At 60.5% G+C, this 115,343-nt stretch carries 94 protein-coding genes, 1 tRNA gene, 1 other RNA gene and 1 pseudogene (1 of these 97 running past the window's edge); 47 read left to right on the top strand and 50 right to left on the bottom strand.

The window, feature by feature from the left end; translation table 11 throughout:
* Positions 1-54 precede the first annotated feature (54 nt).
* From ABIE16_RS13465 to ABIE16_RS13455, 3 genes are all read right to left on the bottom strand, one after another.
* The gene (locus ABIE16_RS13465) at positions 55-1,026 is read right to left on the bottom strand and encodes a magnesium and cobalt transport protein CorA (protein WP_057715730.1); all 972 of its coding nucleotides are present in this window, start codon (positions 1,024-1,026) and stop codon (positions 55-57) included.
* 159 nt (positions 1,027-1,185) lie between these two features.
* Positions 1,186-1,908, bottom strand: a complete 723-nt coding sequence (locus tag ABIE16_RS13460) for a lysophospholipid acyltransferase family protein (RefSeq protein ID WP_057715729.1) — start codon at positions 1,906-1,908, stop codon at positions 1,186-1,188.
* Positions 1,909-2,122: 214 nt separating this feature from the next.
* Positions 2,123-2,812 carry a crotonase/enoyl-CoA hydratase family protein gene (locus ABIE16_RS13455; RefSeq protein WP_429521362.1) on the bottom strand — a complete coding sequence of 230 codons (690 nt, stop codon included), beginning with the start codon at positions 2,810-2,812 and terminating at the stop codon, positions 2,123-2,125.
* Between the two features lie 308 nt (positions 2,813-3,120).
* Between ABIE16_RS13455 and ABIE16_RS13450 the strand changes: the two genes are divergently transcribed.
* From ABIE16_RS13450 to ABIE16_RS13410, 9 genes and pseudogenes are all read left to right on the top strand, one after another.
* Positions 3,121-3,210, top strand: a tRNA-Ser gene (locus ABIE16_RS13450).
* A 289-nt stretch (positions 3,211-3,499) separates the two neighbouring features.
* Positions 3,500-4,153: a hypothetical protein gene (locus tag ABIE16_RS13445; protein WP_429521361.1), complete on the top strand. Its 654-nt coding sequence runs from the start codon at positions 3,500-3,502 to the stop codon at positions 4,151-4,153.
* Positions 4,154-4,169: 16 nt separating this feature from the next.
* Positions 4,170-4,346 (top strand): annotated as a pseudogene (locus ABIE16_RS13440) (6-aminohexanoate hydrolase); the annotation flags it as partial.
* Entirely contained in the window at positions 4,343-4,663 is a 321-nt protein-coding gene (locus tag ABIE16_RS13435; protein ID WP_429521360.1) for a YbjQ family protein, read from the top strand. The pseudogene ABIE16_RS13440 and the gene ABIE16_RS13435, both read left to right, overlap by 4 nt.
* Before the next feature lie 146 nt (positions 4,664-4,809).
* Positions 4,810-4,998 (top strand): hypothetical protein, encoded by a 189-nt coding sequence (locus tag ABIE16_RS13430; RefSeq protein WP_032829518.1) that lies wholly within the window; start codon positions 4,810-4,812, stop codon positions 4,996-4,998.
* A 311-nt stretch (positions 4,999-5,309) separates the two neighbouring features.
* Entirely contained in the window at positions 5,310-5,678 is a 369-nt protein-coding gene (locus ABIE16_RS13425; protein ID WP_007988063.1) for a hypothetical protein, read from the top strand.
* 168 nt (positions 5,679-5,846) lie between these two features.
* Positions 5,847-6,272 (top strand): YMGG-like glycine zipper-containing protein, encoded by a 426-nt coding sequence (locus ABIE16_RS13420; protein ID WP_407515365.1) that lies wholly within the window; start codon positions 5,847-5,849, stop codon positions 6,270-6,272.
* Positions 6,273-6,288: 16 nt separating this feature from the next.
* Entirely contained in the window at positions 6,289-6,471 is a 183-nt protein-coding gene (locus ABIE16_RS13415) for a hypothetical protein (RefSeq protein WP_057715722.1), read from the top strand.
* A 107-nt stretch (positions 6,472-6,578) separates the two neighbouring features.
* Positions 6,579-6,788 (top strand): hypothetical protein, encoded by a 210-nt coding sequence (locus ABIE16_RS13410; RefSeq protein WP_429521359.1) that lies wholly within the window; start codon positions 6,579-6,581, stop codon positions 6,786-6,788.
* Between the two features lie 55 nt (positions 6,789-6,843).
* On the opposite strand, the gene ABIE16_RS13405 is transcribed toward ABIE16_RS13410, so the two are convergent.
* The gene (locus ABIE16_RS13405) at positions 6,844-10,176 is read right to left on the bottom strand and encodes an RHS repeat-associated core domain-containing protein (protein WP_429521358.1); all 3,333 of its coding nucleotides are present in this window, start codon (positions 10,174-10,176) and stop codon (positions 6,844-6,846) included.
* 248 nt (positions 10,177-10,424) lie between these two features.
* Here ABIE16_RS13405 and ABIE16_RS13400 point away from each other — a divergent pair, with 248 nt between their 5' ends.
* Entirely contained in the window at positions 10,425-11,120 is a 696-nt protein-coding gene (locus tag ABIE16_RS13400) for an HAD-IA family hydrolase (protein ID WP_429521357.1), read from the top strand.
* 137 nt (positions 11,121-11,257) lie between these two features.
* Here the strand turns inward: ABIE16_RS13400 and ABIE16_RS13395 are convergent, their stop codons facing one another.
* Positions 11,258-12,004, bottom strand: coding sequence for a 3-oxoacyl-ACP reductase family protein (locus ABIE16_RS13395; RefSeq protein WP_429521356.1), 747 nt, complete (start codon positions 12,002-12,004; stop codon positions 11,258-11,260).
* A 124-nt stretch (positions 12,005-12,128) separates the two neighbouring features.
* On the opposite strand from ABIE16_RS13395, the gene ABIE16_RS13390 reads away from it, so the two are divergent.
* Positions 12,129-13,052: a LysR family transcriptional regulator gene (locus tag ABIE16_RS13390; RefSeq protein ID WP_429521355.1), complete on the top strand. Its 924-nt coding sequence runs from the start codon at positions 12,129-12,131 to the stop codon at positions 13,050-13,052.
* Between the two features lie 130 nt (positions 13,053-13,182).
* Here the strand turns inward: ABIE16_RS13390 and ABIE16_RS13385 are convergent, their stop codons facing one another.
* The 3 genes from ABIE16_RS13385 to ABIE16_RS13375 form a co-directional block, all read right to left on the bottom strand.
* On the bottom strand, positions 13,183-13,911 hold the full coding sequence (locus ABIE16_RS13385) for an aspartate/glutamate racemase family protein (RefSeq protein WP_007988885.1): 729 nt from the start codon (positions 13,909-13,911) through the stop codon (positions 13,183-13,185).
* A gap of 56 nt (positions 13,912-13,967) precedes the next feature.
* A complete protein-coding gene (locus ABIE16_RS13380; protein ID WP_057715716.1) occupies positions 13,968-15,509 on the bottom strand; it encodes an NCS1 family nucleobase:cation symporter-1 in 1,542 nt (513 codons plus the stop codon).
* 548 nt (positions 15,510-16,057) lie between these two features.
* Positions 16,058-16,798, bottom strand: a complete 741-nt coding sequence (locus ABIE16_RS13375) for a phosphoadenylyl-sulfate reductase (RefSeq protein WP_223504004.1) — start codon at positions 16,796-16,798, stop codon at positions 16,058-16,060.
* Between the two features lie 173 nt (positions 16,799-16,971).
* On the opposite strand from ABIE16_RS13375, the gene thrH reads away from it, so the two are divergent.
* Positions 16,972-17,589 carry a bifunctional phosphoserine phosphatase/homoserine phosphotransferase ThrH gene (thrH, locus tag ABIE16_RS13370; protein WP_057715714.1) on the top strand — a complete coding sequence of 206 codons (618 nt, stop codon included), beginning with the start codon at positions 16,972-16,974 and terminating at the stop codon, positions 17,587-17,589.
* Positions 17,590-17,742: 153 nt separating this feature from the next.
* Here the strand turns inward: thrH and pabB are convergent, their stop codons facing one another.
* The 4 genes from pabB to ABIE16_RS13350 form a co-directional block, all read right to left on the bottom strand.
* Positions 17,743-19,086 (bottom strand): aminodeoxychorismate synthase component I, encoded by a 1,344-nt coding sequence (gene pabB, locus ABIE16_RS13365; RefSeq protein ID WP_429521354.1) that lies wholly within the window; start codon positions 19,084-19,086, stop codon positions 17,743-17,745.
* A gap of 218 nt (positions 19,087-19,304) precedes the next feature.
* Positions 19,305-20,291: an alpha-L-glutamate ligase-like protein gene (locus ABIE16_RS13360; RefSeq protein ID WP_057715712.1), complete on the bottom strand. Its 987-nt coding sequence runs from the start codon at positions 20,289-20,291 to the stop codon at positions 19,305-19,307.
* A complete protein-coding gene (locus ABIE16_RS13355; RefSeq protein ID WP_057715711.1) occupies positions 20,291-21,826 on the bottom strand; it encodes an inactive transglutaminase family protein in 1,536 nt (511 codons plus the stop codon). Before ABIE16_RS13355 ends, ABIE16_RS13360 begins: the two co-directional genes overlap by 1 nt.
* Positions 21,827-21,831: 5 nt before the next feature.
* Positions 21,832-22,368, bottom strand: a complete 537-nt coding sequence (locus tag ABIE16_RS13350; protein WP_218496792.1) for an ATP-dependent zinc protease family protein — start codon at positions 22,366-22,368, stop codon at positions 21,832-21,834.
* Between the two features lie 297 nt (positions 22,369-22,665).
* On the opposite strand from ABIE16_RS13350, the gene ABIE16_RS13345 reads away from it, so the two are divergent.
* From ABIE16_RS13345 to prpD, 6 genes are all read left to right on the top strand, one after another.
* Complete coding sequence (locus ABIE16_RS13345; RefSeq protein ID WP_008048579.1) at positions 22,666-23,385, top strand: GntR family transcriptional regulator; 720 nt, start codon at positions 22,666-22,668, stop codon at positions 23,383-23,385.
* Positions 23,382-24,272: a methylisocitrate lyase gene (gene prpB / locus ABIE16_RS13340; protein WP_008017616.1), complete on the top strand. Its 891-nt coding sequence runs from the start codon at positions 23,382-23,384 to the stop codon at positions 24,270-24,272. Before ABIE16_RS13345 ends, prpB begins: the two co-directional genes overlap by 4 nt.
* 154 nt (positions 24,273-24,426) lie before the next feature.
* Positions 24,427-25,554, top strand: a complete 1,128-nt coding sequence (gene prpC / locus ABIE16_RS13335) for a bifunctional 2-methylcitrate synthase/citrate synthase (protein WP_154860690.1) — start codon at positions 24,427-24,429, stop codon at positions 25,552-25,554.
* 196 nt (positions 25,555-25,750) lie between these two features.
* Positions 25,751-28,345 (top strand): Fe/S-dependent 2-methylisocitrate dehydratase AcnD, encoded by a 2,595-nt coding sequence (acnD, locus tag ABIE16_RS13330; protein WP_429521353.1) that lies wholly within the window; start codon positions 25,751-25,753, stop codon positions 28,343-28,345.
* Positions 28,346-28,411: 66 nt separating this feature from the next.
* Positions 28,412-29,602 carry a 2-methylaconitate cis-trans isomerase PrpF gene (gene prpF, locus ABIE16_RS13325; protein ID WP_429521352.1) on the top strand — a complete coding sequence of 397 codons (1,191 nt, stop codon included), beginning with the start codon at positions 28,412-28,414 and terminating at the stop codon, positions 29,600-29,602.
* A 196-nt stretch (positions 29,603-29,798) separates the two neighbouring features.
* Entirely contained in the window at positions 29,799-31,283 is a 1,485-nt protein-coding gene (prpD, locus tag ABIE16_RS13320; protein WP_429521351.1) for a 2-methylcitrate dehydratase, read from the top strand.
* A 117-nt stretch (positions 31,284-31,400) separates the two neighbouring features.
* Here prpD and ppsR read toward each other — a convergent pair whose 3' ends face one another.
* Positions 31,401-32,219: a posphoenolpyruvate synthetase regulatory kinase/phosphorylase PpsR gene (gene ppsR, locus ABIE16_RS13315; protein ID WP_008048584.1), complete on the bottom strand. Its 819-nt coding sequence runs from the start codon at positions 32,217-32,219 to the stop codon at positions 31,401-31,403.
* A 174-nt stretch (positions 32,220-32,393) separates the two neighbouring features.
* On the opposite strand from ppsR, the gene ppsA reads away from it, so the two are divergent.
* The 8 genes from ppsA (at position 32,394) to ABIE16_RS13275 (ending at position 40,548) form a co-directional block, all read left to right on the top strand.
* Entirely contained in the window at positions 32,394-34,769 is a 2,376-nt protein-coding gene (gene ppsA, locus ABIE16_RS13310; RefSeq protein WP_007988920.1) for a phosphoenolpyruvate synthase, read from the top strand.
* A 197-nt stretch (positions 34,770-34,966) separates the two neighbouring features.
* Complete coding sequence (locus tag ABIE16_RS13305) at positions 34,967-35,956, top strand: alpha/beta fold hydrolase (protein ID WP_429521350.1); 990 nt, start codon at positions 34,967-34,969, stop codon at positions 35,954-35,956.
* A 120-nt stretch (positions 35,957-36,076) separates the two neighbouring features.
* A complete protein-coding gene (rraA, locus tag ABIE16_RS13300; RefSeq protein WP_008027412.1) occupies positions 36,077-36,568 on the top strand; it encodes a ribonuclease E activity regulator RraA in 492 nt (163 codons plus the stop codon).
* A 26-nt stretch (positions 36,569-36,594) separates the two neighbouring features.
* On the top strand, positions 36,595-37,590 hold the full coding sequence (locus ABIE16_RS13295) for a zinc transporter ZntB (protein ID WP_150812371.1): 996 nt from the start codon (positions 36,595-36,597) through the stop codon (positions 37,588-37,590).
* A gap of 62 nt (positions 37,591-37,652) precedes the next feature.
* Positions 37,653-37,901, top strand: coding sequence for a hypothetical protein (locus tag ABIE16_RS13290; protein ID WP_008017601.1), 249 nt, complete (start codon positions 37,653-37,655; stop codon positions 37,899-37,901).
* A 2-nt stretch (positions 37,902-37,903) separates the two neighbouring features.
* Positions 37,904-38,728, top strand: coding sequence for a mechanosensitive ion channel family protein (locus ABIE16_RS13285; RefSeq protein ID WP_008048604.1), 825 nt, complete (start codon positions 37,904-37,906; stop codon positions 38,726-38,728).
* A 90-nt stretch (positions 38,729-38,818) separates the two neighbouring features.
* Entirely contained in the window at positions 38,819-39,409 is a 591-nt protein-coding gene (sigX, locus tag ABIE16_RS13280; RefSeq protein WP_015096065.1) for an RNA polymerase sigma factor SigX, read from the top strand.
* Between the two features lie 107 nt (positions 39,410-39,516).
* Positions 39,517-40,548, top strand: a complete 1,032-nt coding sequence (locus tag ABIE16_RS13275; protein ID WP_057715703.1) for an OmpA family protein — start codon at positions 39,517-39,519, stop codon at positions 40,546-40,548.
* Between the two features lie 73 nt (positions 40,549-40,621).
* Here ABIE16_RS13275 and cobA read toward each other — a convergent pair whose 3' ends face one another.
* The 8 genes from cobA to ABIE16_RS13235 all read right to left on the bottom strand — a co-directional run bounded on the left by cobA (position 40,622) and on the right by ABIE16_RS13235 (position 52,199).
* On the bottom strand, positions 40,622-41,386 hold the full coding sequence (gene cobA / locus ABIE16_RS13270) for a uroporphyrinogen-III C-methyltransferase (protein ID WP_154946558.1): 765 nt from the start codon (positions 41,384-41,386) through the stop codon (positions 40,622-40,624).
* Positions 41,387-41,396: 10 nt separating this feature from the next.
* On the bottom strand, positions 41,397-44,114 hold the full coding sequence (locus tag ABIE16_RS13265; protein ID WP_429521349.1) for a molybdopterin-dependent oxidoreductase: 2,718 nt from the start codon (positions 44,112-44,114) through the stop codon (positions 41,397-41,399).
* Positions 44,114-44,431 (bottom strand): nitrite reductase small subunit NirD, encoded by a 318-nt coding sequence (gene nirD / locus ABIE16_RS13260; protein WP_046042889.1) that lies wholly within the window; start codon positions 44,429-44,431, stop codon positions 44,114-44,116. The genes ABIE16_RS13265 and nirD overlap by 1 nt, the downstream gene beginning before the upstream one ends.
* Positions 44,428-46,881: a nitrite reductase large subunit NirB gene (gene nirB, locus ABIE16_RS13255; protein ID WP_429521348.1), complete on the bottom strand. Its 2,454-nt coding sequence runs from the start codon at positions 46,879-46,881 to the stop codon at positions 44,428-44,430. Before nirB ends, nirD begins: the two co-directional genes overlap by 4 nt.
* A gap of 289 nt (positions 46,882-47,170) precedes the next feature.
* Entirely contained in the window at positions 47,171-48,838 is a 1,668-nt protein-coding gene (locus ABIE16_RS13250; RefSeq protein ID WP_218542882.1) for a bifunctional protein-serine/threonine kinase/phosphatase, read from the bottom strand.
* Positions 48,839-48,845: 7 nt separating this feature from the next.
* Positions 48,846-50,057 (bottom strand): nitrate/nitrite transporter, encoded by a 1,212-nt coding sequence (locus ABIE16_RS13245; protein ID WP_429521347.1) that lies wholly within the window; start codon positions 50,055-50,057, stop codon positions 48,846-48,848.
* A gap of 339 nt (positions 50,058-50,396) precedes the next feature.
* Positions 50,397-50,972, bottom strand: coding sequence for an ANTAR domain-containing response regulator (locus ABIE16_RS13240; RefSeq protein WP_090454048.1), 576 nt, complete (start codon positions 50,970-50,972; stop codon positions 50,397-50,399).
* 15 nt (positions 50,973-50,987) lie between these two features.
* On the bottom strand, positions 50,988-52,199 hold the full coding sequence (locus ABIE16_RS13235) for a CmpA/NrtA family ABC transporter substrate-binding protein (RefSeq protein ID WP_154946553.1): 1,212 nt from the start codon (positions 52,197-52,199) through the stop codon (positions 50,988-50,990).
* Positions 52,200-52,426: 227 nt separating this feature from the next.
* Between ABIE16_RS13235 and ABIE16_RS13230 the strand changes: the two genes are divergently transcribed.
* The gene (locus ABIE16_RS13230) at positions 52,427-53,446 is read left to right on the top strand and encodes a quinone-dependent dihydroorotate dehydrogenase (RefSeq protein WP_090454050.1); all 1,020 of its coding nucleotides are present in this window, start codon (positions 52,427-52,429) and stop codon (positions 53,444-53,446) included.
* A 285-nt stretch (positions 53,447-53,731) separates the two neighbouring features.
* Here ABIE16_RS13230 and rmf read toward each other — a convergent pair whose 3' ends face one another.
* Positions 53,732-53,947 carry a ribosome modulation factor gene (gene rmf, locus ABIE16_RS13225; RefSeq protein ID WP_003223300.1) on the bottom strand — a complete coding sequence of 72 codons (216 nt, stop codon included), beginning with the start codon at positions 53,945-53,947 and terminating at the stop codon, positions 53,732-53,734.
* 530 nt (positions 53,948-54,477) lie between these two features.
* Here rmf and rlmKL point away from each other — a divergent pair.
* The gene (gene rlmKL / locus ABIE16_RS13220) at positions 54,478-56,748 is read left to right on the top strand and encodes a bifunctional 23S rRNA (guanine(2069)-N(7))-methyltransferase RlmK/23S rRNA (guanine(2445)-N(2))-methyltransferase RlmL (RefSeq protein ID WP_057715695.1); all 2,271 of its coding nucleotides are present in this window, start codon (positions 54,478-54,480) and stop codon (positions 56,746-56,748) included.
* 211 nt (positions 56,749-56,959) lie between these two features.
* Positions 56,960-59,359 carry a sensor domain-containing diguanylate cyclase gene (locus ABIE16_RS13215; RefSeq protein ID WP_429521346.1) on the top strand — a complete coding sequence of 800 codons (2,400 nt, stop codon included), beginning with the start codon at positions 56,960-56,962 and terminating at the stop codon, positions 59,357-59,359.
* A gap of 138 nt (positions 59,360-59,497) precedes the next feature.
* On the opposite strand, the gene dacB is transcribed toward ABIE16_RS13215, so the two are convergent.
* On the bottom strand, positions 59,498-60,958 hold the full coding sequence (dacB, locus tag ABIE16_RS13210; RefSeq protein WP_159389565.1) for a D-alanyl-D-alanine carboxypeptidase/D-alanyl-D-alanine endopeptidase: 1,461 nt from the start codon (positions 60,956-60,958) through the stop codon (positions 59,498-59,500).
* A 235-nt stretch (positions 60,959-61,193) separates the two neighbouring features.
* On the opposite strand from dacB, the gene ABIE16_RS13205 reads away from it, so the two are divergent.
* On the top strand, positions 61,194-61,538 hold the full coding sequence (locus tag ABIE16_RS13205) for a YggL family protein (RefSeq protein ID WP_007971486.1): 345 nt from the start codon (positions 61,194-61,196) through the stop codon (positions 61,536-61,538).
* 111 nt (positions 61,539-61,649) lie between these two features.
* Here ABIE16_RS13205 and ABIE16_RS13200 read toward each other — a convergent pair whose 3' ends face one another.
* On the bottom strand, positions 61,650-62,864 hold the full coding sequence (locus ABIE16_RS13200) for a benzoate/H(+) symporter BenE family transporter (RefSeq protein ID WP_218496750.1): 1,215 nt from the start codon (positions 62,862-62,864) through the stop codon (positions 61,650-61,652).
* Positions 62,865-63,219: 355 nt separating this feature from the next.
* Between ABIE16_RS13200 and ABIE16_RS13195 the strand changes: the two genes are divergently transcribed.
* Positions 63,220-63,984 carry a GntR family transcriptional regulator gene (locus ABIE16_RS13195; protein ID WP_007971481.1) on the top strand — a complete coding sequence of 255 codons (765 nt, stop codon included), beginning with the start codon at positions 63,220-63,222 and terminating at the stop codon, positions 63,982-63,984.
* 162 nt (positions 63,985-64,146) lie between these two features.
* Here the strand turns inward: ABIE16_RS13195 and guaD are convergent, their stop codons facing one another.
* The 4 genes from guaD to xdhA form a co-directional block, all read right to left on the bottom strand.
* A complete protein-coding gene (gene guaD / locus ABIE16_RS13190; RefSeq protein ID WP_218496748.1) occupies positions 64,147-65,451 on the bottom strand; it encodes a guanine deaminase in 1,305 nt (434 codons plus the stop codon).
* Positions 65,452-65,459: 8 nt separating this feature from the next.
* Complete coding sequence (gene xdhC, locus ABIE16_RS13185) at positions 65,460-66,302, bottom strand: xanthine dehydrogenase accessory protein XdhC (RefSeq protein ID WP_218496738.1); 843 nt, start codon at positions 66,300-66,302, stop codon at positions 65,460-65,462.
* A gap of 135 nt (positions 66,303-66,437) precedes the next feature.
* Positions 66,438-68,837, bottom strand: coding sequence for a xanthine dehydrogenase molybdopterin binding subunit (xdhB, locus tag ABIE16_RS13180; RefSeq protein ID WP_150758869.1), 2,400 nt, complete (start codon positions 68,835-68,837; stop codon positions 66,438-66,440).
* A complete protein-coding gene (xdhA, locus tag ABIE16_RS13175) occupies positions 68,830-70,284 on the bottom strand; it encodes a xanthine dehydrogenase small subunit (RefSeq protein ID WP_057715687.1) in 1,455 nt (484 codons plus the stop codon). Before xdhA ends, xdhB begins: the two co-directional genes overlap by 8 nt.
* A gap of 277 nt (positions 70,285-70,561) precedes the next feature.
* Between xdhA and ABIE16_RS13170 the strand changes: the two genes are divergently transcribed.
* The 6 genes from ABIE16_RS13170 to ffs all read left to right on the top strand — a co-directional run bounded on the left by ABIE16_RS13170 (position 70,562) and on the right by ffs (position 79,859).
* The gene (locus ABIE16_RS13170; protein WP_057715686.1) at positions 70,562-71,221 is read left to right on the top strand and encodes a GntR family transcriptional regulator; all 660 of its coding nucleotides are present in this window, start codon (positions 70,562-70,564) and stop codon (positions 71,219-71,221) included.
* Between the two features lie 2 nt (positions 71,222-71,223).
* Positions 71,224-74,712: a chromosome segregation protein SMC gene (gene smc / locus ABIE16_RS13165; RefSeq protein WP_218496735.1), complete on the top strand. Its 3,489-nt coding sequence runs from the start codon at positions 71,224-71,226 to the stop codon at positions 74,710-74,712.
* Between the two features lie 257 nt (positions 74,713-74,969).
* On the top strand, positions 74,970-75,824 hold the full coding sequence (zipA, locus tag ABIE16_RS13160) for a cell division protein ZipA (RefSeq protein ID WP_008050196.1): 855 nt from the start codon (positions 74,970-74,972) through the stop codon (positions 75,822-75,824).
* 91 nt (positions 75,825-75,915) lie between these two features.
* Positions 75,916-78,273, top strand: coding sequence for an NAD-dependent DNA ligase LigA (ligA, locus tag ABIE16_RS13155; protein WP_218496733.1), 2,358 nt, complete (start codon positions 75,916-75,918; stop codon positions 78,271-78,273).
* Positions 78,274-78,484: 211 nt separating this feature from the next.
* Positions 78,485-79,651, top strand: coding sequence for a zinc-binding metallopeptidase family protein (locus tag ABIE16_RS13150; RefSeq protein ID WP_218496730.1), 1,167 nt, complete (start codon positions 78,485-78,487; stop codon positions 79,649-79,651).
* A gap of 111 nt (positions 79,652-79,762) precedes the next feature.
* An RNA gene (gene ffs, locus ABIE16_RS13145) (signal recognition particle sRNA small type) lies at positions 79,763-79,859 on the top strand.
* Between the two features lie 60 nt (positions 79,860-79,919).
* On the opposite strand, the gene ABIE16_RS13140 is transcribed toward ffs, so the two are convergent.
* Positions 79,920-80,717, bottom strand: coding sequence for a substrate-binding periplasmic protein (locus ABIE16_RS13140; protein ID WP_057715682.1), 798 nt, complete (start codon positions 80,715-80,717; stop codon positions 79,920-79,922).
* Between the two features lie 123 nt (positions 80,718-80,840).
* Between ABIE16_RS13140 and dnaX the strand changes: the two genes are divergently transcribed.
* The 5 genes from dnaX to ABIE16_RS13115 all read left to right on the top strand — a co-directional run bounded on the left by dnaX (position 80,841) and on the right by ABIE16_RS13115 (position 86,676).
* Positions 80,841-82,922 carry a DNA polymerase III subunit gamma/tau gene (gene dnaX / locus ABIE16_RS13135; protein WP_057715681.1) on the top strand — a complete coding sequence of 694 codons (2,082 nt, stop codon included), beginning with the start codon at positions 80,841-80,843 and terminating at the stop codon, positions 82,920-82,922.
* A gap of 67 nt (positions 82,923-82,989) precedes the next feature.
* Positions 82,990-83,328: a YbaB/EbfC family nucleoid-associated protein gene (locus ABIE16_RS13130; RefSeq protein WP_007971455.1), complete on the top strand. Its 339-nt coding sequence runs from the start codon at positions 82,990-82,992 to the stop codon at positions 83,326-83,328.
* 277 nt (positions 83,329-83,605) lie between these two features.
* Positions 83,606-84,637: an NADP-dependent oxidoreductase gene (locus ABIE16_RS13125; protein WP_057715680.1), complete on the top strand. Its 1,032-nt coding sequence runs from the start codon at positions 83,606-83,608 to the stop codon at positions 84,635-84,637.
* A gap of 79 nt (positions 84,638-84,716) precedes the next feature.
* On the top strand, positions 84,717-85,319 hold the full coding sequence (gene recR / locus ABIE16_RS13120) for a recombination mediator RecR (protein WP_057715679.1): 603 nt from the start codon (positions 84,717-84,719) through the stop codon (positions 85,317-85,319).
* 208 nt (positions 85,320-85,527) lie between these two features.
* Complete coding sequence (locus ABIE16_RS13115) at positions 85,528-86,676, top strand: acyl-CoA dehydrogenase family protein (RefSeq protein WP_057715678.1); 1,149 nt, start codon at positions 85,528-85,530, stop codon at positions 86,674-86,676.
* Positions 86,677-86,815: 139 nt separating this feature from the next.
* On the opposite strand, the gene ABIE16_RS13110 is transcribed toward ABIE16_RS13115, so the two are convergent.
* From ABIE16_RS13110 to ccoN (ABIE16_RS13035), 16 genes are all read right to left on the bottom strand, one after another.
* The gene (locus ABIE16_RS13110) at positions 86,816-87,364 is read right to left on the bottom strand and encodes an adenine phosphoribosyltransferase (RefSeq protein ID WP_008057870.1); all 549 of its coding nucleotides are present in this window, start codon (positions 87,362-87,364) and stop codon (positions 86,816-86,818) included.
* Positions 87,365-87,444: 80 nt separating this feature from the next.
* Complete coding sequence (gene fnr, locus ABIE16_RS13105) at positions 87,445-88,179, bottom strand: fumarate/nitrate reduction transcriptional regulator Fnr (RefSeq protein WP_046041331.1); 735 nt, start codon at positions 88,177-88,179, stop codon at positions 87,445-87,447.
* A gap of 90 nt (positions 88,180-88,269) precedes the next feature.
* Positions 88,270-89,652, bottom strand: a complete 1,383-nt coding sequence (gene hemN / locus ABIE16_RS13100) for an oxygen-independent coproporphyrinogen III oxidase (protein ID WP_218496893.1) — start codon at positions 89,650-89,652, stop codon at positions 88,270-88,272.
* Positions 89,653-89,853: 201 nt separating this feature from the next.
* The gene (locus ABIE16_RS13095; protein WP_218496725.1) at positions 89,854-90,537 is read right to left on the bottom strand and encodes a sulfite exporter TauE/SafE family protein; all 684 of its coding nucleotides are present in this window, start codon (positions 90,535-90,537) and stop codon (positions 89,854-89,856) included.
* Positions 90,530-90,748: a cbb3-type cytochrome oxidase assembly protein CcoS gene (gene ccoS, locus ABIE16_RS13090; protein ID WP_056721958.1), complete on the bottom strand. Its 219-nt coding sequence runs from the start codon at positions 90,746-90,748 to the stop codon at positions 90,530-90,532. The genes ABIE16_RS13095 and ccoS overlap by 8 nt, the downstream gene beginning before the upstream one ends.
* A 22-nt stretch (positions 90,749-90,770) precedes the next feature.
* The gene (locus ABIE16_RS13085) at positions 90,771-93,224 is read right to left on the bottom strand and encodes a heavy metal translocating P-type ATPase (RefSeq protein ID WP_218496714.1); all 2,454 of its coding nucleotides are present in this window, start codon (positions 93,222-93,224) and stop codon (positions 90,771-90,773) included.
* Positions 93,225-93,343: 119 nt separating this feature from the next.
* Positions 93,344-93,883 carry a FixH family protein gene (locus ABIE16_RS13080; RefSeq protein ID WP_218496713.1) on the bottom strand — a complete coding sequence of 180 codons (540 nt, stop codon included), beginning with the start codon at positions 93,881-93,883 and terminating at the stop codon, positions 93,344-93,346.
* An 11-nt stretch (positions 93,884-93,894) separates the two neighbouring features.
* On the bottom strand, positions 93,895-95,310 hold the full coding sequence (gene ccoG, locus ABIE16_RS13075; protein ID WP_090454077.1) for a cytochrome c oxidase accessory protein CcoG: 1,416 nt from the start codon (positions 95,308-95,310) through the stop codon (positions 93,895-93,897).
* Positions 95,311-95,645: 335 nt separating this feature from the next.
* On the bottom strand, positions 95,646-96,623 hold the full coding sequence (gene ccoP, locus ABIE16_RS13070) for a cytochrome-c oxidase, cbb3-type subunit III (RefSeq protein WP_057715672.1): 978 nt from the start codon (positions 96,621-96,623) through the stop codon (positions 95,646-95,648).
* Positions 96,620-96,805 carry a CcoQ/FixQ family Cbb3-type cytochrome c oxidase assembly chaperone gene (locus ABIE16_RS13065; protein ID WP_003175465.1) on the bottom strand — a complete coding sequence of 62 codons (186 nt, stop codon included), beginning with the start codon at positions 96,803-96,805 and terminating at the stop codon, positions 96,620-96,622. Before ABIE16_RS13065 ends, ccoP (ABIE16_RS13070) begins: the two co-directional genes overlap by 4 nt.
* Before the next feature lie 5 nt (positions 96,806-96,810).
* A complete protein-coding gene (gene ccoO / locus ABIE16_RS13060; protein WP_009042961.1) occupies positions 96,811-97,419 on the bottom strand; it encodes a cytochrome-c oxidase, cbb3-type subunit II in 609 nt (202 codons plus the stop codon).
* Positions 97,419-98,861: a cytochrome-c oxidase, cbb3-type subunit I gene (gene ccoN, locus ABIE16_RS13055; protein WP_008050393.1), complete on the bottom strand. Its 1,443-nt coding sequence runs from the start codon at positions 98,859-98,861 to the stop codon at positions 97,419-97,421. The genes ccoO (ABIE16_RS13060) and ccoN (ABIE16_RS13055) overlap by 1 nt, the downstream gene beginning before the upstream one ends.
* A 482-nt stretch (positions 98,862-99,343) precedes the next feature.
* On the bottom strand, positions 99,344-100,297 hold the full coding sequence (gene ccoP, locus ABIE16_RS13050) for a cytochrome-c oxidase, cbb3-type subunit III (RefSeq protein WP_429521345.1): 954 nt from the start codon (positions 100,295-100,297) through the stop codon (positions 99,344-99,346).
* Positions 100,294-100,491, bottom strand: a complete 198-nt coding sequence (locus ABIE16_RS13045) for a cbb3-type cytochrome oxidase subunit 3 (protein WP_159390382.1) — start codon at positions 100,489-100,491, stop codon at positions 100,294-100,296. Before ABIE16_RS13045 ends, ccoP (ABIE16_RS13050) begins: the two co-directional genes overlap by 4 nt.
* 18 nt (positions 100,492-100,509) lie before the next feature.
* Positions 100,510-101,118 (bottom strand): cytochrome-c oxidase, cbb3-type subunit II, encoded by a 609-nt coding sequence (gene ccoO, locus ABIE16_RS13040; protein WP_057715669.1) that lies wholly within the window; start codon positions 101,116-101,118, stop codon positions 100,510-100,512.
* 10 nt (positions 101,119-101,128) lie between these two features.
* A complete protein-coding gene (gene ccoN / locus ABIE16_RS13035; protein WP_102668942.1) occupies positions 101,129-102,553 on the bottom strand; it encodes a cytochrome-c oxidase, cbb3-type subunit I in 1,425 nt (474 codons plus the stop codon).
* A 94-nt stretch (positions 102,554-102,647) separates the two neighbouring features.
* Between ccoN (ABIE16_RS13035) and ABIE16_RS13030 the strand changes: the two genes are divergently transcribed.
* On the top strand, positions 102,648-103,325 hold the full coding sequence (locus ABIE16_RS13030) for an alpha/beta family hydrolase (RefSeq protein WP_429521344.1): 678 nt from the start codon (positions 102,648-102,650) through the stop codon (positions 103,323-103,325).
* A gap of 188 nt (positions 103,326-103,513) precedes the next feature.
* Here ABIE16_RS13030 and ABIE16_RS13025 read toward each other — a convergent pair whose 3' ends face one another.
* The 3 genes from ABIE16_RS13025 to acnA form a co-directional block, all read right to left on the bottom strand.
* Complete coding sequence (locus ABIE16_RS13025; protein ID WP_218496707.1) at positions 103,514-105,079, bottom strand: methyl-accepting chemotaxis protein; 1,566 nt, start codon at positions 105,077-105,079, stop codon at positions 103,514-103,516.
* A gap of 105 nt (positions 105,080-105,184) precedes the next feature.
* Positions 105,185-105,976 (bottom strand): CPBP family intramembrane glutamic endopeptidase, encoded by a 792-nt coding sequence (locus ABIE16_RS13020; RefSeq protein WP_429521343.1) that lies wholly within the window; start codon positions 105,974-105,976, stop codon positions 105,185-105,187.
* A gap of 193 nt (positions 105,977-106,169) precedes the next feature.
* Positions 106,170-108,911, bottom strand: a complete 2,742-nt coding sequence (acnA, locus tag ABIE16_RS13015; protein ID WP_429521342.1) for an aconitate hydratase AcnA — start codon at positions 108,909-108,911, stop codon at positions 106,170-106,172.
* Between the two features lie 297 nt (positions 108,912-109,208).
* On the opposite strand from acnA, the gene rlmM reads away from it, so the two are divergent.
* Together rlmM and tusA are read left to right on the top strand one after the other, a co-directional pair.
* Entirely contained in the window at positions 109,209-110,282 is a 1,074-nt protein-coding gene (gene rlmM / locus ABIE16_RS13010) for a 23S rRNA (cytidine(2498)-2'-O)-methyltransferase RlmM (protein WP_057715663.1), read from the top strand.
* A gap of 191 nt (positions 110,283-110,473) precedes the next feature.
* Positions 110,474-110,725 carry a sulfurtransferase TusA gene (gene tusA / locus ABIE16_RS13005; protein ID WP_057400193.1) on the top strand — a complete coding sequence of 84 codons (252 nt, stop codon included), beginning with the start codon at positions 110,474-110,476 and terminating at the stop codon, positions 110,723-110,725.
* A 126-nt stretch (positions 110,726-110,851) separates the two neighbouring features.
* Here tusA and ABIE16_RS13000 read toward each other — a convergent pair whose 3' ends face one another.
* Positions 110,852-112,246 carry an MATE family efflux transporter gene (locus ABIE16_RS13000; RefSeq protein ID WP_429521341.1) on the bottom strand — a complete coding sequence of 465 codons (1,395 nt, stop codon included), beginning with the start codon at positions 112,244-112,246 and terminating at the stop codon, positions 110,852-110,854.
* A 255-nt stretch (positions 112,247-112,501) separates the two neighbouring features.
* Here ABIE16_RS13000 and pdxB point away from each other — a divergent pair, with 255 nt between their 5' ends.
* Positions 112,502-113,644, top strand: a complete 1,143-nt coding sequence (gene pdxB, locus ABIE16_RS12995; protein ID WP_340314322.1) for a 4-phosphoerythronate dehydrogenase PdxB — start codon at positions 112,502-112,504, stop codon at positions 113,642-113,644.
* 90 nt (positions 113,645-113,734) lie between these two features.
* On the opposite strand, the gene ABIE16_RS12990 is transcribed toward pdxB, so the two are convergent.
* Positions 113,735-113,914 (bottom strand): PA1571 family protein, encoded by a 180-nt coding sequence (locus ABIE16_RS12990; protein ID WP_057715660.1) that lies wholly within the window; start codon positions 113,912-113,914, stop codon positions 113,735-113,737.
* 251 nt (positions 113,915-114,165) lie between these two features.
* On the opposite strand from ABIE16_RS12990, the gene ABIE16_RS12985 reads away from it, so the two are divergent.
* A protein-coding gene (locus ABIE16_RS12985) for an ABC transporter transmembrane domain-containing protein (protein WP_218496888.1) crosses the window boundary here: on the top strand, positions 114,166-115,343 show its 5' portion. 598 nt of this gene lie beyond the right edge of the window; only the first 1,178 of its 1,776 coding nucleotides appear in the window; its start codon is at positions 114,166-114,168; its stop codon lies off the right edge, out of view.

The following is a 115,343-nucleotide window of genomic DNA, read 5'->3' as shown; positions in this document are numbered from 1 at the left end:
CGCCAAACCTGACAGCCCGCGGTGCTCTCAGGTTTTTCGCGAGCAGGCTCGCTCCTACAGCCACCCCGATTTCTTGAAGCTCGCCCACAACCCCAGACAACCCACCGTAATAAACCCCAGCACCCCGAAATACCCGTAGTGCCAGCCCAACTCCGGCATGTTCTGGAAATTCATCCCGTAGATCCCCGCCACCGCCGTCGGGAAGGCCAGGATCGCCGCCCAGGCCGCAAACTTGCGTTGCACCACGCTCTGGCGTGAGGCCTCCAGCAGCACCCCGACCTCAATCGTCTGGCTGGCAATATCCGCCAGCGTCGTCAGGTCTTCCATCTGCCGCGTTACATGAATCTGCACATCGCGAAAGTACGGGCGCATGTTCTTGTCGATGAACGGGAAGCTCAGCCTCTGCAATTCCTCACCGATCTCAATCATCGGTGCCACATAACGACGCAAGCGCAAAACATCACGACGCAGGCCATGTAGCTTCTGGATGTCGTAGTCATTGAGCGAGCCGCACAACACGTTGCGCTCCAACTCATCGATTTCCCCGTGAATGGCTTCGCCCATCGGCTGGTAGTTTTCGATCACGAAATCGAGGATGGCATAGAGTACGAAATCTTCCCCGTGCTCAAGCAAAAGCGGACGCGCCTCACAGCGTTGGCGGACATGGGCGTAGGACGCGGAGTGACCGTTGCGCGCAGTAATGATGTAGCCATTGCCGGCAAAAATATGCGTCTCGATGAACTCGAGTTTGCCCTCATGGCGGATGGGCGAATACGTCACGATGAACAGCGCATCGCCGAAGGTTTCCAGCTTCGGTCGGCTGTGCTTTTCCAGGGCGTCTTCGATGGCCAGTTCGTGCAGGTTGAACTGGCGTTGCAGATTGTAGAGCTCCTCGGCGTTCGGCTCTTCGAGGCCGATCCAGACAAAGTGCCCGGGCTTTGCAGCCCAGGCTGCGCCTTCGTCAAGGCTGATATCAGTGACTCTCTTACCGGCGCTATAAACCGCAGCAGCAACAACTCTACCCATGATGGTGGTTCACTTCTTTTGGCAGCTTTCAATTGGCAACGAATGCATTGGCAGTGTGGCTCAGCTTAGCCTTGCAGTGTTTGAGAGTCAGTTAAATCTGCCGAGTTCTGGGCAAAGACGCACAGGCAAAAGAAAACCCGCACCAGGCGGGTTTCTTTTTCAGGCGGCTTGCAGTTGCCGGTCCATCGATTCGATGCATTCACGCATCTGCTCGCGGCACTGGGCGATCAGCAGGGGCATGTCGTCCAGGCTCAATCCGGCGGTGGGAATTGCCGGCAACGAGCGAATCAGGATTTTCCCGCTGCGCCAGCGGTTCAACCGCATGTGTTTGACGTAACTGCTGACGCACACCGGGACAATCGGCACCCCGGCGGCAATGGCCATCTGAAAGGCGCCTTTCTTGAAGGGCAGCAAGTCCTCACCCAGGTTGCGCGTGCCTTCCGGGAAAACCCAGATCGAGGTGTCTTTGTTTTGCAGGGTGTGGGTGGTGGTTAACATCGACTTGCGTGCCTTTTGCGCATTGCCACGGTCGATCAGCACATTGCCGGCCAGCCAGAACAACTGCCCGAACAGCGGCACCCACTTCAGGCTCTTTTTGCCGATGCACACGGTACGACGGGGCACCACGTTGCCAAACACAAACAGGTCATAATTGGACTGGTGATTGGCGATGATCACGCAGCTGTCAGGTTTATCCATCAACGGCCCGACTTCCGCCTTCACTCGCAAACGCAAAATGCACATGGCCGGCCATGCATACAGGCGTGCGCACAGGCGGCTGTTGTCCGGATTGAACGGCCGGCACAGGCCGAGCATCACCCCCAGCACACCCGCCACGATAAAGTGCAGGCCCATCAATGACATACGGCACAAAAACAGCATTTACAGGCCCCACCGGGACAAAAGGTGGCGCAGTGTACGGATGTGCACTGTTTTCGGCAATTGCTCCCAGGGAAGTGGGAGATGGAGGATGTTTGAGCTGATGTTTCCGACTGTTTGGTCAGATACGGTCTAGAGCGGTCACAGACGTTAAACACAGACATGTATGAAAAAGCCCGACACGACGGTCGGGCTTTTCGTTGCAGCAGATCCGGGCTTAGCCCAAATGCTCCTGATCCTGGATGATCGCGTTGTCCAGGGCCTCCAGCAGCGCTTTGCGCACTTTCAATTTGGTGTTCTTGTGCGCGGTCATGTTGATCTTCTTCAACTGACGAGCCGCCGCCAGTGCCGCGCCTTCCAGTTCTTCAGGCGAGACCACGACATCGAGGAAGCCGGCCGCCACGGCGCCTTGTGGATTGAACATCTCGCCGTTGACCACCGAACGCTGCAACGCCACTTTGTTCAGGCGGTCACGGGCAATCTCGATGCCCGCGTGGTGCATGGTCATGCCGATCTGCACTTCGTTCAGGCCAATGCTGAACGCACCTTCAACGCCGATGCGATAGTCAGCCGACAACAGCAGGAACGCGCCCTTGGCCACCGCGTGCCCCGGGCACGCCACGATCACCGGGAAGGGGTGCGACAGCAGGCGGCGGGCCAGGGTCGAGCCGGCGGTCACCAGCGCCACGGCTTCTCTAGGACCGGCCGTCATCACCTTCAGGTCATAACCGCCAGAGAGAATGCCCGGCTGGCCGGTAATGATCACCACCGCACGATCAGCCACTGCCCGATCCAGCGCAGCGTTGAACTCGGCAATCACATCCGGGGAGATGGCATTGACCTTGCCATTGCTCAGGGTCAGGGTCGCGATACCGTCTTCGAGATGGTAGGAAATCAACTCACTCATGACGCTATTCCTTTCGATAAAGTTGGGCAGACGTTACCCACCGCCGCAAGCCAGGTAAAGCGCCGTGACTGACCCGCCAGTCACCCTTTGCCCGCCCGTCAGGCGCAGCCCGCCGTGCCTGCTGCGCATTCCCCTCTATATAGAAGAGGGCACGAAGCCGGAGATTGGCCGGTTTGCCATGGCCGGGAACGACCGGAAACGCTGAATCGCGTTAACCGCATGAAAATTCTGAAAAAAATGTTTGCCATCGGAAAAGCTTTCGACTACATTAGCGCGCCTCGACAGACAGAACATGTTTGAAGAGATACGGTGAAGTGTCCGAGTGGCTTAAGGAGCACGCCTGGAAAGTGTGTATACAGGAAACTGTATCGAGAGTTCGAATCTCTCCTTCACCGCCACATTTAGTAAACACAAACCCCTGATTTTCCTAGAGAAAGTCGGGGGTTTGTGGTTTCTGGCGTCTGAAAAAGGGCGATATGGGAATGCTGCCGGATCATATTCCCGTTCGTATGCCCCATCTACTCCGCAATCCGGCCCCAAATACATCATCCTGCCGATAACCAAGCGAAAACGAAGCAAACGTAACGTCCTTCGCAACTCGCGGAGCTCTCCTACAGCCAGAGCGAGGGTGCCTCGATATGCTGCTTCCCATGCAAAACACAGTTTTTGAATAGGGTTTTCGCAAGAATGAGCATTGAAATAAAGAACATGATCAAGGCTGCCGTGTTGATTTTTGCGGTGTGGCTTGCGCAGTTTCTTGAGCATGAGACTCTGACCGCTTTAATTTTTACGGCTGTACTTTCATGTGGTGCGTACTTTGCTTTTCGCAACCGAAAGAACATCAGTGCTTTTGCAAAGAAATGGCCAAGCTCCCTGGCCTACACAGCAATCGTTTTTTACATTTGTAAAATCGTAGCGGAGAAAACCATCAACGCTACCACTGGAATTGAAGTCGAAAATATCAGGTACGCCTCGACAATCGGTGGTTTCATTTTATCTGTACCCATTTCACTGCTTTTGATCAGCATGTGCATGCTCGTCTGTTGGCAGATGAAAGAGTTGTTTGGTGTGCGGATTGGCGCGTCTGTCGAAGAACACGTTCCAGGGCTGAAGATCTTCTTCATCGGGACCCTGATGGGAGCCGGCATGCTCGCTTCCTCACAAGTTGATCCCTTAATTCGGTATGCGGTTCTCGCTGACGCGTCCAAGGTCTCGACCTGCGGGCCAGTGGAAAATGACGTTGTCTACATCCGAAAAAATCCGGATACCTGTTCCAGGATCCACGTGAATCTTTTTAAGGGCATCTATGACTTCAGCGATGTACCTGCGAAATCCAACTGAAAGTTAAATGGCAGGCGGGGCATTCATGGCGCGTGGGGTCCATGGGCAGCGCATTTATGTCGACCCGAAGGCCGAGATGGTCATCGTTCGCTACGCATCCCATCCGGTGGCCAGCAACTCGGCCAATGATCCCGTCACTTTGCCAGCGTTTGACGCGTTGGCTGACTATCTGAACAGGAAGGAACACCCATGATCATCACCACGACCCAGTCCATCGAAGGCCGGCAAATTACCGCCTACCTGGACATCGTCAGCGCCGATTCGGTGCAAGGGATCAACGTTGTCCGCGACGTGTTTGCCGGGATGCGCGACTTTTTCGGCGGGCGTTCCCAGACACTGGAGCGAGCGTTGAAGGAAGCACGCATTCAGGCCACCGATGAGATCAAGGAGCGGGCTCAGGCGCTTCAGGCGGACGCGGTGGTCGGGCTTGATTATGAGATCAGCATGCCGGCCGGAAAGGGAGGGATGGTCGTGGTGTTTGTGACCGGGACTGCGGTCAAGTTGAGGTAAAAGGTGAGAAGCCATTCGTCGGTCACGGGGAAATCCGAACGGCAGGTCCGTTGGTGACCGGCTAGTCTCAAAAACCTTGGCGATCGATATTCTTTCAGGCAAAGGGCTTGCCGATGTCGATCGCGCTTTTTGAAAGGGGTGGAGAGATGGCTGATCCGTATATCGAGGACGATGGCGCAGAATTTCCGATCAACAACTCCGTGCGGTGTGGTCAGACCCAATATGTGGCCAGTTTCGGCGAGGACCAGACTGAGGTCGACAAGATCAAGACCAGGGCGTGCCGGGTACTGAAGGGCAAATTTTTACCCAAGGTGACAGCGCCGGTCAGGAAGTAATCGAACGTCAGGCAGACCCCGTCATAGAGCGGGGTTTTTCATGCCTGAAAAATTTTATGACAATTTTTTTGAAGGGGCAGATCTTTCACAAACTTTTCACAACACCCTCCGTAATCTCGACTCATCCGTTAGAAAGCAACACCTGGCCCGTTTCCCCAGCGGGCTTTTTTTTGTCCGCGATAAAACCTTTTCGGTAAACGCTGTCCAACCCTCGCCAATCGCGAAGTTGGACCGGTGTGCTGGACTTTATCCGCGCAAAAGCATTCAATCTCGCCCCCTTTTGTGTACCCCCTATTTTTGAGGTTTTTGTCATGCGTTTAACACTGCCCGCTCTGGTTCTGGGGCTTCTGGTTGCTCAAGGTGCAATGGCTGGTGACGGCACTGCCGCGCTGGGCGGTGGCTTGGGCGGCGCATTGGGTAACGTCGTCGGCCAGAAGATGGGCGGCAGCACTGGCGCCGCGATTGGCGCGGGCGTCGCTGGCGCGGCAGGCAGCGCAGTTGCCGCCAAAAAAGGTCATCGCACCAGCGCTGCTATCGGTGGCGGTGTCGGCGCGGCCGGTGGTTCGGTGATCGGCAATAGCCTCGGCGGCAAGTCCGGTGCCACCATCGGTGCGGGCCTGGGCGGTGCATTGGGCGGCGGCGTGGGCAGCAACCTGGCCAATGGTCACAAGCGTCACTGATCCTGATCCAGATTTGAAAAGAGCCCGGCTTGATGCCGGGCTTTTTCATTTATGAACGTTTCACGCCGCAGCAGCTCAAATCTTCCATACCCTGGGAAGAATGCGAGGCGTGCCATGAACCCGAAAACCAACGACAAAAAAAACGGAAGCCTGAATGCTCGAATCTTGATGGTGCCTGCAATTGTTTTTGGATTGCTGGTCTCTCAGGTGGCGCTGGCGGGAGGTAATGGAGATGCCGCAGTGGGCGGTGGTCTTGGTGGGGTCCTGGGCAATGTTGTCGGTGGCCAGGTGGGTGGCAGCACGGGTGCGGCCGTTGGTGCCGGAGTCGGCGGCGCGGCCGGTAGTGCCATTGCCGCGCCAAAGCGCAGTCGCACCGAAGCGGCGGTAGGCGGTGGTTTGGGCGCGGCGGGTGGATCAGTGATCGGCAACAGTCTTGGCGGTTCGACCGGATCGGCCATCGGTGCCGGTCTTGGCGGTGCAGCCGGTGGTGCGGTCGGCAATGATCTGGGGAGTGATAGCGGCCACTCCCATTCCGGTGGCGGACATAAACATTCGAACAAGCACCACAATAAGCACCACAATAAGCATCACTAGTTGAGCGAGGCATCCCATGACTGCGAAAAGCGAAGACAAGGAAGAAAAGGGGCCGAGCGCACAGCCATCTATAAACGATCCCGGCAATGAAGATCCGGGATCGTTGATGGACGATGCGACGGTGCCGCTTAACGATGCTGATGATGCGGGCGATGTGGGGAATATCGAGTTTGAAGATGAGGAAGAGGACGAGGACTGATCGAATCGTGCTGTCGGATTGACCGGTTGTCTAGCTGATCGAACGCGTCCATCGCCCGATCCTCGCCAGGTCGTGGCCTGCACTTCAGGTCACACAAGAGGTGCGATATGAACACTGATCGGAAAGTCCCCGACGTTGATGAAACACCGGAGTATCCGCTGCCGTCGCCTACCGATTCCTTGAGCCGTGACCAACGACCACCGGACGATGATGATGCAGGTGTGGAGCAGGTTCCGAGCGACGACGATGATATAGAGGCCGATCCAGAAGACCGGGACGATGGCGCGGGTGAGCCTGCTATTACAAAGCGACAGTGAAGAACCCCGGGTCCCGATTGCTTCTTTAAAGCGTCGGTTCGAGGGGGGAATCCGGTTAGAAAATTCCCCGGGGCTCTAGTGAGTCTCCGCAATACCCGTATTTATTCGAAGGTTTTGGAGAGGGCGCATCAGGCTCTCCCTCATCAACCTTTGCCCTTCCTTGCCCATACGGCACCGAGCATCCCGGCTTGTTCTCCTGTGGGCAACTCCCGCCCAATCCCAATGGAGCCACCCACCCCGTCGGGTTCCGGGTGTACCGATACGGGTTCAACCCACCGGCCAGCATGACCGGATCCAGCGTCAGATAACGACCAATGTCGGGATGGTAGTAGCGATGACGGTTGTAGTGCAGGCCGCTCTCGGCGTCGAAGTATTGCCCCTGAAACCGTAGAGGCTGTTTGAGTCGTTCGCCGTCGCCCTGGCTCACTTCACGAAGTTTGCCGTGGGCGGTGTATTTGGCCGACCAGACGATAGCGCCGCCATAGTTGGTCAGTTCCTGCGGAGTACCGAGGTGGTCGAGTTGGTAGTAGAGAGGGCGGGCGTCTGCCCGGCCTTTTCCGTCAAGCAGCGCCAGCGGGCGGAAGCTGCCGGGTTCGTAAACGTAGCTGCGGTAGTGCTCGGGAGCGCTTTCGGCGATGAGCTGGTCGCCTTGCCAGAAGAATTGCGTGGTCTGGCTGTCGATGGTTTTGCGGATGCGCCGGCCGAAGGCGTCGTAGTGGTAGCCGACACTTTTACCGTCCGGGGTGCTGACGCTGATCAGGCGGTGCTGGCTGTCATAGGTGTATTTGGTGACTTGGGGCGGCATGCCGCGGCGTTCGCGGATCAGGTTGCCGAAGGCGTCGTAGTCGTAGTGGCTGTTGCAATGGCGGTGCAGACGGTTGCCCTGGAGCACGAACGGGCCTGGACGGCCACGGATCAGCAGATTGCCGGCCGGGTCATGGGTGAAGTTCTCCGCGAACGGATCGCGGTCGTGGCGTACGCCGGTCAGGCGGTCGAACGCATCGTATTGATAGTGGCGTTGGCCGTGACGGCTGTCCGCAATCTGCAGGAGATTGCCCTTGGCGCTGTAGGCATACTCGCGGCGATACAGCGCTCGTTGCTTTTGGCTGACGCAATGGAGCTGCAAGCGGCCTTGCTCGTCGTAGGCGTAGTCGCTGAGCAGCAGGCCCTGTTGGCGTTGCTGTTCGCGCCCGCCGACAAAACGGTGGCAGGTCAGGCGCGTGCCATTGAGATCGATGGCAGTGAGGGCGCCCCCCTTGGCATGGTGGTAGACAAGGACACTGTCGTCCGGAAGGTGCAGCCGCTTGAGCCGACCGCAGGCATCGTAGCCGTAACGCAGGGTGCCCCAGCCCTGATGTTCGGTGATCAGCCGGCCCTGGCGGTCGTATTCGAACGCCAGCGGATGGTCCTGAGCGTCATCGACACGAATCAGTCGCCCTGAGTTGTCGTAGTGGTACTCGACCTTGATCCCGTCGGGCAGGGTCTTGAGCAACAAACGCCCGGCGCTGTCGCGTTGGTATTGTGTGACGAGTTGCGAACCGTCGTCACCGAACTCGGTTTTTTTCAGCAACTGGCCATTACCGTCATACGCATAGGTGGTACGACGGCCATCAAAGCCGGTTTCCTGTCGGATCAATCCGCCAGGCGTGTAGTCCAGCCGATAGGTGTCGTCGACCTCGTTTTCGATCTCGGTGAGCAACAGTTGCGCATGATCGTAGCCGTACTTCAGCGTGCTGCCGTCGGGGTTGATCCGACGGCTGACCAAGTGCAGGTCGTCGGCGTATTCGTAACGGGTTACCCGTCCCAGTTCGTCGGTTTCGGCGGTGACCTGGCCGTAGGCGTTGTAGCGATAGGCACGGCAGGCACCGGTGGGCAGCGTGATCCTGGTCAGTCGACCCACGGCGTCCCACTCATAGCCGGTGACGGCATCGTGTTCGTCCTGCCGGGTAATCCGCCGGCCCAGCACATCGTAGGAAAAAGCACGCTGGGCACCGTCCGGCAAGGTCTCCTCCAACAGTTGCCCCAGGGCGTTCCAGACAAACCGGTGACCGCTCTGGTCGGGGAATCGGATTGTCAGCAAGCGCCCTTTGGGGTCGTAGAAATAGCGGGTGATCTGCCCGTCGGGATCGGAAACAGCAGTGATGTCGCCCTGGGCATTGCGCTGACAGGTCCAGGTCGCCTGACCACGGGTGAGGGTGCGCAGGAAACCGTGCCGATAGTTGCAGGTCATGGGCGCCTCATCGGGCGCACGCCGCGCGATCAACCGGCCGGCTTCGTCATAATGGTATTCGGTGACGGCGCCGAGGGCGTCCTGCTCGGCGATCAGGCGACCCTGATCGTCGTAGGCCTTGTGCAACTCACCGCCGTCGGGCCCGACCTGGCGTACCAGGCGTGCGCGGTTGTCATGAACGTAAACCTCTTCGCTACCGTCGGCGTTGTTCACTGTCACACAGCCTTTATCGTCCCAGGCGTAACGTGCCTCCATTTGCGAAAACGAGGCCCAATGATGGATGCAGCGGGCTGCCTTGCCAGAGCGTTCCCACGCCCAGAAGAAGCTCGCGCCGCCGGCCAGTTGCCGTTGCAGGATGACGTGCCGCTCGTCGTAGTCATAGCGCTCGCTTTCACCTGCGGCGTTGGTTGCCTCGATCAAGCGCTGGCGGGCGTCGTAGCGGTAACTGACCAGTGTCTGTTCGGTGCGCCAGGTGTTTGCCTCGCAGTCGCCGCGCTGAAACACCTGATAGTCGACGGCCACCAGGTGCTTGACGTCGTAACGCAGCAATAAGGCGCGGTCGGCGCCGTTGTCCAGGCGTTGGATCCGGTCACAGCGGTCCCGTTGCACCGTCAGGCGATTGCCGTAGGCATCGCTGATCGTGCTGAGCCGGCCGTCATGAAAGTGGTAGAACCGCGCGCGGTGGCCGGCCAGGGCGAGGATCAGTTCGTCCGGCTCTTTGCCGAGGTAAATCGCCGCCCGCGACAGGCTGTTGTGGATCACCGGGCGCGCCGCCGTCGGCCGTGGAAAGGGCGTGCGGCGGTTTTCGGGGTCGATCCACAGCACCCGCTCGCTGTGGAGTTCCAGGTGCTGGGACAGCGAATGGCTCCAGCCAAAACCGAGGCCACTGTCGATTTCGACGGCACTGGTGCGATAGAGGCGGGTGAAGTCGAAAGGCAGGATTCCGTCGAGGGTGCCATCGGTCAGGGTCAGCAGTTCTTCACCGGTAACCATCGACACCGGGCCGTTGTGGGTGGCGGTTCGCTCGGCGGTGTCGATACTGACACCATTGGGGTTTTTCGCCTGTCTGGAGGCGTCCTCGTGGCGTTCATGCCTGCCGGGGCAAAGTATCAGGGGACCGCTGGCGGGGCATGCCAATACCTCTTGGGGATCGAACATCTGCTATCTTTCGCTTGGCGGAATGTGGAGCGCGAAACTCTGCGGGGGATCGGCGAGGAAAGAAGTCGGGAAAGGGTGGCGCTTGCTGTAGGGCGATTCGCTAAATCGCGGAGGGCCATTCGGCGCCGATCGGGATTTCATCATTGCTCTAGACCGGCGGCGCTCGCTATGCTGCTGAATCCTTTAATCCATGGGGCATCGGCCGTACCTGAGCTGCCCGGGATACCTTAGAAAACGGATCAGATGCGATGAATGCACCACTGAAAGCATTCGGCCCGATCAAGGCCGTGATTTTCGATATGGACGGCTTGTTGCTAGACACAGAAGGCATCTACACCGAAGTCACCTCCATCATTGCCGCGCGTTACGGCCGGACGTTCGACTGGAGCATCAAACAGAACATCATTGGCCGGGGCGCGGGCGATCTGGCGCGCTATGTGGTTGAAGCGCTGGACTTGCCGATTACGGCACAAGAGTTTCTGGTGATCCGCGAGCCGCTGATGCGCGAGCGTTTTCCTACAGCGCAGGCAATGCCCGGAGCACAGGAACTGGTACGGCATCTGAAGGCCAACAATATTCCCATTGCCGTAGGCACCAGTTCTTCGAGCCAGTCGTTCGGCCAGAAAACCACCTTGCACCGCGACTGGTTCGCCTCGTTCGACATTATCGTCACCGCCGATGACGCCGAGGTGGGCGCGGCCAAACCAGCACCGGATATTTTCCTGACGGCGGCGCGGCGCCTGGGTGTTGCACCGCAAGACTGCCTGGTGTTCGAGGATTCGCCCTTCGGCGTCACTGCGGCGAAAGCGGCAGGGATGACGGCAATTGCGATTCCGGATGCGGCAATGGCAGATGCCAGGTACGCACACGCCGATGGCATTCTTCGTACGCTGAAGGCGTTTGTGCCGAGTGCTTTTGGTTTGCCGGCGCTGGAATGGACCTAGCTAAAAAGACGGGTCGACTCTGGCAAATGTGGGAACGGGCTTGCTCGCGAAGGCGGTGTACCAGGCAACATTGATGTCGTCTGATTCACCGCTTTCGCGAGCAAGCCCGCTCCCACATAGGGTTTGCGTTTAACGCATCAGGCGCCGAAACCACCGTCGATGGTCAGGCTGGCCCCCGTGATATAGCCCGCTTCAGGGCTGACAAGGTAGGCGACGAAGCTGGCGATCTCTTCGGCCTTACCGTAACGGCCCACGGCCATTAACGGGATCAGGCTATCCGCAAAGTCACCCTCGGCCGGATTCATGTCGGTGTCGACCGGGCCCGGTTGCACGTTATTGATGGTGATGCCTTGCGGGCCGAGATCACGGGCCAGGCCTTTGGTCAGGCCGACCAGCGCTGACTTGCTCATGGCGTACGGGCCACCACCGGCGAAGGGCATGCGGTCTGCGTTGGTGCTGCCGATATTGATGATGCGACCGCCTTCGGTCATGTGTCTGGCGGCGGCCTGGGTGGCGATGAACACGCTGCGCACGTTGATGGCCAGGGTCTGGTCGAAGTCTTCGAGTTTGAACTCGGCCAGCGGTGCGACCGCCAGTACCCCAGCATTGTTGACCAGGATATCCAGGCGACCGAAGGCTTCTACCGTGGCGGACACGGCACCGCGGATGGCGTCGGCGTCGGCGCTGTCGGCCTTGATGGCCAGGGCCTTGCCGCCCTTGGCGGTGATGCTGTGTTGCAGTTCTTCGGCTTTGGCCGTGGAGCTGACGTAGGTGAAGGCAACGGTGGCGCCTTCAGCAGCCAGGCGCTTGACGATGGCTGCGCCGATGCCGCGGGAACCACCTTGAATCAAGGCCACTTTGCCGCTGAGGTTCTGAGTAGTCATATCGATCTCCAAGTCCCGAGGCGAGATGTCCCGGTTGATGGAGGCTAGTATCGATTCAGGATTACGTGCTGTGTAGACCATAGTTACGATAGTCTGTGTAAACCAAAAGTTTATAGTGGCGCTTATGGAAACCTTCAGCAGTATCGAATGCTTTGTGCGCAGTGCCGAGGTCGGCAGCTTTGCTGAGGCGGCGCGGCGCTTGAGCCTGACACCGGCGGCGGTGGGCAAGAGCGTTGCCAAGCTCGAGGCGCGCCTGGGTGTCAGATTGTTCCAGCGCAGCACTCGCAGCCTTACCCTGACGGAAGCCGGTCAGTTGTTTCTCGGCGAAGTCAGCGGCAGCCTGCACACGATCCAGAATGCCGTGGCCAATCTCGCCAGCGCCGGAGGGCAGCCGGCGGGCACCTTGAAAGTCAGCATGGGGACAGTATTTGGCTGCCTGTACATTGTGCCGATGCTCGGCGAGTTTCTGCGGCGATTCCCGGCGATCAACCCGGACTGGCACTTCGACAACCGCCAGGTCGATCTGATCGGGCAGGGTTTCGACGCGGCCATCGGCGGCGGCTTCGAATTGCCCCAGGGCGTGGTGGCACGCCGGCTGAGTCCGGCGCATCGGGTGTTGGTGGCTACGAAGGACTACCTGGAGGCATATGCAGCGATCAGCGAGCCGGATGACCTCAAGCACCATGACGGGATTCTGATCCGCTCACCGCAGACCGGTCGGGTACGCTCCTGGCAGTTGACCCATCGCAATCAGCAACACAGCCCGTTGACGCTCAAGGCGCGGATGACCATGAGCGATTCCGAGGCCGCCTGCGCCACGGCCGCGCAGGGTCTGGGCATTGCGCTGGTGAGCATGCCGTTTGCCGCGGGCTATCTGGAGTCGGGCAGGCTGCAGCGGGTGTTGCCGGACTGGTACATCGATGACGGCTATACCTCCATCTATTACGCCGAACACAAACTGCTGCCGGGCAAGACCCGGGCGTTTGTCGAATTCGTCATTGAGCAGTTTGCCGAGCGGGGGTTGGGGCAGAGGTTCAGTGCGGTTTGAGCCTGGCTTAAGACCGAGGTGTTGCCATCGCGGGCAAGCCACGCTCCCACAGGTTTTGCGTCGAATACATTATTGAGGTGCAATGCAAAACCTGTGGGAGCGAGCTTGCTCGCGATTGGGGCACCGCGGTCTACCGGGCAAACCGCCCCGGCCAACCAATGATGTTTTTCGGCCGTGGCGTCGCATAAGTCCGCACCTTCGATGTCGACAGCCCCAGTCGCACCAATGATTCGGCAATGGTCACCGCCGCCGTCACCCCATCCACCACCGGTACCCCGGTACGTCGGCGAATCTGCTCGTCCAGCCCGGCCATGCCGCCGCAGCCCAGGCAAATCACTTCGGCCTTGTCCTGGGTCACCGCCAGTTCGGCCTGATGGACGATGGCCTCCAGTGCGCGCTGTGGTTCGTGCTCCAGTTCCAGTACTGCCAAACCACTGGCCCGTACCGAGGCGCAACGGTCCCAGAGGCCGGAGAGCTTAAGGCGATCTTCGATCAGCGGCACGGTGCGGTCGAGGGTGGTGACCACGGAATAGGCGTGACCGAGAAACATTGCTGTGCTGGCGGCGGCATCGGTGATGTCCACCACCGGCACATTGAGCAGTTCCTGCAAGCCTTCACGGCCGTGCTCGCCGTAGCCGGCCTGGATCACGGCGTCGAACGGCTGGTCGTAGGACATCACCCGGTCCATGACCGCGATGGCCGCCAGGTAACTCTCGAAATTGCCTTCGATGGAGTCGGCACCGAAGTGCGGGGTGAGGCCGACGATTTCCGTGCCGGGTGACGCGACGGCCTGCGCCGAGCGGGCGATGGCCTGGGTGATGGATTCGGTGGTGTTGACGTTGACCACGAGAATGCGCATGGGGAGTCCTTATTGCAGTTGGTTCTGCGGCCCGACAACACCGGGCCGCGACAGGATCAGTGGCTGACGTTGTCGACCGCGATGGCTTCGCCGCTAACATCGACGTAATGCGGTTGGCGCTTGGCGATGATCAGGTAGAGCATCCCGGCGATACCGGCACCAATCAGCCAGGAGAATGGCGATACGCTGTGGAAGCCCGGTACCAATGCCAGGACGATGGCGATCAACGCTGCAGGAATGAACGCCGCCACCGCGCGCAAATTGACACCGCGGCTGTAGTAATACGCGCCGTCAGGGTCTTCGCTGTACAACTGCGGCACGTTGATCCGGCCTTTGCGTACCAGCCAGTAGTCGACCATGATCACCCCGTACAACGGGCCGAGCAGGGCACCGAGGCCGGACAGGAAGTACACGATCACCAGCGGGCTGTTGTAGAGGTTCCACGGCAGGATCAGCACGGCGATGGTCGCGCTGATCAAGCCGGCGCGGCGGAAGGTCAGGTACTTGGGCGCCAGGTTGCTGAGTACGAACGCCGGGGCGACGAAGTTGGCCATGATGTTCACCGCCACGGTGACGATCAGGAACGCCAGGCAGCCGAGCACCAGGAAGAAGGTGTTGGGGATCGAGGCGATGATTTCGGTCGGGCTTTCGATGATCCGGCCATTGATCTGAAATTGCGCGCCGCACAGCAGGACGGTAATGCCGGCGAATACCAGGATGTTCACCGGCAAGCCCCAGAAATTTCCGACCTTGATGGTTTTTCGGCACGGCGAAGAACGGGCAAAGTCGCAGAAGTTGAGGATCAAGGTGCCGTAGATCGCCAGCCACAGTGCGCCACCGGCAAAGATGTTGCGCCACATCTCACCGCCAGTCAGCGGCTCACGGATAGACCAGGCGATGGTCGCATCGGCCTGGGTGTACATCCACGCGGCAAGGGCGGCGACGGTCAGCAGAATCACCGGGCCGGCAAATGCCTCGTAGCGCCGCACCATCTCCATGCCATAGGCCAGGATCGCCAGTTGCACGAACCAGATCGCGACGAAACACACCCAGCCCAGGGTCGACAGGCCGAGGATCGAGTCGTGGTCGTAGTCGGCGAACCCGGGATGGACCGCCGTTAACAGCACGCGAAAGACCACGGACGCAAGATACGTCTGGATACCGAACCAGGCGATGGCGATAACGGCGCGGATCAATGCAGGAATCTGCGCACCGTGAATGCCGAAACTGATCCGGCTGATGACCGGAAACGGCACCCCGGTTTTCTGGCCCATGTAGCCAGACAGGTTCATGAAGAAGTAAACCAGCGCGGCGCCGATTCCCAGGGACAGAAGAATCTGCCAGCCACCCAGACCCAAGGCGTACAGGCCTATGGCAAACGAGTAGTTGGCAATGTTGTGCACGTCGTTGGTCCACAGGGCAAAGATGCTGTAGCGGCCCCAGCGCCGACCTTCGGACTTGGTCGGTGCCAGGTCCTTGTTGTGCAATCGGGGGCTGAGCACCACGGGAGCGTGATGCGCCTGATTGTCGACGGTGTGGATGGAATGGGAGGAGGGTAGATCCAGCGCGATGTTGTTATTGGAGAGACTAGTACGCATTCCGGCAGGCTCCTGATGCTCGACATCGCGATGACTGTGCATGAGCGTTGGCTCGACAAATCTTCGTCGCGGATGGCGAATATCATTGGTTACGGGGCATCTGCAGCCTGTACGGGATAGGGCGCTTCAGGCTTGCGGATCTAAAGTGTGTGTATGCTTTGAAGTGATTGTATACAAAACATGTATGCACTTAAGCCAGATCCATGCCAGTCGGGAGATCTATGAAACGCGCTATTCATTTCGTTTTGTTATGTCGGTTCGCCAAGTTACTGAAAAATAGGCAATTAAAATTGACCGATTGAACAGGTTTTTATTTTACGAAGGGGATTCAGGAGGACATGGTGGTGTACGTCAGGCGAGGGGATGTAACTTTTGGGGGCGCAGAAACGAAAAGTGCACACATAAATGGCACCGATGGTGACATTTCTATGTACACATTTTTGTGGGAGCGAGCTTGCTCGCGATGGTCGTCAATGAAAACGCTGTACTCCTGACACCCCATGGCGCTCTTGGGTTTATCGCGAGCAAGCTCGCTCCTACAGGGGTATTTACGCTTTCGACTTGCTGATGATATTCCCCGCATGCAGCCCGCATTCCTTCTGCGTCGCTTCTTCCCACCACCAACGGCCTTCACGCTCATGCTGGTTCGGCAGTACCGGGCGGGTGCAGGGTTCGCAGCCGATGCTGATGAAACCGCGTTCGTGCAGGCTGTTGTACGGCAACTCCAGCATGCGGATGTAGCCCCAGATCTCTTCGCTGGTCATTTGTGCCAGCGGGTTGAACTTGTACAGGGTGCGTTCCGGGGTGGAGAACGCGGTGTCGATTTCCATCACCGCGACGGCGCTGCGGGTGCCGGGGCTCTGGTCCCGACGCTGGCCGGTCGCCCAGGCCGCCACGCCTGACAGCTTGCGGCGCAGCGGTTCGATCTTGCGGATGCCGCAGCATTCGCCATGGCCGTCCTTGTAGAAGCTGAACAGGCCTTTTTCCTTCACGAACGGCTCAAGTTTCGTGTAGTCCGGCGACACCAGTTCGATGTCGATCTTGTAGTGCTCGCGCACCTGATCGATGAAGCGGTAGGTCTCGGGGTGCAAGCGACCGGTGTCGAGGCTGAACACTTTGACGTTCTTGTTCAGCTTCCAGGCCATGTCCACCAGCACCACGTCTTCGGCGCCGCTGAAAGATATCCACAGGTCATCGCCGAACTCGGCAAACGCGAGTTTCAGAATGTCCTGGGCGGATTTGTTGGCATAGGTCGTGGCGAGTTCCACGACGTCGAACGTTGGGCTCATCAGGGCGGCTTCCTACAGGTCGGTGGCGCTGGGCGCTCTATATGGGGTCGATGGTAACAAAAAGCTGCACGGGCCGGGGCATCCTCTGCGTTGCGCAGGCAGGCCCGAGTCGCTAGAGTTCGGCAGTCTTTTTGCTCGCTCGACTCAATAATCAATACAAATGGGAGTGTCTTGTGGAAATTGCCTGTCTGGATCTTGAAGGTGTGCTGGTTCCGGAAATCTGGATCGCCTTCGCCGAAAAAACCGGGATCGAATCCCTCAGGGCCACTACCCGGGACATTCCCGACTACGACGTGCTGATGAAGCAGCGCCTGCGAATTCTCGACGAGCACGGCCTGAAGCTCTCCGACATTCAGGAAGTGATCGCCACGCTCAAGCCGCTCGATGGCGCCATCGAGTTCGTCGACTGGCTGCGCGAGCGCTTCCAGGTGGTGATCCTGTCGGACACCTTCTATGAGTTCTCCCAGCCGCTGATGCGTCAGCTGGGCTTCCCGACCTTGCTCTGCCATCGCCTGATTACTGACGACACTGGGCGTGTCACTGACTATCAACTGCGTCAGAAAGATCCCAAGCGTCAGTCGGTCCTGGCCTTCAAGAGCCTCTACTACCGGGTGATCGCGGCGGGGGATTCCTACAACGACACCACGATGCTGGGCGAGGCTGATGCCGGGATTCTGTTCCATGCGCCGGATAACGTGATTGCGCAGTTCCCGCAGTTCCCGGCGGTGCACACGTTTGAAGCGTTGAAGCAGGAGTTCATCAAGGCATCAAACCGGACCCTGAGCTTGTAACTCGATCCCCTGTGGTGAGGGGGCTTGCCCCCGTTGGGTCGCGAAGCGACCCCAAAACCTGACACTGCGCACCCTCAGATAGAGCGCGTGTAACGGTTTGCGACTGCTGCGCAGCCGAACGGGGGCAAGCCCCCTCGCCACAAAAGTACTGCGTTACAGACTTTGCAGCGTATCGAGCAGTACCTTCACCTTGGTAATCGACTCCTGATACTCAGCCTGCCACTGCGAGTCCGCGACAATCCCGCCACCGCCCCAGCAACACACCTGCCCGTCCTTGACCAGCAAACTACGGATGGCGATGGAGCTGTCCATTTCGCCGCGTACGTCCAGGTACAGCAACGAACCGCAATACAGGCCGCGCCGGGTCGGCTCCAGTTCGTCGATGATCTGCATGGCACGAATCTTTGGCGCGCCGGTAATCGAGCCGCCGGGGAAGCTGCCGGCGATCAGGTCCAGGGCATCGCGCTCATCCGCCAGTTCACCGGTAACGCTGCTCACCAGGTGGTGCACGTTCGGATAGCTTTCCAGGCTGAACAATTCCGGCACCCGTACTGAACCTGTGCGGCAGGTGCGACCGAGGTCATTGCGCAGCAGGTCGACAATCATCAGGTTTTCCGCGCGGTCTTTGGGGCTGGCCAGCAATTCGGCGGCGTTCGCGGCGTCCTGCTCGGGCGTCAGGCCCCGGGGGCGAGTGCCCTTGATCGGGCGGGTTTCCACATGGCCCTGGCTGACTTTGACGAAGCGTTCCGGCGACAGGCTGAGTACGGCATCGCCATCAGGCAAGTTCTGGAAGCCGGAAAAAGGCGTCGGGCAAGCAGCGCGTAGCGCACAGTAAGCGGCCCACGGATCACCCAGGCAGGGTGCGCGAAACCGTTGGGCGAAATTGACCTGATAGCAGTCGCCGGCCTGAATGTACTGTTGGATGCGCTCGATGGCCTGTTGATACTCGTCTGCGCTCAGATCGGCAGTCATCGGGGTGAGCAGTTTGAAGGGCGTGACCACTTCCGGTGCGGGCTGACTGAACAGTTCGATCAGGCGCTGACGCTCGCTGTCGGGCAGGGTCGGGTGGAACACCAATTGACTGGTCTGCGAAAGGTGATCGCTGATCAAGGCCCAGCCGTACAAGCCGAAACGCGCGTCGGGCAGATGCAGGTCATCACTGGCCTGGCTCGGCAGGCGTTCCAGATGTCGGCCGAAGTCGTAACTCAGGTAACCGATCAACCCACCGGCAAACGGCAACTCATAATCTGCCGGCAGAATGGCTTCGCCCAGGCGTGTCAGGTTGTCGCGCAGGCGTTGCAGGAAAGCATCGCCACTTTCGTCGGGCGACACCGTCAGTTGTTCCAGTGGCCAGGCGCTGAGCAGGTCATATCGACCGCGGTCGGCGCTGGGGCGGCCACTGTCGAGCAGGACGGCACCGGGTGCATGGCGAATCGCCGCGAAATATTCGGCGGGGTTGGCGCGATAGGGCAGCGGGTGTACGGAACAGGTCAACATGGGCGGGGGAAGTCAGCCATCGAGGCGGGGTGGCGATTGTAGTCCCCTCGGAGAATTGCTCCTAGAGGGGATTGATTGCTGTAGGAGCGGGCTCGCTCGCGATGGTCGTCAACGATAACGCTGTATGCCTGACCCCCCACAGTGTTTTCAGGTTCATCGCGAGCAAGCTCGCTCCTACAATCGATGGGCCTCAGTTCATCGCGAGCAAGAGAAGGGCCTCAGCCCTCGACCGCAGGAATATGCCCAAACATCTCCTGCACAAACGCCACGCGTTCTTCGACCGATTCACTCACGCCGCGCGCCTTCAGGTCTTCCAGCCGCGCCTCGACCGCATGAGTGCGCAACGTCAGGCCGCAGTCATTGGCAATCTGGATATTCAGCCCCGGCCGGGCGTTGAGCTCCAGAATCAGCGGGCCTTTTTCCTGGTCCAGGACCATGTCGACACCGATGTAGCCCAGGCCGCACAACTCATAGCAACCAGCGGCGAGTTTCATGAAGCCGTCCCAGTAGGGCAGTTGCACGCCATCCACTGCGTTGGTGGTGTCCGGGTGTTTGTTGATGATGTTGTTGAGCCAGGTGCCGCGCAGGGTCAGGCCGGTGGCCAGGTCCACACCGACGCCGATGGCGCCCTGGTGCAGGTTGGCCTTGCCGTTGGACTGGCGCGTCGGCAGGCGCAACATGGCCATCACCGGGTAGCCCATCAAAACAATGATGCGAATGTCCGGCACGCCTTCGTAACTGATGCTCTTGAAGATCTGGTCCGGAATCACGCGGTATTCGATCAGCGCCCGGTCGCGGTGACCGCCCAGGGAGTACAGGCCGGTCAGGATGCTGGAAACCTGGTGTTCGATTTCTTCATGGCTGATGATCCGGCCGGACACCGTGCGATAACGCCCTTCAAAGCGGTCGGCGATGACCAGGATGCCATCTCCGCCAGCGCCCTGGGCCGGTTTGATCACGAAGTCATTGCGTGCGCCGATGATCTCTTCGAGATTGTCGATTTCCTTCTCGGTGGAGATCACGCCATACAGTTCAGGCACATGGATGCCGGCGGCGATGGCGCGTTCCTTGGTGATGATCTTGTCATCGACGATCGGGTACAGGCTGCGCTTGTTGTATTTGAGCACGTAGTCTGCGTTGCGCCGATTGATCCCCATGATGCCCCGGGCTTCCAGGGCCTTCCAGGTCTTCCAGAGGCCGAACATCAGGCGTCAGCCTTTTTCAGGAAGGCCTTGAAGCGCACCAGTTCGGTCAGGCGGTAACCGCGATAACGACCCATAGCCAGCATGAAGCCCACCAGGATCAGCAGGATCGCCGGGAAAGTGAACACGAAGTACACCAGTTCCGGCACGCTCATGATCAGGTGCGCCAGGGACGCGGCGAACAGCGTGCCGACGGCCACTTTCATGGCATGGCCACCGCCGCGCTCTTCCCAAGTGATCGACAGGCGTTCGATGGTCATGGTCAGGATCACCATCGGGAACAGCGCCACCGACAAACCGCGTTCCAGGCCGAGTTTATGGCTGAGCAGGCTGATGGCCGCAATCAGCACCACCACGAACGTCAGCACCACCGACAGCCGCGGCAGCATTTGCAGTTTCAGGTGTTCGAGATAGGAGCGCAGCGACAAGCCCAGTGCCGTGATGATGGTAAACAGCACGATACCGAAGCCGAGCTGGGTTTCGCGGAAGGCCAGGGCGATCAGCACCGGGGTGAAGGTGCCCAGGGTCTGGATGCCGATCAGGTTGCGCAGGATCAGGATCACCAGCACGCCGATCGGGATCATCACCATGATCATGAAGGTCTGCTGGGTTTGCAGCGGCAGGCCGTACAGCGAGTACTCGAGGAAATTGGCGTCGGTGTTTTCGTCGGTCAGCTTGGCCAGGCGAATGGCGTTCATTTCGCTGTTGTTCAGGCTGAAGGTCACGTTGGCTTTCTTGCCACCATCGACGGTGATCAGGTTTTCGTCGCCGGTCCACCACAGCAGGCGGTCGGTCGGCAGGCCCTGTTCACCGGTTTCCGGGTTGAAGTACAGCCAGTCGGTGCCATTGAAACTGCGCAGCCACAGTTCCGGCATTTGCGGCTGGTCGGCCACCAGGCGGATGGTGTGGACCTTCTCGATCGGCACGTGGGCGATGGACAGCAGCAGCTCGACGATTTTTGCCTTGTGCGCCGCGGATGGATCACCGGCCAGCAGCAGCTTCACGTTGTCGTCGTTAAGGTTGTTGACCCGCTTGATAGCTTCGCCGACGAAAGTTTCGACATCGGCCGAGTGTTGGCGAATCGGTGCGAGCAGGGCTTCGGCGGCGATTTTTTCCGGGCCTTCGATGGTCATGCTGTCGCGAAAGGTCGGGCCTTTGATCTTGGCTTTCTCACCGGAATAACGCTTGGTCAGCACCAGGCGGTAATACAGCGTCTGATTGCCTTTGGCCCGGCGTGCCGACCAGGTGACCTTGCGGTTACCGTCGACCCGGTTCACGGCCACGCCGTAGTTGTTGGAGATGAAGCTCTCGTTGAGGCTCACGAAGTCGCGGCTCAGCGGAGGCACGAACATCTGGATCTTGACCGGATCCTTGGCACTGGCGACGAACTCGACCTTGGCGTCGATGTTCCACAGGTCGTCGGTGGCGTCTTCGGTCACCGGGATGCCCAGCACGAAGATCTGATAGGCCGTAACTGAAATGCCCAGCACCACCAGGATGGCGATCAGCAGTTTCAGGTGAAGGGTAAGAGAGCGCATTTGAATTACTCGGCGGTATGAGCGTCGGTGGTGCAGGCAGGTTTGCCGGCAGCATATTTAAGGCTGGGGTCAACCAGAGCATCGAAACGTTTGAGGGCTTCGGAGCCAATCAGTAGCGGGTATTGGAAAGCGCTGCGGTCGGTCAGGTTCACTTCGATGCTGCGCAGGGCCGAGCCCATGCAGATGTCCAGTTCGATCACCGGGCGGGCGGTGTACTTCTTGCCTTCTTCCGGATCGTAGTCGCCGGCCCGGCGCTTGATCTTGCTGACACGGGCCAGCGGGCGTTCGATCGGGTGCGAATGGGCGGCGTCGATGGCCAGGTAAAAGCGCACCCACGACTCGCCGTTGCGTTTGAAACGTTTGATATCCCGTGCACTCAGGGATGCGGTTTTCGCCCCGGTATCGAGTTTGGCCGCCACTTCCAGATCGATGCCATTGAGCGATGCGTACTCGTTAAGGCCATACACGGTCTTTTCCCCGGCCATTGCGAAGCCGGGCAGGCAAAGGAAAAAAAGGACGGTGGGGAAGGGCTTGAGTCTCATAAATCCTGATGCGCAGCGGTCCGACTTGATTCAAGGCCCTGGCATCGCTGCGCAAGCTCCCTCGTATGCCTGTCAGGTTTTTATGACAGGCAGTGCAGATGTGACAAACAAATGCGGGCGGCATTCTAGCACGGTGGTTTGATGGCGCCAGCGCTGGCCGGTGGCTATAAATAGGCCGGTTGCTTCGTAATGGTGCAACCGGTTATCAGAAGATTGTCGACAATATCGATTTATACTTTGACTGTGTCGCCACTATTCGATAGTTTTTGCGGCACTGGCTTACAAGGTGTCGACAATATGCTGGATCAACTCGATCCCCCGGTTTCTACGCAAGACGATACGGAGACGCTTTCCGAGAACGTCTTCCGACGCATTCAGGCGGCTATCGTCAAAGGCGATATCGCGCCGGGCAGCAAAATCTCCGAACCGGAACTGGCGCGCACCTACGGCATCAGCCGTGGCCCGTTGCGCGAGGCCATCCACCGTCTGGAAGGCCAGCGCCTGCTGGTTCGCGTGCCGCATGTCGGCGCACGGGTGGTGTCGCTCAATCACGCCGAACTGATTGAGCTATACGAAATCCGCGAATCCCTGGAAGGCATGGCCTGTCGCCTGGCCGCCGAGCGCATGAGCCTCGAAGAAATCGACGAGCTGCGTCGGGTCCTGGAAACCCACGAACGCGATGAGGCGTTTCAGGCCGGGAGAGGCTACTACCAGCAGGAAGGCGATTTCGACTTCCACTACCGAATCATCCAGGGCAGCGGCAACCGTACGCTGACCCAAATGCTCTGCGGCGAGCTGTATCAACTGGTGCGCATGTACCGCATCCAGTTTTCCACCACGCCCAATCGCCCGCACCAGGCGTTCGCCGAGCACCACCGAATTCTCGATGCCATCGCCGACCGTGACGGTGAACTGGCCGAGTTGTTGATGCGCCGTCACATCGGCGCCTCCAAACGCAACATCGCCCGTCATTACCAGGACGGCGCTAACCCGACAGCCAAACGAGGTGAGTCATGAGTTTGAACAAGAGCACTCCAGGCCAGCGTTTCCGCGATGCGGTCGCCAGCGAGCATCCATTGCAAGTGGTCGGCGCGATCAACGCCAACCATGCGTTGCTGGCCAAGCGCGCCGGTTTCAAGGCGATCTACCTGTCGGGTGGCGGGGTGGCTGCCGGCTCACTCGGCGTGCCGGACCTGGGCATCACCGGCCTGGATGACGTGCTGACCGACGTGCGCCGCATCACCGATGTTTGCGACCTGCCGCTGCTGGTGGACGTGGACACCGGTTTCGGTTCCTCGGCGTTCAACGTCGCCCGTACCGTGAAGTCGATGATCAAGTTCGGCGCGGCGGCGATTCACATCGAAGACCAGGTCGGCGCCAAGCGCTGCGGTCACCGTCCTAACAAGGAAATCGTGACCCAGCAGGAAATGGTCGACCGCATCAAGGCTGCAGTCGATGCCCGTACCGATGACAGCTTCGTGATCATGGCCCGTACCGACGCCCTGGCGGTGGAAGGTCTGGAGTCTGCCCTGGATCGCGCCGCCGCGTGCATCGAGGCCGGCGCTGACATGGTGTTCCCGGAAGCCATCACTGAACTGGAAATGTACAAGCTGTTCGCCAATCGCGTGAAAGCGCCGATCCTGGCCAACATCACCGAGTTCGGCGCGACGCCGCTGTACACCACCGAACAACTGGCCGCTGCCGATGTATCGCTGGTGCTGTACCCGCTGTCGGCGTTCCGTGCCATGAACAAGGCTGCAGAAAACGTCTACACCGCGATCCGTCGCGATGGCACGCAACAGAACGTCATCGACACCATGCAGACTCGCATGGAGCTTTACGATCGCATCGACTACCACACCTTCGAGCAGAAGCTCGATGCGTTGTTCGCCGCGAAAAAATAATGAACACCGTGTACCTGTAGGAGCGAGTTCGCTCGCGATGGTCGCCAACGATAACGCGGGAAATCTGATGCCCCGCGGCGATTTGATGTTTATCGCGAGCAAGCTCGCTCCTACAGGCCAGTTTCCCTAAAAAATTCAAGAATTGGAGACAGCAATGGCCGAAGCAAAAGTACTCAGTGGCGCCGGGCTCCGTGGCCAGGTAGCCGGGCAAACCGCACTGTCCACCGTGGGCCAGTCGGGTGCCGGTCTGACCTATCGTGGTTATGACGTACGTGAACTGGCGGCTGACGCACAGTTCGAAGAAGTTGCCTACCTGCTGCTGTACGGCGAACTGCCGAGCAAGGCGCAACTGGCAGCCTACATTGCCAAACTGAGCAAGCTGCGCGACCTGCCGCAAGCGCTCAAAGAAGTGCTGGAACGCATCCCCGCCGACGCCCACCCGATGGACGTGATGCGCACTGGCTGCTCGTTCCTGGGCAACCTGGAGCCGGAGAACAACTTCTCCGAGCAACACGACAAGACTGACCGCCTGCTGGCCGCGTTCCCGGCGATCATGACCTACTGGTATCGCTTCAGCCACGAAGGCAAGCGCATCGATTGCGTGAGCGACGAGCAGTCCATCGGCGGCCACTTCCTGCACCTGCTGCACGGCAAGAAGCCGAGCGAGCTGCACGTCAAGGTGATGAACGTTTCGCTGATCCTCTACGCGGAGCACGAGTTCAACGCGTCGACCTTCACCGCACGTGTTTGCGCCTCGACCCTGTCCGACCTGTATTCGTGCATCACCGCGGCCATCGGCTCGCTGCGCGGTCCGCTGCACGGCGGCGCCAACGAAGCGGCGATGGAAATGATCGAGCGTTTCTCGTCGCCGGAAGACGCGATCAAGGGCACCCTCGGCATGCTCGAGCGCAAGGACAAGATCATGGGCTTCGGCCACGCGATCTATAAGGACAACGATCCGCGTAACGAGGTGATCAAGGGCTGGTCGAAAAAGCTTGCTGACGAAGTGGGCGACAAGGTGTTGTTCCCGGTGTCCGAAGCCATCGACAAGACCATGTGGGAGCAGAAGAAACTGTTCCCGAACGCCGACTTCTACCATGCCTCGGCGTACCACTTCATGGGCATCCCGACCAAGTTGTTCACACCGATCTTCGTCTGCTCGCGCCTGACCGGCTGGGCCGCCCACGTGTACGAACAACGTGCCAACAACCGCATCATCCGTCCAAGCGCCGAATACACCGGCGTTGAGCAGCGCAAGTTCGTACCAATCGAACAACGCTGAATGGTGGCGGCCGGCACCGGGATCTGAATGCAACGCAGATCCCTGTAGGAGCGAGCTTGCTCGCGATGGAGTGTCATTCACATTGGTGTCGACTGACACACCATCGCGAGCAAGCTCGCTCCCACAGTGGATTGTGTTCACTTCAAGTCTGGTGCCAGGCCCCACCTTTTGTAACTACCGTGACCGAGTCCTGACGATGAACACACAATTTCGTAAACCGCTGCCCGGCAGCCACCTGGATTACTTCGATGTCCGCGCAGCGGTCGAGGCGATCCAGCCTGGCGCCTACGACACCCTGCCGTACACCTCCCGTGTACTGGCGGAAAACCTTGTGCGTCGCTGCGACCCGGCCACGCTCACCGAATCCCTGAAGCAATTCATCGAGCGCAAGCGCGACCTCGACTTCCCGTGGTTCCCGGCCCGCGTGGTGTGCCACGACATTCTCGGCCAGACCGCGCTGGTCGACCTCGCCGGCCTGCGTGACGCCATCGCCCTGCAGGGCGGTGATCCGGCGCAAGTGAACCCGGTGGTGCCGACCCAACTGATCGTCGACCACTCCCTGGCCGTCGAGCGCGGTGGCTTCGATCCGGAGGCGTTCGAGAAGAACCGCGCCATCGAAGACCGTCGCAACGAAGACCGCTTCCACTTCATCAACTGGACCAAGAAGGCGTTCAAGAACGTCGACGTGATCCCGCCGGGCAACGGCATCATGCACCAGATCAACCTGGAGAAAATGTCTCCGGTGATCCAGGTGCGTGACGGCGTGGCCTTCCCTGATACCTGCGTCGGCACCGACAGCCACACCCCGCACGTCGATGCGTTGGGCGTGATCGCCATCGGTGTTGGTGGTCTGGAAGCCGAAAGCGTAATGCTCGGTCGCGCATCGTGGATGCGTCTGCCGGAAAGCGTCGGCGTCGAGCTGACCGGCAAGCTGCAGCCGGGCATCACCGCCACCGACATGGTGCTGGCGCTGACCGAGTTCCTGCGCAAGCAAAAAGTGGTTGGCGCGTGGCTGGAATTCTTCGGTGAAGGTGCTGCGGCGCTGACCCTCGGCGACCGCGCGACCATCTCCAACATGGCCCCGGAATACGGCGCCACCGCGGCGATGTTCTACATCGACCAGCAGACTATCGACTACCTCAAGCTCACCGGACGTGAAGACGAGCAGGTGCAGTTGGTCGAGAACTACGCCAAGCAGGTCGGCCTGTGGGCTGACAGCCTCAAAGGCGCGCAGTACGAGCGCGGCCTGACCTTCGACCTGTCTTCTGTGGTGCGCAACATGGCTGGCCCGAGCAACCCGCACGCCCGTGTGGCGGTGTCGGATCTGGCTGCCAAAGGCATTTCCGGTCAGTGGGACGATGTGCCGGGGCAAATGCCGGACGGCGCGGTGATCATCGCCGCCATCACCAGCTGCACCAACACCAGCAACCCGCGCAACGTGATCGCCGCCGGCCTGCTGGCGCGCAACGCCAACAAGCTCGGCCTGACCCGCAAGCCGTGGGTCAAGTCGTCCCTGGCACCGGGTTCCAAAACCGTGGCGCTGTACCTCGATGAAGCCGGTTTGACCGATGAGTTGGAACAGCTCGGTTTCGGCGTCGTGGCCTTCGCCTGCACCACCTGCAACGGCATGTCCGGCGCACTGGACCCGGTGATCCAGCAAGAGATCATCGACCGTGACCTGTACGCCACTGCTGTGTTGTCCGGTAACCGTAACTTCGACGGCCGGATTCACCCGTACGCCAAGCAGGCGTTCCTCGCATCGCCGCCACTGGTGGTCGCTTACGCCATCGCCGGTACCATCCGTTTCGACATCGAAAAAGATGTGCTGGGCGTGGTGGATGGCAAGGAAATCCGCCTGAAGGACATCTGGCCGAGCGACGAAGAAATCGACGCAGTGGTGAAAGCCTCGGTCAAGCCTGAGCAGTTCCGTCAGGTCTACATCCCGATGTTCGCGATCCACGAAGACACAGGTCCCAAAGTCGCTCCGCTGTACGAGTGGCGCGAGATGAGCACCTACATCCGCCGTCCGCCGTACTGGGAAGGTGCGTTGGCCGGCGCCCGTCCGCTCAAGGGCATGCGCCCGCTGGCGGTGCTGCCGGACAACATCACCACCGATCACCTGTCGCCGTCCAACGCCATCATGCTCGACAGCGCCGCGGGCGAATACCTGGCGAAAATGGGCCTGCCGGAAGAGGACTTCAACTCCTACGCGACTCACCGTGGTGACCACCTGACCGCGCAGCGCGCAACCTTCGCCAACCCGAAACTGTTCAACGAAATGGTTCTGGAAAACGGCAAGGTCAAGCAGGGTTCGCTGGCCCGCGTCGAGCCGGAAGGCAAAGTGATGCGCATGTGGGAAGCCATCGAGACCTACATGGATCGCAAGCAGCCGCTGATCATCATCGCAGGTGCCGACTACGGTCAGGGTTCGTCCCGCGACTGGGCGGCCAAGGGTGTGCGCCTGGCGGGTGTGGAAGCGATTGCCGCCGAAGGTTTCGAGCGCATTCACCGCACCAACCTGGTGGGCATGGGCGTGTTGCCGCTGGAATTCAAGCCGGGCACCAACCGCCACACCCTGGCCATCGACGGCAGCGAAACCTACGACGTGATTGGCGACCGCACCCCGCGTGCCGAGCTGACCCTGGTGATCCATCGCAAGAATGGCGAGCGCGTCGATGTGTCGGTGACCTGCCGCCTCGACACTGCTGAAGAAGTGTCGATCTACGAAGCCGGTGGCGTGCTGCAACGCTTCGCCCAGGACTTCCTCGAAGAATCGGCGGTTGCCGTTTAACACACGCTTTGCAGACACGGGACTTTGAGTCCCGTGTCTGTTTTCAGATTAGGAGTAACGAGCACCATGGCTCATGCACCGCAGATCAAAATTCCAGCGACATACATGCGCGGCGGCACCAGCAAAGGCGTGTTTTTCAGCCTGAAGGATTTGCCTGAAACGGCACAGGTCCCGGGTCAGGCCCGCGACGCTTTGCTGCTGCGGGTGATCGGCAGCCCCGACCCGTACGACAAACAAATCGACGGCATGGGTGGCGCGACTTCCAGCACCAGCAAAACCGTGATCCTGTCGAAAAGCATCAAGGCCGATCACGATGTCGATTACCTGTTCGGTCAGGTGTCCATCGACAAGCCCTTCGTGGACTGGAGCGGCAACTGCGGCAACCTGTCGGCGGCGGTCGGTTCGTTCGCCGTCAGCAATGGCCTGGTGGACGCCAGCCGCATCCCGCACAACGGCGTGGCGGTGGTTCGCGTGTGGCAGGCCAACATTGGCAAGACCATCATCGCCCACGTGCCGATCACCAATGGTGAAGTACAGGAAACCGGCGATTTCGAACTCGACGGCGTGACCTTCCCGGCGGCCGAAGTGCAGATCGAGTTCCTCGATCCGGCGGCGGACGAAGAGGGCGGCGGCGGTTCGATGTTCCCTACCGGCAACCTGGTGGACGACCTGGAAGTGCCCGGCGTCGGCACCTTCAAGGCGACCATGATCAATGCCGGCATCCCGACGATTTTCGTCAATGCCGAAGACATCGGCTACAAGGGCACCGAGTTGCAGGGCGCGATCAACGGCGACCCGAAAGCCTTGCTGATGTTCGAAACCATCCGTGCTTACGGCGCATTGCGCATGGGCCTGATTTCGAACATTGACGAAGCTGCCAAGCGCCAGCACACGCCAAAAGTGGCCTTCGTCGCCAAACCGGCGGATTACGTATCGTCCAGTGGCAAAGCCATTGCGGCGGGTGATGTCGACCTGCTGGTGCGTGCGCTGTCCATGGGCAAGTTGCACCACGCGATGATGGGTACTGCTGCGGTGGCAATCGGCACGGCGGCAGCGATCACCGGTACGCTGGTTAACCTCGCGGCAGGCGGTATCGAACGCAACGCGGTGCGCTTCGGCCACCCGTCCGGTACCTTGCGCGTCGGCGCCGAGGCCAGCCAGGTCAATGGCGAGTGGACCGTGAACAAGGCGATCATGAGCCGCAGTGCACGGGTGTTGATGGAAGGGTTTGTCCGTGTGCCGGGTGATTCTTTCTAAGATCACATTAACCCCTGTGGGAGCGAGCTTGCTCGCGATGGGGCCAACACATTCAATACGTGTGCTGGCTGATGCACCGCCATCGCGAGCAAGCTCGCTCCCACAGTGGCCTGCATTTCAATCATAAGAATTTGTCATTGACTGAGATTGCCCTGAACCGAGGTCCCATCAACGAACACCGCAGAGTGAATCGAACATGAGTGCCAACGTCGACCTGAACAACCGCCCCGACTACGACAAGGTCCTGCAGGACATTGCCGATTACGTCCTCAACTACAAGATCGAGTCAAAAGAGGCGCTGGATACTGCGCGCAACTGTCTGATCGATACCTTGGGTTGCGGCCTGCTGGCCCTGCGTTTTCCCGAGTGCACCAAGCATTTGGGGCCAGTGGTAGAAGGCACTGTCGTGCCGTTCGGCGCCCGGGTGCCGGGGACCAGTTACCGACTCGATCCTGTGAAGGCGGCGTGGGACATCGGCTGCATCGTGCGCTGGCTCGACTACAACGACACCTGGCTCGCGGCGGAGTGGGGGCATCCGTCGGACAACCTCGGCGGTATTCTCGCGGTAGCCGACCATTTATCACAAAAGCACCTGGCTAATGGTGTGGCACCGCTGACCGTGCGTACAGTGCTTGAAGCGATGATCATGGCCCATGAGATTCAAGGCGTGATTGCCCTGGAAAACTCGTTCAACCGTGTCGGCCTCGATCACGTCATTCTGGTGAAAGTGGCCTCGACCGCAGTCACCGCCAAGCTGATGGGTGCCAATCGCGAGCAGTTGTTGTCGGCGTTGTCTCACGCCTTTGCTGACGGTCAGGCATTGCGCACGTATCGGCATGCGCCGAATGCCGGTTCGCGTAAATCCTGGGCGGCGGGGGATGCGTCCAGTCGTGGCGTGCGTTTGGCGGACATGGCGATGCGCGGCGAAATGGGTATTCCCGGTGTGTTGAGTGCCAGGCAGTGGGGGTTTTACGACGTATTGTTCAGCCACACCAACAACGATCTGGCGCTCAAGCCTGAAGACAGGCGTGCGTTCAGTTTCTCGCGACCGTACGGCAGTTATGTGATGGAAAACGTGTTGTTCAAAATCAGTTTTCCGGCCGAGTTCCATGCGCAAACGGCCTGTGAGGCGGCGGTGACCCTGCATCCGCAAGTGCGCAATCGTCTGCACGAAATCGACCGGATCGTCATCACCACTCACGAGTCGGCGATTCGCATCATTTCCAAGGTCGGCCCGCTGGCCAATGCCGCTGATCGCGATCACTGCATCCAGTACATGACTGCCGTGCCGCTGGCCTTTGGCAATCTGGTTGCCGAGTATTACGAAGATGATTTCCACAAGGCGCATCCGATCATCGATGTGCTGCGCGACAAGATGGTGATAGTTGAGGAGCCGCGTTTCACCCGTGAGTATCTGGAGTCCGACAAGCGCTCCATTGCCAACGCGGTGCAGGTGTTTTTCAAGGACGGGTCGAGTACTGAAAACGTGGTGGTGGAATACCCGATTGGGCATCGTCGACGTCGGGTCGAAGGCATTCCGTTGCTGGAGGACAAGTTCAGGGCGAACTTGCTGACACGATTCACCAGTCAGCGTAGCGAAGAGATTTTTGCGTTGTGCAAGGATCGGCAGAAACTTGAGGCGACACCGGTGAACCGGTTTGTGGATTTGTTTGTTATCTAGGAGACCGAGTTATCGTTCATCGCGAGCAAGCTCGCTCCCACAGGAGATCTGCGGTGAACACAAATCAACTGTGGGAGCGAGCTTGCTCGCGATGAGGGCCGAACAGGCAAAAAAGAACTACTTGAAACGCCGCTCCACACCTTTCTCCACGAGAATCTTCGCGGAGATTTCTTCTACGGAAAAGTGCGTGGAGTTGATGTTCGGAATGTTCTCGCGGCGGAACAGGTTTTCCACCTCGCGAACTTCGAACTCGCACTGGGCGTAGCTCGAATAGCGGCTGTTGGGCTTGCGCTCGTTGCGGATCGCGGTAAGGCGGTCCGGGTCGATGGTCAGGCCGAACAGCTTGTGCTGGTGGGCGCGTAGGGCGGACGGCAGTTGCAGGCGCTCCATGTCGTCTTCGGTCAGCGGGTAGTTGGCTGCACGGATACCGAACTGCATCGCCATGTACAGGCACGTCGGCGTCTTACCACATCGCGACACGCCCACTAGTATCAGGTCGGCCTTGTCGTAATAGTGCGTGCGGGCGCCGTCGTCGTTGTCGAGGGCGAAGTTAACGGCCTCGATACGCTCCATGTAGTTGGTGTTGGCGCCGATGGAGTGGGACTTGCCCACGGTATAGGAAGAATGCTCGGTCAGTTCCTGTTCAAGCGGTGCCAGGAACGTCGAGAAAATGTCGATCATGAAACCATTCGAGGTTGCGAGAATCTCACGAATGTCCTGATTGACGATGGTGTCGAAGATAATCGGACGGAAGCCGTCGGTTTCGGCGGCTTTGTTGATTTGTTGTACCATGGCCCGCGCTTTGTCCACGTTGTCGATGTACGGCCGCGTGACTTTGCTGAAGGTAATGTTTTCGAACTGCGCCAGAAGGCTTTGACCCAGGGTTTCGGCGGTAATGCCGGTACCATCGGAGATAAAGAAAGCAGATCGTTTCATTTGCACCTTGGGCCTTAAGCTAGTGACGAATCTTGGATATGATAGGCGCGATTTGCCGGCCGCCATTGGCCCGCATTCTCACTTATTTTCCAGGTCCAGGCCATATAACCGGCAAATGCTCACTTAAGCAGCCGGTTTCTGAGCTTTTCCAACACAGTTAGTGGAGAGATCACCTTGGTAGAGTACGTAGTTTCCCTCGATAAGCTCGGCAAACACGATGTTGAGCATGTGGGGGGCAAGAACGCATCCCTGGGCGAGATGATCAGCAACCTTGCAGGTGCCGGTGTATCGGTGCCCGGCGGCTTCGCCACGACCGCTCAGGCTTATCGTGATTTCCTGGAACTGAGCGGCCTGAATCAGCAGATTCACGATGCGCTCGATGCCCTGGACGTCGATGACGTGAATGCGCTGGCCAAGACCGGTGCCCAGATCCGCCAATGGATCATGGAAGCCGAGTTCCCTGAAAAACTGAATGCCGAAATTCGTACCGCGTTCGCCACGCTGTCCGCCGGCAACCCTGACATGGCCGTGGCCGTGCGTTCTTCCGCCACCGCCGAAGACTTGCCCGACGCATCCTTTGCCGGTCAGCAGGAAACCTTCCTGAACATCCGTGGTGTCGAAAACGTCATTCGCGCCGCCAAAGAGGTGTTCGCCTCGCTGTTCAACGACCGTGCCATTTCCTATCGCGTGCACCAGGGCTTCGACCACAAGCTGGTTGCCCTGTCTGCTGGCGTGCAGCGCATGGTCCGTTCCGAAACCGGCACCGCCGGCGTGATGTTCACCCTCGATACCGAGTCGGGCTTCCGTGACGTGGTGTTCATCACCGGCGCCTACGGCTTGGGTGAAACCGTCGTACAAGGCGCGGTGAACCCGGATGAGTTCTACGTTCACAAAGGTACGCTGGCCGCGGGTCGCCCGGCGATCCTGCGCCGCAACCTGGGCAGCAAAGCCATCAAGATGATCTACGGCGACGAGGCCAAGGCCGGTCGTTCGGTCAAGACCGTCGACGTGGACAAGGCTGAGCGCGCACGTTTCTGCCTGACCGACGCCGAAGTCAGCGAACTGGCCAAGCAGGCGATGATCATCGAGAAGCACTACCAGTGCCCGATGGACATCGAGTGGGCCAAGGACGGTGACGACGGCAAGCTGTACATCGTGCAGGCCCGTCCGGAAACCGTGAAGAGCCGCACCCAGGCCAACGTCATGGAACGTTACCTGTTGAAAGAAACCGGCACCGTGCTGGTGGAAGGTCGCGCCATCGGCCAGCGTATCGGCGCCGGCAAGGTCCGCATCATCAAGGACGTGTCCGAGATGGACAAGGTCCAGCCAGGCGACGTACTGGTTTCCGACATGACCGACCCGGACTGGGAGCCGGTCATGAAGCGCGCGAGCGCGATCGTCACCAACCGTGGCGGCCGTACTTGCCACGCGGCGATCATCGCCCGTGAGCTGGGTATTCCAGCGGTAGTAGGTTGCGGCAACGCCACCCAGCTGTTGAAAGATGGCCAGGGCGTGACCGTTTCCTGCGCTGAAGGCGACACCGGTTTCATCTTCGAAGGCGAACTGGGCTTCGACATCAAGAAGAACTCCGTGGACGCCATGCCTGAGCTGCCGTTCAAGATCATGATGAACGTCGGTAACCCGGACCGCGCCTTCGACTTCGCACAGCTGCCGAACGCCGGTGTGGGCCTGGCCCGCCTGGAGTTCATCATCAACCGCATGATCGGCGTGCACCCCAAGGCACTGCTGAACTACGACGGCCTGCCGCTGGACATCAAGGAAAGCGTCGACAAGCGCATCGCCGGTTACAACGATCCGGTCGGCTTCTACGTCGAGAAACTGGTCGAAGGCATCAGCACCCTGGCGGCTGCGTTCTGGCCGAAAAAGGTCATCGTGCGTCTGTCGGACTTCAAGTCCAACGAATACGCCAACCTGATCGGCGGCAAGCTGTACGAGCCGGAAGAAGAGAACCCGATGTTGGGCTTCCGCGGTGCCTCGCGTTACATCAGCGAATCGTTCCGCGACTGCTTCGAGCTCGAATGCCGCGCCCTCAAGCGCGTGCGCAACGAGATGGGCCTGACCAACGTCGAAATCATGGTGCCGTTCGTCCGTACCCTGGGCGAAGCGAGCCAGGTGGTGGATCTGCTGGCGGAAAATGGTCTGGCTCGTGGCCAGAACGGCCTGCGCGTGATCATGATGTGCGAACTGCCGTCCAACGCCATCCTGGCTGAAGAGTTCCTCGAGTTCTTCGACGGTTTCTCCATCGGCTCCAACGACCTGACCCAGCTGACCCTGGGCCTGGACCGTGACTCCGGCATCATCGCCCACCTGTTCGACGAGCGTAATCCGGCGGTCAAGAAGCTGCTGGCCAATGCGATTGCCGCGTGCAACAAGGCCGGCAAATACATCGGTATCTGCGGTCAGGGTCCTTCGGACCACCCGGACCTGGCCAAGTGGCTGATGGAGCAGGGCATTGAAAGCGTTTCGTTGAACCCTGACTCCGTACTGGAAACCTGGTTCTTCCTGGCGGAAGGTCAAGCTTCGGCCTGATCCGATGTAAACGGGCCGCCCCTTTCTGTGGGAGCGAGCTTGCTCGCGATGGACGTCAACGATAACGCGTTTATCCTGGATAAACGTGGTGTCCCGAGTTCTTCGCGAGCAGGGCTCGCTCCTGCAGGGAGCGGTCTTTATGAGATTCAAGCAGGGCGGGCTCCATCTGGATGCCGCCCTTTTTTGTGCAAGAGATTATGCAAAGCAGCAGCAACCTATTTCCTGTCGCCCTGATCAGTGCCGAACGGCGCGGTGATCTGAGCGAAGATGTGTATCGTTTGAAACCCGGTAACAGTCCCGACTTCACCGTCGAATTGGCTGTGACACGCCTTGGCATGGCCGATGAGTCGTCCTCCCGTGGCGTGCCGGTGATCCTGCTGCACGGCAGCTTTTCCAATCGCCGGTTCTGGTTTTCTCCCAAAGGCCTGGGGTTGGGCGCTTACCTGGCCCGTCTGGGGTTCGATGTCTGGATTCCGGAAATGCGCGGTCACGGCCTGTCCCAGCGTAACCACGACTACCGCAAGAACCGTGTTGCCGACTACGCACGCTATGACCTGCCGGCCATTGGCGCGTTCGTGCGCGAACAGAGCGGGCAGGTGCCACACTGGATCGGTCACTCACTGGGCGGTATTACACTGGCCGCAGCGCTGGGTGGCGAGTACATCGGTGAGCCGGTCGTGGCCTCGGCGGCGTTTTTCGGTACACAAGTCAGTCGCACCTACTGGCCATTGAAGATTCCGCCGGTAGAGTGGAGCGGTCGCTTCATTCTCAAGCGTTTTGCCCAGTTGTCCGGCTCAAGGCTCAAGCGCGGTCCGGAGGACGAGCCCATCGGCCTGGCCCTGGAAGGCATGCGCTGGTACGGTCTGTTCGGGCGCTTTGGCGATGCCGATAAAAACTGGTGGGCGGGTTTGACCGAGGTCAGGTTGCCGGTGCTTGCCGTGAGCGCTGCGGGTGATCATCAGGATCCTGCGTGGGCGTGTCGCAAGCTGTTCGAGCAGTTCGGTTCCGAGCACAAGCAATTCATCAACCTGGGGCGCGAGCAGGGCTTCGGCGACAATTTCGGTCACGTGGAAATGCTCGTCAGCAAGGCAGCCCAGGCTGAAGTCTGGCCTTTGGTGACGCGCTGGTTGGCCGATCAGCAGACACCTTTGCCGGGAGCGCAACAGGATTTGGTCGCGGCAATCTGAGCCTGACGCTCTGACAAGGGCATTTCGCTCCGGTCGGCTTGCGGCTAAGATATGACGCATTGAGCTGTTCTGGTCACTTTCCGACATCCTCGATTGTCTTCCTCTTACAGGAGTTTCTCGATGAACCATTACATCACGCCTGACCTGTGCGACGCCTATCCGGAGCTGGTGCAGGTGCTGGAACCGATGTTCAGCAATTTCGGCGGCCGTGATTCCTTCGGCGGCGAAATCGTGACCATCAAATGCTTTGAAGACAACTCGCGGGTCAAGGAGCAGGTCGAGCTCAAGGGGAATGGCAAAGTGCTGGTGGTAGACGGTGGCGGTTCCCTGCGTCATGCGTTGCTCGGTGACATGCTGGCCGAGAAAGCCGCGAAAAACGGTTGGGAAGGGCTGGTGATCTACGGTTGCATCCGCGACGTCGATATCATCGCGCAGACCGATCTGGGCGTTCAGGCCCTCGCCAGCCACCCGAGGAAATCCGACAGGCGCGGGCTCGGCGATCTCAACGTTGTGGTGACGTTTGCCGGTGTGACGTTCCGTCCAGGCGAATACATTTATGCGGACAACAACGGCGTGATCATCTCGCCCAGCCCGCTGAAAATGCCTGAATAAAGCGCTGGTTGACCAAAGGAGTGCGGATGTTCGAGGAAGAAAACGCGCAATGGGGGCTGGTGCATGCCCTGGTGCTGGACGGTAAAGGCGGCGCGCGTTCGATTGCCCGGACTGAACTCGATGACTTGCAGCTGCAGGCCCATGAAAGCCTGTGGCTGCACTGGGATCGCAGTCATCCGCAAACCCGGACCTGGTTGCGCAAATCCAGCGGTCTGAGCGAATTCAGCTGTGACCTGTTACTTGAAGAAAATACCCGTCCGCGACTTCTACAGCTTTCGGACAGCGAACTGCTGCTATTTTTGCGCGGGGTCAATCTGAACCCTGGCGCCGAACCGGAAGACATGGTGTCGGTGCGGATTTTCGGCTCTGCCCAGCGTGTCATTTCCCTGCGTTTGCGTCCGTTGCGTGCCACTGACGAGTTGCTGGTGCAACTGTCCGAGGGCAAGGGGCCGAAAACTGCCTCCGAACTCATTCTTTGCATGGCGCAGTACCTCACCAACAAGGTGCAGGATCTGGTCAGCTGTCTCTCGGAAGTGGTCGATGAGGAAGAAGAAAAGCTGGATACCGACGAACGGTATACTCCTGAGCACGGGGCGGTTTTGCAGATTCGTCGCCGGGCGGCTGCGTTGAAGCGCTTTCTGGCTCCGCAGCGGGACATTTTCGGGCAGTTGACGCGAATCAAGTTGCCCTGGTTCGTCGAGGATGACGGCGATTACTGGAACGAATTGAACAACAGCCTGACCCGCTACCTCGAAGAGCTGGAATTGACCCGGGAGCGGGTGGGGCTGGTCCTGGAGGCTGAAGACCGTCGCTTGAGCGTGCGCATGAACCGCACGATGTATCGCTTCGGGATCATCACCGGGATCTTTTTGCCGATGAGTTTTCTGGCCGGGCTTTTGGGGATCAACGTCGGTGGAATTCCATTCTCTGCCAGCCCTTACGGCTTTCTGATCGCTTGCCTGATGATGGTCTCGGTGGCGCTGGGGCAGTGGTGGTTGTTCCGACGTTTGCGCTGGGTCTGAGGGAAACCATGTGACCCGACCAAAACTGACCGCGTCTCCCACAGACATCACGAGAGGTGCGTATGCACGATCCGTTTGAACAGTCTTTACGCGACATGCTCAACGCCTCACCGTCCACCCGGGACGACGATGCGTGCCTGGGCCGTGTGCTGAAAACCGCCAACCGCCAGGTCGGCGCCGGTGATCTGTTCAGCCTGCTGGGGCGCTGGTTGCCCGCACTGATGATCGCCCTGAATAACGGATCGGCCCATGTCGCGCCGGTATCCCGTCTTCGTAAACCTACTGCTCGCACTGCTGATAAGGCTGATTGAATATGGAACTTGATCTCTGGACTCAGAGCCTCGTCACTGCAATGACTGCGTTGTGGACCAAGGTTGCGAACTTCATTCCGAACCTGTTCGGCGCACTGGTTGTGCTGCTGTTGGGTTTTGTCGTGGCCAAACTGCTGGACACCTTGCTCTCGAAGTTGCTCGCCAAACTGGGCCTTGATCGCTTGATGGGTGGCACCGGCCTGACCAAATTGCTGTCCCGTGCAGGGTTGCAAGTTCCTATTTCGACGCTGATCGGCAAAATCGTCTATTGGTTCGTTCTGCTGATTTTTCTGGTTTCTGCCGCAGAATCCCTTGGCCTTGAGCGAGTTTCAGCTACGCTGGACATGCTTGCGTTGTATTTGCCGAAGGTGTTCGGTGCGGCGCTGGTGTTGCTGGTCGGTGTCTTGCTGGCGCAACTGGCCAACGGGCTGGTGCGCGGAGCGGCAGAAGGCGTGGGGCTGGACTATGCTTCAGGGCTTGGACGGATTGCCCAGGGCCTGGTGATCATCATCAGTATTTCGGTTGCGATCAGCCAGTTGGAGGTCAAGACCGACCTGCTGAACCATGTGATCGTGATTGTGTTGATAACCGTTGGTCTGGCAGTAGCGCTGGCCATGGGGTTGGGAAGCCGGGAAATTGCCGGCCAGATTCTTGCGGGAATCTACGTGCGTGAGCTGTACCAGGTTGGGCAACAAGTGCGTGTTGGCGAGGTCGAAGGCCAGATCGAAGAGATCGGCACGGTTAAAACCACATTGCTGACCGATGAGGGTGAGCTAGTCTCTCTTTCCAATCGGATCCTCCTTGAGCAGCATGTGAGTAGCCGCTAACCCGGCAAACCCTGCTAATGTATGCCGCCGCAAAATGCCTGCTCACGCTGGCTGCGGCGGACATTGACCTGACTGTCGGCCCGACTTGTTTTGAATAAAGCCCAATCGTTATCCATGCGCTACGACCCCCGCGAGCTCTCTGATGAGGAGTTGGTCGCGCGCTCGCATACCGAGCTGTTTCACGTAACACGCGCCTATGAAGAACTGATGCGGCGTTACCAGCGAACATTATTTAACGTGTGCGCACGATATCTAGGGAACGATCGCGACGCAGACGATGTCTGTCAGGAGGTCATGTTGAAGGTGCTGTATGGCCTGAAGAACTTCGAAGGTAAATCGAAGTTCAAGACGTGGCTATATAGCATCACGTACAACGAGTGCATCACACAGTATCGGAAGGAACGGCGAAAGCGTCGCTTGATGGACGCTTTGAGTCTTGACCCCCTCGAGGAAGCGTCCGAAGAAAAGACGCCGAAACCTGAGGAAAAAGGCGGACTTGATCGCTGGTTGGTGTATGTGAACCCGATTGATCGTGAAATTCTGGTGCTACGATTTGTCGCAGAGCTGGAGTTTCAGGAAATCGCAGACATCATGCATATGGGTTTGAGCGCAACAAAAATGCGGTACAAACGCGCTCTAGATAAATTGCGTGAGAAATTTGCAGGCATTGCTGAAACTTAGTTCAGCGCAAATATCTCTTACGTGTAGGCAAGTTCTGTTAGACTTGCCGCCGAGTTGTCCCCCGGTTTGCGGGACTGCTTCACAATCACCAGATGGGGATTTAACGGATGAAACTGAAAAACACCTTGGGCTTGGCCATTGGTTCTCTTATTGCCGCCACTTCCATCGGCGCTCTGGCACAGGGCCAAGGCGCAGTTGAAATCGAAGGCTACGCAAAGAAGCAATATTTCGATAGCGACCGTAACTTCAAGAACGACGGCATCCTGCCGGGTGGTTCTATCGGTTACTTCCTGACAGACGACGTTGAACTGCGTCTGGCCTACGACGAAGTGCACAACGCCCGTGCAAACGACGGCAAGAACGTTAAGGGCGCGAACACCGCTCTGGACGCTCTGTACCACTTCAACAACCCAGGCGACATGCTGCGTCCTTACGTCTCGGGCGGTTTCTCCGACCAGAGCATCGACCAGAACGGCTCGAACGGTCGTAACCGTTCCACCTTCGCCAACGTTGGCGGCGGTGCCAAGCTGTACTTCACCGACAACTTCTACGCCCGTGCTGGCGTTGAAGCTCAGTACAACATCGACCAGGGCAACACCGAGTGGGCTCCTAGCGTCGGTATCGGTGTGAACTTCGGCGGCGGCAGCAAGCCAGCTGCTGCTCCAGTTCCAGCTCCGGAAGTTTGCTCTGACAGCGACAACGATGGCGTTTGCGACAACGTTGACAAGTGCCCAGACACCCCAGCCAACGTAACTGTTGACGCTGACGGCTGCCCGGCAGTTGCTGAAGTTGTTCGTGTTGAGCTGGACGTGAAGTTCGACTTCGACAAGTCGGTAGTCAAGCCAAACAGCTACGGCGACATCAAGAACCTGGCTGACTTCATGAAGCAGTACCCATCCACCAGCACTACTGTTGAAGGTCACACTGACTCCGTCGGTCCTGACGCTTACAACCAGAAACTGTCCGAGCGTCGTGCAAACGCCGTTAAACAAGTTCTGACCAACCAGTACGGTGTTGAATCGTCCCGCGTTCAGTCTGTTGGCTACGGCGAATCCCGCCCAGTTGCTGACAACAAAACTGACGCTGGTCGTGCAGTTAACCGTCGCGTAGAAGCGCAGGTTGAAGCTCAAGCTAAGTAATTAGCTCGCAGCTCTGAAAAGCCCGGCTCAGGCCGGGCTTTTCTTTGTCTGCAATTTGGTGAAATAGTTGAAACTACGCTGACTGATCTGCCGCCATCACAGGCAATTCACGCTCCCACAGCGATTGAGTTGCACTGGCTGCCACTGCACCGATCACCAGTATGGCAGGGCTTTTCAGTTGGAATCTGTAGGCCGCTTCATCCATGTTTGTGAGAGTGCTCCGACATTCCCGTTGATGGGGCAAGGAGGCATTTTCAATCATGGCCACGGGCGTATCCGTTGCCATGCCGCCGGCCAATAGCTGCTCACGGATTTCACCCAGCTTGGCCACTCCCATGTAAACCACCAACGTCGTTCCGCCTTGGGCCAGTGCCTGCCAGTTCAATTGGCTGTCGTCCTGGGTGTGTGCGGTGACCAGCGTGACACCACGGGCTACACCGCGCAAAGTCAGCGGAATATCGCATTGCGTTGCCCCCGCCAGTCCGGCAGTGATGCCGTTGACCAACTCGGCTTCGACCCCACGCTCACGCAGCCACTGCGCCTCTTCACCACCGCGGCCGAAAATGCATGGATCGCCGCCCTTGAGCCGCGCTACGCATTTACCCTGCCGGGCATAACGAAGCATCAGGCGATGGATGAACGCTTGTGGGGTAGAGCGGCAGCCGCCACGCTTGCCCACCGGAATGATCCGCGCCCCAGGGCAATGCTCGAGTACCGCGACATTGACCAGGTCATCGATCAGCACCACATCTGCCTCGCGCAAGGCACGTACCGCCTTCAACGTGAGCAACTCCGGATCACCCGGGCCCGCACCTACCAGCCAGACTTTTGCACTCATAGTGTTTTCCTCACGAGAAGACGGTGACTGGCTGCGCCGTGGCGGCCAGCAGGCGTTTGATTTCCGGAACGCAGGACCCGCATTGCGTGCCGCAACCCAGTTCTTGCTTGAGCCCCTGCAAGTCCAGGCCACGGCTGATGCCGGCGCAGATCGCGTTCTGGCCGACGTTCTTGCAATTGCACAGGATCTTGTTCGAGTTGAAGGACGTGTCGAGATTGCCCGGTGGTGCGCTCAGCGGCGCAAGCAGCCAGCGCCGCAGTTGCTGGTCCGCGCGACCTTCGAGCCACAGCCCCTGCAACCAGTGCTGGGCAAGGGTTTCACCGGCCAGTCGAATGGCAGTGATCCGGCCATTTTCGATCCGCACGCGCTTGCCTATGGCCCGTCGAGGGTCGTCGTAAGCCAGTACCGGGCCGTCATCGAGCGCCAGGTTTTTATCGATTTCGCTTAGCAACTCTGCCGAAGGTGCTGAAGTATTGGCAGCCCGCACAAGCAGGGCAGGGCGCTCACGGCCAACCAGACTGAGACTGACGTAGGAAAACGCCTCACAGAGCGGTCGTAGCGTTTCAAAATGCCGTTGAACATCGCCCTCGATCAGTGCGAATAGTTTCCAGGGCAAATCCACCGGATCCAGGCGAACGCCGCTGTGTTTAAGTTCGGGCTGTTTCGACAAAGGATCGAATGCGGGCAGAGTGAGACTGTTCACCCCGCCCTTGAGAAAACGATCGCCCCAATGCATCGGCAAAAAGGCCTGGCCCGGACGCACGCTGTCATCGCTGGCAACCGCGACGACGATTGCGCCGCGCCTGCTTTTCAGGCTGACCAGATCCCCCGGCTGCAGGCGATGGCGGCGCAGTTCGTCCGGGTGCAGGCTCAACTCCGCTTCGCTGACATGACCGAACAGCTGCGCAGCGGTGCCGGTGCGGCTCATGCCGTGCCATTGATCGCGCAGGCGACCGGTGATCAGGGTCAGCGGGAAGCGAGCATCGCGTTGCTCTTTGGCGGCACGGTATGGATCGGCCACGAACTGTGCGCGCCCATTGGCAGTGGCAAATACCCCGTCGACGTACAGCCGGGCCGTGCCTTCAACGGCACCCGCAGGGAAGGGCCACTGCTGCGGGCCGAGACGATCGAGCAGTGCATGGCTGATACCGGACAGATCCAGGTCGCGACCTTGAGTCAGTTGTTTGTATTCGTCAAAGACCTGAGCGGGATTATCAAATTCAAACAGGCTCGCTTGGCCGGGACGCAGGTGTTTTTCCAGGCGTTGTGCGAAATCTACGGTGATTGCCCAGTCAGGCCGCGCCTCACCCGGTGCGACGATTGCCTGGCGTACGTGGGAAATGCGCCGCTCTGAGTTGGTCACGCAACCTTCCTTTTCCCCCCAACTGGCAGCGGGCAGCAGAAGGTCGGCGAACTTCGCGGTTTCAGTGGTGCTGAAGGCTTCCTGTAACACCACGAACGGGCAGGCTTGCAGAGCTGCGCGCACGGCCGTCTGGTCCGGCATGGATTGCGCGGGGTTGGTGCAGGCGATCCACAACGCCTTGATCTTGCCGTTGCGCACTTGCTCGAACAATTCGATCGCAGTGAGCCCGGGGCTTTCCGGCAGTTGCTCGACGCCCCAGTAGGACGCCACTTGCGCACGGTGTTGTGCATTGGCGGCGTCACGGTGACCGGGCAGCAAGTTGGACAAACTGCCGGTTTCCCGTCCGCCCATGGCATTTGGCTGACCGGTGAGGGAGAAAGGTCCGGCGCCGGGACGACCGATCTGCCCGGTGGCCAGGTGCAGATTGATCAATGCACTGTTTTTCGCGCTGCCGGCGGTGGACTGGTTAAGCCCCATGCACCACAGCGACAGAAAGCTCGGTGATGTGCCGATCCACTCGGCACATTGCTGCAATTGCCCGAGGCTGATACCGCAGAGCTGCGAAACCATTTGCGGCGTGTAGTCACGCACCAGGTTTTTCAGCTCGGCCAGGCCTTCGGTGTGGTCCCTGATGAAGTCACGATCTATCCAGTCTTCCCACAGCAGCAGATGCAAAATCCCATGGAACAAGGCGACATCGGTGCCCGGCAAGATCGCCAGGTGCAGGTCAGCCAGATCGCAGGTATCTGTGCGACGTGGGTCAATGACGATGACCTTCATCTGCGGCCGGCGGGATTTGGCTGCTTCCAGGCGGCGAAACAGCACCGGGTGGGCGTAGGCCATGTTGCTGCCGGCGATCATCACGCAATCACTCAGCTCCAGGTCTTCGTAGCTGCAGGGCGGGGCGTCGGCACCCAGGCTGCGCTTGTAGCCGACCACCGCCGAAGACATGCACAGGCGCGAATTGCTGTCGATGTTGTTGGTGCCTACCAGGGCACGCGCCAGCTTGTTGAAGGCGTAGTAGTCCTCGGTCAACAGTTGCCCGGAAATGTAGAACGCCACGCTGTCCGGGCCATGTTCGGCAATAGTCGCGGCAAACACGCTGGTGGCGTGATCGAGGGCGGTATCCCAATCGGTGCGGTGGCGGGCCAGGCTTTTACCGAGGCGCAGTTCGGGGTATAACGCCCGCGCCGTCAAGTCGCCGGTCAGGTGCAGGGTCGAACCCTTGCTGCACAGTTTGCCGAAATTGGCCGGGTGCGCCGGGTCGCCGCTGACGCCGAGGATGTGCTCGCCGTCGTGCTCGATCAGCACCCCGCAGCCGACCCCGCAGTAACAGCAGGTGGACGCAGTGATCTGGCGGTCCATCAGCCTGCATCCCGCAGGGCCAGCATCACCCGGCCATTTTCCACCCGGGCGAGATGGTGATGGGCACAGCCGATGTCCGGGGCCAGGGCTTCGCCGCTTTCCAGATCGATTTGCCAGTTGTGCAGCGGGCAGGCCACACGCTTGCCGTAGACCAGACCTTGGGACAACGGGCCGCCCTTGTGCGGGCAGCGGTCGTCGAGGGCGAACACTTCGTCGTCGCTGGTACGGAAAATCGCGATGTCTCCCTTTGGCCCGGCGATGATCCGCGAGCCCAGGGCATTGATCTCTTCCAGTGCACAGATATCCAGCCAGTTCATGCCAGCACCTCCAGGTTTTTCACGGGGATGACGTCGAATTCTTTTTTCAGCTGGGGCTGTTCCAGGCGTTCCTTCCACGGGTCCTGTTCGAACGACAGGGAGAATTGCAGGCGATCGTTGAGCGCCTTGCGCCGCTCCGGATCTTCCAGTACGGCTTTCTTGATGTGTTCCATACCGACCCGTTGCAGGTAGTGCACGGTGCGCTCGAGGTAGAAGGCTTCTTCGCGATAGAGCTGCAGGAATGCACCGTTGTATTCGCGCACTTCTTCGGCGGTTTTCAGTTTGACGAAGAATTCCGCGACTTCGGTCTTGATCCCGCCGTTGCCGCCGATGTACATCTCCCAGCCGGAGTCCACACCGATAATTCCCACATCCTTGATACCGGCTTCCGAGCAGTTGCGCGGGCAACCGGAGACAGCCAGCTTCACCTTGTGTGGCGACCACATGTTGAACAGGTCATGTTCCAGTTCAATGCCAAGTTGTGTTGAATTCTGGGTGCCAAAGCGGCAGAACTCGCTGCCGACGCAGGTTTTCACCGTGCGGATGGATTTGCCATAGGCGTGGCCGGACGGCATGTCCAAGTCTTTCCATACCCCCGGCAGGTCTTGCTTGCGAATACCCAGCAAGTCGATGCGCTGGCCACCGGTGACCTTGACCATCGGCACGTTGTACTTGTCGGCGACGTCGGCAATGCGCCGCAGCTCTGAAGGATTGGTCACACCGCCCCACATCCGCGGGACTACAGAGTAGGTGCCGTCTTTCTGAATATTGGCGTGGGCGCGTTCATTGATCAGGCGCGATTGCGGATCATCCTTGGCTTCTCCTGGCCAGGTGGAGATCAGGTAGTAGTTGAGCGCCGGGCGGCAGGTGGCGCAGCCGTTGGGTGTGCGCCAGTTCAGGTAGCTCATGGTGCCGGCGATGGTCAGCAGGTGCTGCTCGCGGATGGCCTGGCGGATCTGCCCGTGGTTGAGATCGCTGCAGCCGCAGATGGCCTTTTCGCTTTTCGGCTTGACGTCGGCGGCGCCGCCCACGGTGTTGATCAGGATCTGTTCGACGAGGCCGGCGCAGGAACCGCAGGAGCTGGCAGCCTTGGTGTGTTTCTTGACGTCGTCGACACTGAACAGCCCGTGTTCCTGAATGGCCTTGACGATGGTGCCCTTGCACACACCGTTGCAGCCGCAGACTTCGGCGTTGTCGGCCATGCTCATGGCTTTGTCCTGGCCCTGATGTCCTACGTCGCCCAGTGCATTTTCACCAAACATCAAATGATCGCGGATCTCGCCGATGGCGTGATTCTCACGGATCTGCCTGAAATACCAGCCGCCGTCTGCCGTATCGCCGTACAGGCAGGCGCCGACCAGCACGTCATCCTTGATCACCAGTTTCTTGTAGACGCCGCCAATCGGGTCCGAGAGGGTAATGGTCTCGGTGCCTTCACCGCCCATGAAGTCGCCGGCGGAAAACAGGTCGATACCGGTAACCTTCAATTTGGTCGAGGTCACCGAACCCTTGTAGGTGGCAAAACCCAGTTGGGCCAGGTGATTGGCGCAGACTTTGGCCTGTTCGAACAGCGGCGCCACCAAACCATAGGCGATACCGCGGTGGCTGGCACACTCGCCGATGGCATAGATCCGTGGGTCGTAGGTTTGCATTGTGTCGTTGACCAGAATCCCGCGGCTGCACGGAATGCCGGATTTCTCCGCCAATTCGGTATTGGGGCGAATGCCGGCGGCCATCACTACGAGGTCAGCGGGAATGATGTCGCCGTTCTTGAATTGCACCGAACCGACCCGGCCGTTGCCAGCGTCGTGCAAGGCCTGGGTCTGCTCGCACAGGCGAAAGTGCAGGCCGCGAGATTCCAGCGCGGTTTGCAGCAACTGGCCGCTGGTCTTGTCCAGTTGCCGCTCCAGCAACCACTCGCCGATATGCACCACGGTGACGTGCATGCCCCGCAGCATCAGGCCGTTGGCGGCCTCCAGGCCGAGCAGGCCGCCGCCGATCACCACGGCGTGCCGGTGGGTTTTCGCGGTGTCGATCATGGCCTGGGTGTCGGCGATGTCGCGGTAGCCGATCACGCCGTCAAGGGTGTTGCCGGGAATGGGCAGGATGAAAGGCGTTGAGCCGGTGGCGATCAGCAGGCGATCGTATTCGGCTTCGCTGCCGTCTTCGGCGATGACCCGGCGCTTGACTCGGTCGATCTCCACCACCTTACGGTTGAGCAGCAGCTTGATGTTGTTTTCCAGGTACCAGTCCAGGTCGTTGAGCACGATTTCTTCGAAGGTCTGTTCGCCCGCCAGCACCGGCGACAGCAGGATGCGGTTGTAGTTGGTGTGCGGTTCGGCACCGAAGACCGTGATGTCGTACAGCTCCGTGCTCAGTTTGAGCAGCTCTTCCAGGGTCCGGACCCCGGCCATGCCGTTGCCGATCATCACCAGTTTTAGTTTTTTCATCAGGTTCTCCGGGGAGCTCGGGCCTGCCTCATCAGTGGCAGGCCATGCTCGACAAATTTTGCGCAAACAAAAAAAGGCGTCCCGCTAGTTGCCTAGCGAGGACGCCTTTGTCCTGGTCCCGTTCTCTCGGGAAGTGCAACCTTCGTCGTTGAAGCCTGCGCTGTATGTCTGTTGAAAGAGGTAATGCAGTGGTTATGCCAAGTCGCTCAAATCCCGTGTTTGTTGGCATTTTCCCCGTTCACAAGGGCAGAACCGTGAGGGAGTGCACCGATTCAAGGCGCTTTGCCCGCTAATGGAGCGCAACCATCAGCAGCACCAGATTGAGCAGCAACGATACCAGCGCCAATGTTCGCCAGACTTTCAGCGGTTCGCGCTCCAGCAAGGGCCGGGGGCGCACGCTCAAGCTGTGGCGCTCGCCCTGTTCGATCAGCAGCAGCCATTCTTCCGCTGTTTCGAAACGCTGGTCGGGGGTCGCCGCCACGGCGCGCTCCAGGCTATGGGCGATCCAGTCCGGCAGGTCGGGCCGGTAGCGGCTGGCGTTGACCGGGAGGCCAAACCTCGGGCGCTGGAAGGCTTCGATTTCGCCATAGGGGTAATGCCCGGTGAGCAGGAAATACAGGGTTACTCCGACGGCGTACAAGTCCTGCTGTGGCGTCGGTACTTCGCCGCGAAAGGCTTCGGGTGCGATGTAACTGGGTGTACCCGGCAGCGCCCAGGGCAGATCTTGCGAAAGCCCGGGGCAGTAGGCGAGGCCGAAATCCAGCAGGCGCAACTCACCATCGTCCCCCAGCAGCAGGTTTTCCGGTTTGATATCGCGATGCAGGATCTGCCGTCGATGCAACAGGCCGACCGCTCGCAGCAAGCGTTCGGCGATGTCTTGCCACTGGGGCAGCGGCAGCGGTCCGCCTTGCTCATGTCGTTGGGCCAGGGTAGCGCCCGAATATTCACGCATCACGTAGTACAAATGCTGACGCTGACTGGCGGAGTGGACTTCAGGAAAATGTCGACCGGCCACGCGTTTGAGAAACCATTCTTCCGACAGTAACGCTTGCCCGGCCTGGTGATCGTCGTGCAGGCGACCGGGCAGGGTTTTCAACAGCCAGGGTTGTTGCTGGCTGTCGCGAACGCGATAAAGCAGCGATTGCTGGCTCTGTGCGACGATCCCCTCGACCTGCCAGCCCTCGAACGCCTGACCCGGTTTCAGGGCAGGCGGCAGTGGCCATTGCTGTAAGTGCATCAACGCATCGCCAATGCTCGCTTCGCCGAGGGCATCGACCCGCACCAGCAGGGCGCTGGCGTTGTCCTGGCTGCCCGCCAGGTGCGCAGCATTGACCAGGGTGTTCGCAGCGCTGTGCAAATCCGGTTGATCGCGCAGGATCGCGGCAATGGCGGTATCGCCCAGGACGGCCCAGACGCCGTCGCTGAGCAGGACGAAGCTCTCATCGGGGCGCAACTCACCGTCGAGAAAATCCAGCACCAGGTGTTGATCGAGCCCCAGCGCCCGTTTCAGCACATGCTGCATGCCCGGCTGGTCCCAGACGTGATCCTCGCTGATTCGCTGCAATTGGTCGGCGTGCCAGCGATACACCCGACAATCGCCGACATGGGCCAAGGTAAAACGCCGACCACGCAGGACCAGCGCGCTGAGGGTGGTCAGCAGCGGTTGTCCGCCGCCATTGGCCTGCAACCAGCGGTTCTGCGCCAGCAGCAGACGATCGAGTGCCTGTGCGACGCTCCAGGTTTCCGGCGTGGCGTAGTAATCCAGCGCCAGGGCCTGCAGCGTCGAACGGGCAGCCAGACCGCCATCGACGCATTGGCTGACACCGTCGGCAATCGCGAACAGATAACCCTTGCTCGCGGCCAGCGCCGGAGCCGGTGTGACCAGGCGCAGGGCATCCTGGTTTTCCTCGCGAGGACCGATGGCGCTGGCTTCGGCGAAACTCAGTTGCAGGCTCATCGGGGCGTCAGACTCGCGCTGCCGTCACGGCGGCCGAACCCCAGGTGGTTCTCCAGCGACGTTTTACGCCGTGCAGACCGAACCAGGCCAGAACGCCGAGGCTGGCGAAAAACCACAGTGCCAGTTGATAGCTGCCGGTGCTTTGCTTGATCGCGCCCATGCCGGCCGCGAGGGCAAAGCCACCGATACCGCCGGCCATGCCGATCAGGCCGGTCATCACGCCGATTTCCCGGCGAAAACGCTGGGGCACCAATTGGAATACCGCGCCATTGCCTGCGCCCAGACCGAGCATGGTGCAGACGAAAAGTGCCAGTGCGGCGTAGGAACTCGGCAGATTGAAGCCGACCACGGCAATGCAGATCGCCGCGACGGTGTACATCGCCAGCAGAGTCCGAATGCCGCCGAACCGGTCAGCCAGCGCGCCACCCAAGGGGCGCATCAGACTGCCGCCGAACACGCAGGCTGCGGTGTAGTAGCCGGCGGTCACCGGGCTCAAGCCGTACTGGTCGTTGAAATAACCGGGCAGGGCACTGGCCAGACCGATGAAGCCGCCAAATGTCACGCTGTAGAAAAACATGAACCACCAGCTGTCACGATCGCCCAAGGCCTTGAAGTAGTCGGCCATGGATTTGGCTTTTGGCCGCTCGGGGGCATTGCGGGCCAGCCAGGCGAAGACGATCAGGGTCAGAATCAGCGGAATCAGGGCGAAACCGAACACGTTGCTCCAGCCAACCGCCGCCGCCAGCACCGGGGCGATCAATGCGGCGAGCACCGTGCCCGAGTTCCCCGCGCCGGCGATGCCCATGGCCTTGCCTTGATGCTGCGGCGGATACCACTGCGAGGCCAGGGGCAGGGCGACGGCGAACGAAGCGCCGGCCATGCCGAGGAACAGGCCCAGCAGCAACGCCTGCTCGTAGCTGTGGATTCCGAGTTTCCAGGCGCCGAACAGCGCGCAGATCACGATAACCTGACCGATCAGGCCGGCGGTTTTGGGCGACAGGCGATCAGCCAGCATCCCCATCACGAAGCGCAACACCGCCCCGGCCAGAATCGGCGTGGCGACCACCAGCCCCCGTTGCTGCGTCGTCAGGTGCAGGTCGGCGGCGATCTGTACCGCCAAAGGACCGAGCAGGTACCAGACCATGAAGCTCAGGTCGAAATAGAGGAAGGCTGCGAACAATGTGGGTGTATGGCCGGATTTCCAGAAGCTTGAATTCATTGCGCACCTCAGCTGTGAAGAGTCTCGAAAGGAGTCATGAGCTTGCAGGTGGGGCGCCGATACGGCCGCACCACCGGCCCCGTGCTGTGGGGCCAAAACGAAAAAACGCCGCTACCCGATCCGCCAAGGGCAAATGAGGTGAGCGACGTCTTTGTCGTAGGTGGGGCAACCGCCGTTGGTTACCTGTGGTGATTACTTAGCGAGATCTGTGCCAACACTCGAAATCGAGTTGCCGCCATTCGCGAGCAGGCTCGCTCCCACAAGGGAATGGCGTCGAACACAAACCACCTGTGGGAGCGAGCCTGCTCGCGATGGCGCCCTTACAAGCGCCACTGGACTTCAGCCGAGCAACTCGCTCATGGCAATAATCTGCTCCGCCACTTGAATCAGCTTCTGCTGGCGGCTCATCGCCTGGCGGCGCATCAGTGTGTAGGCCTCTTCCTCGTTGCAGTCCTTCATTTTCATCAGCAGTCCCTTGGCCAGTTCAATGCGCTTGCGCTCGGCCAATTGCTGGTCGCGGGCATGCAGTTGGGCACGCAAGGCCTGATCGCTTTCGAAACGTGCCATGGCCACATCGAGAATCGGCTGCAGGCGTTGTGCGTGAATGCCTTCGACGATGTAGGCGCTGACACCGGACTTGATCGCCTGTCGCATCACATCGGGGTCGTGTTCGTCCGTGAACATCACAATCGGTCGTGGCTGGTCGCGAGTCACCAGCACCACTTGTTCCATGACATCGCGGCCCGGTGACTCGGTATCGATCAGAATCACGTCCGGACGCACCGTTTCGACGCGTTCGGGCAGGTCGATGGTCAGGCCGGATTCATCGATCACTTCGAACCCGGCCTCGGTCAGGGCGGCCCTCAGGCGCCCGACTTTTTTAGCGGTGTCATTGATCAGCAGGATACGCAGCATGTTCATGGTCTCCTGTCAGCGGCTGGCGGATCGGTGCGAGCTGTCGCTCATGGCGTGCAGTTTGAAACTGCGGGCATAACCGGCCGGGTCCGAACCGTCCCAGGTCTTGCCGTCGATCAACTGACTGCTGCGCATCTCCTTGCCCCGTGCCGCGACACCTACAGCGCTGGCCGCTTCACGATACAAGTCTAGTTGCTGGACTTGACGGGCCACGGCGAGGTAATCCGGGTCGTCGCGCAACAAACCCCAGCGACGGAACTGGGTCATGAACCACATGCCATCGGACAGGTACGGCAGATTGACCTCGCCTTCACCGTGGAAGCGCAGGGCGTGTGGGTCTTGCCAGCGATTGCCCAGACCATCGACATAGTCGCCCAGCAGGCGCGGCTCGATGCACTCCAGCGGCGCATCGAGGTATTGCGCTGCACTGAGCAATTGCGCGGTGCTGCGACGATTTTCGCTGCTTTCTTCGATGAAGCGACTGGCCTCCAGAATCGCCATCACCAACGCGCGGGCAGTGTTGGGGTATTGCTCGACGAAGGCGCGGGTGCAGCCCAGGACCTTTTCCGGATGATCGGGCCAGATGGTCTGGGTCGTCGCCAAGGTGAAGCCGAGGTCCTGTTGCACGGCGCTGGCGGACCAGGGTTCGCCGACGCAGAGCCCGTCGATACGCCCGGCCCGCAGGTGCGCGACCATTTGCGGCGGCGGCACCACCACGCTGTCGACATCCAGCAGCGGGTGAATGCCCTGGCTGGCGAGCCAGTAATACAACCACATGGCGTGGGTGCCGGTTGGAAACGTCTGGGCGAAGGTGAATTTTGAGCGAGTTTGGTGCACGTGCCGTTCCAGTGCTTCAGGACTGGTCACTCCAAGCGCTTGCAAACCACGGGACAGGTTGATGCTCTGGCCGTTCTGATTCAGGCCCATCAGCACGGCCATGTCGGTCGCGGCCACGCCACCGATGCCCAGGTGAACGGCGTAAACCAGACCGTAGAGGCTGTGGGCGGCATCGAGTTCGCCGCTGACCAGTTTGTCCCGCAGGTTGGCCCAGGACGACTGACGCTTGAGGTTCAGGGTCAAGCCATGGGGTTGGGCGAAGCCCTGGGTGGCGGCGACAACCACCGAGGCGCAGTCGCTCAGAGCCATGAAGCCGAGATTGATTTCGGTTTTTTCCGGGGCATCGCTGCCATTGACCCAGGCCAGAGGGCCGGCTGATGGTTCGTTCATCGCGTGTTCACCTTGCAAAAAAAACGTCGTCCCGAGTTCTTGCATGAGCAGGCCGGGGACGACGCCATTGTCTTTGCACACATTCGGTCGTTGGCATGGGTGCTGGTGCCCAGAGTGGTGCAAGGCATATGCCATTATCCGTTGATTTGATCACGCGCCTCGCTTGCCACCCCGTGCCCGGCTATAATCGCCGCCTCAATTCGCCGCCAATCGAGTCAAATCCGCCCATGTACACCCTGGCCCGTCAGCTGTTGTTCAAACTCTCCCCGGAAACCTCCCACGATCTGTCCCTGGACCTGATCGGCGCGGGCGGGCGTCTTGGGCTCAACGGCTTGCTGTGCAAGGCCCCGGCGAAGACGCCGGTGAATGTCATGGGCCTGGACTTCCCGAATCCGGTGGGGCTGGCCGCCGGCCTGGACAAGAACGGCGCGGCCATCGATGGTTTCGCCCAACTGGGTTTCGGTTTTGTCGAAATCGGCACCATCACGCCGCGTCCGCAGCCGGGCAACCCGAAGCCACGCCTGTTCCGTCTGCCGGAAGCCGAGGCGATCATCAATCGCATGGGGTTCAACAACCTCGGCGTCGATCACCTGCTGGCCCGCGTGGCGGCGGCCAAATACAAGGGCGTGCTGGGCATCAACATCGGCAAGAACTTCGATACGCCGGTCGAACGTGCCGTGGACGATTACCTGATCTGCCTGGACAAGGTCTACGCCCACGCCAGCTATGTGACGGTCAACGTCAGCTCGCCGAACACGCCGGGCCTGCGCAGCCTGCAGTTCGGTGACTCGCTCAAGCAGTTGCTGGCCGATCTGGCCGAGCGCCGCGCGGAATTGGCATTGCGTCATGGCAAACATGTACCGCTGGCGATCAAGATCGCGCCGGACATGAGCGACGAAGAAACCGCACAAGTTGCGCAAGCGCTGATCGAAACCGGGATGGATGCGGTCATTGCGACTAACACCACCCTGAGTCGTGTAGGCGTCGAAGGCATGGAGCACGGCGAAGAAGCCGGTGGTCTGTCCGGCGCACCGGTTCGCGACAAGAGCACCCACACCGTGAAAGTGCTGGCATCGGAGCTGGGTGGTCGGCTGCCGATCATCGCTGCCGGCGGTATTACCGAAGGCAAGCACGCAGCGGAGAAAATCACCGCGGGCGCGAGCCTGGTGCAGATCTACTCGGGCTTCATCTACAAAGGCCCGGCGCTGATTCGTGAGTCCGTAGACGCAATCGCAGCCCTACGCTAGCGAGCTTTTGTGGCGAGGGGGCTTGCCCCCGTTCGGCTGCGAAGCAGCCGCAATTCCGGCCACTGTGTTTTACCTGTGTCACCGAGTCGATTGGTTTCGGGGCCGCTTCGCGACCCAACGGGGGCAAGCCCCCTCGCCACAAGGGTATCGTCGCTGAATGTGAAGCAGGCATAAAAAAGGGCCCCTTTAAAGGAGCCCCTGGGCCGGAGCCCGCCGTCCGGATGGGACGTGCATGGTTAATTCAGTACAAATCAGATTGTCGTGTCGGAGTGTTCTGCCCTGTAATTAGCCGACGGCGTGAAGTTCGTTGAGTCTGTGGATTCCCGCAGTGCCGGTCATACCGTCCCAGTTGTCGCCGCGTCCTTCTCGCCAGCCGTTAATCCAGGCTTGACGTACCGACGGTAGAGTAAATGGGCAAAGCTCACGGGATTTACCACCAACGCCATATTGATATCCGCGCAAAAATGCTCTTTCCAACGGATCACGCTTAAGTCTTCTCATAGGGTGTTGCCCTCACTTGTTGACTGTTTTTATCGCGTCGACCTCTATTGAGGTCTGGCAGAAAAACTCTGCCGTTGGGGGCTCGTTGCCGGCGTGACGAGCCAAGGTGTTGGCGTCATTGCGGCGCCAACCTGTATTGAGTTCTAACCAATGCGTCACATCGAGGGAATGATCGTTTTGTCATAAGGACGTAACCGTTCATGTGCTAACGCCATAAGTAACAGAGCGTTTGTAGCGTATTTATTGGCCAAACCCCGGTATGATCGGCTCTGCGCTGGATGATGGGCTTAATCCTTTAGTGAGAATGGCTCCCGTTGCCGGGAAGCACTATTCGACGAAGGGTCGACTTATGACATTTTGTTGCATCAACTTTTTTATCTGTCCTTGCATCTAAGCTCATTTAACCCGAGCAGCAGGGGTGGAACGGCACACCTTCGTGCCACGCGGGCGCTCTTCGAGAAAAGCGCCTGATTGAAAACCGGACCGGCAATGCGTTGCCCGGTCACTTAGCTAAAGGTTCTGGAATTCCCATGTCCGATCGTTTCGAACTCTTCCTCACTTGCCCGAAAGGCCTTGAAGGCCTGCTCATCGAGGAAGCCGTCGGGCTTGGCCTTGAGGAAGCGCGGGAGCACACCTCTGCCGTACGCGGCATGGCCACCATGGAAACCGCTTATCGCCTGTGCCTGTGGTCGCGCCTGGCCAACCGCGTGCTGCTGGTGCTCAAGCGTTTCCAAATGAAGGACGCCGAAGACCTGTACCACGGCGTGCTGGACATCGAGTGGCAAGACCACATGCTCAATGACGGCACCCTGGCCGTCGAATTCAGCGGCCATGGCTCAGGTATCGATAACACCCACTTCGGCGCGCTGAAGGTCAAGGATGCCATCGTCGACAAACTGCGCACCCCGCAAGGCGACCGTCCGTCCATCGACAAGCTCAACCCGGACCTGCGCATTCACCTGCGTCTGGATCGTGGCGAAGCCATTCTGTCCCTTGACCTGTCCGGTCACAGCCTGCACCAGCGCGGCTATCGCTTGCAGCAAGGTGCGGCGCCGCTCAAGGAAAACCTCGCGGCCGCCATCCTTATCCGTTCCGGCTGGCCCCGTATCGCGGCCGAAGGCGGCGCTCTGGCCGACCCGATGTGCGGCGTCGGCACGTTCCTGGTGGAAGCCGCCATGATCGCTGCCGACATGGCGCCGAACCTGCGTCGCGAGCAGTGGGGCTTCACCGCCTGGCTCGGTCACGTACCGGCGCTGTGGAAAAAACTCCACGAAGAAGCCACCGAACGCGCCGCGGCCGGCCTGGCCAAGCCGCCGCTGTGGATTCGCGGTTACGAAGCCGACCCGCGCCTGATTCAACCGGGCCGCAACAACGTCGAACGTGCTGGCCTCAGTGAGTGGATCAAGATCTACCAGGGCGAAGTCGCGACCTTCGAGCCGCGTCCGGACCAGAACCAGAAAGGCCTGGTGATCTGCAACCCACCATACGGCGAGCGTCTGGGCGACGAGGCGAGCCTGCTCTACCTCTACCAGAACCTTGGCGAACGCCTGCGTCAGGCTTGCCTCAACTGGGAAGCCGCGGTGTTCACCGGCGCCCCGGACCTGGGCAAGCGCATGGGCATCCGCAGCCACAAGCAGTATTCGTTCTGGAACGGCGCCTTGCCGTGCAAGCTGTTGCTGATCAAGGTGTTGCCGGATCAATTCGTCACCGGCGAGCGTCGTACTCCGGAGCAGCGCCAGGTCGAGCGCGAGCAAGCCGCCTACGATCAGGCGCCGAACGAACCGCAGGAACGCAAGTTCAACAAAAACGGCAACCCGATCAAACCGGCGCCGGCACCGGCTCCAGTGGTCGAGCAGCCGCGCCTGAGCGAAGGCGGGCAGATGTTCGCCAACCGCCTGCAAAAGAACCTCAAGGCCCTGGGCAAGTGGGTCAAGCGTGAAGGCATCGACTGCTACCGCGTGTACGATGCCGACATGCCAGAATACTCCATGGCCATCGACCTGTATCACGATTGGGTGCATGTCCAGGAGTACGTCGCGCCGAAATCAATCGATCCGGAAAAGGCTTCGGCCCGCATGTTCGATGCCCTGGCAGCCATCCCGCAGGCGTTGAACATCGACAAGAGCCGTGTGGTGGTCAAGCGCCGCGAGCGCCAGAGCGGCACCAAGCAGTACGAGCGCCAGGCGGCACAGGGCAAGTTCGTCGAGGTCAATGAGGGTGGCGTGAAGCTGCTGGTGAACCTCACCGACTACCTCGACACCGGTCTGTTCCTCGACCACCGGCCGATGCGCATGCGTATCCAGAAAGAGGCGGCCGGCAAGCGCTTCCTCAATCTGTTCTGCTACACCGCGACGGCCAGTGTGCATGCGGCCAAGGGCGGCGCGCGCAGCACCACCAGTGTCGACTTGTCGAAAACCTATCTGGACTGGGCGCGTCGCAACCTGTCGTTGAACGGTTTCTCCGACAAGAACCGCCTGGAGCAGGGTGATGTGATGGCGTGGCTCGAAGCCAGTCGTGACGAGTACGACATGATCTTCATCGACCCGCCGACGTTCTCCAACTCCAAGCGCATGGAAGGTGTCTTCGACGTGCAGCGCGACCAGGTGCAACTGATCGACCTGGCCATGGCGCGACTGGCGCCCGGCGGCGTGTTGTACTTCTCCAACAACTTCCGCAAGTTTGAACTGGAAGCCAACCTCGGCGAGCGTTATGCAGTCGAGGAGATCACCGCCCAGACCATCGACCCGGATTTTGCCCGCAACGCCAAGATCCATCGCGCCTGGAAAATCACGGCTCGTTGATAGCTGTGCTGATTCACTGTAGGAGCGAGCCTGCTCGCGATGAACCCGAAAGCGCCGCGTGTATTCAGAAAGCACGCGTTATCGTTATCGACCATCGCGAGCAAGCTCGCTCCTACAGGGTTTCAGTGCTGGTCAAATTAGTGGCTAATAGCTATAACTCAGTTCATGGCCAAAGGGCTTCTCCGCACCTGGCGTTTTGAGTTTGCGTTTTATGTCGTTGCACGCCGTGCGCCCCAGGATCCTGGGAATAATCAGCGAAGATGCCTCGGCCTGGTTGGTCGCGCTGCTGGTATTGCTGGTTGGCGGGGTGCTCACCGGGTTGCTGGCGTGGTCGACGCTGAATCTGTTTCACCATCAATTGCGGCAACGTTTCCAACTGCTGGCCAGTGAACGTTACAGCCGTATCGAAGAGCGTTTCGAAGATCAGGAGCAGCGCCTCGACGGCCTGCGCCGGTTTTTCGCCAATTCCGATTCGGTGTCCCGAGCGGAATTCGACGGCTACACCCAACCTTTGCTGCTGCGAACCCAAGCGTATTCCTATGCCCAGCGGGTCACTCGTGACGAGCGGGTGGCGTTCGAGCGTCGAGTGCGAGACGAGGGCTTGAACAGCTTCACCCTGAGAGAGCTCAACGCCGACGGCCAACTGCAACTGGCCGGCGAGCGAGATGAGTACGTGGCGGTGCTGTACAGCCAGACGCAAAGCAAACTCGGCGCTCCCCTCGGTTACGACTTGCTGGCCCAGCCACTGCGGCGTGCCACGCTCGCTCGGGCCGATCAGCGTGGGGGTATGGCGGTATCGCAACCGATGCATCTGGTAAGTATTGAACCAGCTTATGCCCGCGGCGTGCTGCTGGTCGCGCCGCTCATGCAGCGCAACAGTCAGGACCGCAAATCCACGAAGCCCTACGGTTATGTCATGGCCGTGATCAGCATGCGCCAGTTGTTGGCGGACGGACTGCCGGACGCCAGCCATGACTATCTCTCGGTGCGCATCCTCGATTTGTCGATCGATGACCAGCGCGAGGTACTGTTCGAGTCACCCAACCCGCCGGCCATCAGCGAGCTGTCGGCTACGCGCCTGTTGCGCATGGCCGACCATGACTATCAAGTCGATATCCAGCCCAGCGATGCGTTCGTGAAGGCCAATCATTCCTCCGTGACCAGTGTGGTGGTGTTGGGTGGAATGCTCAGCGTGATGCTCAGTGCCTTGCTGTATGTGTTGGTCAGTCAGCGGCAGCGGGCGTTGAAAATGGTCGAGCAACGTACCCAGGAGCTACGGGATCGAGAGCAGGAGCTGCGCGGCACCCATGGTCAGTTGCGGGGTGTGCTGAATGCCGCCACCCAGGTCGCGATCATCGCCACCGACCTGCGCGGTGTCATCAGTACCTTCAACGCCGGTGCTGAGCAGATGCTTGGCTATACCAGTGCCGAGGTGGTGGGGCATATGACCCTGGAGAGCCTGCACCTGCCCCGGGAGCTGGTCGCTCGCTCGGCAGAGTTGAGCGCACGCTATGGTAAACCGGTGCCGACCTGCCAGGCGATGCTGGTCGAAGGCGACGCGCAGGGCAGCCACGAGGCGCGGGAGTGGACGCTGGTACGTGGCGATGGCAGCCATTTGATAGTCAACATGCTCGCCACGCCAGTGCTCGACGAGCAAGGCCTGTGGGTCGGGCACCTGGCGGTGTGCATCGACATCACCGAACGCAAGCGGGTCCATGAGGCGCTCGCGGCGCGGGATCTGTTGTTGAAGAAACTCAGCGCCCACGTGCCCGGTGGCATCTACCAGTTCAAGATGGAGTTCGACGGGCGTTTCAGCGTGATCTACGCCAGCGACGGCATTCGCGAGATCTACGAGCTGGAACCTGACGTGCTGCTGCTCAATGCCGAAGCGATCTTCACCCGGATTCACCCCCAGGACAGCACCCGTGTCCGTGCCTCGATCCGCGCCTCGGCCGACACCCTCAGCCCCTGGCGCGAGGAATACCGCGTGCAATTGCCGCAACGGGGTCTGCGTTGGGTGCGTGGCGAGGCCACGCCAGAGGAACTGCCCGGTGGCGGTGTGCTGTGGCACGGCTACATCTCGGACATTTCCGATAGGAAGCGGGTGGAAGAAGAGTTGCGCGCGTTGTCGGTCACCGATTCCCTGACCGGTATCCACAACCGGCGTTATTTCCAGGAGCGCTTGACCATCGAAATGGCCCGGGTGGAGCGTGGCGGTGGGGATCTGTCGGTGATCATGCTCGATATCGACCATTTCAAGCGCATCAATGACCTGCATGGTCATGCCATCGGTGATCGGGTGTTGCAGGCCGTGTGCCAACGGATCGGCCACCGGCTGCGTCGCACCGATGTGTTCTGCCGCTTGGGCGGTGAGGAGTTCATGGTGCTGTGCCCGGATATCAGCGGCGAACAGGCCTATATGTTGGCCCAGCAATTGTGGCAAGGCCTGCGCAGTTCACCCATTGAAGGTGTCGGTACGGTCACTGCCAGTTTCGGGATTGCCAGTTGGCGGGTCGGGGAGGGCGCCGATGCCTTGCTGTTGCGTGCGGATTCGGGGGTTTACGCGGCGAAGCAGGCAGGAAGGGATCGGGTAGAGGGGGAGATGAGTTAACCCGGGTTGTACGCAGACCCTGTGGGAGCGAGCTTGCTCGTGATAGCGGTTTTACATTCAACATTGATGCTGACTGTCATGCCGCCATCGCGAGCAAGCTCGCTCCCACAGTAGATCTCTGGAGCTTTCTAGATTCGGTTACAACACCGACGCCGTTTGCGGCGTTTTCGGTTGGCGGTACAGATCCAGCAGCACCTGATCGAGCACCGACGAGGCGCCGAAAGGGGCCTTGTCGTTGAGGATTGCCACCACCGCCCAGGTGTTGCCGTTGACGTCGCGACTGAAACCGGCGATCGCCCGCACGGTGTTCAGGGTGCCGGTCTTGACGTGGGCTTCACCGCGCATCGCAGTGGTCTTCAGGCGTTTGCGCATGGTGCCGTCGGTGCCGGCGATCGGCATCGAACTGATGTATTCGGCGGAATACGGACTGTGCCAGGCAGCTTCCAGCATCGAGGCCATTTCTCGGGCGCTGACACGCTCGGCACGGGACAGGCCGGAGCCGTTCTCCATCACCAGGTGCGGCGCGGTGATGCCCTTTTTCGCCAGCCACTGGCGCACGACACGCTGGGCAGCCTTGGCGTCGTCACCATCGGCATCGGTGCGGAAGCGTTGGCCCAGGCTCAGGAACAACTGCTGGGCCATGGTGTTGTTGCTGTACTTGTTGATGTCGCGGATGATTTCCGCCAGGTCCGGCGAGAACGCCCGGGCCAGGACCTTGGCGTCTTTCGGTGTTGGCGCCAGCACATCCCTGCCCTGAATGCTGCCACCCAGCTCCTTCCAGATCGCGCGGACGGCGCCGGCGGTGTAGGTCGCGTGGTCGAGCAGCGACAGGTAAGTCTGCGAGCTGCAGCCTTCACCCAGTTGGCCGCCGACCGTCACGGTCACGCTGCCGTCGGCCTGAGTCACCGGGTTGTAGCGCACGCCACCGGTGCATTGCTTGGAGTTGAGGGCCTTGACCTGGTTGTCGATGCGGATGCTCGCAATCGGCGGCTCCACCGAGACCAGCACCTTGCCCGAGTCATTGCGCGCGACGAAGCGCAGCGCCTTGAGGTTGACCAGCAGCGAGTCGGGCTTGACCAGGAACGGCTTGTTATCGTCGTTGCCGTCGTCATTGAACTCCGGCAGTTGCGGTTGCACGAAGAAGGTTTTATCCAGCACCAGGTCGCCGGTGACCTGGGTCACGCCGTTGGCGCGCAGGTCGCGCATCAGCAGCCAGAGTTTTTCCATGTTCAGCTTCGGATCGCCGCCACCCTTGAGGTAGAGGTTGCCGTTGAGAATGCCGCCACTGAGGGTGCCGTCGGTGTAGAACTCGGTTTTCCACTGGTGGTTCGGGCCGAGCATTTCCAGCGCCGCGTAGGTGGTGACCAGTTTCATGGTCGATGCCGGGTTGACCGACACGTCAGCGTTGAACACCGTCGGGGTGCCGGGGCCTGTGAGCGGGATCATCACCAGCGACAGGGCGTTGTCCTGCAGCTTGCTGGCTTTCAGGGCTTTTTCAACGTTGGGCGACAACGCGGTATTGATTGGAGCGGCGGAAACGGGGAGGGCCAGGGGGAGAAGAAAACCGGCCAACAGCAAAGGACGCAAAGATTTGATCATCTGAAATAAAACCCTACAGCCGAGGGGGAAATATAAAGAGGGCATGGAGATAAATTCCCTCAATGGTCATGAAAGTGTCGGCATTATGCCCCAAGGTGTCACGGCTTGTGCCGTGCGCGAGCATCCTGATCGGCTATTTTTTTACCGACGGTAGGCGTGGTGGCCCAGAGAGTCAGGCAATCGGCGGCTTAAACTGCTAAAGTGCCGCCCGTTATTACTTAAGAGGATTGTTCCAATGGCGACTAACCGTTCCCAGCGTCTGCGCAAAAAACTGTGCGTCGATGAATTTCAAGAGCTGGGTTTCGAACTGAACCTGGATTTCAAAGAAGATTTGGCTGATGAAGCCATTGATGCTTTCCTCGACGCGTTCCTCAAAGAAGCCATGGAAGCCAACGGTCTGGGCTATGTTGGCGGCGATGACTACGGTCTGGTTTGCCTGCAGAAGCGTGGCTCGGTCAGCGCTGAACAGCGCGCTGCCGTTGAAGCCTGGCTCAAAGGCCGCACCGAGCTGACCAGCGTTGAAGTCAGCCCGCTGCTGGACGTCTGGTACCCGGAAAAGCCGATCAATCCGGTAGCTTGATGTTCTGAAAAAAACGGCGACCCGAGGGTCGCCGTTTTTTTTGCTTTTTTTGCAGGAGCGAGCTTGCTCGCGATGAACCTGAGAGTGCTGCAGGGTCTCAGGTTTCCAGCGTTATCGTTGACGACCATCGCGAGCAGGCTCGCTCCTCCAGTTCAGGATCAGCAGTGTCACCACCCCCGCGACAATCCCCCAGAACGCCGAACCGATGGAAAACAGCGTCAGCCCCGATGCCGTGACCATGAAGGTGATCAGCGCGGCTTCACGTTCCTTCACTTCGCTCATGGCGATGCTCAAGCCATTGATGATCGAGCCGAACAGCGCCAGCGCCGCAATCGACAGCACCAGTTCCTTGGGCAGCGCGGCAAACAATGCCGCGAGCGTCGCGCCGAACACGCCGGCAATCCCGTAGAAGATCCCGCACCAGACCGCCGCGGTGTAGCGCTTGTTACGGTCTTCATGGGCGTGCGGACCGGTGCAGATCGCTGCGCTGATCGCCGCCAGGTTGATCCCGTGGGAACCGAACGGTGCCAACAGTAAACTGGCGATGCCGGTGGTGGTGATAAGCGGCGAGGCGGGTACCGTGTAGCCATCGGCGCGCAATACGGCGATGCCGGGCATGTTTTGTGAGGTCATGGCGACGACAAACAGCGGGATGCCGATGCTGATGGTCGCGGCCAGGGAGAAATGCGGTGTGGTCCAGACCGGCGTGGCCACTTCCAGGTGGAAGCCGCTGAAGTCCAATAACCCCATGAAGCCTGACAATGCCGTGCCGATCAGCAATGCCGCCAACACCGCATAGCGCGGCGACAGGCGCTTGACCACCAGATAAGTGACGAACATCCCCAGTACCAGGGCAGTGCGGTGTTGCGCTGCGACGAAAATCTCGCTGCCGATCTTGAACAGGATCCCCGCCAGCAGGGCGGCGGCCAGGGATGCCGGAATCTTTTTCACCAGTCGTTCGAAGCTGCCGGTCAGCCCGCAAATCGTCACCAGCACCGCGCAGGTAATATAGGCACCAATGGCTTCGCCGTAGCTCACGCCGCCCAGGCTGGTGATCAGCAGCGCTGCGCCCGGGGTCGACCAGGCAATGGTGATCGGCGTGCGATAACGCAAGGACAGGCCGATGGAGCACACCGCCATGCCGATGGAAATCGCCCAGATCCACGAAGAAATCTGCCCGCTGCTCAGGCCCGCCGCTTGCCCGGCCTGGAACATCAGCACCAGGGAGCTGGTGTAGCCGGTCATCATGGCGATGAAGCCGGCGACGATGGCCGAGGGCGAGGTGTCGGCCAGCGGGCGGATTTGCGTGTGGGTGGCGTCGTTCATGACGGCGGTGTTCCTTTTACAGATGAAGATGTCCGCTGCAACACGAACTCTGTGGGAGCGAGCTTGCTCGCGATAACGGTGGATCAGCCAACAGAAGTGCTGAATGTGACGCCGCCATCGCGAGCAAGCTCGCTCCCACAGGGATCGCGTTACAAGGGCGGATTCTGTGAACAAGCCTAAACTCAAAAGTAACCAGACGTTGCGATACAGCCGAGGCAACATTCAGCCGTACAGTCGTGTTGCCACCCTCCATTGTGTACAATCGCAGTGTTTTTTACGCGATACTTGCCAGCGACCCACTGTGCCGTATTACAGTCACGGTCAATTCGCCGCAGTTCTTCCGACTCGAGTGCCCATGAACGAACAGTTGCAACCCCTAAAGAAACAACCGCGAGCAGGCAAAGCCGGCCGCAGCGGTACCCAGGACGATATTGTCTACGCGCATATCTTCGAGGCCATCCTCGAGCAGCGTCTGGCGCCCGGCACCAAGTTGAGCGAAGAAGCGCTGGGGGAAATTTTCGGGGTCAGCCGCACCATCATTCGCCGCGCCTTGTCGCGCCTGGCCCATGAAGGCGTGGTGCTGCTGCGTCCGAATCGCGGCGCCGTGGTCGCCAGCCCGAGCGTCGAAGAAGCCCGTCAGGTGTTCATGGCCCGCCGTCTGGTCGAGCGTGCGATCACCGAATTGGCGGTTCAGCACGCTACCGCCGAGCAGATTGCCGAGTTGCGCCAGATGGTCAACGATGAACGCGACAGCTTCTCGCGCGGTGATCGCGGTGCCGGTATCCGTCTGTCGGGCGAGTTTCACCTGAAACTGGCCGAAGCGGCGAAGAACGCCCCGTTGATCAGCTTCCAGCGCAGCCTGGTGTCCCAGACGTCGCTGATCATCGCCCAGTACGAAAGCGGCAACCGTTCCCATTGCTCCTACGACGAGCACACCCAGTTGATCGACGCCATCGAAAAGCGCGACGCTGAACTGGCGGTGAACCTGATGATGCATCACATGGATCACATCGACAGCAAACTCAACCTCGATGAGGAAAGTGCGTCGGATGATCTGCATGCAGTGTTCTCGCATTTGTTGCAGACCAAGAAGCCTGGGCGTTCGCCCGCGAAAATCTGATCTGTGTGAGCGAGCTTGCTCGCGATGGTCGTTAACGATTACGCGGGAAGCCTGACATCCCGTGGCGCCCTCAGGTTCATCGCGAGCAAGCTCGCTCCTACAGGGCATAAAAAATCCCCCGGAATCTGACGATTGCGGGGGATTTTTTATGCCCGAAGAAATTTACCGCTGATGCACCAGATTCCCCGCTGCATAGGTCTGCTGCACAGTCCGGTCATCCCCCAGGGTCATCAACACAAACAATGTCTCGGCGATGTTATTGGCCTGCTTCAGGCGATAGCTCAGCAGCGGCGTGGCGTTGTAGTCCAGCACCAGGAAGTCGGCGTCGGTGCCCGGTTGCAGGTTGCCGATCTTGTCTTCCAGGCGCAATGCGCGGGCGCCGCCGAGGGTGGCCAGGTACAGCGACTTGAACGGGCTCAGGCGTGCACCTTGCAGTTGCATGACCTTGTAGGCTTCGTTGAGGGTTTGCAGCAGCGAGAAACTGGTGCCACCACCCACATCGGTGCCGATACCGACATTGAGCTTGTGCTTCTCGGCCATCGGCAGGTTGAACAGGCCGCTGCCGAGGAAGAAGTTCGAGGTCGGGCAGAACGAGATGGCCGAACCTGTTTCTGCCAGTCGCGCGCACTCGTCATCGCACAGGTGCACACCGTGGGCGAACACTGAGCGCTCGCCGAGCAACTGGTAGTGATCGTAGACGTCCAGGTAACCCTTGCGCTCCGGGAAAAGCGCCTTGACCCACTCGATTTCCTTGAGGTTTTCGCTGATGTGGGTCTGCATGTACAGATCCGGGTATTCGGTCAGCAGCTGGCCGGCCAGGGTTAGCTGTTCCGGGGTGCTGGTCGGTGCGAAGCGTGGGGTGACCGCGTAGTGCAGACGACCCTTGCCGTGCCAGCGCTCGATCAGCGCCTTGCTTTCCACATAGCTGGATTCGGCGGTGTCGGTCAGGTAGTCCGGGGCGTTGCGGTCCATCATCACCTTGCCGGCGATCATCCGCAGGTCGAGCTGCTGGGCCGCTTCGAAGAACGAGTTCACCGATTGCGGGTGCACGCTGCCGAATACCAGCGCAGTGGTGGTGCCGTTGCGCAGCAGTTCCTTGATGAAAATGTCCGCGACCTGGTCGGCGTGGGCCTTGTCGGCGAACTGGCTTTCGCACGGGAAGGTGTAGGTGTTGAGCCAGTCCAGCAGTTGCTCGCCATAGGCGCCGACCATGCCGGTTTGCGGCAGGTGGATGTGGGTGTCGATGAAGCCGGGGGTGATCAGTGCATCCTGGTAGTGGGTGATTTCGACGTCAGCCGGCAGGGTCGGCAGCAGTTCGCTGGCGTGACCGAGGGCGCTGATCTGGCCGTTATCCACAACCAGCAAGCCGTCTTCGAAATACTCGTAGGAGGCTTCGATGCCAACGACGGCTGGGTCGGCGATGCTGTGCAGGATGGCGGCGCGGTAGGCTTTGCGAGTCAGAGGCATGAGAATTCTCAGTTGGAGGCTTGGCTGCGGCGTGAGGCAGGCAGCAGTTTGGCAATCGATCCGGCGCTGGAGGTTTGCTGGCCGAAGTTCGCGTTATAGGTGGCGATGATTTCGCCGGCGATGGAGATGGCGATTTCCACAGGCAGCTTGCCTTTGACTTCGCCGATGCCCATCGGGCAGCGCATGCGTTGCACGACGCTGTTGTCGAAACCGCGGTCGCGCAGGCGATGTTCGAACTTCACCCGTTTGGTCTTCGAACCGATCAGGCCGAAGTAGGCGAAGTCGTTGCGCTTGAGGATCGCAGCGGTCAGTTCGAGGTCGAGTTGATGGTTGTGGGTCATCACGATGTAGTAGCTGCCGGCCGGCAGATCATCGATTTCATCCACCGGTTCTTCGCTGACGATCTTGCGCACGCCATGGGGGATCTGCTCGGGGAATTCATCCTCCCGCGAATCGATCCAGCGCACCCGGCAGGGCAGGCTGGCCAGCAGTGGCACCAGGGCACGGCCGACGTGGCCGGCACCGAACACGGCGATCTGCGCCTGAACCTGGCCCATCGGTTCGAACAGCAATACGGTCGCGCCACCGCAGCACTGGCCGAGGCTGGCGCCGAGGCTGAAGCGCTCCAGATGGGTGTCCTGCTTGCCGCTGACGAGCATCTCGCGAGCGATCTTCATGGCCTTGTATTCCAGGTGCCCGCCACCGATGGTGTCGAAGCTCTGGTTCGCGCTGATGACCATCTTCGAGCCAGCGTTGCGCGGCGTCGAGCCGAGCTCTTCGATGATGGTAACCAGCACGCAGGGCTCACCCTGGTTTTGCAGGTCGGCGAGGGCGTCGATCCAGTTGTACATGTTCACCTCGACATCTGTGTGTCTGTTAGTCCGCCATCGCGAGCAAGCTCGCTCCCACATTGGATTTGTACAGGTCCATCAGTCAGCACATAACCCTGTGGGAGCGAGCTTGCTCGCGATAGCCGCACCTCGGTCCTAGAGCGAAGCCAACTCGGTCTCAGCCTCGACAGCCTTCGCCGCCTTCAACTGGCGCATCTGCTCACAGCCCCACAACACTCGCTCCGGCGTCGCCGGGGCGTCGATTTTCGGTTGATGCCGGTAATCGCCCAGGCTCGCCACGGCGTCCTTGATCGCACACCACGAGGCGATGCCGAGCATGAACGGCGGCTCGCCCACAGCCTTGGAATGGAACACCGTGTCTTCGGGGTTCTTGCGGTTTTCCACCAGCTTCACCCGCAGGTCCAGCGGCATGTCCGCCACGGCCGGGATCTTGTAGCTGGCCGGGCCGTTGGTCATCAGCTTGCCCTTGTTGTTCCACACCAGCTCTTCCATGGTCAGCCAGCCCATGCCCTGGATGAAACCGCCCTCGACCTGACCGATGTCGATGGCCGGGTTCAGCGAGGCGCCGACGTCGTGGAGGATGTCGGTGCGCAGCATCTTGTATTCGCCGGTCAGGGTGTCGACCAGCACTTCGCAGCACGCCGCGCCAAAGGCGAAGTAGTAGAACGGACGGCCGCGAGCCTGGCTGCGGTCGTAGTAGATTTTCGGGGTCTTGTAGAAGCCGGTGCTCGACAGCGACACCTGGGCGAAATACGCCTGCTGGATCAGCGCTTCGAAGGTCAGGATGTGATCGCGAACCCGCACGTGGCCGTTGTGGAATTCCACGTCCTCTTCGCTGACCTTGTACTGGCGAGCCGCGAATTCCACCAGGCGTTGCTTGATGGTTTCGGCGGCGTTCTGCGCGGCCTTGCCGTTCAGGTCGGCGCCACTGGACGCGGCGGTCGGCGAGGTGTTCGGTACTTTGTCGGTGTTGGTCGCGGTGATCTGCACGCGGTCCATTTCCACCTGGAACACTTCGGCCACGACTTGCGCGACCTTGGTGTTCAGGCCCTGGCCCATTTCGGTGCCACCGTGGTTCAGGTGGATGCTGCCGTCGGTGTAGACGTGCACCAGGGCACCGGCCTGGTTGAGGAAGCTGGCGGTGAAGGAAATACCGAATTTCACCGGGGTCAGTGCCAGGCCTTTTTTCAGGATCGGGCTGTTGGCGTTGTAGCGACGGATCGCTTCGCGGCGCTCGGCGTATTGGCTGCTTTCTTCCAGTTCCGCGGTCATTTCCTCGAGCATGTTGTGCTCGACGGTCTGGTAGTAGTGGGTGACGTTGCGCTCGGTCTTGCCGTAGTAGTTGGCCTTGCGCACGGCCAAAGGATCCAGGGCCAGATGGCGAGAGATGGCATCCATCACTTCTTCGATGGCGACCATGCCTTGCGGGCCGCCGAAACCACGGTAGGCGGTGTTCGACGCGGTGTTGGTCTTGCAGCGGTGACCGTTGATGGTCGCATCGCCCAGGTAGTACGAGTTGTCCGAGTGGAACATCGCGCGGTCGACGATCGACGCCGACAGGTCAGGGGAACAACCGCAGTTGCCGGCCAGTTCCAGGTTGATGCCGTGCAGGCGCCCGGTGCTGTCGAAGCCCACGTCGTACTCGACATAGAACGGGTGACGCTTGCCGGTCATCAGCATGTCTTCGACCCGTGGCAGACGCATTTTGGTCGGCTGGCCGGTGAGATGCGCGATCACCGCGCACAGGCATGCAGGGCTGGCCGCCTGGGTTTCCTTGCCGCCGAAACCACCGCCCATGCGACGCATGTCGACGACGATCTTGTTCATCGACACGTCCAGCACTTCGGCCACCAGCTTCTGCACTTCGGTGGGGTTTTGCGTGGAGCAGTAGACGATCATGCCGCCGTCTTCGGTCGGCATCACCGAAGAGATCTGGGTTTCCAGGTAGAAGTGTTCCTGGCCACCAATGTGCAGCGTGCCCTGGATGCGATGTTCGGCAGTGGCCAGCGCAGTGGCCGAATCGCCGCGTTTGTGGGTGTGGCTGTCGAGTACGAAGTGGCGCTTGCGCAGGGCTTCGACCACGTCCAGCACAGGCTCCAGGTCTTCGTATTCGATGATCGCGGCCATCGCCGCCTTGCGCGCGGTTTCCAGGTCTTTCGCCGCCACGGCGATCACCGGTTGACCAACGAATTGCACGGTATCGATCGCCAGCAGCGGATCGCCCGGCAGCAGCGGACCGATGTCCTTCAGGCCTGGCACGTCCTCGTGGGTGATGGCGATGCGCACGCCTTCAAAGGCGTAGCAGGGCGAAGTGTCGATGCTGATGATCCGGGCGTGGGCACGGTCCGACATGCGCGCATAAACGTGCAACTGGTTCGGAAACTCCAGGCGGTCGTCGATGTATTGCGCTTCACCGGCCACATGCTTGGCGGCGCTGTCGTGCTTGACGCTGCGGCCGACACCGGTGGTCAGGTCCTTGGCGAACAGTTCAGCCAATTCGGCTTGGGTCTTCTCTACGGCGTGATGATTAGACATAAGCGGTCACCCGAGTCTCGATGTGCGGTGTTTGCAGTTCGATGAAGTATTTGCGCAGCAGGTTCTGTGCGCTGAGCAGGCGATATTCCTTGCTGGCGCGGAAGTCCGAGAGCGGCGTGAAGTCTTCGGCCAAGGCAGCGCAGGCGCGTTCGACAGTGGCGTTGTTGAATGGCGAACCGAGCAATGCGGCTTCGCAGGCTGCGGCGCGTTTCGGGATGGCGGCCATGCCGCCGAAGGCGACGCGGGCTTCAGCGACGACGCCGTTTTCCAGGCGAATGTTGAAGGCGGCGCAGACTGCCGAGATGTCATCGTCTAGGCGCTTGGAAACCTTGTAGGCGCGGAACAGTTTTTCGACGCTGGCGCGGGGCACGATGATCTTCTCGATGAACTCGCTTTCCTGGCGTGCCGTGACGCGGTAATCGATGAAGTAATCTTCCAGCGCCAAGGTACGGCGGGTTTCGCCTTTGCACAGCACGATTTGCGCACCGAGGGCGATCAGCAGGGGCGGCGAGTCACCAATCGGCGAGGCGTTGCCGATGTTGCCACCCAGGGTGCCCTGGTTGCGGATCTGCAAGGACGCGAAGCGGTGCAGCAATTCACCGAAGTCCGGGTACTCGGCGTTCAAGGCCTCGTAGCAATCGGAAAGGGATGTGGCGGCGCCGATTTCCAGGCGATCGTCAAAGCGGTCGATGCGCTTCATCTCGGCGACGTTGCCGACGTAGATCATCACCGGCAGGGTGCGGTGGAACTGCGTGACTTCCAGCGCCAGGTCAGTACCGCCGGCCAGCAGGCGGGCCTGTGGATAAGCGTCGTAGAGATCGGCCAGGTCGGCCACGGTCAGCGGCACCAGGCAGCGCTTGTCGCCGCTATTGAGTTCGCCGATATCGGTCGGGGCAATGGCTTTCAGGCGTGCGATGGTGTCGGCCTCGCGGGCGTCGAACTGGTCCGGTTGCTTGGCGCAGCAGGACTGCTCGGCGGCTTCCAGGATCGGCCGGTAGCCGGTGCAACGGCAGAGGTTGCCGGCCAGTGCTTCGTGGGCCTTGGCATGATCCGGTGCATCGCTGTTCTTTTGCAGGGCAAACAGCGACATCACGAAACCGGGGGTGCAGAAGCCGCATTGCGAGCCGTGGCACTCGACCATGGCTTTCTGCACGCTGTGCAGTTCACCTTTGTGCTTGAGGTCTTCGACGCTGATCAGTTGCTTGCCGTGCAGGGACGACACGAAGGTCAGGCACGAGTTGAGGCTGCGATAGCGAATGTGTTCGCGGCCGTCATCATCGGTCTGCAATTCGCCGACCACCACGGTGCAGGCGCCGCAGTCACCGCTGGCGCAGCCTTCTTTGGTGCCGGGCTTGCCCACATGGTCGCGCAGATAATTGAGCACGGTCAGGTTCGGGTCCAGGGCGTGCTCGCTACGGAGTTCCTGGTTTAGTAAAAACTGGATCACGGAAGGCCTCGCAGACTCATTATTGTTGTTAACCGATAGGAACTGAATTTAGCAGGTCTGACTTTTCGGTCAATGATTTTCTGACTTAAAGGTCAGGAAATTGCAATTTGTCGATTAACCACCTGTTCCTTAATTATTGTCGCTGGTTCGATAGCCTGCTTTTTTGCTTGAATTTGCTTGAATCGTGCCAAAAACCTCCGGGCGGGCACTCCGCCCTGACGCAGCAATTGCGCTACACTGCGCCGCTTGTACAGATCAAAGAGTTTGAAGGACAACCATGACGTTCAAGGCGCCGGACAGCCTCGCCGAGCAAATCGCTCACCACCTCGCCGAACGCATCATTCGCGGCGAAATGAAGCCCGGAGAGCGCATCCAGGAACAGAAGGTCACGCTGGCCCTCAACGTCAGCCGTGGTTCGGTCCGCGAGGCCTTGCTGATCCTCGAGCGTCGGCACCTGATCGCGATCCTGCCGCGACGTGGCGCCCACGTCACCGAGCTCACACCGCACAAGGTGCAGAGCCTGTGCACGCTGATGAGCGAACTCTATATCCTGCTCGGTAACTCCGTGGCCAGCGGCTGGAAAACCCAGGCCGACATGGCGCCGTTCGTGCAGATCCAGCAACGCCTGACTGCCAGCTACGAGCGTCAGGACATCCGCACTTTCGTCGACGACAGCTTCAACGTGATGCGCGCCGCGTACCCGTTCGCCAACAACCCGTACTTGCAGGAGACAGTCGAGAATCTGCAGCCGGCCATGAGCCGGGCGTATTTTCTCGCGCTGGAGCAGCGCAAAGCGTCGATGAGCGAATTCCTCGAGCTGTTCGAGCGCTTGCTCGCTGCCGTGCTGGCCCGTGACTTCGTGCAGATTCGCGAAGTGCTGACGGCTTACGCCCAGCGCAGTTGCGATCTGGTGATATCCGCCTTGACGGACGCCTGAACTTGCGGCTCAAGTGCATCAAGCTGGCGGGGTTCAAATCCTTCGTCGACCCGACCACGGTGAACTTCCCCAGTAACATGGCGGCGGTGGTCGGGCCCAATGGCTGCGGCAAATCGAACATCATCGACGCCGTGCGCTGGGTGATGGGCGAGAGTTCGGCGAAGAACCTGCGCGGCGAATCGATGACCGACGTCATCTTCAACGGCTCCACCAGCCGCAAGCCGGTGAGCCAGGCGAGTATCGAACTGGTGTTCGACAACTCCGACGGCACCTTGCTCGGGGAGTACGCCGCTTATGCGGAAATCTCCATTCGCCGCAAAGTGACCCGCGACAGCCAGACTACCTATTACCTCAACGGCACCAAATGCCGGCGCCGCGACATCACCGACATCTTCCTCGGCACCGGCCTTGGCCCGCGCAGCTATTCGATCATCGAGCAGGGGATGATCTCCAAGCTGATCGAGTCCAAGCCCGAAGACCTGCGCAACTTCATCGAAGAAGCCGCCGGTATCTCCAAGTACAAGGAGCGCCGGCGCGAGACGGAAAACCGCATCCGCCGCACCCACGAGAACCTTGAGCGCCTGACCGACCTGCGCGAAGAGCTTGAGCGTCAGCTCGAACGCTTGCACCGCCAGGCCGAGGCCGCCAAGAAGTATCAGGAATTCAAGGGCGAGGAGCGTCAGCTCAAGGCCCAGCTGTCGGCCCTGCGCTGGCAGGCGCTGAACGATCAGGTCGGCCAGCGTGAAGCGATCATCGGCAACCAGGAAGTTTCTTTCGAAGCCTTGGTGGCCGAACAGCGCAATGCCGACGCAAGCATCGAGCGCCTGCGTGACGGGCACCACGACCTGTCGGAGCGCTTCAACCTGGTGCAGGGGCGCTTCTACTCGGTCGGCGGCGACATTGCCCGGGTCGAGCAGAGCATCCAGCACGGTCAGCAGCGTTTGCGCCAGTTGCAGGATGACCTGAAAGAGGCCGAGCGCGCGCGCCTGGAAACCGAATCGCACCTGGGCCACGACCGCACGTTGCTGCTGACCCTCGGCGAAGAGCTGGACATGCTCACCCCGGAGCAGGAAGTCACCAGCGCCGCCGCCGAAGAGGCCGCTGCCGCGCTGGAAGAATCCGAAATCACCATGCACGGCTGGCAAGAGCAGTGGGATACGTTCAACCTCACCGCCGCCGAGCCGCGCCGTCAGGCCGAAGTGCAGCAATCGCGGATTCAGCAGCTGGAAACCAGCCTGGAGCGCCTGGCCGATCGCCAGAAGCGTCTTGGCGAAGAACGCGCCTTGCTCTCGGCGGACCCGGAAGACGCGGCGATCATGGCGCTCAGCGAGCAGCTCGCCGAATCCGAAGCGACGCTCGAGGATTTGCAGACCAGCGAAGAAGCCCAGGTCGAAAAGCTTGAGCAGTTGCGTCAGGAATTGCAGCAAGCGCTGACCGCGCAGCAGCAGGCGCAAGGCGATTTGCAGCGCCTCAACGGTCGACTGGCTTCACTCGAAGCTTTGCAGCAAGCCGCGCTCGACCCGGGCACCGGTACCGCCGAATGGCTGCGCGAACAGAATCTTGCGAATCGCCCGCGCCTGGCAGAAGGCCTGAAGGTTGAGGCCGGTTGGGAACTGGCGGTGGAAACCGTGCTGGGTGCCGACCTGCAAGCGGTGCTGGTGGACGACTTCAACGATTTCGATCTGTCCGGGTTTGCCCAGGGCGACTTGCGCTTGCTCAGCCCGTCCAGCGATGGCGTACGGGTGCCGGGCAGCCTGCTGGACAAGGTCGAGGCGCAGCTCGATCTGTCGCCATGGCTGGGGCAGGTCAAGCCGGTGGACAGCCTCGAACAGGCCTTGGCCTTGCGCAGTCAATTGGCTGCCGGGCAGAGCCTGATCAGCCGCGACGGTTACTGGGTCGGTCGGCATTTTCTGCGGGTGCGTCGGGCCAGTGAAGCGGAAAGCGGCGTGCTCGCCCGGGGTCAGGAAATCCAGCAACTGGGCCTGGAGCGCGAAGAGCGCGAAGCCGCTGTCGAAACCCTGGAAACCCGACTGCAGAATCTTAGGGCACAGCAGCGTCAGCAGGAGAACGGTCGCGAACATCTGCGCCGTTTGCTGCAGGATGAAGCACGTCAGCAAGGTGAATTGAAGGCTCAATTGTCTGCCGGCAAGGCCAAGGCCGAACAATTGACCCTGCGCCGTACCCGCCTCGACGAAGAGCTCATCGAACTCGATGAGCAGCGAGCGCTGGAACACGAAAACATCGGCGAAGCGCGCCTGCAATTGCAGGAAGCCCTCGACAGCATGGCGCAGGACACCGAGCAGCGTGAGTTGCTGCTGGCCCAGCGCGACAGCCTGCGTGAGCGTCTGGACCGGGTGCGTCAGGAAGCGCGGCAGCACAAGGATCACGCCCATCAGCTGGCGGTGCGTCTGGGCTCGCTCAAGGCGCAGCATGATTCGACGCGCCAGGCGCTGGAGCGGCTGGAGATGCAGTCTGAGCGCCTGACTGAAAAACGCGAGCAACTGAGCCTCAATCTGGAGGAGGGCGAAGCGCCACTGGAAGAGCTGCGCCTGAAACTCGAGGAGTTGCTCGACAAGCGCATGACCGTCGACGAAGAACTCAAGACCGCGCAGATCGCCCTCGAAGATGCCGACCGCGAACTGCGTGACGCCGAGAAGCGCCGCAGCCAGGCCGAACAGCAATCCCAGTTGATTCGCAGCCAGCTCGAAACCCAGCGCATGGAATGGCAAGCCCTGACCGTACGCCGCAAGACTTTGCAGGACCAATTGCTGGAAGACGGCTACGATCTCCACGGCGTACTCGCGACACTGACTGCCGAGGCCAGCGAGAAGGAAGCCGAGGAAGAGCTCGAGCGCATCGCCGCCAGGATCCAGCGTCTGGGCGCGATCAACCTGGCGGCCATCGATGAGTACCAGCAACAATCGGAGCGTAAGCGTTATCTGGATGCGCAGAACGACGATCTGGTGGAAGCCCTTGAAACCCTTGAGAACGTGATTCGCAAGATCGACAAGGAAACCCGCAACCGTTTCAAGGATACCTTTGATCAGATCAATGGCGGTTTACAGGCGCTTTTCCCAAAAGTTTTCGGTGGAGGCCGCGCGTATTTGGAACTGACGGGCGAAGATCTACTCGATACAGGGGTAACAATCATGGCGCAGCCGCCAGGAAAGAAGAACAGCACCATCCATTTGCTCTCCGGCGGCGAAAAGGCCCTGACCGCATTGGCTCTGGTTTTTGCGATCTTCAAGTTGAACCCGGCGCCGTTCTGCATGCTCGATGAGGTTGACGCGCCACTGGATGACGCTAACGTTGGACGCTACGCGCGATTGGTAAAAGAGATGTCACAGACAGTGCAGTTCATCTATATCACCCACAACAAGATCGCCATGGAAATGGCCGAACAACTGATGGGTGTGACGATGCACGAACCCGGTTGTTCACGTCTGGTGGCGGTGGATGTCGAGGAGGCGATGGCGATGGTGGATGCCTGAGTCGTGGTTGTAGGAAGAGTGTTTGCGGTTTGTAGGACTCTTTTCCTGGCTTCGACTTGCTGGCCAATCGACATATTCGCGCTAGCCAACGTGGTAGACGGTGTAAAGTTGCCTTTGGTCGTGCTAGTTTAATGTCAATTTTTCGTATACGTGGGCAAAACGCCTGTCAGAACATAGAGTTGGCGCCACGTTTTAAAGCGGTTTGCAGGTTGTAAACCCCTTATTTTTCAGCATTTTTTATAGAGGCACGGGATTACATGGAAATCGGTCTGCGCGAGTGGCTGATCGTCATCGGCATTATTGTCATTGCCGGTATTCTTTTCGATGGCTGGCGCCGTATGCGCGGCGGCAAGGGAAAACTGAAGTTCCGTCTTGATCGAAGTCTGTCCAACCTGCCGGACGAGGACAGCAGCGCCGAGCTGCTGGGCCCGCCGCGCGTGCTGGACGCACATAAAGAGCCGCAACTGGACGAGCAGGATCTGCCGTCGGTGAGCATGCCGGCCCGGGAGCCTCGCGAGTCGGGCTCCAAACGCGGCAAGCGTGGCCACAGCGAGCCTTCCCAGGGCGACATGAACCTCAGCCTGGATCTGGACGGCGGCCCGAGCTTCAGCAGCCGCGACGACGATTTCCCGGACGACACCAAGTCCGCGCCAGCGGTCAACGACAAGGATCAGCCGCAAGCTGAAGAAGTGCTGGTGATCAGCGTGATCTGCCGCGACGCTGCCGGCTTCAAGGGCCCGGCGCTGTTGCAGAACATTCTGGAGAGCGGTTTGCGTTTCGGCGAGATGGATATTTTCCATCGCCACGAAAGCATGGCCGGCAACGGTGAAGTGCTGTTCTCCATGGCCAACGCCGTCAAGCCTGGCGTATTCGACCTGGACGACATCGACCACTTCAGCACCCCGGCGGTGAGTTTCTTCCTGGGCCTGCCAGGTCCTCGCCATCCGAAGCAAGCCTTCGACGTGATGGTGGCAGCGGCGCGTAAACTGTCCCAGGAGCTCAACGGTGAGCTCAAGGACGACCAGCGCAGCGTGCTGACCGCCCAGACGATCGAGCACTACCGTCAGCGCATTGTCGAGTTCGAACGCCGCGCCCTGACCCAGAAACGTTGATTGAAATGGTTATTCCCGCGCGGTGCGCGGGATGATCGGCAAAACAGATTGAGCAGCCTCGGCTGCTCTTTTGCTTTATGAGAGAACACCCATGACCGCCGCCAAGAACCGTATTTTAGAGCTGCGCGCTGAGCTGGATCAGCACAACTATCGTTACCACGTGCTCGACGAACCGAGCATTCCGGACGCCGAGTACGACCGCTTGTTCAGCGAGCTCAAGGCTCTGGAAGCGGCCAATCCCGAACTGATCACCAGTGACTCGCCAACCCAGCGAGTGGGCAGCGCGGCGCTGTCGGCGTTTACCCAGGTGCGTCACGAAGTGCCGATGCTCAGTCTGGGCAACGCCTTCGAAGAAACCGACATGCGTGAGTTCGACCGCCGGGTGACCGAAGGCCTGGACCTGCCGGCGGGCGACCTGTTCGGTGGCGGCGCAACCGTTGAATATAGCTGTGAGCCCAAGCTTGATGGGCTGGCCGTCAGCCTGCTGTATCAGGATGGCGTGCTGGTGCGCGGCGCGACCCGCGGCGATGGCACCACCGGCGAAGACATCAGCGTCAACGTGCGCACCGTACGCAACATTCCGCTCAAGCTGCACGGCACCGGCTGGCCGGCGACCTTGGAGGTGCGCGGCGAAGTGTTCATGTCCAAGGCCGGTTTCGAGCGGCTCAACGCCACGCAACTGGAAGTCGGCGGCAAGACCTTCGCCAACCCGCGCAACGCGGCGGCGGGCAGTTTGCGCCAGCTGGACTCGAAGATCACCGCCAATCGCCCGCTGGAGTTCTGCTGCTACGGCATCGGCCAGGTGTCGGCGGACATCGCCGATACGCACATCGGCAATTTGCAGCAACTCCAGGCCTGGGGCATGCCGATCAGTCATGAGTTGAAACTGGCGCACGGCATCGCCGAGTGCCTGGATTACTACCGCGACATCGGTGAGCGTCGCAGCGCGCTGCCGTATGAAATCGACGGCGTGGTGTTCAAGGTCAACAGCATTGCCTCCCAGCGCGAACTGGGTTTTCGTGCTCGTGAGCCACGTTGGGCCATCGCCCACAAATTCCCGGCGATGGAAGAACTCACCGAGCTGCTCGATGTGGAATTCCAGGTCGGCCGCACCGGGGCGGTGACGCCGGTGGCGCGTCTGAAACCGGTCAAGGTCGCGGGCGTCACGGTGGCCAACGCCACCTTGCACAACATGGACGAAGTCGCGCGCCTGGGCCTGATGATCGGCGACACGGTGATCATCCGCCGTGCCGGTGACGTGATTCCGCAAGTGGTGCAAGTGGTCATGGAGCGTCGTCCGGAAAACGCCCGACCAGTACAGATTCCCGAGCAATGTCCGGTGTGCGGTTCCCATGTCGAGCGCACGCAACTGATCAAGCGCAGCAAGGGGCGCGAAACGGTCAGTGAAGGCGCGGTGTATCGCTGCGTCGGTCGGCTGGCCTGTGGTGCGCAACTCAAACAGGCCATCATTCACTTCGTGTCCCGTCGCGCCATGGACATCGAAGGCCTGGGTGAGAAGAGTGTCGAGCAACTGGTCGACGAAGGCTTGGTGAGCTCGCCTGCGGATCTGTACGCCCTGACCTTCGAGCAGATCGTCGATCTGGAAGGCTTTGCCGAACTGTCGAGCAAGAACCTGCTCGGCGCCATCGAAGACAGCAAGAGGCCGGGGCTGGCGCGGTTCATCTACGCCCTGGGGATTCCTGATGTCGGCGAGGAGACAGCCAAGGTCCTGGCCCGCTCCCTGGGTTCGCTGGAGCGGGTGCAACAGGCCTTGCCGCAGGTGCTGACGTACTTGCCGGATGTTGGCCTGGAAGTCGCGCACGAGATCCACAGTTTCTTCGAGGATGAGCATAACCAGCAGGTGATCGCTGATTTGCTCAGGCATGGCCTGCAGATTCAGGATCAGGGCGAGTTGGGTGCCGAGTTTTCGGCGAGCACCACGCTGGGCGGTTTCCTCGACAAACTGCATATCCCCTTGGTAGGGCCGGGCGGGGCGCAGAAACTGGCGGACAAATTCGGCTCGCTGCAGGCGGTGATCGATGCTGACTGGCTCGATATGCGCCAGGCGCTGCCGGAAAAACAGGCCAATTCGGTGCGCGAGTTCTTCGCGGTCGAGGCCAATCGCCAATTGGCCGAAGCGGCGGAGAAGCAACTGGCCGATTTCGGCATGCACTGGCAGAGCGAGAAGAAGGTCGTTGAAGGCTTGCCACTGGCCGGGCAGACCTGGGTGCTGACCGGCTCCCTGGAACTGATGAGCCGCGATGTGGCCAAGGACAAGCTCGAAAGCCTCGGCGCCAAGGTCGCCGGCTCGGTGTCGGCCAAGACCCATTGCGTGGTGGCTGGGCCGGGTGCCGGTTCGAAGTTGACCAAGGCCAATGAGCTGGGCTTGAAAGTGCTGGATGAAGAGGCACTTATCAAAACGTTGCGCGAGTATGGCAAGACCGATTAAAGGCGCGATTTAAATGTGGGAGCGAGCTTGCTCGCGATGAGGGCGTTACTGCCGACATTAATATAGGCTGATCTGCCGCCATCGCGAGCAAGCTCGCTCCCACAGGTGTTGCGCTCGACTTGCTATCAGGTGCAAGCATTCCATTCGCACCATGGGAGCAATCATTTCTTGGAAATGATCTAGTCTTGGCAAGCCCCAGGGAGAGATCGCCATGTACCCTTTCTTCGAGCAACTCAGCTCGCGCATCGCCGCGCCGTTCATGGGCGAAAGCTCGCGCAACAGCAAGGTCTGGTCCTGTCGTTGCGGGCAGTCGCTGTTCTTTCGCAACAGCCAGTGCCTGGCCTGTTCAGCGGCGTTGGGTTATCAGCCGGAGCAGAGTCGCTTGTCTGCGCTGCAACCGGGTGTGCAGGCAGGCACCTGGCGGCTGGATGCCGATCCCGGGGCGGGCCTGTTTCGACGCTGCGCCAATCTCGACTCCCCGGCGGCCTGTAATTGGTTGCTGCCTGCCAATGACCGTGACGTCTTGTGCATTGCCTGCAGCCTCAATCGCACCATTCCTGACCTATCGATAGCCGACAACCACGAGCGCTGGCGCAAGGTGGAAACCGCCAAGCGGCGTCTGGTCGCGCAACTGGTCAGCCTGGGGTTACAGGTGATTCCCAAAGCCGTCGATGAAGACGCGGGCCTTGCCTTCGATTTCATCGGCGTGGACCTCGAAGGCAAACCGCCCACTACCGGGCACGCCAATGGCCTGGTCACCCTCGATATCAAGGAAGCCGACGATGCGCACCGTGAGCAGGTGCGAGTGCAAATGCGCGAACCCTATCGCACGCTGCTCGGGCATTTTCGTCACGAAGTCGGGCACTACTATTGGGATCGATTGATCGCCCATGGCCAGTGGCTTGAGCCTTTTCGCGGATTGTTCGGCGATGAGCGCGCCAGCTATGCCGAAGCCCTCGAGCGGCATTATCAGCAGGGCGCACCGCTCGACTGGCAGCAGCACTACGTCAGCGCCTATGCGACCATGCATCCGTGGGAAGACTGGGCGGAAACCTGGGCGCATTACCTGCACATGATGGATGCGGTGGACACCGCGCTGGGGTTTGGCATGAGTGCCCGGGAAATGGACTTCGACTATCAGCCGTTTCCACCTCAAACCCTTTACGATCCGCAGCATCCCGGCGGCGCGGCGTTCCTGTCGTTCGTCAATGCCTGGATCGAACTGGCCGGCATGCTCAACGAATTGTCACGCAGCATGGGGCAGCCGGATTTCTATCCGTTCGTCCTGCCGCCAGCGGTCATTGCCAAGCTGCACTTTATTCACCTGGTGATTCAGCAGGAGGGCGGCAGGGCGGACGAGGTGCTTGAGGCGCAATAGCAAGTGCTTGAAGCCCCTCATGTTTTTAATCCGAAACCAACGGTTGTAACTTCGCCTCAGATAGGTACAATGGCGCGGCTCGCCGACAGGTGAGCGTCGTTATGGTGACCCTATCGGTCCCCCCGCAACGATCAGCCGTGAACCCGGTCAGGCCTGGAAGGGAGCAGCCGCAGCGGTGACATTGTGTGCCGGGGTGTGGCTGGTAGGGTTACCACCTTAACGCCACGCGAGTGTTCTCTCGCGTTATCTTTCTGAAATCAGACTTTCGCTAGCTGCCAGGATCTTCTCCGGGGCGGTTTTTTGCCGTTTGCGGTTTATCCACAGCCGCAGGCTCGCCACCGATATACAGCCGAACAACCTCATCGATCTCCCCGGACATCTTCATTCGCGCCAAGGTGCGCAGGATGCTCTGCACCGGGATCTTCGGGTCGTTGCGAACGTAGCAACCGATTTGGTTTTCCTGCAGCACTGCCACGCCTTGCAGTTGCTGCTCCGGCAGCAGGCGGTGATTGAACCAGTCCAGGCTCCATTGATTGCTGACGGCATAGCGATTGCGGCCGGCCAGGAGCTTTTCCAGCACTTGTTCCTGATTGCGTGCGTCGTCGCGCTGCAGTTGGCCGGTGTCGAACAGCGGCTGCAGGGTCGGGTAGCTGTAACCGAGCACGGTGCCAATGGGCTGTTCCGGCAAGTCGGCGGGGTTGACTGCGCCGGGCGGCGCATGCCGGGTGATCAACAAGTCAGGTTGAATGAAGAGCGGGATGCTCCAGAGATAATCGTCAGGCTGATCGGGCAGCCACGATTGCGCGGCATAACAGCGGACATCGACCTCGCCTTGCGCCATGGCGTTTTCCACCCGCCCGCGAGGCAACACATGGAATTCGGCCGGCACGCCGACCTGAGTCGCGAGGCTGAGCATCACGTCATACAGGATGCCCTGGGTCGGCTTGCCCCGTTCAAGCTGCACCATGGGCATGGTCCAGCTGTCGGATATCACGAAGCGCAGCGGTGCTTGCGCAGCCACGCCGTCCAGGCTGATCAACAGCAATGCCCCCAAGGCCAGCCGCATAAACACTCCGTTAAAAGCCCCCGATGTGCAGCTTAGCCACAATACACGAGCGCACCGGATGCAATTTGTCCCTTGCTCCGCTAGCATTAGCCGCTTCTGCTTCCTTCGCTGCGACGGTTTTCGATGAGTTATCAGGTTCTTGCACGTAAATGGCGTCCGCGCTCGTTCCGCGAAATGGTCGGCCAGACCCATGTGCTCAAGGCTCTGATCAATGCCTTGGACAGCCAGCGGCTGCACCACGCCTATCTCTTTACCGGTACCCGTGGGGTCGGCAAGACCACCATCGCGCGGATCATTGCCAAATGCCTTAACTGCGAGACAGGTATCACTTCGACCCCCTGTGGCGAATGCTCGGTGTGTCGCGAAATCGACGAAGGCCGCTTTGTCGACCTGATCGAGATCGACGCCGCGAGCCGTACCAAGGTCGAAGATACCCGCGAACTGCTCGACAACGTGCAGTACGCCCCGAGCCGCGGGCGCTTCAAGGTCTACCTGATCGACGAAGTGCACATGCTCTCCAGCCATTCCTTCAACGCACTGCTCAAAACCCTTGAAGAGCCGCCACCCTACGTCAAGTTCATCCTGGCGACCACTGACCCGCAGAAACTTCCTGCAACGATTCTGTCGCGGTGCCTGCAGTTCTCCCTGAAGAACATGACGCCGGAACGCGTTGTCGAGCACCTGACCCACGTACTGGGTGTCGAGAACGTGCCGTTCGAAGACGATGCGCTGTGGCTGCTGGGCCGTGCCGCCGACGGGTCGATGCGTGATGCCATGAGCCTGACCGACCAGGCGATTGCCTTCGGTGAAGGCAAGGTCATGGCCGCCGACGTGCGGGCGATGCTCGGGACCCTCGATCACGGGCAGGTCTACGACGTCCTGCATGCCCTGATCGAAGGCGATGCCAAGGCGTTGCTCGAAGCCGTCCGCCATCTGGCCGAACAAGGCCCGGACTGGAACGGCGTGCTTTCGGAAATTCTCAATGTGCTGCACCGCGTTGCCATCGCCCAGGCCTTGCCGGAAGGTGTCGATAACGGTCACGGCGACCGCGATCGCGTGCTGGCACTGGCCCAGGCGTTGCCGGCCGAAGACGTGCAGTTCTACTACCAGATGGGCCTGATCGGGCGCCGCGACCTGCCGCTGGCGCCGGATCCCCGGGGCGGTTTTGAAATGGTGTTGCTGCGGATGCTGGCGTTCCGGCCCGCAGACACCGCGGATGCCCCGAGGCAACCGCTAAAGCCAGTGGGGATCAGCCAGGCCACAGTTGATTCCGCAAACTCAGTGGCTGCCGCGCCAGTTGTTGCGCCGGTAGTCGCTGCGGCCGTTGCACCGATAGCGGCTGCGCCAGTGGCAGCTCCAGTGCCTGCACCGGAACCGGTTGCGCCAGTCGTTGTGCCAGAACCTGCGCCTGTGCCTGTGGTTGAAGCGGTCGTGGTCGAAGAGGTTGTCGACCTGCCGTGGAATGACCCGGTCGAGCCAGCGCCCGTCCAGCAACCGGCGGCAGAGCCGGTGCTGGAAACCGCCAGCGAACAACCCGAATTACCGCCAATGCCGTTGCCGACGCCGGACAGCGTGGTGCCGGACGCCCCGGAGTGGGCCGCCGCGCCGATCCCGGAACCTTCGGTGGCCGACGTCGATGCCGCGACGCCGGGCATGGACCTGGATGACGAGCCGCCGCTGGACGAGGATTACATCGAGCCGGACATGGATTCGGCCTACAGTTACCTCGACGAACTGGCCAGCGAGCATGCCGCCGACCCGGCTCCGGAGCCCGAGCCTGAGCCCGCGGCGATGCCGGCCACCGGTCTGGCCCTGCAATGGCTGGAGCTGTTCCCGAAATTGCCGATCTCCGGCATGACCGGCAGTATCGCCGCCAACTGCACGCTGATCGCGGTCGATGGCGACAATTGGCTGATGCACCTGGACCCGGCCCACAGTGCCTTGTTCAACGCCACTCAACAGCGGCGCCTCAACGATGCGCTGAACCAGTATCACCAGCGCACGCTGACCCTGAGCATCGAGCTGATCAAGCCCGAGCAGGAAACCCCGGCACAAGCGGCTTCGCGCCGCCGCGCCAACCGTCAGCGCGAGGCAGAGGAATCGATCCACGGTGATCCGTTCATCCAGCAAATGATGCAGCAGTTCGGTGCAGTGGTCCGTAACGATACTATTGAACCTGTCGACGCCCTGGTCACTCAGGGCTAATAACTGAAGGCACCTGGCCGCATGGGCCGGGCGCTGTTTTAATCCAAGTACTTTTGAGGTGATTACCATGATGAAAGGTGGCATGGCCGGCCTGATGAAGCAGGCGCAGCAGATGCAGGAAAAAATGGCCAAGATGCAGGAAGAACTGGCCAACGCCGAAGTCACCGGTAAGGCCGGTGGCGATATGGTCACCGTGGTGATGACCGGTCGTCATGACGTCAAGAGCGTGACCATCGACCCAAGCCTGGTCGAAGGCATGAGCGAAGACGACAAGGAAATGCTGGAAGCGGTCATCGCATCCGCGGTCAACGATGCCGTGCGCAAGATCGAAGCCAACAGCCAGGACAAAATGGGCAGCATGACTGCCGGCATGCAACTGCCGCCGGGCATGAAACTGCCATTCTGATTCGCCTTCAGGCGGCAGATGAGTTACAAAAATGCCAGGCATAGCGCCTGGCATTTTTGTTTTCGGCATTGGAGATGTAGTGTCTGGAATGCCGTCATCGCGAGCAAGCTCGCTCCCACAGGGGGGGTGCATTCCAAATGTGGGAGCGGCGGTGCGGCGATCCGACTTGCCCGCGAAGAATTCGCCTCGGTCTTGCTGAATAAACATCGAACGCCATACCGCCACAAAGGTCTGCTCCCTACATCACTGAACCTCATCGATCACAGGAGACGCTGCCATGTCCGACCCCATGACCCTCAATCAACGCATTGTCCTGGCTTCTCGCCCGGTGGGCGCGCCAACGCCGGAAAACTTCCGTATGGAGCGGGTGGCGCTACCGGACCTGGCCGACGGTCAGGTGCTGCTCAAGACCGTTTTCCTGTCGCTGGATCCCTACATGCGCGGGCGCATGAGTGACGCACCGTCCTACGCCGCACCGGTGGAAATCGGCGAAGTCATGACCGGGGGCGCTGTCAGCCGGGTCGAGCGCTCGCTCAATCCGAAGTTTCAGGAAGGTGATCTGGTGGTCGGTGCCACCGGTTGGCAAAGCCACAGCATCAATGACGGTCGCAGCATCATTCCGATTCCCGCGCTGCCAAGCCCTTCGATGGCTCTCGGGGTACTGGGTATGCCGGGTATGACCGCTTACATGGGGCTGATGGACATCGGCCAGCCGAAGGCCGGCGAAACCCTGGTGGTCGCAGCGGCGTCCGGGGCGGTGGGCTCGGTGGTCGGCCAGGTGGCGAAGATCAAGGGGCTGCGCGTGGTCGGTGTAGCGGGCGGTGCGGAAAAGTGCCGTTATGTGGTCGACGAGTTGGGCTTCGACGCCTGCATCGACCACAAGAGCCCGGACTTTGCCGACGAACTGGCGCAAGCCTGTCCCAAGGGCATCGACATCTATTATGAAAACGTCGGCGGCAAGGTATTCGACGCCGTGGTGCCATTGCTCAACCCCAAGGCACGGATTCCGCTGTGTGGCTTGATCGCGTCCTATAACGCCCATGAGGCGCCGAGCGGCCCGGATCATCTGCCACTGTTGCAGCGCACCCTGTTGACCAAGCGAGTGCGCATCCAGGGCTTCATCGTGTTCGATGACTATGGTGATCGCCAGCCGGAATTCCTCAGTGCCATGGCGCCCTGGGTGCGCGATGGCAAGGTGAAGTTCCGCGAAGACGTGGTCGATGGCCTGGAACAGGCGCCTGATGCGTTTATCGGCCTGCTGGAAGGGCGCAACTTCGGCAAGCTGGTGGTTCGGGTTTCCCGGGACTGAGTAATTCACGCTGCAATTTGACGCTCAACCGAGGCGCGGGTATAAACCGCGTCTCGTTGTTTTGTCGGACTTTTCCACCATGAGCTTCAGCCCTTTGATTCGCCAACTGATCGACGCCCTGCGAATTCTGCCAGGCGTGGGTCAGAAAACCGCCCAGCGCATGGCGTTGCAGTTGCTCGAGCGTGACCGCAGCGGCGGCTCGCGCCTGGCGCTGGCCCTGAGCCAGGCCATGGAAGGGGTCGGTCACTGCCGCTTGTGCCGTACGCTGACGGAAGATGATCTGTGCCCGCAATGCGCCGATACCCGTCGCGACGACACCTTGCTCTGCGTGGTGGAAGGGCCGATGGACGTCTATGCGGTGGAGCAGACCGGTTTTCGCGGGCGCTATTTCGTGCTCAAGGGCCATCTGTCGCCGCTCGACGGCTTGGGGCCGGAAGCCATCGGCATTCCGCAGTTGATGGCACGGATCGAAGAGGCCGGCACCTTCACCGAAGTCATTCTGGCCACCAACCCGACCGTGGAAGGTGAAGCCACGGCGCACTACATCGCCCAATTGCTCAGCAGCAAAGGCCTGATCGCCTCGCGCATCGCCCATGGCGTACCGCTGGGTGGCGAGCTGGAGCTGGTGGATGGCGGGACGCTGGCGCATTCGTTTGCCGGGCGTAAGCCGATTTCGCTCTGAGTTCATGTGGCGTCCATGCTGACGCCATCGTCGGATCGCCGCCCGGAGCAAGCTCGCTCCCACATTGGTTTTGTGTGCACCGCAGAACCCCTGTGGGAGCGAGCTTGCTCGCGATGCAGGCGGCGCGGTCCGTCTGAATGACACAATCCTGTTGAAAACCAAGCAAGCGCTCGGTTAACTTCACTGACCCCTTCAGTGGAGCTCGCCGATGTCTGCCTTTCAGGAATACTTCGACCCCAGCCACCAATTGGTCCGCGACAGCGTCAGACGTTTCGTCGAGCGCGAGATTCTTCCTGACATCTCGCAGTGGGAAGAAGCCGAAAGCTTTCCTCGCGAGCTCTACCTCAAGGCCGGCGCGGCGGGGATTCTCGGCATCGGGTACCCGGAGGCCTACGGAGGCAGCCACGAAGGGGATCTGTTCGCAAAGGTTGCCGCCAGTGAAGAGTTGATGCGTTGTGGCTCAGGCGGGTTGGTTGCCGGCCTGGGGTCGCTGGATATCGGCTTGCCGCCCATCCTCAAGTGGGCCCGACCCGAAGTGCGGGACCGAGTGCTGCCCCAGGTGCTGTCGGGAGAGAAGATCAGCGCCCTGGCCATCACCGAGCCCGGCGGCGGTTCCGACGTCGCCAACCTGCAAACCCGTGCCGTGCGCGACGGTGACTTTTACCGGGTCAGTGGCAGCAAGACCTTTATCACCAGCGGCGTGCGCGCGGATTTCTATACCGTCGCAGTGCGAACGGGCGAACCGGGTTTCGGTGGCATCAGCCTGTTACTGATCGAGAAGGGCACACCGGGATTCACCGTAGGACGGCAGCTGAAGAAAATGGGCTGGTGGGCGTCAGACACCGCTGAACTGTTCTTCGATGATTGCCCAGTGCCCGCAGGAAACCTGATCGGCGCCGAGAACATGGGCTTTGCTTGCATCATGGGCAACTTCCAGAGCGAACGCCTGGCCCTAGCATTGATGGCCAACATGACCGCACAGCTGGCGCTGGAAGAGAGCCTGAAATGGGCGCTCGAGCGCGAAGCCTTTGGCAAACCGATCGGCAAGTTTCAGGTGATCAAGCATCGCCTCGCCGAGATGGCGACCGCGCTGGAGGTGTCCCGGGAGTTCACATACCGCCAGGCCGCGAAAATGGCGGCGGGGCAGAGTGTGATCAAGGAGATTTCCATGGCCAAGAATTTTGCGACGGATACTGCGGACCGGATCGTGAACGATGCGGTGCAGATACTCGGTGGGCTGGGTTACATGCGCGAGAGCCTGGTGGAGCGGCTGTACCGCGATAACCGCATCCTGTCGATTGGCGGCGGGACGCGGGAAGTGATGAACGAGATCATCAGCAAGCAGATGGGGCTTTGAGCCGATCTTGAATTTAGTGGTGTTGCCGCTGACGCCATCGCGAGCAAGCTCGCTCCCACAGTGGATTGCATTCTTTCTGACAGAACGCGGTCGAATGTGGGAGCGAGCTTGCTCGCGATGGCGGTCTGACCGGCGCCGCTTACTTGTCGCTCAACGCAAACTGCGTCAGGCAGAACGTAGGAATGCCCATGTCTTCCAGACGCTGCGAGCCACCTAGCTCCGGCAGATCGATGATCGCCGCCGCTTCATGCACCCGGGCGCCCATGCGGCGGATCAGGTTGGCGGCGGCAATCAGGGTGCCGCCGGTGGCGATCAGGTCATCGAACATCACCACCGAATCCCCCTCGCATAGGCTGTCGGCGTGCACTTCCAGGAAGGCTTCGCCGTATTCGGTCGCATAGCCCTCGGCCAGCACGTCGGCTGGCAGCTTGCCTTGCTTGCGGAACAGCACCAGCGGCTTGTTCAACTGATAGGCCAGTACCGAACCGATCAGGAAGCCACGGGCGTCCATCGCGCCGATGTGGGTGAAGTCAGCCTCGACATAACGGTGGGCGAAGCTGTCCATCACCAGGCGCAGGGCCGTGGGCGACTGGAACAGCGGGGTGATGTCGCGAAAGATCACACCCGGTTTCGGGAAGTCGATGACAGGGCGGATGAGGGATTTGATGTCGAAGGAGTCGAAGACCATCGTCGTGGTGTCCTGGCAGGGCTGCAAACGACGCAGTATAACGGCGGCTGACCCGTTTCGCTCAGCCGCAACGTTTTGTTTCAGCCTTCCAGTGAGCCACCGGCCAGGGCGCACAGCTGGATCGGGTCGATAATCCGGATTTCCTTGCCTTCTGCCGCAATCAGCTCGTTTTGCTGGAAGCGGGTAAAGACGCGGGATACGGTTTCCACCGCCAGGCCCAGGTAGTTGCCGATTTCGTTACGCGACATGCTCAGGCGGAACTGATTGGCGGAAAAACCCCGGGCGCGGAAACGTGCCGAAAGGTTGACCAGGAAGGTGGCGATGCGTTCGTCGGCGGTCTTTTTCGACAACAGCAGCATCATCTGCTGGTCGTCACGGATTTCGCGACTCATCACCCGCATCAGCTGACGGCGCAACTGCGGCAATTGCAGGGCCAGTTCGTCGAGACGCTCGAAAGGAATTTCACACACCGAGGTGGTTTCCAGGGCTTGTGCCGACACAGGGTGCTTTTCTGTGTCCATGCCCGACAGGCCGACCAGTTCGCTGGGCAGGTGGAAGCCGGTGAGCTGTTCTTCACCGGTGTCGCTCAGGCTGAAGGTCTTGAGGGCGCCAGAACGGACCGCGTAGACAGAATCGAAGGTATCGCCCTGACGGAACAGAAATTCGCCTTTTTTCAGCGGCCGGCCACGTTTGACGATTTCGTCCAGCGCATCCATGTCTTCCAGATTCAGCGAAAGTGGCAGGCAAAGAGGGGCCAGGCTGCAATCCTTGCAATGGGCTTGATTATGAGCGCGCAGTTTTACTGGCTCGGACATTTCTTCAATCCTTGTGGGAATTCACACATAAGACGTAAGGGTAACTCACCATAGGATATCGAGGCCAGTCTGGGGTGCTAGCTTGCAGAATTAGATTACCCGTGAAAATCGCTGGCGACTGTGTTGTTCCAGGTACGCGTCGAACACCATGCACACCGAGCGCACCAACAGTCGCCCGGCGGGCAGGATGGTGATCCTGTCGCGATCGAGTTCGATCAGCCCGTCTTTGGCCATGTATTGCAACTGGGGCCAGAGATCGCCGAAATAGCCTTGAAAATCGATGTTGAAGGCCTGCTCGATGTCAGCGTATTCGAGACTGAAATTGCAGATCAATTGCTGGATGACCGCACGCCGCAGCCGGTCATCGGCATTGCACAGCAGGCCGCGGCTGGTGGCCAGTTGCATGGATGCGAGCGCGTTCTGGTACTGGTTCAGGTCGCTGCTGTTCTGGCAGTACAGGTCGCCGATCTGGCTGATCGCCGACACACCGAGGCCGATCAGATCGCAATGACCGTGGGTGGTGTAGCCCTGGAAATTGCGTTGCAGGGTCGATTCTTCCTGGGCAATCGCCAGCTCGTCGTCGGGCAGGGCGAAGTGGTCCATGCCGATGTAGCGGTAGCCGGCGCTGATCAGTTGCTCGATGGTGCGCTGCAGCATTTCCAGTTTCTGCGCAGGTGTCGGCAGTTCATCGCTGTTGATGCGCCGCTGGGGCATGAAGCGTTCCGGCAGGTGGGCGTAGTTGAACACCGATAATCTATCCGGTTGCAGGCGGATGACCTCTTCCACGGTGCGGGCGAAATTCTCCGGCGTCTGTCTCGGCAGGCCGTAGATCAGGTCGATATTGATCGAGCGAAACTGCAAGGTGCGGGCGGCGTCGATCACCGCGCGGGTTTCTTCCAGGCTTTGCAGGCGATTGACTGCACGCTGCACCGCCGGGTCGAGGTCTTGCAGGCCGATGCTGACCCGATTGAAGCCCAGTTCGCGCAGCAGGCCCATGGTCGACCAGTCGGCCTCGCGCGGGTCGATCTCGATGCCGTAGTCGCCGGAGTCGTCGTCCAGCAAATTGAAGTGTTTGCGCAAGTGCGCCATCAATTGGCGCAGTTCGTCGTGGCTGAGAAAGGTCGGTGTGCCGCCACCGAAGTGCAATTGCTCGACTTTCTGCGTAGGGTCGAGGTGGCAGGCGATCAACTGGATTTCCTGTTCCAGGCGCTGCAAGTACGGCTGCGCCCGCCCGCGATCCTTGGTGATGACCTTGTTGCAGGCGCAGTAATAGCAAATGTTCGCGCAGAACGGCACGTGCACATACAGCGACAACGGGCGTTGGGCCTTGCGGCTGTCGCGCAGGGCATGAAACAGGTCGAAGGTGCCGACCTGGCTGTTGAATTGCACGGCGGTCGGGTACGAGGTGTAGCGTGGTCCCGCCAGGTCATAACGGCGGATCAGATCGGTGTCCCAACGAATGGCGTCGAGCATCATGCGGGCATTCCCCCGGATAGGCTGGCAGTGTCAGCCACTTTATGCGAGGGCGGGGTGGGGCATCTTGATTTGCATCAAGGTCAGAATCTTTGTCGTTTGTGAGGGCCTCATCGCGAGCAAGCTCGCTCCCACAGGTTTTGTGTACACAGCGACTCCCCCTGTGGGAGCGAGCTTGCTCGCGATGGGCGCGCCGCCGGTTTAATGCCCCATCAACCAATGCTGATGCGGCCCCGGCAACGTCCAGATGCCAAACAGCATCACCAGCATCCCGCCCGCCATCCGCACGCTGCGCTTGCGCAACAGTGCGGTGATGCGCTCGGCGGCAAGGCCTGTCGCCAGCAGCACTGGCCAGGTGCCGAGCCCGAACGCGAGCATCAACAACGCACTGTCCAGCGCGTTGCCCTGGCTGGCCGACCATAGCAAGGTGCTGTAGACCAGGCCGCACGGCAGCCAGCCCCAGAGCGCGCCCAACAGCAGCGCGCGCGGAACGTTCGACACCGGCAGTAACCGGTTGGCGACTGGCTGGATGTGCCGCCACAGGCCTCGACCGAGGCTTTCGATACGGGTCAGGCCGTTCCACCAGCCGGCCAGGTACAGGCCCATGGCAATCAGCAGTAAGCCGGCGAGGATGCGCAGGAACATCGCCGCCGGGCTGCTGGCCACGGCCCATCCGGCCAGGCCGATCAGCAGTCCGGCACAGGCATAGCTCAGAATCCGGCCCAGGTTATAGGCCAGCAGCAGACGAAAGCGGCGGCTGCGTTGCTCCTTGGGAATCGCCAGGGTCAGCGCGCCCATCAAGCCGCCGCACATGCCCAGGCAATGGCCGCCGCCGAGCAAGCCGAGGATCACCGCAGACACCAGCAGTGGCGTCAATTCAAGCATGGGGCGGGGCCTTGTCGTCCGTTTTGGCCGGTTGGCCGCTGGCCTCGTCGACGGCGGCAGTGTGGTTCGGGTCCTGGTCGTCGAACAGGATGCTGTGGGCCGGGCCGTCAAGGTCGTCGTACTGACCGCTGTCCACCGCCCAGAAGAAGATATAGACGGCGATGGCCACGATCAGCAGCGCAGCGGGAATCATCACGTAAAGAGCTGGCATCTGGACTCCATGCCCGCGCGGCTCAGGCCGGCAGCGGGCGGGTTTCTGGCGTGGTGCCGGGGGCGGGCGCGCTCGGCATGCGAGTCAGGCGCAGCGCGTTCAACACCACGGTCAACGAACTGATCGACATGCCCACCGCCGCCCACACCGGAGTGATCCAGCCGAGGGCGGCGAAGGGCAACATGAGGCCATTGTACAACCCGGCCCACAGAAGGTTCTCGATAATGACCCGACGGGTGCGCCGCGCCAGGCTGAAGGCTTGCACCAGCGCGTCGAGGCGGTTGGACAGCAGCACGGCGTCGGCACTGGTTTTCGCCAGGTCGGTGGCCGAGCCCATGGCGACGCTGATATCCGCAGCCGCCAGCACCGGCACGTCATTGACCCCGTCACCGAGCATCAACACCTTGCGACCTTCCTTGTGCAGTTGTTGCAGGACCTGCAGTTTATCGTCCGGACGCAAGCCACCACGGGCTTCATCGATACCCAGTTCCGCCGCCACGCTGGCGACCATCGGCGAGCTGTCGCCGGACAGCAGCAGCGTGCGCCAGCCACGGGCCTTGCACGCAGCGAGCAGCGCGGGTGCATCGGCACGCAAGCGATCGTCGAGGACGAGCCAGGCCAGCGGCCCCTCGCTGTCGCCGAGTAGCAGCCATTGGCCGGGCTCTTCCGGCATCGATGGCACCATGGCGCCGCTGAGTTCGCAGACAAAACCCGGTTGGCCGATACGCAGACGCCGCCCATCAACCAGCCCCTCCAGGCCAAGGCCCGGTGTGCTGTGGACTTCTTCGGCAGCTGTCGGCGCACGACCGAAAGCGCGGGCGATCGGATGTTCGGAGCGGTTTTCCAGGGCGGCGGCGAGGCTCAGGCATTGATCGCTGTCGAGCGCGCCGAGGGGGCGGATCGAGCGCAGCGCCAGGCGTCCTTCGGTGAGGGTGCCGGTCTTGTCGAAAATCACCGTGTCGATCTGGTTCAGGCCTTCCAGCACATGGCCGCGGGTCAGCAACAGACCGAGTTTGTGCAGTGTGCCGGTGGCGGCGGTGAGGGCGGTCGGCGTCGCCAGCGACAAGGCGCACGGGCAGGTCGCCACCAGCATCGCCAGCACGATCCAGAAGGCTCGCGAGGCATCCAGCTGCCACCACAACAGGCCAATCGCGGCGGCAGCGATCAGCGACAACAGCAGGAACCATTGCGCGGCGCGGTCGGCGATTTCCGCCAGGCGCGGTTTTTCGGCCTGGGCGCGATCGAGCAGGCGAACGATGGCCGAGAGGCGAGTGTCCTGGCCCAGGGCCTGGACCTCGACGGTGAGTGCGCCTTCGACGTTCATTGTGCCGGCGGTGACCGCGTCGCCGAGGGTGCGTGGTTGCGGCAGGTATTCGCCGGTCAGCAGCGACTCGTCGACACTCGACTGGCCGTCGAGGATCTTGCCGTCAGCCGGGAGAATGGCGCCCGGATGAACCAGCACCTGATCGCCGACACGCAGTTCACTGAGCAGAATGCGTTCGCTCTGGCCGTCGGCTGTCAATCGCAGGCACGAGGCGGGCAATAGATTCACAAGCTGCGCGGTGGCGGCGGCGGTGCGCTCGCGGGCGCGGCGTTCCAGATAACGCCCGGCCAGGAGGAACAGGGCAAACATGCCGACGGCATCGAAATACAGTTCGCCGACCCCGGTGATGGACGTCCAGATTCCGGCGATGTAGGCGCTGCCGATGGCCAGCGACACCGAAACGTCCATGGTCAGGTGGCGGGTGCGCAGATCGCGCATGGCGCCTTTGAAGAACGGCGCACAGCTGTAGAACACAATCGGGGTGGTGAGGAACAGCGCGACCCAGCGCAGGATGGTGTGCAGTTCGGGGCTGAGGTCGATGTTGAATTCAGGCCAGGTGGCCATGGTTGCCATCATCGCTTGGAACCACAGCAGACCGGCCACGCCGAGCTGGCGCAGGGCCAGGCGGTTTTCGCTGGCCAGTTGTTCGCTGGCCCGGTCGGCCTGATACGGGTGTGCGGCGTACCCGATGTGACGCAGTTCGCTGAGTACCTGGCTCAGCGGCAACTGCCCATCGGCCCAGCGTACGTGCAGGCGATGGTTGGACAGGTTTAGGCGCGCTTCGGCCACGGCCGGCAAGGTGCGCAGGTGTTTTTCGATCAGCCAGCCGCAGGCCGCGCAACTGATGCCTTCCATCAGCAGCGTGGTTTCGGCCAGTTCGCCATCGTGGCGGACAAAGGGCTGCTGCACATCGGCGCGGTCGTACAGCGCCAGTTCATCCACCAGTTGCACCGGCAGCGCTTCAGGGTTGGCCGAGGCTTCGCTGCGGTGCTGGTAATAGCTTTCCAGGCCACCGGCGACAATGGCCTCGGCCACGGCCTGGCAGCCCGGGCAGCAGAATTCGCGGGTTTGCCCCAGGACCGCAGCGGTGAAGCGGCTGCCGGCCGGGACGGGCAGGGCGCAGTGGTAGCAGGGGAGTGGGGTGGTGGTCATGGAGTATTCACTAGTACTGCTGAATCTCTATCGTCGGATAGGGCCTCATCGCGAGCAAGCTCGCTCCCACAGGGATCAACTGTGGGAGCGAGCTTGCTCGCGATGCGCGAAGCGCGGCTTTACTTTTTCAGGTCTTCGGCACCTTGCAGCGGCTCATCACCGAGCAGCAGATCCTTGTCATGGCTGACCGGTTCCTCTTCGAACATGCGCCAGATGTGCTCGTCCTGAGTGCCAAGCAACTCGACAAAACGCCGGCCTTCGATCTTGTCACTCAACTGGCCGATGTAGCGGCCCTGTTCGGTTTCGCTGCGGGTCAGGATGATCTTGCGATCCTTTTCCGGCTGGGTCGGCGAGATCAGGTTCAGCTCCAGGGTCTTGGGCTGGCTGTCGCCGCTCAGGCGCAGGTCAACCTCGCCAGTCATGCCGTCGAGATGAACGCTGGCGCGCATTTTCAGGGTCTGGGCCAGCAGCTCACGGTCGAGGGAGCGGTTGATGCCTTTGCCGGCCTCGTAGTAGTTGTCGTTGACCAGGTTGTCCGGGTTGTTCACCGCGATGGTCACCATGGACAAGGTCAGGGCCACCGAGCAGGCCAGGATCCCGATGATGATCCACGGCCAGAGGTGCTTGTACCAGGGGCTTGCGGCATTTGCTGCGGGCATGTTCAGTTCTCTCAACGATTCTGTGGGCCGATGAACCGGCTCTTGGCTTCAATGTGGACGCTGTCGTCATCGGCGTCCTTGAGGATGAATTTCACCTCGTTGGTGCTCGACGGCAGTTTTTCCGGTGCAACGGACAGCTCGGCAGGCTGGCTGACGATCTCGCCGGCCGCGACCTTGATCTCGCGTCGACCCTGCAATTTGAGATCCGGCAGGCCGGATGCTTCGAGCAGGTAGGTATGGTCGCGCTGGTCCTTGTTCATGATTTTCAGGCTGTAGACGTTTTCGATCCGGCCTTCGGCGTTCTCGCGGTACAGCACGCGGTCCTTGCTGACATCGAAACCCACCAGCGCACGCATGAAGAATGCCGTTACCAGCAGGCTGATCATCGCCAGCAGCACAATGGCATAGCCAATCAGGCGCGGGCGCAGTTTATGGGTTTTCTGTCCGGACAGGTTGTGCTCGGTGGTGTAGCTGATCAGTCCGCGCGGGTAGTCCATCTTGTCCATGATGGCGTCGCAGGCATCGATGCAGGCGGCGCAACCGATGCATTCGATTTGCAGACCGTCGCGGATGTCGATGCCCGTCGGGCAGACCTGGACGCACATGGTGCAGTCGATGCAGTCGCCCAGGCCCTGGGCCTTGTAGTCGATACCTTTTTTACGCGGTCCACGGCCTTCGCCACGGCGCGGATCGTAGGAAACGATCAGGGTGTCCTTGTCGAACATCACGCTCTGGAAGCGTGCGTACGGGCACATGTAGATGCACACCTGTTCGCGCAACCAGCCGGCGTTGCCGTAAGTGGCGAGGGTGAAGAAACCGACCCAGAAGTACGACCAGCCATCCGCCTGGCCGGTGAAAAATTCGAATACCAGTTCGCGGATCGGTGAGAAGTAGCCGACGAAGGTCATGCCGGTAACGAAGCCGATCAACAGCCACAAGCTGTGTTTGCTGAACTTGCGCACAAATTTGTTGGCGCTCATCGGCGCCTTGTCGAGCTTGATGCGTTGGTTGCGGTCCCCTTCGGTGACTTTTTCGCACCACATGAAAATCCAGGTCCAGACGCTTTGCGGGCAGGTATAGCCGCACCAGACCCGTCCGGCGTACACGGTGATGAAGAACAGGCCAAAGGCGGCGATGATCAACATGCCGGACAGCAGAATGAAATCCTGAGGCCAGAAGGTGGCGCCGAAAATGAAGAACTTGCGCTCCGGCAGGTTCCACCACACGGCCTGATGACCGCCCCAGTCCAGCCACACCGTGCCGAAATACAGCAGGAACAACAGGGCTCCGCCGGTCATCCGCAGGTTGCGAAACAGGCCGGTGAAGGCGCGGGTGTAGATTTTTTCCCTGGAGGCGTAGAGGTCGACGCTGTTGTTCGCGTTTTTGGTGGGTGGAGTGACGTCGTGTACCGGAATCTGGTTGCTCATCATTGCATCCCACGGCAGTGGAAAAATGCCTCGGTCAGTACGTGCCGACCGCGGTCAAAAAGGGGTGTTGCAGTGGCGCAATGATACGCCTGTCGCTCTGGCCTGCGGGTGCGACCTTTGGTCACGTTTGGCAAAATCAATTGATGGTGTAATGACTTGAATCAATTGACTTGGGAATTATGGACGAGTTTTCGGGGGTGGGGGCGTTCAACCCGGCTGCCTTTCATGAGCGCTCTTTGCGATTGAACACTTGAAGATCGACACCTGGCCTTAAACAAAACGGCCCCGCCAATTCACATTGGCGGGGCCGTTTTTTGTTGCTTCAAGCGTTTGCCTTACTCGGCGTCCGCTGCCTTCTCACCGTGAGACAGGCTGTAGACGTAAGCGGCCAGCAGGTGAACCTTGTCGTTACCCTGCATTGCCTCTTGCGCAGGCATCTGGCCCTGACGGCCGTAACGGATGGTCTGCTGCAGTTGAGCGAAGCTCGAGCCGTAGATGAACGCTGCCGGGTGAGTCAGGTCAGGTGCGCCCATCGCTGGCGTACCCTTGCCTTCCGGACCGTGGCACGCCACGCAGTTGGTGGCGAACAGTTTCTGCCCGGCAGCCGGGTCGGCCTTGGCGCCTTCCGGCAGCTTGCGGCCATCGAGGTTGGTCAGGATAAACGCGGCCACGTCGGCCACGCCTTGCTCGCCGATCACTTCAGCCCACGCAGGCATCACCGCGTGACGGCCGCCCATGATGGTGGTCTTGATGGCTTGCGCGTCGCCGCCCCAGCGCCAGTCGGCGTCGGTCAGGTTAGGGAAGCCGTAGGCGCCCTTGGCGTCGGAACCGTGGCAAACCGAGCAGTTGGAGGCGAACAGGCGGCCGCCCATCTTCAGGGCTTGCGGGTCCTTGGCCACTTCTTCGATTGGCATGGCCGCGAACTTGGCGAAGATCGGACCGAACTTGGCGTCCGACCTGGCCATTTCCTTTTCCCACTCGTGAACGCCGGTCCAGCCGGTCTGGCCGTTGGCGAACGGGGTCTGCTTCTCGTTGTCGAGGTAGCCATAACCCGGCAGCAGGCCTTTCCAGTTACCCAGGCCCGGATACAGCACCAGGTAACCCAGTGCGAAGATGATGGTGCCCACGAACAGCATGAACCACCATTTCGGCAGCGGGTTGTCGTACTCCTCGATGCCATCGAAGGAGTGCCCGACGGTCTCGTCTGTCTGCTCGCTGCGCTGGCCCTTGCGGGTCGACAGCAGCAGCCAGGTCAGGGAAAAGATCGTACCGAGACTGAGGACTGTGACGTACAGACTCCAGAATGTAGTCATTCTTTGTTACTCCTAGAAGCTTGCTCGACGTGCTTGATGGCTTCGGGATCATCCGCAAAAGGCAGCAAGGTCGCGTCTTCAAACTCAGACTTGCGCTTGGGGCTGAATACCCACAGCGCCAGACCGATGAAGGCCACCATCACAACGACGGTGCCCAGGCCACGAATCATCCCGATATCCATTTAGATCACCGTTTGCTTTTGATGATGGTGCCCAGGCCTTGCAGATAGGCCACCAGCGCGTCCATTTCGGTTTTGCCCTTCACAGCATCCTTGGCACCGGCGATGTCTTCGTCGGTGTAAGGGACGCCGAGCGTGCGCAAGACTTCCATTTTCTTGGCGGTGTCTTTGCCGTCGAGCTTGTTTTCCACGAGGAACGGGTAGGCTGGCATTTTCGACTCAGGCACCACGTTGCGCGGGTTGTACAAGTGCGCACGCTGCCAGTCATCGGAGTAACGACCGCCGACGCGGGCCAGGTCCGGACCGGTACGCTTGGAACCCCACAGGAACGGGTGGTCCCAGACGCTTTCACCGGCGACCGAGTAGTGGCCATAGCGTTCGGTTTCAGCACGGAACGGGCGGATCATCTGCGAGTGGCAGCCGACACAACCGTTGGCGATATAAACGTCCCGGCCTTCCAGTTCAAGGGCGGTGCGGGGCTTCATGCCCTCGACCGGCTTGTTGGTGACATCCTGGAAAAACAGCGGAACGATCTGGGTCAGGCCGCCGATGCTGACGGCGATGACCATGAAGAAGGCCAGCAGGCCAATATTCTTCTCGACTGCTTCATGCTTCATCAGTGAGCTCCAACTACGGCAATCTGTTCGGCGGCTTTGGCTTCAGCCGGGTTCGAGGCGCGTACGGTACGGAATACGTTGTAGGCCATGAACAACATGCCGGTGGCGAAGAACGCACCGCCCAGGGCACGGACGATGAAGCCCGGGTGACTGGCTTGCAGCGCTTCGACGAACGAGTAGGTGAGGGTGCCGTCATCGTTGATTGCACGCCACATCAGGCCCTGGGTGATGCCGTTGACCCACATCGAGGCGATGTAGAGCACGGTACCGATGGTCGCGAGCCAGAAGTGGGTGTTGATCAGGCCGGTGCTGTGCATCTGCGCACGACCGAACAGTTTCGGGATCATGTGGTAGATGGCGCCGATCGAGATCATCGCAACCCAGCCCAGAGCGCCGGCGTGTACGTGGCCGATGGTCCAGTCGGTGTAGTGCGACAGGGAGTTGACGGTCTTGATGGCCATCATCGGGCCTTCGAAGGTCGACATGCCGTAGAACGCCAGGGAGACGACCAGGAAGCGCAGGATCGGGTCGGTGCGCAGCTTATGCCAGGCGCCCGACAGGGTCATCATGCCGTTGATCATGCCGCCCCAGCTTGGCGCCAGCAGGATGATCGACATCGCCATGCCCAGGGACTGAGCCCAGTCCGGCAGCGCGGTGTAGTGCAGGTGGTGCGGACCGGCCCAGATGTACAGGGTGATCAGCGCCCAGAAGTGCACGATCGACAGGCGATAGGAGTAGATCGGACGTTCGGCCTGTTTCGGCACGAAGTAGTACATCATGCCCAGGAAGCCGGTGGTCAGGAAGAAGCCCACGGCGTTGTGGCCGTACCACCACTGGATCATCGCGTCCGTCGCACCCGAGTAGGCCGAGTAGGACTTGAACAGGCTGACCGGCAGCGACATGTGGTTGACGATGTGCAGCATCGCGGTCACGACGATGAACGCACCGTAGAACCAGTTACCCACATAGATGTGCTTGGTCTTGCGCTTGACGATGGTGCCGAAGAACACCAGACCGTAGGTGACCCAGACAATGGCCAGCAGAATAGCCAGGGGCCATTCCAGTTCCGCGTATTCCTTGGTGGTGGTGAAACCCATCGGCAAGGTAATGATCGCGCCGACGATCACCGCTTGCCATCCCCAGAAGGTGAAGGCGGCGAGGCTGTCGGAAATCAGTCGCGTTTGGCAGGTTCGCTGCACGACGTAATAAGAAGTGGCAAACAGTGCACATCCACCGAAGGCGAAAATCACCAGGTTGGTGTGCAACGGGCGCAGGCGTCCAAAGCTCGTCCATGCCAGACCGAAGTTCAACTCCGGCCAGACCAGTTGCGAGGCGATGAAGACACCAAGCCCCATGCCAAGGATCCCCCAGACCACCGTCATGATGGCGAACTGGCGGACTACCTTATAGTTATAAGCAGTCGGACTGATTGCTGTGCTCATTCTAAGGTTCCACGGTTTGGGTGTTTTATTAGGATTAAAAATCGGCCGCAAGTATGGAGAAAGCAGGGGGTCATTGCAACGCGCCATGACCTGGGTCAATGCTTTCAAAAGCTGATTCTGCGGCCTTTCCATGCGCCGCGTAGGGACAAAATTGCCCGTGGGCAAAACGTCCCGGCGGACTGATCAGGCGAGGGGGTCAGGTCGGATGTAACGGGGTGTGTTCAAACGCAACGTTTGGCTGACCGAAGGCAACTGGCGCGACAGCCGGTATCTACCAGCCTTTGCGGCCTGTCATCGGGCAGATTCGTCGAACACATCGTTCAGGGTCGACCTGGAACCGGCACCGGCCAGTCCGCATCGGGGGAAGCTTAGACTCGAATCCGGGGTTCCGAAAGAAAGTCTGTGCGAGGGTGCGACAATGGGTCGCAAAGGGGCAGGGAACTGCCGCATCCGGGAGAATGCGGCAGCAGAGCGGTCGAAATTTATTTGCGGTTGTCTTCAGCCTGCAGGCGCTCGGTATTCAAACCGTGTGACAGGCTGTACACATACGCAGCCAGCAACTGCACCTTATCGTTGCCCAGCAGTTCGTTCTGCGCCGGCATATGACCTTGGCGGCCATGCCGAATCGTCTGTTCAAGCTGCGTCAGGCTTGTACCGTAAATGAAGCCGGCCGGGTGCGTCAGGTTCGGTGCGCCCATGGCTTCAGTGCCCTGGCCGTTAGCTCCGTGACAGGCGACGCAGGTGGTGCTGAAGGCTTGCTGTCCTGCTTGCAGGTCGGCTTTGCTGTCGGTAGGCAACGGCAGCTTGGCCAGGCCATGGCGCACATACGCAGCGACGTTTTTCACACCGTCCTCCCCCAGGACTTCACCCCAGGCCGGCATCATCGCCATCCGGCCGCCCATGACGGTGGTCTTGATGGTTTCCGGGTTGCCGCCCCAGCGCCAGTCGCTGTCGGTCAGGTTGGGAAAGCCGAATGCACCCTTGGCGTCCGAGCCGTGGCACACCGAGCAGTTGGAGGCAAACAGGCGGCCGCCCATTTTCAGAGCCTGCGGGTCCTTGGCCACTTCTTCCACGGGCATTGCCGCGAATTTGGCGAAGATCGGCCCGAACTTCGTGTCAGCCTTGGCCATTTCCTTTTCCCATTCGTGCACCCCGGTCCAGCCGTTTTCGTAGCCGGGGAGGATGCCTTTCCAGTTGCCCAGGCCCGGATAGAGGATCAGATAGCCGACGGCAAACACCAGGGTGCCAACGAACAGCATGAACCACCATTGCGGCAACGGATTGTCGTACTCCTCAATACCGTCGAAGCTGTGGCCCATGGTCTGGTCGACACTGCCCTTGGTTTCGCCCTTGCGGGTGCTGAGCAGCAACCAGGTCAGGCCGATCAGGCTGCCGATGGTCAGTACGCTGATCCACGTACTCCAGAAGGTGGTCATGGCCGGGTACTCCTTGTTGCTGATTCGTCAGTGATGTCGGGTTGTGGCTCGTCGGCGAACGGCAGCAGGCGCGCTTCGGCGAATTCCGGGCTGCGCTTGCCGTTGAATACCCACAGTGTCAGGCCGACGAAGGCCACGAACACCACGACGGTGCCGAGGCCGCGGATCATTCCAGTGCTCAATTCGATCTCTATAAAAGACAGGGGCATGGCTCACCTCTTGCTCTTGATGGCAGTGCCGAGCACTTGCAGGTAGGCGACCAATGCATCCATTTCGCTCTTGCCCTTGAGTGAAGCGACGGCGCCGGTGATGTCTTCGTCGGTGTACGGCACGCCCAGGGTACGCATGGCCTTGATCTTGGTTTCGGTATGACTGCTGTCGACCGGGTTGGCCACCAGCCACGGGTACGCCGGCATCTTCGACTCCGGCACGACGTTGCGCGGGTTGTACAAGTGCGCGCGGTGCCAGTCATCGGAGTAGCGCGCACCGACACGGGCCAAGTCCGGCCCGGTGCGTTTCGAGCCCCACAGGAACGGGTGATCCCACACGCTTTCGCCAGCCACCGAGTAGTGCCCGTAGCGTTCGGTCTCGGCGCGGAACGGACGGATCATCTGCGAGTGACAGCCGACACAGCCTTCGCGGATATAGATATCGCGACCTTCCAGTTGCAGCGCGGTGTAGGGCTTCATGCCTTCCACCGGTTTGTTGGTCACGTCCTGAAAGAACAGCGGGACGATCTGGGTCAGGCCGCCGATGCTCACGGCCAGGATCATCAGCAGCAGCAACAGGCCGACGTTTTTCTCGATAGTTTCGTGTTTCATGGCGGACTCCTCAGGCCATCTGCGCGGCAGCGGCGACTTCGGCAGGCTGCGAGGCCCGCACGGTGCGCCAGGTGTTGTAGGCCATCAGGAACATGCCGCTGAGGAAGATCGCGCCACCCACCAGCCGCACGACGAAGCCTGGGTGGCTGGCCACCAGGGTTTCGACGAAGGAGTAGGTCAGCGTGCCGTCCTCGTTCACCGCACGCCACATCAGGCCCTGGGCGATGCCGTTGACCCACATCGAGGCGATGTACAGCACGGTGCCGATGGTGGCGAGCCAGAAGTGCGCGTTGATCAGGCCGATGCTGTGCATCTGCTCGCGGCCGAAGACTTTCGGGATCATGTGGTACAGCGCGCCGATGGAGATCATCGCCACCCAGCCCAAGGCGCCTGCGTGTACGTGGCCGATGGTCCAGTCGGTGTAGTGGGAGAGGGCGTTGACCGTCTTGATCGCCATCATCGGCCCTTCGAAGGTCGACATGCCGTAGAACGCCAGCGAAACAACGAGGAAGCGCAGGACGGGGTCGCTGCGCAACTTATGCCAGGCACCGGACAGGGTCATCATGCCGTTGATCATCCCGCCCCAGCTCGGCGCCAGTAGGATCAGCGACATCACCATACCCAGCGACTGCGCCCAGTCCGGCAGCGCCGTGTAGTGCAAGTGGTGCGGACCGGCCCAGATGTAAAGGGTGATCAGCGCCCAGAAGTGCACGATGGACAAACGATAGGAGTACACCGGACGTTCGGCCTGTTTCGGCACGAAGTAATACATCATCCCGAGGAAACCGGCGGTGAGGAAGAAGCCTACGGCGTTGTGCCCGTACCACCATTGCACCATCGCATCGGTGGCGCCGGAGTACAGCGAGTAGGACTTGGTGAAGCTGACCGGCAGTTCCATGTTGTTGACGATGTGCAGGATCGCCACGGTGACGATGAACGCACCGAAGAACCAGTTACCGACATAGATGTGCTTGGTCTTGCGCTGCATGATCGTGCCGAAGAACACGATGGCGTAGGCGACCCAGACAATGGTGATCAGAATGTCGATCGGCCATTCCAGCTCGGCGTATTCCTTGGAACTGGTGTAACCCAGCGGCAGGCTGATGGCTGCCAGGAGAATCACAAGCTGCCAGCCCCAGAAACAGAACGCGGCGATTTTCGGCGCAAACAATTGGGTCTGGCAGGTGCGTTGCACCGAGTAGAACGAACTGGCAAACAACGCGCAGCCGCCAAAGGCGAAGATCACGGCGTTGGTGTGCAGTGGGCGCAGGCGGCCGAAGCTGGTCCACGGCAAATTGAAGTTGAGTTCGGGCCAGACCAACTGGGCAGCGAGAAAAACCCCGAGCCCCATGCCGACGATGCCCCACACCACCGTCATAATGGCGAATTGGCGGACCACCTTGTAGTTGTAGGCGGTACTGATAGAAGTGTTCATGGTTCCCCATCCACGGTTCAGCCGAAGTGAGCGCGCAGCGCAAGGCAGTGCACCCTTCGGCCGGAGTTATAGGCAGACTAAAAGCGAGGCAAGCATGGACAAAGGGCACAAGGCCGGTATTGACGGGGATCAATGGGCGCAGTGCGTGCGGGATCATGGATGGTTGTGGAATGCTGCCGCTGGCAAGGCTGCGGCGACGCTGATCCTCGCCCATGGCGCCGGCGCACCGATGGACAGCGGCTGGATGAGCGACATGGCTGCGCGCCTCGCCGCTCAAGGCGTCAACGTGTTGCGCTTCGAGTTTCCCTACATGGCGCAACGGCGCCTCGATGGCGGTAAACGCCCGCCGAACCCCGCACCGAAACTGCTGGAATGCTGGCGTGAGGTGTATGCCCAAGTGCGACGCCATGTCACTGGGCCGCTGGCCATCGGCGGCAAGTCCATGGGCGGGCGCATGGCCAGTCTGCTGGCGGATGAGTTGGGCGCGGATGGGCTGGTGTGCCTGGGTTATCCGTTCTATGCGGTGGGCAAACCGGAGAAGCCACGGGTTGAGCATTTGGCGGAGTTGAAGGCGCGGACCTTAATCGTGCAAGGTGAGCGCGATGCGTTGGGCAACCGGGAGGCGGTCGAGGGTTACGCGCTATCGCCGGGTATCGAGGTGTTCTGGCTGGTGGCGGGGGATCATGACTTGAAGCCGCTGAAGGCTTCGGGGTTTAACCATGAGCAGCATTTGGCGGCTGCGGCGCAGAAGGTGGCTTCATTCCTTCAGTGAGGTTTTGTGCAGGCTGTAAGGCCCCCATCGCGAGCAAGCTCGCTCCCACAGTGATTTGTGGTGTGGCTCAAAACCCTGTGGGAGCGAGCTTGCTCGCGATGGGGGACTACCAGACAACATCACTGTCACCGGCTCAATAAAAAACCCGGAAGCTCTCACTGTCCGGGTTTTTATCATTCCAGCAGCAATCAGCGGTTAAACCGCTCCACCAACGAATACTGTGTATTGGCAGTCTTGGTCAGCTCTTCACTCAGCAACGCCGAGTTCTGTGCCTGTTCCGAGGTCTGGTCCGCCAGTTCCGAAATGTTGCTGATGTTGCGGCTGATTTCTTCGGCCACGGCACTTTGCTCTTCGGTCGCGGCGGCGATCTGGGTGGTCATGTCGGTGATATTGGCCACCGCTTCGCTGATCCCCACCAGGGCCTGGTCCGCTTCCAGTACCCGCGCCACGCCTTCTTCCGCCTGACGATGCCCGGCTTCCATGGTTTGCACGGCAGTGCCGGCGGTGTGCTGGAGCTTGGCGATCAGTGCGTGAATCTGCCCGGTGGACTCGCTGGTGCGTTGTGCCAGCTGACGGACTTCGTCGGCCACCACCGCAAAACCACGACCCATTTCGCCGGCACGGGCCGCTTCGATGGCGGCGTTCAGGGCCAGCAGGTTGGTCTGGTCGGCGATGCCTTTGATCACGTCGACCACGCCGCCGATTTCGTTGCTGTCCTTGGCCAGTTGGGTCACGGTGACGCCGGTTTCACCGACGACTACCGACAGGCGCTGGATGGCTTCGCGGGTTTCCCCGGCGATGTCACGACCACGACCGGTCAGGCGGTTGGCTTCCTGGGTGGCGTCGGCGGTGCGTTGCACGTGGCTGGCGACTTCCTGGGTGGTCGCGGCCATCTGGTTGACCGCGGTGGCCACTTGCTCGGTCTCGACCCGTTGACGTTCCAGGCCGCTGGAGCTGTTGTGCGCCAGGGCGTCGGACTGTCGGGCCTGATCGGTCAGGTGTTCGGCCGTGTCCTGCAGACGCGTCAGGCAGGTTTTCAGGCGTGCTTCCTGACTGAGGATGGACATTTCCAGACGCGCCTGGGCGCCGCGACTGTCGGTGTACATCTGTGCGATCAACGGATCGGAGGTGGTCTGCTCGGCCAGGCGCAGCAAACGCTTGAGGCCTCGCTGTTGCCACTGGAGGCCCATCAGGCCCAGTGGCACCGAAAGACCGGCAGCCAGGGCAAACCCCCAGTGGGAGTTCAGCGATGCACCGATCATGAAGCTCAATTGGCTGACCAGGATGAACGGCAGCCAGTCCTGCAGGATCGGCAACCATTTATCCGAGGAGGGAATGGCTGACTTGCCTTGGTTGATGCGCTGGTAGAGCGCTTCGGCACGGCGGATCTGTTCGGCGGTGGGCTTGACCCGCACCGACTCATAACCGATCACCTGATTGCCTTCGAAGATCGGTGTCACATAGGCGTTCACCCAGTAATGATCACCGGTCTTGCAGCGATTCTTGACAATGCCCATCCATGGCAAGCCTTGTTTCAGCGTGTCCCACATGTGTGCGAACACCGCCGCCGGGACGTCGGGGTGACGGACCAGGTTGTGCGGTGCACGGATCAATTCCTCTCGGGAGAACCCGCTGATCTCGACGAAAGCATCGTTACAGTAGGTGATCATGCCCTTGGCATCGGTGGTGGAAATCAACCGTTGCTGAGCCGGGAAGGTCCGCTCGCGTTGTGTAATTGGCTGGTTGTTACGCATGGCTTTTTTAATCCGCAAGGCTTTCAAGTGCTGTATCGGCAAGGCTGGCGGATTGTTGAGATTATTTTTCGATAATCGGCAATGCGTCGCAAAATGACCCTTGCGTCAGCCGGCGAGCATCGGATAGGTGAACAGACCGAAGTGCAGCAGGTTCAGGCCAAAGTGGCTGGCGATGGCGGCGCCCAGCCCCCCGAGCCGATAGGCCAGGCCATAGCCGACCCCGGCCAGCGTTGCCAGCAATACCCACCGCCACCCCGCGCCGGCATGGGCCAGGCCGAAGACCAATGACGCCAGCAGCAGGGCGAGGTGTTCACCGTAGGGCCGGTCTTTGAGATACCGGGTCAGGCCGCCCTGGATGTAGCCACGGAACAGCGCCTCTTCGACCAGCGTCACCAGCAGCAGATTGTTCAGCAACCACAGCCAGGCTTGATCCGGCCATTTCGGCGCCCAGGCGATTACGCCCAGCAACAGCGCGCCACCCAATGCCAGCATGGCGCTCAAGGTCAGGGCCAGTACGGTGGCATACAGTGACAACCGAAGCGAACGGCGGCCGACAATCCACGGGCAAACCAGTAGCAGCCAGAAGCCGATCAGCGGTTTGTCCAGGTTCAGGTGCATGGCGAATAGCACGGCATCGTCGGTAAAACGCTGGGGATCGATGCCGCGACCGTTATGGAAACCGGGTAGCCAATGCGTCGCCAATGCCAGGGCCAGGACGATGAACAGGCCGTGGCCGAGGTTGCGGGCAAAAGGGATGTCGCGTTGGCGGACGGCGACACCTGCGACCAGCAACAGGAACACCGAGATTGCCGAGAGCCAGCCGAGATGGCCGTAGGTCAGCGCCAGGCCGTAGCCGAAGGAAAGCAGGGCCAGAAGCGTCCATGGCAGGGCAATCATTTGAAGTCCTTTTGTCGGGATATGCGATGCACTGTCAAACCCCTGTGGGAGCGAGCTTGCGCACGATAGCTTACCGACTGTCGGCAACAATGTTGAATGTTCTCTCCATATCGCGAGCAAGCTCGCTCCCACATGGCTTTTCGTGGCCCAAACAAAGACACCGCCCGAAGGCGGTGTCTTTGTCAGCGGTCGGTCAAGACGCGATCAACTGCCGCAACACATAATGCAGAATCCCTCCGGACTTGAAGTACTCCACCTCATTGAGTGTATCGATGCGGCACAACACCTCGATCTTCTCGCGGCTGCCGTCTTCGCGGGTGATGACCAGCGTCAGGTTCATCCGTGGCGTCAGCTCGACGCCGGTCAAGCCGAGGATGTCCAGGGTTTCGCTGCCGCCCAGTTTCAGGCTCTTGCGGTTCTGATCCAGCTTGAATTGCAACGGCAGCACGCCCATGCCCACCAGGTTGGAGCGGTGAATCCGTTCGAAGCTTTCGGCGACGACTGCTTTCACCCCCAGCAGGTTGGTGCCCTTGGCCGCCCAGTCGCGACTCGAGCCGGTGCCGTATTCCTGGCCGGCGATCACCACCAGCGGCGTGCCCGAAGCCTGATAGCGCATGGCGGCGTCGTAGATCGACATTTTTTCCCCGGTGGGAATGTAGCGGGTGTTGCCGCCTTCTTCGCCGCCGAGCATTTCGTTGCGTATGCGAATGTTGGCGAAGGTGCCGCGCATCATTACTTCATGGTTGCCACGTCGCGAGCCGTAGGAATTGAAGTCCCGCGGTTCCACGCCTTTGTCGCGCAGGTATTGTCCTGCCGGGCTGTCGACCTTGATGTTGCCGGCCGGGGAAATGTGGTCGGTGGTCACCGAGTCGCCGAGCAGTGCGAGGATCCTGGCGCCGCTGACATCCTTGACCACGGGCGCTGGGCCGCCGATGTCGTCGAAGAACGGCGGGTGCTGGATGTAAGTCGAGTCGTCCTGCCAGACATAGGTCGCCGCCTGCGGAACCTTGATCGCCTGCCATTGTTCGTCACCGGCAAACACTTCGGCGTACTCCTTGTGGAACATGGCGGTGTTGACCTGATTCACGGCGTCGGCAATTTCCTTGCTGCTTGGCCAGATGTCCCGCAGGTACACCGGTTTGCCGTCCTTGCCATCGCCCAGCGGCTCGCGGCTGAGGTCGGTTCGCACCGTGCCGGCCAGCGCATAGGCCACCACCAGTGGCGGGGAGGCCAGCCAGTTGGTTTTCACCAATGGATGCACCCGCCCTTCGAAGTTGCGATTGCCCGAGAGCACGGAGGCCACGGTGAGGTCGGCTTGCTGGATGGCTTTCTCGATGGGCTCCGACAGCGGCCCGGAGTTGCCGATGCAAGTAGTGCAGCCATAGCCGACCAGGGCAAAGCCCAATTCATCGAGGTACTGGGTCAGGCCGGCCGCCTTGTAGTAGTCGGTGACCACTTTCGAGCCGGGGGCCAGCGAGCTCTTCACCCAGGGTTTGCGTTTCAGGCCTTTTTCCACGGCCTTCTTCGCCACCAGCCCGGCGGCCATCATCACGCTGGGGTTGGAGGTGTTGGTGCAGGAGGTGATCGCAGCGATGACCACGGCGCCGTTTTTCAGGCGATAGGTCTGGCCTTCGTAATCGTAATCCGCTTCGCCGGCCATATCGGCATTGCCGACGGCAACACCGCCACCCCCTTCACTTTCCAGGCGGCCTTCTTCCTTGCTGGTGGGCTTGAATTGCAGGTCGGTGAAGTCGCTGAACGCTTGCGCGACATTCGGCAGCGTCACCCGGTCCTGCGGGCGTTTCGGCCCCGCGAGGCAGGCTTCGACGCTGCCCATGTCCAGCGCCAGGCTGTCGGTGAACACCGGTTCCTGGCCGGGCAGGCGCCACAGGCCCTGGGCCTTGCTGTAGGCCTCGACCAGTTGCACCGTTTCCGGGGGCCGGCCGGACAGGCGCAGGTATTCCAGCGTGATGTCGTCCACCGGGAAGAAACCGCAGGTGGCGCCGTATTCCGGGGCCATGTTGGCGATGGTCGCGCGGTCGGCCAGGGGCAGGTCGGCAAGGCCGTCGCCGTAGAATTCGACGAATTTGCCCACCACGCCTTTCTTGCGCAGCATCTGGGTCACGGTCAGCACCAGGTCGGTGGCGGTGATGCCTTCCTTGAGCTTGCCGGTGAGTTTGAAACCGATGACTTCGGGAATCAGCATCGACACCGGTTGCCCGAGCATCGCCGCTTCCGCCTCGATACCGCCGACACCCCAGCCAAGCACGCCGAGGCCGTTGATCATGGTGGTATGGGAATCGGTGCCAACCAGTGTGTCTGGGAAGGCGTAAGTGCGGCCGTCCTCGTCCTTGGTCCAGACCGTGCGGCCGAGGTATTCAAGATTCACCTGGTGGCAGATCCCGGTGCCCGGCGGCACCACGCTGAAATTGTCGAAGGCACTCTGGCCCCAGCGCAGGAACGCATAGCGCTCGCCATTGCGCTGCATTTCAATGTCGACGTTCTGCTCGAAGGCGCTGCTGCAGGCGAACTTGTCGACCATCACCGAGTGGTCGATCACCAGGTCCACCGGCGACAGCGGGTTGATCCGTTGCGGATTGCCGCCGGCCTTGGCCATCGCCGCGCGCATCGCGGCCAGGTCGACCACCGCCGGTACGCCGGTGAAGTCCTGCATCAGCACTCGCGCGGGGCGGTACTGGATTTCGCGGTCGGAACGACGCTCCTTGAGCCACGCGGCCAATGCCTTGAGGTCGGCACCGGTGACGGTTTTTTCGTCCTCCCAGCGCAGCAGGTTTTCCAGCAGGACTTTCAACGACATCGGCAACTTGTCCAGATCACCCAGGCTTTTGGCGGCATCGGGCAGGCTGAAGTAGTGGTAGGTCTTGTTGCCGACTTGCAGGGTCTTGAGCGTATTCAGGCTATCGAGGGACGGCATTGCAATCACTCCTTTGAGTCCGCACGGCTACGGACTGAGGGGATGGGCAGAACATTAAACCTAGCTCTGTTTTCAGTAGCTGGCTAATAACCGGGCTCTATCGACAAGCTCCAGCTTCCGAACTCGGCTATCATGCGCCGGTTTTCATGACAGGCTTTGCTTCAGGGCAAGCGGTCTCTCTTTGTGGGAGCGAGCCTGCTTGTGATGGACGTTAACGATAACGCGTGTTTCCTGAATAACGCGCCGTCCTTGAGTCCATCGCGAGCAGGCTCGCTCCTACAGGGTCCAGGAGTATTAATGAACACCCTATTCATGCATTGCCGGCCGGGCTTCGAAGGCGAAGTCTGTTCCGAGATTTCCGACCTCGCCGCGCGCTTGAACGTGGCCGGTTATGCCAAGGCCAAGGCGGCAACTGCTTGCGCCGAGTTTGTCTGCACCGAAGAAGACGGCGCCGAGCGCCTGATGCGCGGGCAGCGTTTTGCCGAGCTGATCTTCCCGCGCCAGTGGGCCCGGGGGATTTTCATCGATCTGCCGGAAACCGACCGTATCAGTGTGATCCTCGCCCATATGGCGGACTTTCCGCTGTGCGGCAGCCTGTGGCTGGAAATGGTCGACACCAACGACGGCAAGGAACTGTCGAACTTCTGCAAGAAATTCGAAGTGCACCTGCGCAAGGCGCTGATGGCGGCCGGCAAGCTGGTGGAAGATGCCCACAAGCCGCGTTTGCTGCTGACGTTCAAGAGCGGTCGTGAAGTGTTCATGGGCCTGGCGGAGTCGAACAACTCGGCGATGTGGCCGATGGGCATTCCCCGTTTGAAGTTCCCCCGCGAGGCGCCGAGCCGCTCGACCCTCAAGCTGGAAGAGGCCTGGCACCACTTCATCCCGCGCGACCAGTGGGACGAGCGCCTGCATGGCGACATGACCGGCGTTGACTTGGGGGCCGCCCCTGGTGGGTGGACCTGGCAACTGGTCAACCGTGGCATGCTGGTCACGGCCATCGACAACGGCCCGATGGCCGAAAGCCTGATGGACACCGGTCTGGTGCAGCACTTGATGGCTGACGGTTTCACCTTCAAGCCCAAGCAACCGGTGGACTGGATGGTCTGCGACATCGTCGAGAAGCCGGCGCGCAACGCCGCGATGCTGGAAGAGTGGATCGGCGACGGCCATTGCCGCGAGGCGGTGGTCAATCTCAAGCTGCCGATGAAACAGCGCTATGCCGAAGTGAAGCGTTTGCTCGAGCGCATTGCCGATGGCTTCAAGGCCCGGGGTATCAAGGTCGAGATTGGCTGCAAGCAGCTGTACCACGACCGCGAGGAAGTGACCTGCCATTTGCGTCGACTGGACGTGAAGAAACCCAAGTCCCGCTGAAACACCGCAATCCCCTGTAGGAGCGAGCCTGCTCGCGATGGACCTGAGAGCGCCACGGGGTGTCAGGTCTCCCGCGTCATCGTTGACGACTATCGCGAGCAGGCTCGCTCCTACAAGGGGGCGGCGTAATGCCACAGATGACGTTACACCCGGCAATGCGCGACAATGCCGGCCAGCTTCAGGAGTGAATCATGAGTGAAATGCTTGATACGCCGGTAGACGGCACCCTCGACGCCACCGGCCTCAATTGCCCCGAGCCGGTGATGATGCTGCATCAACACATCCGTGATCTGGTGCCCGGCGGCCTGCTCAAAGTGATCGCCACCGACCCGTCGACCCGTCGCGACATTCCCAAGTTCTGTGTGTTTCTCGACCACGAACTGGTGGGGCAGCACGAGGAAGAGGGCACCTACCTCTACTGGATTCGCAAGAAGTCTGTTTAACCAACAACCCCCCTGTAGGAACGAGCTTGCTCGCGAAAATAACGAAGGCGCCGTTGGGCATCTGGTTTTCGCGCGTTATCGTTCACGACCTTCGCGAGCAAGCTCGCTCCTGCAGGGTTGTGGCGATCAACCCTGGCTGTTACGAATCCGCCGGCGCGCACTGAGCGTCAGTCGGATCGACAGCATCAGCGCCGCACAGCTCAAACCGGCAATCAACCCTTCCCACAGCCCGCTCGGGCCGCTGGCCGGACCGAACCAATCGGTCAGTCCCAGCACGTAGCCGACCGGCAGGCCGATGCCCCAATAGGCGAACAAGGTCAGGATCATCGTCACCCGTGTGTCCTGGTACCCACGGAGCGCGCCGGCGCAGATCACCTGGATGGCATCGGAAAACTGATACAGCGCGGCATACACAATCAACATCGACGCAATCTGGATCACGGCCTTGTCAGGCGTGTAGATCGAGGCGATAGGTTCGCGCAGGAGCAGGATCAGGGTCGCCGAGAACGCCGCGAACACCAGTGCCGCGCCGAGCCCGACCTTCGCCGCGAAGCGCGCCTGCCAAGGATTGCCGGCCCCCAGTGCCTGGCCGACCCGCACGGTTACCGCCATGCCCAGCGAGTAAGGAATCATGAACAGCAACGAGCTGATATTCAGGGCGATTTGATGCCCTGCCACCACGGTGGAGCCGAGACTGCCGATCAACAGGGCGATGACCGCGAAGATGCTGGACTCGGCGAAGACGGCGATACCGATCGGCAGGCCAATGCTGACCAGGCGCTTGATCACGGCCCATTTCGGCCGGTCGAAGCGCACCAGCACACGGGTGCGGGCATAGAACGGGGCCCAGAAGGTCCAGCCGGCCATACTCAACGCCATGAACCACATCACGATGCCGCTGGCCCAGCCGCAACCGACGCCGCCCAGGGCCGGTGCGCCGAAATGGCCATAGATCAACGTGTAGTTCAGCGGGATGTTCAGCAGTAGCCCGCACAAGCCAATGACCATGCTCGGACGGGTCCGACCCATACCATCGCTGTAGCAGCGCAGCACGTAATAGAACGCCATGCCCGGCAAGCCGAAGGCGATCCCGTGCAGGTAACCCATGCTCGGCTCGATCAATTGCGGATCGACTTTCATCCAGTGCAGGATCGGCTCGGCACCGAGCAACAGGCCGCTGCCGATCAACCCGACACACAATGCGAGCCACAGCGCCTGGCGTACCAGCGGGCCGATTTCGTCAAACTGCCCGGCGCCAAAGCGTTGCGCGACCTTGGGTGTGGTTGCCAGCAGGACGCCGGACATCAACAGGTAGACCGGAATCCAGATCGAATTGCCCAGGGCCACCGATGCCAGGTCCCGCGGGCTGACGCGGCCGGCCATCACCGCATCGACGAAGCCCATGGCCGTGGTGGCCAGTTGCGCGATCATGATCGGCAGGGCCAGGCCGAGCAGGCCCTTGAGTTCCAGGCGAACCGGGGTCGTGCGTGGGGCGGCGGTAGTGTCAGTCACGGAATTCACAAGCGAAGCGTCCAGAGGTTTTGATGCGCAGGGCTGCGCATTCTACGCGTTGACGCTTCGGTCAGGAAAAGACTGTGTTGAGTATTTGTAATCGCTCCGCTCTCCCTGTAGGAGCGAGCTCGCTCGCGATGAATGTGAGGGCGCCGCGTTCATTCAGGCAGCCCTCGTTATCGTTAACGCCCATGGCGAGCATGCTCGCTCCTACACAGAGATGAATTCTGCGCCTACACTGCCAACCCGCCAAAGGAGCCTGCCATGCTGATTGTTGCCGACGAAAATATCCCTCTGCTCGATGCCTTCTTCGAAGGCTTCGGTGAAATCCGCCGGGTACCGGGTCGCGCCATCGACCGTGCCACGGTCGAGCAGGCCGATGTGCTGTTGGTGCGCTCGGTGACCAACGTCAATCGCGCGCTGCTCGAGGGCAGCAAGGTGCGCTTTGTCGGTACGTGCACCATCGGCACCGATCATCTGGACCTGAATTACTTTCAGCAGGCCGGTATTACCTGGTCCAGCGCGCCGGGCTGCAATGCCCGTGGTGTGGTCGACTATGTGCTCGGCAGTCTGCTGACCCTTGCCGAAATCGAGGGTGTCGACCTGACCCGGCGTACCTACGGCGTGGTCGGTGCCGGCGAAGTGGGTGGACGCCTGGTCAAGGTATTGCAAGGCCTGGGCTGGAAGGTGCTGGTGTGCGATCCGCCACGGCAAACTGCGGAAGGTGGAGACTACGTCAGCCTCGAGCAGATCATCGACGAGTGCGACGTCATCAGTCTGCACACGCCATTGACTAAACAGGGTCAGCAATCGACCTGGCATTTGTTCGATGAAAAACACCTGAACCAGCTCAGGTCCGGCACCTGGCTGATTAATGCCAGTCGCGGGCCGGTGGTCAACAATGCAGCACTGCGCGACGTGCTGCTGGAGCGCGAAGACCTGCAAGCGGTGCTCGATGTCTGGGAAGGCGAGCCTGAAGTCGACGTGGCGCTGGCCGAACTCTGCGTGCTGGCAACGCCACACATTGCCGGCTACAGCCTCGACGGCAAGCAGCGGGGCACCGCGCAGATTTATCAGGCCTATTGCGATTTCCTTGGGCAGCCAGCCCGGGTCAGCCTGGGCGATTTGCTGCCGGCGCCGTGGCTGTCGCAAGTGACCCTCAATGCGCAAAGTGACCCGGCCTGGGCGTTGGCGATGCTGTGCCGTGGCGTGTATGACCCGCGACGTGACGATGCGGACTTCCGTCGCAGCCTTGTCGGCAGTGTCGGCGAGCAGCGAGCGGCATTTGATGCGTTGCGCAAGAATTATCCTTCGCGTCGAGAGATCGACGGATTGCAGGTGCGGATCGAGGGGGATGCGCCTGAGTTGCAGAGGATTGTGGCGGCGTTGGGGGCAACGGCAGTCTGATAGACCGCGAAGGGCGCCCCACAATGTCCGGACAGGCGCCCATAAAAAACCCGGCCAACAATGGGCCGGGTCAAGAAGACGGTGGCTATATCACTTTTGTTTGGCAGGTTTGACCAATCGCTTATCCAGTTCGCTGCAAGCTTTCTGGATCATTTCTTCAGTGATCGGTACTTCGCGACCCTGCTCGTCAATAATCGAGCAACCCAGAGACTGGTCTGGTTGCGTGCGGATCACTTGAATCTTGTCATCGCTGCTGTGTTGCAAGGACATGGCCTGTCTCCTCATCAGGTTGTGTGCTTACTGTAGAACCGCCAGGTGACCGGGCTATGACAACTCCCTGCGATCTTTCCTGGGGGGCAGAACCAGTCCACCAGAAATGCCACCACGTGGCTACCCGAACTTTAGACCAATAGCGTCTAGCCTCTAGTGTTGGCGGACATAATTAACCCGACTCATTGTGATTTGCAGCAAGCCACCCCATTGAGCGGTATAGGCTGACCCTAATGATTGCCTTGTCCAGGATGATTACGATGCTCTCTGCCCGTCACCGCCGTGCCATTCGCCTGGCCAGTCGCTTCATCGCGCCATATCGCTGGCAGGCCTTTGGCGCCTTGCTGGCGCTGATCGTCACCGCTGGCATCACCTTGTCCATGGGGCAAGGCATCCGCCTGCTGGTGGACGAGGGGTTCATGACCCAGTCACCGCATCTGCTCAATCAGTCCATCGGTCTGTTCATGTTACTGGTGGCGGGATTGGCGATAGGAACCTTTGCACGGTTTTACCTGGTGTCGTGGATCGGCGAGCGCTGCGTCGCCGATATCCGCCGCAACGTGTTCAATCATCTGATTTACCTGCACCCGGGGTTTTACGAAGACAATCGCAGCTCGGAAATCCAGTCCCGCCTGACCGCCGACACCACGCTGCTGCAATCGGTCATCGGTTCTTCGCTGTCATTGTTCCTGCGCAATTTGCTGATGGTGATCGGTGGGATCGTCCTGCTGTTCATCACTAACCCCAAACTCACCAGCATCGTGGTGGTTGCCTTGCCCCTGGTGATCGCGCCGATCCTGATCTTCGGACGCCGGGTGCGTAACCTCTCACGCCTGAGTCAGGACCGGATTGCCGATATCGGCAGTTATGTGTCCGAAACCCTGGGGCAGATCAAGACCGTGCAGGCCTACAACCATCAGGCCCAGGACGAGCGACGGTTTGCCGTGACGGTGGAAGAGGCGTTCAACACCGCGCGCAAGCGCATCTTCCAGCGGGCCTGGCTAATTACCCTGGTGATCGTGTTGGTCTTGGGTGCGGTCGGGGTGATGCTCTGGGTTGGTGGCATGGACGTCATCGCCGGGCGAATTTCCGCTGGCGAGCTGGCGGCGTTCGTGTTCTACAGCCTGATTGTCGGCAGCGCGTTCGGCACGTTGAGCGAAGTGATTGGCGAGTTGCAGCGGGCAGCCGGCGCGGCCGAGCGGATTGCCGAGTTGCTGCGTTCGGAAAACATCATCTTGCCGCCGGTGGCGGACGCGGTGAAGCTGCCGGAGCGGGTCAATGGCCAACTACAACTACACAATGTGCGTTTTTCCTACCCGTCGCGGCCGGAAAATTATGCTGTCGACGGGTTGAGCCTGACCGTCAATGCCGGTGAGACGCTGGCGCTGGTCGGGCCATCGGGGGCCGGAAAATCCACGGTGTATGACTT

The organism is Pseudomonas sp. 2725, from assembly GCF_050434585.1.
Taxonomy (GTDB): Bacteria; Pseudomonadota; Gammaproteobacteria; order Pseudomonadales; family Pseudomonadaceae; genus Aquipseudomonas; species Aquipseudomonas jessenii.
This window is presented reverse-complemented; position numbering and strand designations above follow the sequence as displayed.

Bases quoted from the DNA above. Each gene is read 5' to 3' on its own strand.
- ABIE16_RS13150 (WP_218496730.1), top strand. From the start codon at position 78,485: ATGTACCCTTTCTTCGAGCAACTCAGCTCGCGCATCGCCGCGCCGTTC.
- ABIE16_RS13025 (WP_218496707.1), bottom strand. From the start codon at position 105,079: ATGCGTAACAACCAGCCAATTACACAACGCGAGCGGACCTTCCCGGCT.
- ABIE16_RS13080 (WP_218496713.1), bottom strand. From the start codon at position 93,883: ATGCCCGCAGCAAATGCCGCAAGCCCCTGGTACAAGCACCTCTGGCCG.
- ABIE16_RS13275 (WP_057715703.1), top strand. From the start codon at position 39,517: ATGAAACTGAAAAACACCTTGGGCTTGGCCATTGGTTCTCTTATTGCC.
- ABIE16_RS13170 (WP_057715686.1), top strand. From the start codon at position 70,562: ATGACGTTCAAGGCGCCGGACAGCCTCGCCGAGCAAATCGCTCACCAC.
- ABIE16_RS13465 (WP_057715730.1), bottom strand. From the start codon at position 1,026: ATGGGTAGAGTTGTTGCTGCTGCGGTTTATAGCGCCGGTAAGAGAGTC.
- ABIE16_RS13065 (WP_003175465.1), bottom strand. From the start codon at position 96,805: ATGGATATCGGGATGATTCGTGGCCTGGGCACCGTCGTTGTGATGGTG.
- ABIE16_RS13410 (WP_429521359.1), top strand. From the start codon at position 6,579: ATGAACACTGATCGGAAAGTCCCCGACGTTGATGAAACACCGGAGTAT.
- ABIE16_RS13360 (WP_057715712.1), bottom strand. From the start codon at position 20,291: ATGTTCGGCCTCTGGAAGACCTGGAAGGCCCTGGAAGCCCGGGGCATC.
- fnr (WP_046041331.1), bottom strand. From the start codon at position 88,179: ATGTCCGAGCCAGTAAAACTGCGCGCTCATAATCAAGCCCATTGCAAG.
- ABIE16_RS13290 (WP_008017601.1), top strand. From the start codon at position 37,653: ATGCACGATCCGTTTGAACAGTCTTTACGCGACATGCTCAACGCCTCA.
- ABIE16_RS12990 (WP_057715660.1), bottom strand. From the start codon at position 113,914: ATGTCCTTGCAACACAGCAGCGATGACAAGATTCAAGTGATCCGCACG.
- ABIE16_RS13405 (WP_429521358.1), bottom strand. From the start codon at position 10,176: ATGTTCGATCCCCAAGAGGTATTGGCATGCCCCGCCAGCGGTCCCCTG.
- ccoS (WP_056721958.1), bottom strand. From the start codon at position 90,748: ATGCCAGCTCTTTACGTGATGATTCCCGCTGCGCTGCTGATCGTGGCC.
- ABIE16_RS13380 (WP_057715716.1), bottom strand. From the start codon at position 15,509: ATGCGTACTAGTCTCTCCAATAACAACATCGCGCTGGATCTACCCTCC.
- guaD (WP_218496748.1), bottom strand. From the start codon at position 65,451: ATGCCTCTGACTCGCAAAGCCTACCGCGCCGCCATCCTGCACAGCATC.
- prpB (WP_008017616.1), top strand. From the start codon at position 23,382: ATGAGTTTGAACAAGAGCACTCCAGGCCAGCGTTTCCGCGATGCGGTC.
- ABIE16_RS13305 (WP_429521350.1), top strand. From the start codon at position 34,967: ATGCAAAGCAGCAGCAACCTATTTCCTGTCGCCCTGATCAGTGCCGAA.
- ABIE16_RS13230 (WP_090454050.1), top strand. From the start codon at position 52,427: ATGTACACCCTGGCCCGTCAGCTGTTGTTCAAACTCTCCCCGGAAACC.
- ccoO (WP_009042961.1), bottom strand. From the start codon at position 97,419: ATGAAGCATGAAGCAGTCGAGAAGAATATTGGCCTGCTGGCCTTCTTC.
- ABIE16_RS13350 (WP_218496792.1), bottom strand. From the start codon at position 22,368: ATGAGACTCAAGCCCTTCCCCACCGTCCTTTTTTTCCTTTGCCTGCCC.
- ABIE16_RS13115 (WP_057715678.1), top strand. From the start codon at position 85,528: ATGTCTGCCTTTCAGGAATACTTCGACCCCAGCCACCAATTGGTCCGC.
- ABIE16_RS13430 (WP_032829518.1), top strand. From the start codon at position 4,810: ATGGCTGATCCGTATATCGAGGACGATGGCGCAGAATTTCCGATCAAC.
- ABIE16_RS13195 (WP_007971481.1), top strand. From the start codon at position 63,220: ATGAACGAACAGTTGCAACCCCTAAAGAAACAACCGCGAGCAGGCAAA.
- ABIE16_RS13425 (WP_007988063.1), top strand. From the start codon at position 5,310: ATGCGTTTAACACTGCCCGCTCTGGTTCTGGGGCTTCTGGTTGCTCAA.
- ABIE16_RS13240 (WP_090454048.1), bottom strand. From the start codon at position 50,972: ATGCTGCGTATCCTGCTGATCAATGACACCGCTAAAAAAGTCGGGCGC.
- ppsR (WP_008048584.1), bottom strand. From the start codon at position 32,219: ATGAAACGATCTGCTTTCTTTATCTCCGATGGTACCGGCATTACCGCC.
- ccoN (WP_102668942.1), bottom strand. From the start codon at position 102,553: ATGAACACTTCTATCAGTACCGCCTACAACTACAAGGTGGTCCGCCAA.
- ABIE16_RS13415 (WP_057715722.1), top strand. From the start codon at position 6,289: ATGACTGCGAAAAGCGAAGACAAGGAAGAAAAGGGGCCGAGCGCACAG.
- ABIE16_RS13295 (WP_150812371.1), top strand. From the start codon at position 36,595: ATGTTCGAGGAAGAAAACGCGCAATGGGGGCTGGTGCATGCCCTGGTG.
- ccoN (WP_008050393.1), bottom strand. From the start codon at position 98,861: ATGAGCACAGCAATCAGTCCGACTGCTTATAACTATAAGGTAGTCCGC.
- ABIE16_RS13205 (WP_007971486.1), top strand. From the start codon at position 61,194: ATGGCGACTAACCGTTCCCAGCGTCTGCGCAAAAAACTGTGCGTCGAT.
- ABIE16_RS13460 (WP_057715729.1), bottom strand. From the start codon at position 1,908: ATGCTGTTTTTGTGCCGTATGTCATTGATGGGCCTGCACTTTATCGTG.
- ABIE16_RS13355 (WP_057715711.1), bottom strand. From the start codon at position 21,826: ATGCGCTCTCTTACCCTTCACCTGAAACTGCTGATCGCCATCCTGGTG.
- rraA (WP_008027412.1), top strand. From the start codon at position 36,077: ATGAACCATTACATCACGCCTGACCTGTGCGACGCCTATCCGGAGCTG.
- rmf (WP_003223300.1), bottom strand. From the start codon at position 53,947: ATGAGAAGACTTAAGCGTGATCCGTTGGAAAGAGCATTTTTGCGCGGA.
- xdhC (WP_218496738.1), bottom strand. From the start codon at position 66,302: ATGTACAACTGGATCGACGCCCTCGCCGACCTGCAAAACCAGGGTGAG.
- ABIE16_RS13390 (WP_429521355.1), top strand. From the start codon at position 12,129: ATGGAAACCTTCAGCAGTATCGAATGCTTTGTGCGCAGTGCCGAGGTC.
- ABIE16_RS13385 (WP_007988885.1), bottom strand. From the start codon at position 13,911: ATGCGCATTCTCGTGGTCAACGTCAACACCACCGAATCCATCACCCAG.
- acnA (WP_429521342.1), bottom strand. From the start codon at position 108,911: ATGCCGTCCCTCGATAGCCTGAATACGCTCAAGACCCTGCAAGTCGGC.
- nirD (WP_046042889.1), bottom strand. From the start codon at position 44,431: ATGAACTGGCTGGATATCTGTGCACTGGAAGAGATCAATGCCCTGGGC.
- ABIE16_RS13375 (WP_223504004.1), bottom strand. From the start codon at position 16,798: ATGAGCCCAACGTTCGACGTCGTGGAACTCGCCACGACCTATGCCAAC.
- zipA (WP_008050196.1), top strand. From the start codon at position 74,970: ATGGAAATCGGTCTGCGCGAGTGGCTGATCGTCATCGGCATTATTGTC.
- pabB (WP_429521354.1), bottom strand. From the start codon at position 19,086: ATGTTGACCTGTTCCGTACACCCGCTGCCCTATCGCGCCAACCCCGCC.
- ABIE16_RS13400 (WP_429521357.1), top strand. From the start codon at position 10,425: ATGAATGCACCACTGAAAGCATTCGGCCCGATCAAGGCCGTGATTTTC.
- nirB (WP_429521348.1), bottom strand. From the start codon at position 46,881: ATGAAAAAACTAAAACTGGTGATGATCGGCAACGGCATGGCCGGGGTC.
- ccoO (WP_057715669.1), bottom strand. From the start codon at position 101,118: ATGAAACACGAAACTATCGAGAAAAACGTCGGCCTGTTGCTGCTGCTG.
- ABIE16_RS13235 (WP_154946553.1), bottom strand. From the start codon at position 52,199: ATGAACGAACCATCAGCCGGCCCTCTGGCCTGGGTCAATGGCAGCGAT.
- ABIE16_RS13215 (WP_429521346.1), top strand. From the start codon at position 56,960: ATGTCGTTGCACGCCGTGCGCCCCAGGATCCTGGGAATAATCAGCGAA.
- prpF (WP_429521352.1), top strand. From the start codon at position 28,412: ATGGCTCATGCACCGCAGATCAAAATTCCAGCGACATACATGCGCGGC.
- tusA (WP_057400193.1), top strand. From the start codon at position 110,474: ATGAGTGAAATGCTTGATACGCCGGTAGACGGCACCCTCGACGCCACC.
- ABIE16_RS13140 (WP_057715682.1), bottom strand. From the start codon at position 80,717: ATGCGGCTGGCCTTGGGGGCATTGCTGTTGATCAGCCTGGACGGCGTG.
- cobA (WP_154946558.1), bottom strand. From the start codon at position 41,386: ATGAGTGCAAAAGTCTGGCTGGTAGGTGCGGGCCCGGGTGATCCGGAG.
- rlmKL (WP_057715695.1), top strand. From the start codon at position 54,478: ATGTCCGATCGTTTCGAACTCTTCCTCACTTGCCCGAAAGGCCTTGAA.
- rlmM (WP_057715663.1), top strand. From the start codon at position 109,209: ATGAACACCCTATTCATGCATTGCCGGCCGGGCTTCGAAGGCGAAGTC.
- ABIE16_RS13085 (WP_218496714.1), bottom strand. From the start codon at position 93,224: ATGACCACCACCCCACTCCCCTGCTACCACTGCGCCCTGCCCGTCCCG.
- recR (WP_057715679.1), top strand. From the start codon at position 84,717: ATGAGCTTCAGCCCTTTGATTCGCCAACTGATCGACGCCCTGCGAATT.
- ABIE16_RS13265 (WP_429521349.1), bottom strand. From the start codon at position 44,114: ATGGACCGCCAGATCACTGCGTCCACCTGCTGTTACTGCGGGGTCGGC.
- ABIE16_RS13455 (WP_429521362.1), bottom strand. From the start codon at position 2,812: ATGAGTGAGTTGATTTCCTACCATCTCGAAGACGGTATCGCGACCCTG.
- dnaX (WP_057715681.1), top strand. From the start codon at position 80,841: ATGAGTTATCAGGTTCTTGCACGTAAATGGCGTCCGCGCTCGTTCCGC.
- xdhB (WP_150758869.1), bottom strand. From the start codon at position 68,837: ATGTCTAATCATCACGCCGTAGAGAAGACCCAAGCCGAATTGGCTGAA.
- ABIE16_RS13395 (WP_429521356.1), bottom strand. From the start codon at position 12,004: ATGACTACTCAGAACCTCAGCGGCAAAGTGGCCTTGATTCAAGGTGGT.
- ABIE16_RS13285 (WP_008048604.1), top strand. From the start codon at position 37,904: ATGGAACTTGATCTCTGGACTCAGAGCCTCGTCACTGCAATGACTGCG.
- ABIE16_RS13095 (WP_218496725.1), bottom strand. From the start codon at position 90,537: ATGCTTGAATTGACGCCACTGCTGGTGTCTGCGGTGATCCTCGGCTTG.
- dacB (WP_159389565.1), bottom strand. From the start codon at position 60,958: ATGATCAAATCTTTGCGTCCTTTGCTGTTGGCCGGTTTTCTTCTCCCC.
- hemN (WP_218496893.1), bottom strand. From the start codon at position 89,652: ATGCTCGACGCCATTCGTTGGGACACCGATCTGATCCGCCGTTATGAC.
- ABIE16_RS13435 (WP_429521360.1), top strand. From the start codon at position 4,343: ATGATCATCACCACGACCCAGTCCATCGAAGGCCGGCAAATTACCGCC.
- ABIE16_RS13200 (WP_218496750.1), bottom strand. From the start codon at position 62,864: ATGAACGACGCCACCCACACGCAAATCCGCCCGCTGGCCGACACCTCG.
- ligA (WP_218496733.1), top strand. From the start codon at position 75,916: ATGACCGCCGCCAAGAACCGTATTTTAGAGCTGCGCGCTGAGCTGGAT.
- ccoG (WP_090454077.1), bottom strand. From the start codon at position 95,310: ATGAGCAACCAGATTCCGGTACACGACGTCACTCCACCCACCAAAAAC.
- ABIE16_RS13345 (WP_008048579.1), top strand. From the start codon at position 22,666: ATGCTGGATCAACTCGATCCCCCGGTTTCTACGCAAGACGATACGGAG.
- ABIE16_RS13110 (WP_008057870.1), bottom strand. From the start codon at position 87,364: ATGGTCTTCGACTCCTTCGACATCAAATCCCTCATCCGCCCTGTCATC.
- prpC (WP_154860690.1), top strand. From the start codon at position 24,427: ATGGCCGAAGCAAAAGTACTCAGTGGCGCCGGGCTCCGTGGCCAGGTA.
- ABIE16_RS13130 (WP_007971455.1), top strand. From the start codon at position 82,990: ATGATGAAAGGTGGCATGGCCGGCCTGATGAAGCAGGCGCAGCAGATG.
- ABIE16_RS13030 (WP_429521344.1), top strand. From the start codon at position 102,648: ATGGACAAAGGGCACAAGGCCGGTATTGACGGGGATCAATGGGCGCAG.
- ABIE16_RS13020 (WP_429521343.1), bottom strand. From the start codon at position 105,976: ATGATTGCCCTGCCATGGACGCTTCTGGCCCTGCTTTCCTTCGGCTAC.
- ABIE16_RS13445 (WP_429521361.1), top strand. From the start codon at position 3,500: ATGAGCATTGAAATAAAGAACATGATCAAGGCTGCCGTGTTGATTTTT.
- ABIE16_RS13125 (WP_057715680.1), top strand. From the start codon at position 83,606: ATGTCCGACCCCATGACCCTCAATCAACGCATTGTCCTGGCTTCTCGC.
- ccoP (WP_057715672.1), bottom strand. From the start codon at position 96,623: ATGACTACATTCTGGAGTCTGTACGTCACAGTCCTCAGTCTCGGTACG.
- pdxB (WP_340314322.1), top strand. From the start codon at position 112,502: ATGCTGATTGTTGCCGACGAAAATATCCCTCTGCTCGATGCCTTCTTC.
- acnD (WP_429521353.1), top strand. From the start codon at position 25,751: ATGAACACACAATTTCGTAAACCGCTGCCCGGCAGCCACCTGGATTAC.
- ccoP (WP_429521345.1), bottom strand. From the start codon at position 100,297: ATGACCACCTTCTGGAGTACGTGGATCAGCGTACTGACCATCGGCAGC.
- ABIE16_RS13245 (WP_429521347.1), bottom strand. From the start codon at position 50,057: ATGAATTCAAGCTTCTGGAAATCCGGCCATACACCCACATTGTTCGCA.
- ABIE16_RS13420 (WP_407515365.1), top strand. From the start codon at position 5,847: ATGGTGCCTGCAATTGTTTTTGGATTGCTGGTCTCTCAGGTGGCGCTG.
- ABIE16_RS13250 (WP_218542882.1), bottom strand. From the start codon at position 48,838: ATGAGCCTGCAACTGAGTTTCGCCGAAGCCAGCGCCATCGGTCCTCGC.
- prpD (WP_429521351.1), top strand. From the start codon at position 29,799: ATGAGTGCCAACGTCGACCTGAACAACCGCCCCGACTACGACAAGGTC.